Raw genomic sequence first — 115343 nt, forward strand, 5'->3', positions numbered from 1 at the left:
TATTGCAATATTTTTCAGTTTCAGGGAGGAGTGACGTGAATTAACAGATAAATCAACCTGCAGGCTAATTAATTCCAACAGCTGGCTTATTTATTCGTCCTAAACTTGAATTGAAATAATTCATGGGAGCAAGATACGAATATGTATCATGGAGCAGAGAGAATTTCATGAATCAAGCGATTGTAATTCAGGGGGGGAGAAGGGCAGGATATTGAAGGAGATGTACAGTATATGAGTGTTGATGTTTTTACGGAAGACAGGGGCATCATATTCTGAGGTATTATGGAATTACCATTATAAAGTAATCGATTTTATTTACATGCATTCTTGTTTTTACTTATTCTTTTCATTATACTAGGAAGAATTTAATTGATAATATGCAAGTTGGATGGGCAAGGAAGAAGGCAGACAAATATAGAACCATGAAGGGATCGGTATTGTGAGTAAAAAGAGTAAGGAAAAGTTTGAAGTTATCGAGGGCGAGACGATCGATGCATGTTTAGATCGAATTAAAGCGGCAGGTTACTTTCCCGTAAGGCGAACGGAAGAGCCTATCTTTGCCGAGAGAATTGAGAATGGCAAAGTCCATTATGTGCCAGTTAATCGAAAAATTGTATTCGAAGCAAAGCTAATTGAGTAAAACACGAACGATTAATTAATATCATGTAAAAATATTCGATTTTAACTTGACATTAAAATGGCCGGAAGGTAAGATGAAGTTACATTAATACATCTCATATAATCATGGGGATATGGCCCAAAAGTTTCTACCTGATGACCGTAAATCATCGGACTATGAGAAAAGCATCTGACTATTTCGGAAACTAGCCAAGTCTTTTTGTATTTCCAAAAGGGCTTTCTTTTCCGGACAGGTTGCTTTCTCTATGAGGAAGCAACCTGTCCGGTTTTTTAATTTACAATGAATTATAGATAAATGATAAGCGTCTGTCTGCATACTCGGGACGCCATAATATGAGTGTTGGAGGGAAAGATGATATGAAACCGCAAGTTGGGGTTATTATGGGTAGTGTCTCGGATTGGGAAACGATGAAGTACGCTTGTGAATCATTGGAACAGCTTGAGATCCCCTATGAAAAAAGAGTCGTTTCCGCCCACCGGACGCCGGATTTATTATTTGAATATGCAGAGAGTGCAAAAGATAGAGATATTAAAGTGATTATTGCCGGAGCAGGCGGGGCTGCACATCTACCAGGTATGACCGCCGCTAAAACGATTGTCCCTGTGATTGGCGTGCCAATACAGTCGAAGGCATTAAATGGGATGGATTCGTTATTATCGATTGTTCAAATGCCTGGTGGCGTACCGGTTGCAACGGTTGCGATCGGAAAAGCCGGCGCAGTCAATGCCGGTTTGTTAGCGGCTCAAATGTTAGCGGCTTTTGATTCTGACATTGCTGATAGGCTAGAGGCTTTACGAGACGAAACCAGAGAAAAGGTGTTACAGAGCAGTGAACAACTTAAATAATACAATCATATTACCGGGACAGACCATTGGAATTATCGGCGGTGGGCAATTGGGCAGGATGATGGCCTTGTCAGCTAAGGCATCGGGCTTTAAGATAGCGGTCCTTGAGCCGACTGCAGAAGGCCCATGTGCTCAAGTGGCGGATATTGAAATCATTGGTGCTTATGATGATATCGAAGCATTGAAAAGGTTAGCTGACGTCAGTGATGTCATAACATACGAGTTTGAAAATATTAGTTCGGAAGCCTTGGATTGGTTAAAGCAACATGCATTTCTTCCACAGGGCTCAGAATTATTAAAGTTGACACAGGATAGATTGACAGAAAAAAAAGCCATATCCGATGCAGGAGCTTCCGTTGCTCCATATCACGAAATACAGGATATTTCAGAAATTTACCTTCATATAGAGAAATTAGGGTACCCTAGTGTGTTAAAAACGACGCGGGGCGGTTATGATGGAAAAGGGCAGTTGGTCATTAAGGAAGAAGCCGATATCAAAAAGGCTGAATCCCTGCTCAAAACAGGTATATGTGTGCTGGAAGCCTGGATTCCTTTCGTGAAAGAAATATCCATCATCGTGACGCGTAAGGCTGATGGCGAGACAAGTCATTTTCCGATTGCGGAAAACATTCATATTGAAAACATTCTTCATAAAAGCATTGTTCCGGCCCGTATCAGTATCCAAGCTGAACGGAAAGCTATTGATGAAGCTTTGCAGCTTGCAGAGAAACTTGATTTGGTGGGGACATTGGCAGTCGAGATGTTTTTAACCGCTCAGGATGATATCATCATTAATGAATTAGCGCCAAGACCACATAACTCAGGCCATTATACAATGGAGGCATGTGAGACTTCACAGTTTGAACAGCATATAAGGGCTGTCTGCAATTGGCCTCTCGGAAATACGGCGTTATTGAAGCCCGTGGTAATGATAAACATCCTTGGTGAGCATATCGAACCCTTGTTGGATGAAATTCCGACGCTTTCAGATTGGAAGGTTCACCTTTACGGTAAGAAAGAAGCCAAGCTTAAGCGGAAAATGGGTCATGTGAATATTTTACGTCCAACGATTGAGGAAGCTCTTTTGGAAAGTGATCGAAGCAAAATATGGAATCAACAGGTTGAAACGGAGGAAGTAAAATGATTGAACGTTATACCCGCCCAGAGATGGGAAACATTTGGACAGAAAAGAACCGCTTTAATGCGTGGTTGGAAGTTGAAATCTTAGCTTGTGAAGCATGGTCGGAGCTAGGTGTCATTCCAAAAGAAGATGTGAAGCTTCTTCGCGAAAATGCTACATTCGATGTCGACCGTATCAATGAAATCGAAAAAGATACACGCCATGATGTTGTTGCTTTTACACGTGCGGTTTCCGAAACGTTGGGTGAAGAACGGAAATGGGTCCATTACGGACTGACTTCCACTGATGTGGTGGATACAGCTCTTTCATATGTGATAAAGCAGGCGAATGAGATCCTTGCCAAGGATTTAAATAACTTCGTGGAGATCCTGAAAAACAAAGCGAAAGAACATAAATACACGGTTCAAATGGGACGTACACATGGAGTTCATGCGGAACCGACCACATTTGGGTTGAAACTGGCACTTTGGTATCAAGAAATGAAACGCAATGTCGAACGTTTTGAAGAAGCAAGAAAGAACATAGAGGTTGGGAAAATCTCTGGGGCTGTCGGAACTTACGCAAACATCGACCCGTTCGTTGAAAAATTCGTTTGTGAAAAGCTTGGCCTTGAAGCAGCGCCAATCTCAACACAAACATTGCAACGCGATCGCCATGCACATTATATGAGTACATTGGCTTTAATTGCGACATCTATTGAAAAGTTTGCAGTGGAAATTCGCGGCTTGCAAAAAAGTGAAACACGCGAAGTGGAAGAATTCTTTGCAAAAGGACAAAAAGGATCTTCTGCAATGCCTCATAAACGGAATCCAATCGGTTCTGAAAATATGACGGGTATGGCTCGTGTAATCCGCGGTTACATGATGACAGCATATGAGAATGTGCCATTATGGCATGAGCGTGACATTTCGCATTCTTCCGCTGAGCGCATCATCTTGCCGGATGCAACGATCGCATTAAACTATATGCTGAACCGTTTCAGCAACATAGTGAAGAACTTGACCGTTTATCCAGAAAATATGAAACGCAATATGGACCGTACGCTGGGATTGATTTTCTCACAACGTGTGCTGCTATCCCTTATCGATAAAGGACTTGTCCGTGAAGAAGCTTATGATACGGTTCAGCCGAAAGCGATGGAAGCATGGGAGCTTCAGGTTCCATTCAGAAGCCTGATCGAAAAGGATGATAAAATCACAAGCTTGCTTACGAAAGAAGAACTTGATGATTGTTTCGATCCTACACATCACCTGAAAAATGTTGATGTAATCTTTGATCGTTTAGGTTTATAAAAGTGAAGGCGGCAAACATGGCACCTTTAATGGTGATATGTTTGCCAAGCCTGATCAATGGCAGGAAGATTCATAATATTCACAATGTGGGGGTCTGGACAGATGGAAAAACGAGAATTGTTGTATGAAGGAAAAGCGAAACAGATTTTTGCAACGGACAACAGTGAAATAGTATGGGTGGAATACAAGGATTCGGCAACGGCATTCAATGGTGAGAAGAAGTCAGAGATTGCCGGAAAAGGCAAGTTGAATAATCAAATTACTAGCTTACTATTTTCGAAGCTTGCCCAAGAGAATATCCCGTCCCATTTTATTGAAATGCTTTCCGAACGGGAGCAGCTAGTCAAAAGGGTATCCATCATTCCGCTAGAAGTCGTTGTCAGAAATACGGCTGCCGGCAGTTTTTCTAAAAGGACTGGCATTGAAGAAGGCCAGCCGCTCAAGAAAACGCTGATTGAGTTTTACTATAAAGACGACGAGCTCGGCGATCCTCTGTTAACGGAAGACCATATTGAAGAATTGGAACTTGCAAGCAAGGAAGATGTAGCGATTTTAAAAGAAAAGGCACAAGAAATCAGTATCGTCTTAACGTCTTTCTTTAAAGAGTTGGACATTAAATTGATTGATTTTAAATTAGAGTTCGGCAAAACCCCGAATGGAGACATTCTGCTGGCAGATGAAATTTCACCTGATACCTGCCGATTATGGGATATTAACACGAACGAAAAATTAGACAAAGATGTATTCCGCCGTGATTTAGGAAGTTTAACAGATGCTTACGAAAAAATACTAGCAAAGTTGGAGGGCACTCAACATGTATAAGGTTAAGGTATATATCACACTACGCGAAAGTGTATTAGATCCACAGGGAGCAGCAGTGCAACAATCACTTCATAGCTTGACATATAACGAAGTTAGTGATGTTCGAGTGGGGAAATACATTGAACTTACAATTAAGGATACGGATCGTGATTTAGATCAACTTGTGAAGGAAATGTGTGAAAAACTATTGGCCAATACGGTAATTGAAGCTTACCGTTATGATGTTGAGGAGGTTATCACCCAATGAAATTTGCTGTCATAGTTTTCCCTGGCTCCAATTGTGATGTCGATATGTACCATGCGATAAAGGATGCACTGGGGGAAGAAGTGGAGTATGTTTGGCACTCTACAGACAATCTAGATCAGTATGATGGGATTCTCCTTCCTGGAGGTTTCTCTTATGGAGACTATTTACGCTCTGGAGCAATTGCACGCTTTTCGAATGTAATGGCTGAAGTCGTAAAAGCGGCACAAGCAGGAAAGCCTGTCTTGGGTGTCTGCAATGGTTTTCAGATTTTACTTGAAGCAGGACTTTTACCTGGAGCGATGCGCCGTAATGAAGGCTTGAAATTCATTTGCCGCAATGTAGGACTGAAGGTTGAAAATAACCAATCGATGTTCACGACAGGATATGAATTAAATGAAACGATTACGATCCCTGTGGCACATGGTGAAGGGAATTACTACTGCGATGATGAAACATTGGCTGAATTAAAACAAAATAACCGCATCTTGTTCACGTATGATGGTGAAAATCCAAACGGAAGCTTGGAGCAAATAGCGGGAATTACAAATGAACAAGGAAATGTCCTCGGAATGATGCCTCATCCCGAACGTGCTGTTGATTCGCTGCTTGGCAGTAAAGACGGCTTAAAGATTTTTCAATCCATCGTAAAAAACTGGAGGGAATCACATGTTATTACAGCTTGAACCAAGTCCGGAAAAAATTAAATCGGATCGATTGTACGCAACAATGGGACTATCCGATGATGAATTTGCAATGGTGGAGAAAATCTTAGGCAGACTGCCGAATTATACGGAAACTGGTTTGTTTTCGGTTATGTGGTCAGAGCATTGTTCCTACAAAAATTCAAAACCCATCTTAAGGAAATTCCCGATTACAGGGGAGAAAGTGCTGCAAGGTCCTGGTGAAGGAGCAGGTATCGTTGATATCGGTGACGATCAGGCTGTCGTTTTTAAAATTGAAAGTCATAACCACCCTTCGGCAATAGAGCCTTATCAAGGTGCTGCTACCGGTGTCGGCGGAATTATCCGTGATGTTTTCTCCATGGGAGCCCGTCCGATCGCGATGTTGAACTCACTTCGCTTCGGTGAGCTAGACAATGATCGCGTGAAATATTTATTTAAAGAAGTGGTTGCAGGGATTGCAGGATACGGGAATTGTATCGGAATTCCAACTGTCGGCGGAGAAATTCAATTTGATCCATCGTATGAAGGAAATCCTCTTGTCAATGCAATGTGTGTCGGTTTGATCGATCATAAGGACATTAAAAAAGGCCAAGCGCATGGAGTGGGCAACACAGTGATGTATGTGGGTGCCAAAACTGGACGTGATGGCATTCATGGAGCAACATTTGCATCTGAAGAGCTATCAGAGTCTTCGGAAGAGAAACGGCCTGCCGTACAAGTAGGCGATCCATTCATGGAGAAACTGCTTTTGGAAGCATGCCTTGAATTGATTCAAAATGATGCCCTTGTTGGCATTCAGGATATGGGAGCAGCAGGTCTTACAAGCTCATCTGCCGAGATGGCGAGTAAAGCTGGCTCAGGAATAAAAATGAACCTGGATTTGGTACCGCAGCGTGAAACGGGAATGACAGCATATGAAATGATGCTTTCTGAATCACAAGAGCGGATGCTGATCGTTGTCACTAAAGGACGCGAACAGGAAATCGTCGACTTGTTTACGAAATATGACCTAGAAGCGGTTGCTGTTGGTGAAGTAACGGATGATAAAAATCTAACACTTTCCCATCAAGGTGAAATCGTTGCAGAGGTTCCGGTTGATGCATTGGCTGAAGAAGCTCCTATTTATCACAAGCCATCTGCAGAGCCGCAATATTTCCGTGACTTCCAAAGCATGACGGCAGAAGTGCCAGTCATTGAAGATTATAAAGAAACATTGGTATCCCTATTGAAGCAACCGACAATTTCGAGTAAGGAATGGGTCTACGACCAGTATGATTACATGGTCCGCACGAATACAGTCGTCTCACCTGGATCGGATGCAGCGGTAGTGCGTGTACGTGGTACGAATAAAGCCCTTGCCATGACGACGGATTGTAACTCCCGCTTTATTTATTTAGATCCTGAAACAGGCGGCAAAATCGCTGTGGCTGAAGCAGCCCGTAACATCATTTGCTCGGGTGCGGAACCTTTAGCGATTACGGATTGCTTGAATTTTGGGAATCCAGAAAAACCAGAAATATTCTGGCAACTGGAAAAAGCGGCAGACGGTATGAGTGAAGCTTGCAGAAGCTTAAGTACTCCTGTAATCGGCGGAAATGTTTCCCTTTATAATGAAACGAATGGTGAAGCGATTTATCCGACGCCTGTAGTTGGAATGGTTGGTCTAGTCAATGACCTTAAGCACATAACAACACAAACATTTAAAAATGAATCCGATTTGATTTACGTGGTTGGCGAAGCGAAAGTGGAATTCGGAGGCAGTGAATTACAGAAAATGCTCGAGGGTAAAATCTTTGGACGCGCTCCAGAACTTGATTTGGACCTTGAACAAAAACGTCAGCAGCAAATTCTGACAGCAATCCAAAAAGGACTTGTTGCATCAGCCCATGACCTTTCGGAAGGCGGTTTGGCAGTGGCTTTAGCTGAATCTTTATTCGGGGCAAGCAAACTAGGGGCAAAAGTGAATATATCCGGGGAACCTGTATCTGAATTATTCAGTGAAACGCAATCACGATTCTTACTGTCCATCAATCCTGAAAATCAAGCGTCATTTGAAGCTCTTGTTGAAGATGCGATTTGCATAGGCTCAGTAACGGCTGATAATAAATTAGTCGTGGCAACAAGTGATAGCAAAGTATTGGAAGCGGACGTTGAAGATTTACAAACAGCTTGGAAGGGAGCCATACCATGCTTGCTGAAATAAGAAGCCTAAACGAAGAGTGTGGTGTTGTTGGAGTCTGGGGACATCCCGATGCAGCGCAGCTTGCTTACTACGGTTTGCATAGCTTGCAACATCGTGGTCAAGAGGGAGCGGGCATCGTCGTGACGGATGGTGAGCAGATGTCCATCTCTAAGGGCGAAGGACTTGTCACAGAGATATTCACTGCGGAAAAAATGCAGGCACTTTCCGGTAGCGGTAAAGCGGCAATAGGCCATGTCCGTTATACAACGGCAGGCGGCGGAGGGTATCAAAATGTTCAGCCTTTCCTGTTCAATTCTCATACAGGAGGGCTGGCCCTTGCTCATAATGGGAATATCGTCAATGCCCATCAATTAAAAGCACAGCTTGAAGGACAAGGAAGCATTTTTCAAACGACCTCTGATACGGAAGTTCTGGCCCATCTGATTAAACGCTCCGGCTACTCGGATGTAAGAGATTCTGTGAAGAACAGTTTAAGTATGCTGAAGGGAGCCTATGCCTTTGTCATCATGACCGAAACCCAAATGATCATGGCAAGAGATCCGCATGGCTTCCGTCCACTTTCCTTGGGGAAAATAGGCGATGCATATTTCGCTGCATCTGAAACATGTGCACTTGATATTGTAGGTGCAGAATTCATCCGGGATATTGAGCCGGGTGAACTCGTTGTCATAAATGATGAGGGAATCACATCCGAATACTTTTCGCTTTCCAGCCAACAGGCAATGTGCACGATGGAGTACGTGTATTTTTCCCGTCCGGATAGCAACATTGATGGTATCAATGTTCATACGGCACGGAAAAACCTTGGTAAGCAAATGGCACTCGAAACCAAAATTGAAGCAGACGTAGTTACAGGTGTACCTGATTCCAGCATCTCGGCAGCGATTGGCTATGCTGAAGCTGCGGGCATTCCTTATGAAATGGGCTTAATAAAGAATCGTTATGTTGGACGGACTTTCATTCAGCCATCACAAAGTCTGCGTGAACAAGGCGTAAAGATGAAACTATCACCTGTAAGAGGGGTAGTGGAAGGCAAGCGGGTCATAATGGTTGATGATTCAATCGTCCGCGGGACAACGAGCAGAAGGATTGTCCGCATGTTAAAAGATGCCGGAGCGAAAGAAGTGCATGTAGTAATCAGCTCACCACCGATCAAGAATCCATGTTTTTATGGCATAGACACGTCTAAAAAGGAAGAACTGATTGCAAGCTCAAAATCTGTGGAGGAAATAAGGGAAATCATTGAAGCTGATTCCTTAACTTTTCTAAGTGTCGAAGGTATGGTCGAAGCAATTGGACGACCGTTTCCTGGAGAAACGCGCGGTTCATGCCTAGCTTGTTTCACCGGAAATTATCCGACTGAAATTTTTGAATACGAACGAGAAAAAACAAAATGTTAATCAAGTCGGCAATGATGATTGATTTTCGGAGGAGGATTTCAAATGGCTAATGCATATAAACAGGCTGGTGTGGATATTGAGGCTGGTTATGAAGCGGTAAATCGAATGAAAAAACATGTAAAGCGCACATTTCGTCCAGAAGTAATGAATGGTCTGGGCGGTTTCGGCGGCATGTTTGATTTATCTTCCTTGAACCTTAAAGAACCTGTGCTCATTTCTGGTACGGATGGAGTGGGAACAAAACTTTTGTTAGCGTTCATGATGGATAAACACGATACAATTGGAGTGGATTGTGTAGCTATGTGCGTCAATGATGTTGTCGTTCAAGGTGCTGCACCTTTATACTTTTTAGATTATATTGCCTGCGGTAAAGCAGATCCTGAACGAATTGAAATGATCGTCAAAGGGATTGCAGATGGCTGTGAGCAGGCGGGCTGTGCTTTAATCGGCGGAGAAACGGCTGAAATGCCGGGCATGTATGAGACGGAAGAATACGATGTGGCAGGTTTTACTGTAGGTGCCGTTGAAAAATCACGTCTTATTACTGGTGAAGCGATTTCGGCTGGTGATGTCGTTATTGGACTCGCTTCAAGCGGCATCCACAGTAATGGGTATTCACTTGTTCGTAAAATCCTTCTTGAAGACTCAGGCATGGGGCTTCATGACTTCGTACCGGAACTGGATTGCAAGTTGGGTGAGGAATTATTAAAACCGACGAAAATCTATGTGAAGTCCGTTTTATCGACGTTGGAAAAATTTGAGGTTAATGGTCTTGCCCATATCACCGGTGGAGGATTCATCGAGAATATTCCGCGTATCCTTCCTGAAGGATGCGGTGTTGAAATCGAGCTTGGAAGCTGGGAAATTCCAACTATATTTTCATTCCTTGAAGAAAAAGGGAACCTTGTAAAAGAGGAAATGTTCAATATCTTCAATATGGGTATTGGGATGACGGCTGTCGTCAAAAAAGAAGTGGCATTGGATGTGCTAGCCCACCTAAAGTCTTGCGGTGAAGAAGCCTCAATTATTGGAACGATCGTGGATGGAAATGGAGTGTCGTTCAAATAATGAGACGCCTTGCTGTCTTTGCATCAGGTAACGGTAGTAATTTTCAATCAATTGCTGAAGCAATAAAAAGTGGAAAGTTGGAGGCGGAAATCTGTCTTGTCGTATGCGATCGTGAAGACGCATATGTGCTTGAGAGAGCAAAGCTTGAGAATATTGACTCTTTCTCCTTTTCAGCAAAGAATTACTCCAACAAGACTGAATATGAATCGGAAATCCTGGAAAAACTTCGCCAGTATGAGATAGAGTTCATCATTCTTGCTGGTTATATGCGTTTGATCGGTCCGACATTATTACAAAAGTATTCACAGAGGATTGTGAACATCCACCCTTCACTTCTGCCAAGTTTTCCAGGCAAGGATGCAATTGGCCAGGCTTTTGATGCCGGAGTGAAGGAAACGGGGGTAACCGTTCATTATGTTGATGATGGAATGGACACAGGACCGGTCATTGCCCAAAAAACAGTGCCGATTCTTGAAGGGGATACGAGAGACATCCTTCAAAAAAGGATACAGGAAATGGAGCATGACCTGTACCCATCAGTTTTGCAGGAGCTATGCCACAAGAAACTTACTTAATGGAGGGACCAACATAACATGAAGAAACGCGCATTAATTAGTGTATCGGATAAAACAGGTATCGTAGAATTTGCTCAAGGTTTAATTGAAGCAGGTTTTGAAATCATTTCTACAGGCGGTACCAAAAAAACGCTTCAGGAAAATGGTATTGAGGTAATTGGAATCAGTGACGTCACCGGTTTCCCGGAAATTTTGGATGGACGTGTTAAAACGCTTCACCCGAATGTCCATGGAGCAGTGTTGGCAAAACATGATGACAAAGGTCACGCAGCACAGCTTGCTGAGCATAACATTGAACCCATTCAACTTGTCTGTGTAAACCTATATCCATTCCAAGCGACTATTTCCAAACCAGAAGTCACTGTGGAAGATGCTATTGAAAACATCGATATCGGTGGACCGACAATGCTTCGTTCTTCTGCTAAAAACCACGAATATGTGACTGTTATCGTTGATTCCAATGATTATCCTACCGTGTTGGCTGAGCTGAAACAAAACGGCGGGGTAACAAAAACCACGAATCGCCGCCTGGCTGCAAAAGTTTTCCGTCATACAGCAGCATATGATGCAGTTATTTCAGAGTATATGACAGAGCTTGCCGATGAAGAAAATCCTGAATCATTGACTGTTACCTATGAATTGAAACAGTCGCTTCGTTATGGGGAAAATCCACATCAAAAAGCCGCATTCTATAAAAAACCGCTTGGTTCCGTTTTCTCGATTGCAGAAGCGAAGCAATTACATGGAAAAGAACTATCATACAACAACATCAATGATGCTGATGCAGCACTTCAAATCGTAAAAGAATTCAATGAGCCTGCTGCAGTTGCAGTCAAACATATGAATCCTTGCGGCGTCGGCGTCGGTGCGACTATTTTGGAAGCATATGAAAAAGCTTATGAGGCAGATGCCACCTCCATTTTCGGTGGGATCATCGCTTTGAACCGTGAAGTCGATAAAGCGACTGCGGAAAGGCTTCATGAAATTTTCCTTGAAATCATCATTGCCCCTGGGTTTACACAAGAGGCAGTGGAAGTATTGACAAGCAAGAAAAACCTACGTTTATTAACGATCGATTTTGACGCGGTTAAAAAGCCTGAACGTAAATTGACATCCATTGAAGGCGGATTGCTTATTCAAGATCGGGACGCACATAGCTTAAAGGATGCAGAGGTAAAAGTGGCAACGAAACGTGAGCCTACACCTGAAGAGTGGAAAGCCATGGAACTTGGCTGGAAAATCGTGAAACATGTCAAGTCGAATGCAATAGTGGTTTGTAACGATCAAATGACATTAGGTGTTGGCGCAGGTCAAATGAACCGTGTGGGAGCTGCAAAAATTGCTCTGGAACAAGCTGGGGAAAGAGCGACAGGAAGTGCATTGGCATCAGATGCATTCTTCCCAATGGATGATACTGTAGAAGCGGCAGCAAAAGCGGGCGTCACGGCAATCATTCAGCCTGGTGGATCTGTTAAAGATGAGGATTCAATCAAGAAAGCTGATGAATATGGGATTACAATGGTGTTTACAGGAATTCGTCACTTTAAACATTAATCAAAAACGAGGTGCGATAATGAATGTACTAGTAATTGGCCGGGGCGGCAGGGAGCATGCCATAGCCCGCAAACTATTTGAAAGTAAACGGGTTGGGACCGTTTTTGCAGCACCGGGAAATCCAGGGATGACAGATGTAGCGACTCTTGTTCCAATTGATGAAAACAATCACAGGGAATTGGTTGCCTTTGCCAAGAATAATGCAGTTGCATTAACGGTGATCGGGCCCGAAACACCATTGTTGAATGGACTTGCAGATGATTTTGCGGAGGCAGGATTACAGGTATTTGGCCCTAATGGCCGTGCTGCTGTCATCGAGGGAAGTAAATCCTTTGCTAAAGATTTAATGAAGAACTATAGCATTCCGACAGCGGAATATGAAACATTTTCTGATTATGATGCAGCAAAAGCATATATCGAAAAAATGGGTGCCCCCATTGTCATAAAAGCGGATGGTTTGGCAGCAGGAAAAGGTGTCGTAGTTGCTATGACGATGGAAGAGGCGTTAGACGCCATCCATGATATGCTAGTCGGAGCAAAGTTCGGGGAAGCATCTGCCAAAGTCGTTATTGAGGAATTCCTTGATGGCGAGGAATTTTCATTGATGGCATTCGTTAATGGGGAAAAAGTGTATCCGATGGTCATTGCTCAAGATCATAAGCGGGTTTTTGATGGAGATCAGGGTCCGAACACAGGTGGAATGGGTGCATATTCACCGGTACCGCAAATATCCGATGAAATGATCCAGACTGCAGTCGAAACGATTCTTAAACCCACGGTAAATGCGATGATTTCTGAGAATCGGAGTTTTACAGGAATATTATATGCCGGGTTGATCGCCACTGAAAAGGGCACAAAAGTCATTGAGTTCAATGCCCGTTTTGGCGATCCGGAAACGCAAGTCGTTTTACCTCGTCTAAAGACAGACTTCGTAGATACGCTTGAAGCGGTTCTTTCTGGAGAGGATTTACAACTTGAATGGCATGAAGAGGCCGTGCTCGGAGTGGTCGTCGCAGCTGATGGATATCCTGGGGAATATAAAAAGGGATCTATCATTAAAGGCTTGGAAAAGATTGATCCGAAAGCCCATGTTTATCATGCTGGAACGGCTCTCAATAATGAAGGGAACTTCATCTCGAATGGCGGACGTGTACTTCTGGTTGCTGCAAAAGGGAAAGATTTGGCCTCTGCGCAAGCTGAAGTATATAAAGAGTTAGGGCATATTGAGAAAGACGGTTTATTTTGGCGAACGGATATTGGCTACCGAGCAATAAAATACAATTTTTCATCATAATATAAAGAAGCTGACTCTAAGCGGAGTCAGCTTCTTCTATAAGACTTAATATGAATCAGATTGATTCGATTCATTTTCCTGTTTTGGTTCTTTTGTCATCAAGTTTTGTCCGTTTTCCATCGCATCGACGACAGGACAATAACGGAGGATCCCTTCACCTATTTTCATGGCGGAAAGCATGGCCACGATTATATAAGATTGGTTCTTCCATGGTTTTTTCACCATTTTAGCCGTAGCCCATGTTAGAAATGTAAAACCACAAGTAATTCGCATTAAAGCATTTATTATACTGATATTTTGTTTAAACTTCATATAAAATCCATCCCTTCACAAAAATTTAACAATAATCTGGATAACATTACTGTTCTAATGAGGCAAGTATGTTACTATGAAATAAAATTGGATTGAAAATGGTTTTTTTCATACACTGTTTCTAATAACTTATGGGGGAATGTTTATGCTTGAACAGCGCTATAGATGGAAAAATAAACATCTAAGAGAACATATAGATGTGCTGGATGGCAATAGGGCACCACACATTCTGCTAAAAAATACGACTTATTTAAATCAGGCTTTACGAAAATGGGTAAAAGCGAATATATGGATATATGAAGATCGCATCATATATGTTGGTGATAAGCTTCCTGATAATATAGACCGCTGTGAAATGGTCGACTGTACAAACCAGTACTTGGTTCCGGGTTATATTGAGCCGCATTCACACCCTTCTCAATTATATAATCCCCTTTCTTTTTCACGTTATGCATCTCATTTTGGCACAACGACATTGATCAATGATAACTTGCCGTTTCTATTGCAGTTAGATAAAAAGAAAGCGTTTTCTCTTTTGAAAGAATTACGTAACATTCCTGTAACAATGTATTGGTGGAGCCGTTTTGACGGACAAACGGAATTGATCGATGAAGATATGGTCTTTTCCCATGGAGCCGTCAAATCATGGATGGAGCATGACGCCGTATTACAGGGAGGGGAACTAACTGGATGGCCGAAGCTTCTCGATGGGGATGACATGATGTTGCACTGGATTCAGGAAGCCAAGCGAATGAGGAAGAAAATAGAAGGACACTTTCCAGGTGCTTCAGAGAAGACTTTAGCAAAAATGACCTTGTTCGGCGCCGATTGTGATCATGAGGCAATGACAGGTGATGAAGTCATGTCACGCTTGCTGCAGGGCTATTATGTATCGTTAAGACATTCTTCGATCCGTCCGGATTTACCAAAGCTGATACAGGAAATCCATGAACTGGGCATTGATCATTATGACAAATTCTTTTATACGACAGATGGATCACCGCCGTCCTTTTATGAAGGTGGTTTCATAGACTGCTTGATCAAAATAGCGATAGAGCATGGCGTTCCGGTCATCGATGCCTACAATATGGCGACCATCAACATCGCACGATATTATAACATTGAATACCTTCATGGCAATATTGCGACAGGGAGGGTGGCGAACATCAACTTCCTGACCGATGTAAAGGAACCCGCACCGGTTTCGGTAATGGCGAAAGGGAAATGGGTGAAAAGGGGTGGTGAGATCATTCCGGATAAACAGGAAATCGAATGGAGTGATTTCGATTTTAAACCGCTCGATCTTGATTGGGATCTCAGTTTAAAGGAGGATTTTGAATTTTCCATGCCGTTCGGGATAGAACTGGTTAATAATGTAATTACGAAACCATACTCCCTTGCCAATGATGTTGGGCATGAAGAACTGAACTTTGAGGATGATGAATGCTTTTTCATGCTAATCGACCGGGAAGGGAAATGGCGCATCAATACGATATTAAAAGGGTTTGCGGACAAATTGTGTGGCTTTGCTGGCTCTTATACAAATACAGGTGATATCATACTGATCGGTAAAAGGAAAAAGGATATGCATTTGGCATTTAACCGGCTGAAGGAAATTGGCGGTGGAATCATTTTGACGGAACAAGGCAAGGTGATTCATGAACTTCCTCTGAAATTAAAGGGAGTCATGTCGACCAAGGAGGTTCCTGAATTGATAAAAGAAGAAAATGAATTGAAACATTTGCTGCGGGAAAGAGGTTATCGCTTCGCCGATCCTGTGTATACCCTTTCATTCTTTTCGACAACCCATCTGCCATATATAAGGCTGACCCAGCGAGGAGTATATGATGTAATGAATAAAACTATACTCTTTCCCACTATAATGCGTTAAAATATAAGAGAAGAAATGGCTAATAAATCAGAGGAGTGGAAAGATGAAATTTAAGAGAGTTCTTTTCATCGTTATTGCTATTTTGCTGCTGGCAGGCTGTTCGACGAAAGAGGACCCTGCATCGGATGACAGTAAGCCGAAAGACCAAGCTGTCATCAAAAATACAGATGTGAAAAATGAACCTTCCAATGAGTTTCCACTTACAGGTATGGCCACCGAAGCAGGCAGTGAGCGAAGGGCTGCAGCAGTGATGATTAATAATCATCCGGAAGCACGCCCGCAATCGGGCCTCTCAGAAGCCGATATGGTTTACGAAATGCTCGCAGAAGGTGACATAACCAGATTTTTAGCTATCTTCCAAAGTGAAATGCCTAGTCAAATCGGTCCGATTCGGAGTGCAAGGGACTATTATATCGAATTGGCTAAAGGCCTTGATTGCATCTATGTCTGTCATGGGTATAGCCCCGAGGCAAAGACCATGCTGGACAGAGGGTATATTGATAACTTGAACGGATTATATTATGATGGTACTTTGTTTCAACGTTCGGCAGATCGAAAAGCACCGCATAATTCCTACACCTCCTTTGAGGATATCGAAAAAGGTGCAAAGGAAAAGGGTTATGAGTTAAATGGTGCACCGAAGCCTTATGCTTTCCTTACAAAAGAAGAGGCAGCTGGACTTCAAGGGGAACCGGCATTGAAAACCGAGGTTTCCTACGGATCAGACGAGTATGATGTACAGTATGAATACGAAGCCACGGAAGAGAAATATAAACGTTATTCGAATGGAGAGCAAACAGTCGAGCATAAATCGAATAAACCTATTTTACTGGATAATATATTGATCATTGAGGCTGCTCATCAAGTGATCGACGACAAAGGGCGTCGAAAAATCGACTTGAAAAGTGGCGGAAATGGTTATTTACTTCAAAAAGGAAAAGCGAATGAAGTAGAATGGGTGAATAAGGATGGTCGTATTACACCAGTGAAAAACGATAAAGAGGTAGGGTTGGTTCCAGGGAAAACTTGGATCAATATTATTCCGGATGAACCTGGTTTAGTAGGAGACGTCTCATTTTGATACCCATGAAATTGAGGGGGAGTAACATGCAAATTGATAAGTTAAGAGGAAAAGAAACGGATCAGCTGTTCAAGTCGATCCTTTCCTTGCGTGATTTGGACGAATGCTATCGATTTTTTGATGATCTATGCACAGTTAATGAAATTTCATCATTGGCACAGCGTCTTGAAGTAGCCCGCATGCTTGAAGAAGGAAAAACCTATCATAAAATCGAAACGGAAACAGGTGCAAGCACGGCTACGATTTCCAGGGTCAAACGCTGCTTGAACTACGGAAATGATGCTTATTCCATGGCTCTGAACCGTATTAAGGATAACGTAGAGGAAACAACTGAATCATAATTCTTTCGATTATAATAAAAAGCTGGGGAATTCATTTCCCGGCTTTTTATTTTGTGTCCAGCACGCTCATTGCCGGCTGTCTTTCAGCCGTATCCATGTTATATTGGATTTTAGATTAAAAGGTTCCATTTGGTAATAACATTTTATCGATACTTCTCTTTTTTAATGAAAAATCTTAATGCTATAATGGTGTAATGGGAAGTGTGAATGGAGGATTATAATGTACGATTTTCGCGAGTGGAAACATGTTTTCAAACTCGATCCAAATAAAGAAATAAGTGATGAGGCCCTTGAGAAAGTCTGTGAATCCGGTACTGATGCAATCATGGTCGGGGGAACGGATGGTATCACGCTTGAGAATGTGCTTCATTTAATGGCACGTGTCAGGCGATATACGGTCCCATGTGTGATGGAAATTTCTTCAGTTGAAACGGTGACCCCGGGGTTTGATTTATATTTCATTCCGAGTGTCCTGAATAGCACCAACCCGGATTGGATGATGAAATTGCATCAGCAAGCAGTCAAGGAATACGGATACCTTTTGAATTGGGATGAAATTTTCGTTGAAGGGTACTGTATCCTGAACCCTGGGTGCAAGGCGGCCCAATTGACGAAAGCCAATACTGATTTGGATATGGATGATGTGGGTGCATACGCGATGATGGCGGAAAAGATGTTCAACCTGCCGATCTTTTATTTGGAATACAGCGGTGATTATGGCGATGTCCAGATGGTGGAAGCGGCCAAAGAGAGTTTGGAAGATACCATACTATTCTATGGCGGTGGGATAAAATCGGTTGAACAGGCCAAAGAGATGTCCAAGATTGCGGATGTCATCGTTGTCGGCAATGTGATTTATGAAGACTTGAAAGTGGCCCTTGCAACAGTTACGGCAGTTAAATGAAAACATGTAAGAAATATAGTATACTAAAACAGAAACGAATGTTCGTATAGGTGGTGTGATAATGCAATATTTAGCGGAAAAATTATTAATTGGTTTGAATGAACAGCAACAAAAAGCAGTGAAAGCAACAGATGGTCCACTTTTAATCATGGCTGGGGCAGGAAGTGGAAAGACGCGTGTGCTGACTCACCGAATAGCATACTTGATGGTCGAGAAGGAAATAGCGCCTTGGAACATCCTTGCAATCACGTTCACCAACAAAGCGGCACGTGAGATGAAGGAGAGGATCCGTGCCATACTTGGCGGTGCATCCGAAGATATCTGGATTTCGACTTTCCACTCGATGTGTGTCCGTATTCTACGAAGAGATATCGACCGTATCGGATTTAATAGGAACTTCTCGATATTGGATACGACGGATCAGCAATCGGTCATAAAACAAATCATGAAAGACCGTAATATGGATACAAAGAAATATGATTATCGTGCCATTTTGGGCAGCATCAGTTCAGCGAAAAATGAATTGGTCGGGCCGGAAGAGTACCTGAAGACGGCGTCTGATTACTTCACTAAAGTAACGGCCGATGTTTATACGGAATATCAAAAACGGCTGCGCAAAAATTCAGCGCTCGATTTCGATGATTTGATCATGATGACGATTCAATTGTTCCAGCTCGTACCTGAGGTGCTTGAATATTATCAGCGTAAATTTCAATACATTCATGTTGATGAGTACCAAGATACGAACAGGGCTCAATACATGCTTGTTAAATTATTGGCTTCACGCTTCCGTAATCTCTGTGTTGTCGGGGATTCCGATCAATCGATCTATCGTTGGCGCGGTGCGGATATTGCGAATATCCTTTCATTTGAAAAAGATTATCCGAATGCCAACATGATTTTCCTTGAACAGAATTACCGCTCGACGAAAAAGATCCTTGCAGCTGCGAATAAGGTCATCGATAACAATCAAAACCGTAAGCCGAAAAATCTTTGGACCGAGAATGCAGATGGCAATAAGATATTCTATTACCGTGCGGACAATGAACAAGGGGAAGCGCAATTCGTAGCCGGAAAGATAAATGAGATAGTTCAGGACGGCAGCAGGAAGTATTCAGATATAGCAATACTTTACAGAACGAATGCACAATCACGTGTCATGGAGGAAGTTCTGCTTAAATCCAATATTAATTATGCAATAGTCGGGGGCACTAAGTTCTATGACCGTAAAGAGATTAAGGATTTACTTGCCTATCTTCGACTTATTGCGAACCCTGATGATGACATCAGCCTTCGCCGTGTAATCAATGTGCCGAAACGCGGAATTGGTGCAACTTCGATGGACAAAGTGGCAGATTATGCAGATCAATATGATGTTTCCATATATAAAGCACTGGAGTCTGTGGAAATGGCAGGGATAAGCGGGAAGGCCACCAAAGCGGCAAGGGAATTCCATACGCTGATCACTAATTATACAAATCAGCAGGAGTACTTATCCGTGACGGAACTTGTGGAGGAAGTCATCGAGAAAACCGGTTACCGTGAGATGCTGCAGGCAGAAAAAACGATTGAATCACAAAGCCGGCTTGAAAATATAGATGAGTTTTTATCTGTTACGAAAGCGTTCGAAGATAACAGCGAGGACAAATCATTGGTGGGCTTTTTGACTGACTTGGCGTTGGTTGCCGATATAGACCAACTTGACGAGAATACCGAAGAAGCTACAAATACGGTAACGTTGATGACATTGCATTCAGCGAAGGGACTTGAATATCCGGTAGTCTTTCTATTGGGCCTTGAAGAGGGGGTTTTCCCTCACAGCCGCTCGCTTATGGATGAAGAGGAGATGGAAGAAGAACGCCGCCTGGCTTATGTGGGAATTACAAGGGCCGAAAATGAACTATTCATAAGCAATGCCCAAATGCGGACATTGTATGGACGGACGAGCATGAATCCTGTTTCACGTTTCATCAGTGAAATACCAGAGGAACTTCTAGAAGACCTAAAACCGAAACCTGCTCCTAGGGCTAGGCAAACGCCTTTCAGCTCTTCGAGGACCGGGTCTCCTTCAACGGCTTCAACAAGAAAAGTGCCTGCCTTTGGAAAAGCTGTTTCTGCACCATCCGCAACGGGCGGTGAAGAAATTGGCTGGGCTGTCGGTGATCGTGCCTCCCATAAAAAATGGGGTATAGGAACCGTGGTGAGCGTAAAAGGGGAAGGCGAAGGAAAGGAATTGGATATTGCCTTTCCAAGTCCAATCGGCATCAAACGCCTATTGGCGAAATTTGCACCAGTTGAAAAAGCATAAGCTATTAATATGCTCCTGCTGGTAAAGAATAGGGATATCTGACTTTAGACACCGCTCTTCTATCAGAAGTGCGGTGGAGTCTTCTTTAGAAAGGATTGAACGTATGGACATACAAGCTGCAGAGAAGAAAGTTCTGGAACTGCAAACGTTATTGAACCAATACAGCTATGAATATTATGTGATGGACCAGCCATCAGTACCTGATGCTGAATATGATCGGCTGCTACGTGAACTTATTGGGTATGAGGAGAAATTTCCGGAACTGCAAACGGCGGACTCGCCGACACAACGGGTCGGTGGCGCCATTTTGGATATGTTTGAAAAGGTGGAGCATACCACACCGATGCTTAGTTTAGGCAATGCCTTCAACGAAAGTGACTTGCGGGATTTCGACAGAAAGGTCAGGCAATCTGTAGGTGACGATTTTTCCTATGTATGTGAATTGAAAATTGACGGACTTGCCGTCACACTTCAATATGAGAATGGATATTTCGTAAGAGGGGCAACCCGTGGAGACGGAACGATCGGTGAAGATATTACCGCCAATTTGAAAACGATCAAGTCGATCCCATTGAAGCTGCGGGAGCCAGTTGCCATAGAAGTGCGCGGTGAGGCATTCATGCCAAAAAAATCATTCGAATCATTAAACAAGGCTAAGGAAGAACGCGGTGAGGAACCATTTGCCAACCCGCGAAATGCCGCTGCCGGCTCGTTAAGGCAGCTTGATCCGAAACTTGCTGCGAAACGGAACTTGGATATTTTCCTTTATGCGATTGCCGATTTGGGGGAAACGGGGGTCCGTTCCCATAGCGAGGGTCTGGATTTATTGGATAGACTCGGGTTTAAGACGAACCGGGAAAGAAAAACATGCTCGAATATAGAGGAAGTACTGGCCTATATAGTAGAATGGACGGAACAACGTCCAAACTTAGCCTATGATATTGATGGAATTGTCGTAAAGGTGGATTCCCTTGAACAGCAGGATGAATTAGGTTTTACTGCAAAAAGTCCGCGATGGGCCATTGCTTATAAATTCCCAGCTGAAGAAGTCATTACAACCCTAAGGGATATCGAGCTGAATGTGGGCCGTACGGGTGTATTGACCCCGACTGCCGTTTTGGATCCCGTCCGGGTAGCAGGTACGACTGTGCAGCGAGCTTCACTTCACAATGAAGACTTAATCCGTGAAAAGGACATCAGAATCGGAGATCAAGTGGTTGTGAAAAAAGCGGGTGATATCATTCCAGAGGTAGTCAATGTACTGGCAGAGCGCCGTACAGGGGAAGAAGTCGAGTTTCAGATGCCGACTGAGTGCCCTGAGTGCAGCAGTGAACTTGTCCGGCTGGACGGGGAGGTTGCTTTACGCTGCATCAACCCGAAGTGTCCTGCACAAATACGGGAAGGTTTGATTCACTTTGTTTCCCGTACAGCTATGAATATAGACAGTCTTGGTGAAAAAGTGATTAGCTTGTTATTTAAAGAAGAACTCATACAAGATGTGGCTGATATTTATAAGCTTACATACGATCAACTGATTGCTTTGGAAAGGATGGGGGATAAATCCGTCACTAAACTTCTTCAAGCAATCGAAGCTTCGAAGACCAACTCGTTGGAAAAATTACTATTCGGGCTGGGCATTCGCCATGTTGGTTCCAAAGCTGCCAAGACGCTTGCGAGGGAATTCGGGACGATGGAAGCCTTAAGCAAGGCGAGCCGTGAAGAACTAACGGCCATTAATGAAATAGGCGATAAGATGGCTGATTCCATCGTAGCTTATTTTGAATTGGAAGAAGTCCATGCATTATTGAATGAGCTGGATGCAGCCGGTGTGAATCTTACTTTCAAAGGGCAAAGAGCTGTTGCTTTAGAAGATATCGACTCTTTTTTTTCCGGTAAAACAGTCGTTTTAACGGGAAAACTGCATCAGTTAACACGTAACGAAGCTAAAGAGAAATTAGAGGCGCTAGGAGCTAACGTTGCTGGAAGTGTCAGCAAGAAAACCGATTTGGTCGTAGCTGGTGAAGATGCCGGTTCCAAACTGGAAAAAGCTGAAAGCCTAGGCGTCATGGTATGGGATGAAGAGAGACTGATTGAGGAACTAAATAAATAAGAGGTGTAGCTATGAGGAAACACTCCATTTTGGGGATGATTCTTATACTGCTTCTTGCTGGATGTGCGCCTAGTTTCGAGGATAAGCAAGAGGTAGTTCAAGACTCCAAAGACAAAAAAGAAACGGCAATTATTCCGAAGTATAAAATTTCGGAAGAATATTATCAAACAATCCTACCGTTTGAACCATCAAAAGCACGCGGTTTGGTCGTATCCAATCTAAATACCAGATACGACATTGAAGAATTCGAAAATGGATTGATGCGGTTGGCCCAAACCCAATTCGACCCGGAAGATTACCTGTTTCAAGAGGGGCAAATGCTAGATAGTTCCAAGATATCTTCCTGGCTGAACAGAAAATATACCGATAGTCAGTTGAAAGAAAAGAAGATGAAGGCCTCAGAGAACCTTGGCTTGAATCCGGTTGATCCGGGCAAAGGCGACATTGATAAGCGGAATGAAGAAAATCCGATCTATCTTGCCCATATTTTAGAACATAATTACTTGGTCAAAACAAAAGATAATTCAGTAAGCCTTGGCGGAGTTGTAATCGGTCTTGCGTTGAATTCAGTGCATTACTATCAAAAAGAGGCATTCGGTGCCACCTATGAAAATAAAATCGATAGTAAAAAGCTAAAGCAAGAAGGGGAAAAAATTGCTGCAGAAGTTTTAAAAAGGCTGCGTAAAATGGACAAGCTGAAAAATGTTCCGATTACGATTGCCTTATTCGAGCAAAATGAAAAATCTTCAGTAGTCCCTGGGAATTTCATTTCCTATACAAATATCGATAAAAACTCGAACAATATTGGGAAATGGACGAACTTGGACGAAGAGTATTTCCTATTTCCTTCTGCTGCTGCTGAAAAGAAATACCGTGATGACGTCAATACTTTCACGAACTTTAAAGAAGATGTCGAAGAATACTTCCCTAACTTTAACGGAGTCATCGGCAGGGCGTTCTATATGGATGATCAATTGCAAAGCCTGAACATCGATATACCCATTCAATTTTATGGGAACTCGGAAGCAATAGGCTTTACCCAATATGTTGCTGGGCTCATAATGGAACGTTTCCCGAACTATATTGCCGTACAGGTATCCATTACGTCTGTAAATGGACCTGAAGCGCTCATAGTCCGTGAAGCGAATCAGGACGAACCAACCGTTCATATATACGAATGAAAAAAGGATGAAGCTTAGCGGCTTCGTCCTTTTTTTCGATTGGAATCTATTTCTTGTGAATGTCAATATAATCTTTAACAATGAACAAAGATATATAATGGAAAGTAAACCCTTCCATCTTAGGGAACAAGTGCTTTAAAAAGGCAACATTTGTCGAATTTTAATAGTCTTATTGTCATTTCCCCGGAAATTCCGGCAACTTTCCCATATTTCCCGGAAAATATCTCTTTTTCCTTATGAAATAATTGAATTTCGACATTGTATCTCTTGTTGCTTTACTGTGCAATAGTTTGATATGATTTAAACGATGATTATATGGAGAAAAGCGACGAAATTCAGTCGATTTGGATATTTTTTCGGAGGTGAAGAGAATGTCACGTATTACTATGGAACAAGTTAAACACGTTGCCCATTTGGCCCGATTGGCCATTACGGAAGAAGAAGCAAAACAGTTTCAGCATCAGCTTGACCAAATGATTTCATTCGCGGAGCAGTTGAATGAGCTTGATACGGATCAAGTAAACCCGACTTCTCACGTTTTGGATATGAAGAATGTTATGCGCGAAGATGTCGCAAAACCAGGATTGCCAGTGGAAGAAGTAGTTAAAAATGCACCGGATAGCAAAGAAGGATATATCCGTGTACCATCAATAATTGAATAAGGAGGGACAATGATGTCGTTGTTCGAACAAAAGGTTTCTGAGCTTCATGAACGATTACATAAGAAAGAGATAAGTGTCACTGATCTTGTGGACGAATCGTATAAGCGAATCGGACAGGTAGAGGTCAAGGTGAAGGCATTTTTGACACTTGATGAAGAAAACGCCCGCAATCAAGCAAAACGTTTGGATGATCAATTGGTAAAAGGCGAGAACGAAGGCGCTTTATTTGGTATGCCAATCGGAGTGAAGGATAATATTGTCACTAAAAATTTACGTACGACTTGCGCGAGCAAAATTTTGGAGAACTTTGATCCAATCTATGATGCAACCGTTGTTCAAAAGCTACAGAAGGCAGAAACGGTTACGATCGGTAAATTGAATATGGATGAGTTTGCGATGGGTTCTTCCAATGAGAACTCCGCATTTCAAGCAACACGCAACCCTTGGAATACGGAATATGTGCCAGGCGGTTCTTCGGGTGGTTCAGCTGCATCTGTCGCTTCCGGTGAAGTCCTATTCTCTTTAGGTTCCGATACGGGTGGATCGATCCGCCAACCAGCGGCATATTGTGGAGTCGTCGGCTTAAAACCTACATATGGACGGGTTTCCCGATTCGGCCTTGTAGCATTTGCGTCTTCATTGGACCAAATCGGACCTGTTACAAGAACTGTTGAAGATAACGCTTATTTGCTTGAAGCGATCTCAGGAGTAGACCCAATGGATTCGACCTCTGCTAATGTTGACGTGCCGAATTTTGTGAATTCATTAACAGGCGATGTTAGAGGATTGAAAATAGCTGTGCCTAAAGAATACCTTGGTGAAGGCGTTGGTGAAGAAGCGCGTAATTCCGTACTTGAAGCATTAAAAGTATTAGAGGGTCTTGGAGCTCAATGGGAAGAGGTTTCCTTGCCGCATTCCAAATATGCTTTAGCTGCCTATTATTTGCTATCTTCATCGGAAGCTTCGGCTAACCTTTCACGTTTTGACGGTGTACGTTACGGACACCGGACAGATAATGCAGAAACTCTTATAGAAATGTATAAGCAAACCCGTGCAGAAGGATTCGGTGACGAAGTGAAACGCCGTATCATGCTTGGAACGTTCTCCTTAAGTTCCGGTTATTATGATGCTTATTATAAAAAGGCTCAAAAAGTACGTACATTAATCAAAAAAGACTTTGAAGATGTCTTTGAAAAATATGATGTCATCGTTGGGCCGACTACACCTACGCCTGCATTTAAAATTGGTGAAAAAGTCGACGATCCATTAACGATGTATGCGAATGATATCCTGACGATTCCAGTCAATCTTGCTGGCGTACCGGGTATATCCGTGCCATGTGGATTCGCAGCGAATGGTCTTCCGCTTGGACTGCAAATGATTGGGAAGCATTTTGATGAAAGCACGATTTACCGCGCGGCTCACGCATTTGAGCAAGCAACAGATTTTCATAAACAATTTCCTAAGCTGTAAGGGGTGAAAATAATGGACTTTGAAACGGTGATTGGTCTAGAAGTACACGTAGAATTAAAAACGGATTCTAAAATTTTCTCAGCGAGCCCAAATCATTTTGGTGCCGCTCCAAATAGTAACACGACTGTAATTGACCTAGGCTACCCAGGTGTATTGCCTGTCGTCAATAAAAAGGCTGTTGATTTTGCAATGAAGGCTGCAATTGCCCTGAATTGCGAAGTGGCGGAAGTTACGAAATTCGACCGGAAAAACTATTTTTACCCGGACAATCCTAAAGCATACCAAATTTCACAGTTCGATCAACCGATCGGTGAACATGGTTGGATTGAAATCGAAGTGGGCGGCAAGAAAAAGAAAATTGGCATTACCCGCATTCATATGGAAGAGGATGCTGGAAAGCTGACACATAAAGGGAACTATTCGCTTTGCGATTATAACCGCCAAGGTACGCCTCTTGTTGAAATCGTATCCGAACCGGATATCACTTCCCCGGAAGAAGCGTATGCTTATTTGGAAAAGCTGAAATCCATCATTCAATACACGGGCGTTTCCGATTGTAAAATGGAAGAAGGCTCACTCCGTTGTGATGCTAACATTTCCTTGAAACCTGTTGGTCAAAAGGAGTTCGGTACGAAAACCGAATTGAAAAACTTGAATTCATTCAACTTCGTTCGCAAAGGGTTGGAGCATGAAGAAATCCGCCAAGCGGAAATCTTGAATGAAGGCGGCATAATCGAACAGGAAACTCGCCGGTTCGACGAAGCTACAGGCAGAACCGTACTAATGCGAATTAAGGAAGGCTCCGATGATTACCGTTATTTCCCGGAACCGGACTTATTGACGATCCATATTGATGAAGAATGGAAAGCTCGTATCGCTGCCGAAATTCCGGAACTTCCAGATGCCCGGAAAAAACGCTATGTCGAAGAATTTGGCTTACCTGAATATGATGCAGCCGTTTTAACGGTAACGAAAGAAAGTGCGGATTTCTTTGAAGCGACAGTTGCTTCAGGTGCCGATGCAAAACTAGCATCTAACTGGATCATGGGTGAGGTTTCCGCTTTCTTGAATGCAGAAGGCAAAGAGCTGCATGATGTCAAATTGACTGCTGAATCATTGGCTGGAATGATCAAGCTGATTGAAGATGGCACGATTTCGTCTAAAATCGCTAAAAAGGTTTTCAAAGAATTGATTGAAAACGGCGGGGATGCTGAAACGATCGTCAAGGAGAAGGGACTAGTCCAAATTTCCGACGAAGGCGCATTGCGTACAGCCGTTGAAGAAGCATTGAATAATAACCCGCAATCCATTGAAGATTTTAAAGCCGGTAAACAAAAGGCAATCGGCTTCCTTGTCGGGCAGATTATGAAAGCGACAAAAGGACAAGCCAATCCACAACTTGTTAATAAAATTTTGGTGGAAGAAATCAATAAACGTTAATGTTGACCGTATCACTTTTAAAGTGGTACGGTTTTCTCTTGACTAAGGCTGAGAAAAATAATAAGCGGAAAAATAATTTTGAGTTATCTGTAGGGGTAACTCCTTTTTGTGTCGTCTATTACATGAATGTTTATCAGGAAAGGGGGAAGAGAAGTGTCCGATGAGTTAGTTGAGAAGGTAAGGGCTGGGAATGATCATGCATTCCGAATGTTGATTGAAAATTATAAACAGACGATTTATAGAACCGTCTATTCCGTCTTGCGGAATCAAAAGGATGCAGAAGATGTTACCCAGGAAGTCTTTATCAAAATCTACACTTCTCTTCCTCAATATAAGAACCAAGGCTTCAAAACTTGGATTACCCGAATTGCCGTCAATCATGCAATCGATCTAAAGAGAAAGAGGGAACGCCAAAAGGAAGAATTACAGGACGAACATTCATCGGAAGTTAATTTGGGCTTAACGGATGATGTCGAGGCAGTATTTTTTCGGAATGAAAGGCGAAAGCAAGTATTACGGAAGCTGAATGACCTTCCAGAGGGATATCGAGACGTTGTATATGGCTATTACATAAAGGAAAAGACATTCAAGCAAATTGCAGAGGAACATCAGATTCAAGTGAAATCTGTGGAAGTAAAGCTATACCGGGCAAGAAATTGGATGAGAAAACATTGGAAAGAGGAGGATTTTTCATGAATCATGTTTCAGAGGCACAATGGGTTGCATATTTGGCAGATGAAATACCAGAGGCTTTAAAAATTGAATATGAAAATCATCTATACTCCTGTGACAAGTGTTTGTCCGTCTATATGGAAGCGATGGAAAAAGAAGAAACAAGTCTTGACCTTGAAGGATTTGATATTGCAGGTCCAGTCATGGACTCTATTAGCCGATTGAAAGGCGGCTCTGTTGAAGAGTCTTGGCCACATCGAAAAGAGAAGTCACTTCGGACAATCACAAGACATTACCTGATTGCGGCCGGATTTACGATTTTATTAATGGCAGGCGGGGTATTTCAATCATTGACAGAATACGTGGATTCTGTGGAATCAAGCAGTGATAAGAAAACGCAGTCCTTGACCGAGGACCTTATTGATAAAACATTTACTTGGATGGATACAATCGAAAAGAAAAATAAGGAGGGGTTTAGAAATGAATAAAAGTCCGGTATTAGCTTTTTTATTATCCTTTCTGCCAGGTTTCGGACATTTTTACCTAGGAAGGCAATATAAAGGGCTATTTTATTTTCTTGCCACAGCTGGATTGGGGCTTGGAGGTCTTTTTCTTTCGTTAATCAGTCAATCGGATGCGTTTCTGGCATTTTCCGTTATTGGAATGGTGTTTTATTTCATCAGTATATTTGATTTGGTGGTCACCTCACTGAGGAATCCTAAAAGTGAAGAGAATGAAGAGGGAATGGCAAATCCGCCGGAAGCGGAAAGGTTTTATGTAATCATCCTTTCATTCGTTCCTGGGTTAGGGCATTTTCAGCTTGGCCTCATGAACCGTGGGCTCATTTTTCTCATCAGCTTTTTAGGCTTTGGCATCATGGTGATATTCATCAGTGTGATGACACAAATGGAAGGCCTGTTAATATTCATGGCACTATTGCCTGTTATCTGGATTTACAGCTTTTTTGATTCTGTTCAACAGCTGAATAAAAAGCAAAGAGGTGAGGAGCTTATCGATCGGACCGTTTTGGAAGATTTCGAGGAGAGACGGGAATCCGGGAAGAAGAGTAAAGCGGTCGCGACTTTATTCGCTATTTTCCCTGGTGCAGGTCACTTATATTTGGGGCTGCAAAAACGCGGGATACAATTGATGGCCGGCTTTTTATTCGCCATTTACATACTGGATTTACTCCGGTTGGGTTTCTTCTTCTTCCTTATTCCGATTATCTGGTTTTATAGTTTTTTTGATGGATTGCAAAAAGCATCAAAAATGGAGGAGGGGCCAGTAGAAGATACGCCCATCATTTCGGGAATGGTCAATCATCAAAAATGGTTAGGATTGGGTCTGGTGGGAATTGGAATCTATTTCTTGGCCAGTAATATGATCGTCCCAGCCATCGCTCCCCATTTAGATGAATGGATTGGAAGCAACTTGGAATATTGGTTTAGGGATTATTTTCAAAAAGGCCTTGTATGCATCCTTCTAATAGGCGGAGGAATCAAATTGCTGTCGGGAAGTAAAAAAGGGAGCGTCAAGGAGGAGACAAAATGAGAACATGGAGAGTCGGAACGATTTCAATGGGGATCTCCCTGGTTGGTTTGGGTTTTGTTTTACTCGTTACCCAAATTTTGGATATGAATTTGACGACGATTCTGCTATCATGGTGGCCGTTGCTGTTCATGATCTTGGGTACAGAGATTCTCTTCTATATTTATTTTTCCAGAAAAGAAAGTTCTTTTGTAAAATATGATATTCTTAGCATTCTTTTCGTTGGATTGCTTGGAACGACGGGAATAGTTTTAATTCTGCTTACATCCAGCGGATTGTTGGATCAAGTTAGGGCTGCCGTTAATAGTGAAGAGAAAACGGTCAATTTGCCTGGTTTCAATCAAAAGGCAGGAAAGGGCATACAGAGAGTTGTCCTGGACACTGGTTCATACCCATTGACAATTGAAAGTGGTAAGGACGAAGAAGTTTCCGTTTTTGGAACATATGGTGAGCGGGTAATGGAAGATGATGATTCATTGTTGAACAATGCGGAAGATTATTTACTTGTTGAAAGAAATGGTGATACTCTTTATATTAGCTTCAAGGATTTACCGAGTCAAAATGGACTTTTGGACAGTGGTACAAGGAATCTTAAGGCAACCCTTATAATCCCTGCTGAGTTGGCAGTGGAGATAGACGGTCAAAGTACCGATCTTGTCTTGAAGCCTAGAAAGCTCTTGAATGACTGGAGTGTAAAGGACAGCGGAAATCTAAGTGTAGTCCTTCAGGATAATAGTGATATCAAGATAGATGCTAGAGGGGTAGAGGAACTTGAAGGCCCCGAGAGTGGCTGGAAGATGACTGAAGTGAAAAAAGGAACAAGTGATGAAGGCATTGTAAAAAAGAATGGGATATTCAATAATGGTGATGGGAAACATACTTTAACGGTTACCGATACATTTAACGTGAACGTTCAATATCCATGATTGAAATCATTTACTAGAATAAAATTGTAAAAAGCATTATAATTTTCCCTGATAAGATTTCTAGTAAAATGTAAAAGATATGGACCGAAATACGGTCCTCTTTTTTTCGAATATTGCTTTTCATGTAATGAAGGATTAAGATGTAAATTATGGAATCAATATGTATAAGGATGATGGGAAATGAAAAGAGCAAGGTTGATTTACAACCCGACTTCGGGCCGGGAAGCCATTAAGAAGAGCCTGCCAGGTGTGCTAGCGAAGCTTGAAGAAGCTGGTTATGAAGCTTCTGCACATGCGACGACTGGTGCTGGGGATGCGACGAAAGCGGCAAAGATAGCGATTGAACGCGGCTATGAGGTAGTTATTGCAGCAGGGGGCGACGGTACGATTTATGAGGTTGTTAATGGACTGGCCACTGCAGAGAAACGTCCGAAACTAGGAATCATCCCGACGGGAACGACCAATGATTTCGCCCGGGCGCTGCATTTACCGAAGTCGATCGAAGGGGCAGCCGAAATTATTGCCGGCGGGCATACGATGCCGATCGATATCGGGAAAATGAACGATAAGTATTTTATCAATATTGCTGGCGGGGGCAGATTGACCGAATTGACCTACGACGTGCCGATCAAGCTGAAAACGATGCTCGGTCAGCTAGCGTACTATATTAAAGGAATTGAAATGCTTCCTTCAATTAAGCCGACGGAAGTTTCTATTGAATATGATGGAAAGCTTTTTGAAGGGGAGATCATGCTTTTCTTGGTGGCTAACACGAATTCGGTCGGGGGCTTCGAGAAACTGGCCCCTGACGCCTCTTTGAATGATGGTATGTTCACGTTGCTTATTTTAAAAAAGGCAAACCTGGCTGATATTGTCCGTGTCGCAACATTGGCAATGCGCGGTGAGCATATCCATGATAAAAATGTCATTTATGAAAAAGCCAATCGAATTAAAGTACAGGCCAAAAAGGATATGATGCTTAATTTGGATGGGGAATTTGGCGGGATGGCCCCAGCTGAATTCGTCAATCAGTACCGCCATTTTGATGTATTCATCCCGCAAGGACTACTGCCGGATGATCCGGCAAATAAATAAGGTGAAAAGGCCACTGAATCTGGTGGCCTTTTCAGTTTAATGAAGCAAGGAGAATTGCAACATGTATATCAGGAAAGCGACACCGGAGGATGCGGACAAGGCAGCCATATTGACCCGGTTAGCGATTAAGGAAATTGCAGAGGTTTTGACAGGTGAAACGGAAGAAGAAAGAATACTTTCCGTTCTTGCCGACTTGTTCAGGAAAAGTGGGAATCGGGTCAGCTATGAAAATACGCTTGTCAGTGAACATGATGGACAAGTATCTGGATTGATCATTGCTTACCATGGCAAGGATGCCGAAAGCTTGGATGAACCGATAGTGAAACAATTAAGGATGAAAATGAAAGACCCAAGCGTTACGCTCGATAAGGAAGCGGAAATGAGAGACTTTTATTTGGATACCGTGTCCGTCGACCCGAATTTTCAAGGAAGAGGAATTGGCAGTGCACTGATTCAATATGTGGAGGAATACGCTAAAAATAAGGGGTATCCAAGAATTTCTTTAGTCGTTGAAAATGAAAATGTAGCAGCGAATCGTCTCTATGGCAGATTAGGATATATAGAAATGAAAACCATTTCGATTAGCGGCCATGAATTTCGCTATATGGTAAAGGAAATAGAAGAACCTCCTGTTTAACAGGGGGTCCTTTTTAGTTCTTTGAAGTTTGGCATTGTATGCGATTACATTTGCTGCCCATTCATGGCTGCCCAATCAGCGTAAGCTCCGGTGCCATTACAGCCGGGACAGTCGTGTATATCGGAAAAATGATATTCCGTAGGTACGAAGGAGCTGTATCCACGTCCGTAACAATCCGGACAGAGGCCTTTTTCCTCCATACTCGCTCGATGTTTTTCTATCCTTGTAGCATTCCAGGCCGATATAGAGTTAAATAAACCCATTTCCTCACCTCTTTTGTTTTTCCTTATTTTTCTTTTTTTATTGAACTTTTATTCATGGAACTATGAAAAATCCGTAATTCCTTCCACTATATTTTTATGAAAACCAGGGTAAATTGGTGAGTGGTTTTGTGGCAAGGCCTCTATTGTGGTAAAATACAGGCTAGCATAAAAAAGAAAAGAGAAGATGATATGAAAAAAACAGCACCAGTTGCTAAAAATGATATAGTAGAGGTTTTATTTGAAGATTTAACACATGAAGGAGCTGGCGTCGCTAAAGTCGATGGCTACCCGATCTTTGTTCAGGGCGCCCTTCCAGGTGAAAAAGCAAAAATCAAAGTAATGAAGGCTAATAAGGGTTATGGCTTCGGACGCTTGATGGAGATTATCGAAAACAGTCCATACCGGGTTGAGGTCACGACTGAAGACTACCATAAGTACGGTGGTTGTCAGCTGCAGCATATGAGCTATGAAGGACAGTTGGAATTCAAGGAAAAGCAAGTACGTGAAGTGATGACACGCATTGGGAAACTTGAGGATGTGAAGGTTCACCCGATCATCGGGATGGAGAATCCAACCCATTATCGCAATAAAGCGCAAGTGCCTGTTGGTGAAAAGGATGGCAAGCTAATAGCAGGGTTCTTCAAACCGCGGACACATGAAATCGTTGAAACGAAAGAAAGCATTATCCAAAATGAATTGATTAATGAAGCCGTTCAAGTCGTTAAAGAGATTTTCAGTAAACTTGGTATCCCCGCTTACAATGAAGAGGCACATAAAGGTGTATTGCGGCACATCATGGCCCGTTATGGCAAACAAACAGGGGAATTAATGATTGTTCTTGTTACTAGAACGAAAAGTATCCCTTTCATCGAAACCATCGTGAAGGAAATCGTTGAACGTCTTCCACAAGTTAAATCCATCGTTCAAAACGTGAATTCCAAGAAAACGAATGTTATCTTAGGCGATAAAATGACTGTGCTATGGGGCGACGAAGTGATCCATGATATGATCGGTGATGTGAAATTTGCGATATCAGCAAAATCTTTCTACCAAATCAATCCGGATCAAACGAAAGTCCTTTATGATAAAGCTCTTGACTATGCAGGGCTGACTGGCGAAGAAACGGTGATAGATGCCTATTGCGGCATTGGGACCATCTCATTATTTTTAGCTAAAAAAGCGAAAAAAGTAATCGGTGTCGAAGTGGTCGAAGAAGCGATCGAAGACGCACGGCGCAACGCTGAATTGAATGAAATCTCAAATGCAGAATTCATGGTCGGCGATGCAGGTAACGTTATTGCTGAATGGTATCAAAAGGGCAACACTGCTGATGTCATCGTGGTGGATCCGCCACGCAAAGGTTGTGAAGAATCCCTTCTGAATACGATCATCGAGATGAAGCCTAATAAAGTCGTATACGTATCATGCAACCCAGGAACTCTAGCGCGTGATCTTCATATCTTGGAAGAAGGCGGATATAAAGCAGTTGATATCCAGCCTGTCGATATGTTCCCAATGACGACACATGTTGAAAATGTAGTGTTATTAGAGTTGAAATGATTGAATGTGGGCCCGGTCTAATTGACTGGGCCCGCATTTTTTATGTTTGTACAATATGGATTGACTTCCGATCCACACACTTGCTCTCTGCGGGCGGTCGTCCCTCGGCATGCGCCTGAGGGGTTTCACTAGTCGCGCTTTTCCCGCAGGAGTCTCTCCAAAACAACTTAGTTACAACAGTTAGAAAGGAGCCATGCCTAAAGGAGTTGCAGGGCTGCTTTGGGTCAGGTTGTTTCGGGAGAATATTTGAAGAAAGATAGGTTCCCGAACCCCTTTGTCAACGAACTGTTGGTCCCGGTCTAAATGACCGGGACCTTTTTCACGTAGTTAAATTGAAGAAAAGGGAGGGGATTTTTTTTTTGCATGATTATTCTTGACGCTCTGACTTGGACATATATTAAGAAATATATGGATTGGGAGGCAAGGTGATTTTATTAATTTTCAAAAAGCGGTGGCTGTCATTGTTGGTAGCATTTTGGTGGGCATTGGAATAAATGGATTTTTGGTTCCTCATCATTTAATAGATGGGGGCGTAATTGGGATTGCACTCATCCTTCATTATTTCTTTAGTTTTCAAACGGGACTATCCATGTTGGTCCTTAGCATTCCTATATTCTTATATGCCTGGTATTATGAACGCCCTTTTTTCTATAGCAGCGTTCACGGATTGCTTTTGACATCCCTTTTTATGGATTGGCTTAATCCATTGAAAAAGGTTTTTTCCATTTCAATACTGGCAAGCTCCTTGATTGGCGGTGTCATCATAGGGATGGGCATAGGACTCATGCTTCGATATGAGACAAGCAGCGGGGGGACGGATATGCTAGCCAAAATCATCTCAAAATCCACCTCCATGGATATTGCTTTGGCGATTATCGTCATAGATACATTAATCATTTCAGCTGCAGCATTCACCTTAGGTATCGAAATTTTTCTTTTTTCATGTGTGACGATCGTGATCATTGGACTGGTCACATCGCTTATGAAAGTGAGGGAATGAATATATAATCAGTTCCTTAAGATATGGATTACGTTATCTATTGCCTTTTGAAGCTTCTCGCTATTTTTGCCAAACATCTCTTTAGCTTCTTTTGATTCAGTTCCAAGTGCAAATAACTCCAAGTCCGCTTGGCATTTCTTCAAGGTCGCGAGCAAAAGAGGTTTTTCTTGAGGAGAAGGAACTTTAAGTTTATCATCAAAAAGGTCCACAGTTAATTCTCCATTAGAATTGGCCTGACCAAGAAAAACATTATCGAGGATTACCCCCAACTTATCCAGTTCAGTAAGAAGCCAATTTCGGTTCAGACCAATCGTGGAAAGTGGTTCATCAAGTATACTGCCATCCATGATTATGGTTTGTGGCTCCTTTACTGCAGCCACTGGCATGTTAAGGTCCTTAGGTGTTACAGGTTGATTTTGCTTCTTTAACATTACGGAAAAATCCCCGTCGGCTTCCAATAAGGCAAACTCAACTTCAGAAATATCAAAGACATCCTTTTTTCGGAGCAATCCCAGCAATTCATCGATGGTATATTTCTCTTTTTTTAAATTATCTTCCATGACTTTCCCATCTTTGATGAAAACCGATGCTTTTCCTTCCACAAGATCACGGAATGTTTTACTTTTTAAGGATATTAATCCTGCAATGAAAGGTGCTATGGCAAAAACAAGAATGGACAGGACGCCATGTATAATATTGCCCTCCACTTTTGTAGCTAATTCTGCCCCAACATTACCGATGGTTATGCCCGTTACATATTCAAAAAAGGAGAGCTGGGACAATTGTTTTTTTCCTAACACTTTAGTGATTAAAAAAAGAACAATTAAAAAGAAAAATGAACGCAAAACAATTTCTAACCAACCCGGCATTACCAATCACCTCCTGCTTGATCATTAAAAACCTTTATATTGTGGTTCCTCCCGTTCTAACTCGCCCACGCGCTTCTGTACGTCCTTCCTAACTTCATTAACCACCAGCATCGTTTCGTGCAAAATCCGTTTAGATTCATCATCTTGAGTCCTGAGTGCTAAGCTGGATAAGCCTGCTTCAATTCCTTTTAGGCTGGAGACACATTGTTTGACATTGGAAGCTATCGTCATGCAGCAACCTCCTTATCTTTTTAGGTCTATAATAATGACTCGGAACCATGAGTAGCTGTTATCCAGGCACTGGTTGCTTCCAGCATGCCAGCGGCAACAACCGATCAATCGATTCTTTTCCACATCCGCTAACGCTACAGAAACAATCTCCGCAGCCAAGAATATCCATCCAATATGAGCAGGTGTATGTTCAAACATCAACCCTTAGTTTTGTGCTTCTCCGTCATATTCAATCGATACGGCATGGGCGATGCATGGAATCGTCTCACTTTGTTGAAAGGATAGGGGAGATAGCAAGGCACCGGTAGCCACGACGAGCAATCGTTTAATTTCTCCTTTTTTCATGCGATTTAATAAATGACCATAAACGACGGTTGCGGAGCATCCAGGGCCACTTGCCCCGGCCAGGACCGGTTGACCATCCCTGTATATCATTAAACCGCAATCTTTATATTGCTCTTCTTTAATCGGCGTGCCATGTTTTTTAAATATTGCCAAAGAAACTTCATGTCCAATCTTTCCTAAATCCCCAGTCACTATCAAATCATAATAGGATGGGTCGAGGTTTCTTTCTCTGAGATGTGCTTCAATCGTATCTACAGCGGCCGGAGCCATGGCACCTCCCATATTGAAAGGATCGGTCAATCCCATGTCGATGACACGGCCTATCGTAGCTGAAGTGACCCTTGGGCCTTCCCCGGCATTGCTTAATAAAGCCACTCCTGCCCCCGTAACGGTCCATTGGGCTGTCGGAGGTTTTTGCCCTCCGTATTCAGTTGGATAGCGAAATTGCTTTTCCACTGCAGCGTTATGGCTTGATGCTCCTGTCAATAAGTACTCTGCCCCTTTTGTGTTGACAAGGTATGCACCAAGAGCCAGTCCCTCCATGGAGGTGGAGCAGGCGCCAAATAAGCCGAGATAAGGTGTTCCTAGTGTTCGACAGGCAAAACTGGTAGGGGTTATTTGATTGATTAGGTCGCCTCCTAGGAAAAATTGTATCTGTTCCTTTTGAAGACCCGCCTTCTCGATTGCTTTTGTACTCGCTTCCTCCAATAAGACTTTATGTGCTTTTTCATAGGTATCTTGATTGATCCATAAATCGGAATGGAGAAGATCGAAATCATCCGCAAGCAAACCGTCTGCTTCAAATGGACCGCCAACGGTTCCAGTGGAGACGATGACAGGCTTTTGATCAAACACCCATGTGCGATGCCCCGTAAGCATTATTAAACCACCCCATTGTATGAGTATTGTCAGTAAGATTAAACAAAGGAATAACATAAAAATCCTTCAGCCAATTTGAATATAGTACAGCCACGAAACCTTTGGCCCGGAGTTCAATGGCTGCAGTATCACCGCAACCTGAAAGGAACAAAGCGGCCAATTCGGTCAAACAAAATCCGGAGATAAAGCAGTCAGCTTTTACTTTTTATCATTTAACATCCTTGTATCACATCATTCGGCGTTAAAAGTCTTTCTGAAGTCCAGGACAATCGTAATTCTCAAAACGATCTTCTACGATGATTCTGAAGTTGTAGTCGATCATAATTTAAGAATTACAGCTCTTTCATCCGCAGTTCAAGTCAGGTATGTAACCCTTTGGTAGTTTGTGATTGGCTTAAAGATTTTGTTCTTGGTTATGGAAAGATATAAAAAAGGCTGGTTGCTTTAACCAACCTTTTTTATATGGATGATCATTGTTTATATTGAGGTTCCTCGTTTTGAATCTCTTCTATGCGAGGAGTGATGCTGTCGACAATCGTTTGTGTTTGTTGGGCAGCTTGTTGGTACAATTGTTTGGCTTGCTCATTATCTGTTGAAAGGGCGAAAGTTTCAAAGCTCGCTTGAGCGCTTTTTAACCCTGCTATAGTTGTTTTGACATCGTTTATAACTGTCATATATGAACCCCCTAGTTTTTAACTGCCTTATTAGAGTGAGGAAAAATTGAATATCCATACCTTCTAAATATATCCATGATTGAAATCGCTTAGCTTCTTCCATTAATCAAACGTTTGATTAATGGAATGGAAACAAGCAGAATTCATTGTTTTAATCCTCCTTTTTCGTTGTGCGACTCGTTTTTATTGTTTAATCATTGACCGAATTCAGAATTTTAAATATAATTGTAGAAAACATAACGTTGTTACGTGAGGTGATATGACATTTATATTATGGACGATTTATATAGTAGGGTTATTATTGAAATTTCATCTGAAGAAGTGATGAAAGGACTGCTATTCCACAAAAGCAAACAGGAGTCGGAAATTGAATCGATCAAAGGTAAAATTCATAAATATGAGCAAAAACGACGAGCTGAGGAAGCTTGGTATCAATCACTGTCACCATTTAAACGTTTTTTTACAGGGCGTGCCCCAAGTCATCACCAGGCGGTTGAACATTTGGTGAATGTGAAAGATAGATATAAACAAATCGAGAGAATAAAACAGCGGGTCGCTTTTTTAGATGAGGTGATCGGTTTACTTGAGGCTGAACCAGAAAAAAGGGAAATGAATTTACCATCAGACATCATTAAAGAAATAATGGCCTGGCAGAAAGCGGAGGGAACGCCGAGATGACTCTAGAAACGTTAAATGCTGGCTTGGATACGATTTGGGTGGTTCTTACAGCAGCCATGATACTATTGATGGAGGGCGGGTTTGCCTTATTGGAGGCAGGGTTCGTCCGTACGAAAAATAATGTGAACATCATCATGAAGGTTTTTGCCGATATTACGATCGGAACGCTTTGCTATTTCGTCGTTGGTTTTGGCTTAATGTATGGAAAGGATGTATTTGGAATCATCGGGGCAAGTGGCTTTCTGCTGAAAGGTGATTTGTCGCACATCGACCTTACGATTTCCATGGATGCATATTGGTTATTTCAAGGGGCATTCGTCATCGCCGTCATTTCCATCGTTTCGGGAGCAGTTGCGGAAAGGATCAATTTTCGGGCGTATCTTATTTTTGTCGTAATGATGACAGCATTCATCTATCCGATTGCCGGTCACTGGGTATGGGGTGGCGGATGGTTAAGTAGGATGGGCATGCAGGACTTCGCAGGGTCTGCTGTCATTCATGCACTAGGCGGTTTTTCAGCACTTGCGGCTGCCATTGTTATCGGGCCGAGAGCAGGTAAATTCACTTCAAGGGGGACCAGCTCCATTTCGCTGCCGAGTAATCTCCCCTTGGCATCTGTCGGGGCATTCCTTTTATGGTTTGGCTGGTTTGGATTTAATGCAGGAAGCACCTTGCAAGCTACAGATGTCCGAATTGGACATATTGCCATTGTCACGATGCTCTCAGCGGCATCAGGGGGAGCGGTTACCCTGCTTTATACACTGTTTAGATATGGACGCTCGGATGCACCTTCCGTCATCAATGGCTCACTTGCTGGTCTTGTCGGGATTACAGCTGGATGTGCATTCGTTAGTGATCTGGCGGCGTTGCTGATTGGAGCAGTTTCTGGAATGTTGATGTTAGCTGCGACAAATTGGTTGGAAGCCCGGAAAATCGATGATCCGGTCGGTGCCTTTCCTGTTCATGCGGCATCAGGAATGTGGGGGACGCTAGCGGTAGGGCTTTTCTCCACTGAAAACGGATTGTTTGCCGGCGGAGGATGGCATTTGCTCGGAGTTCAAATATTAGGATTAGTGGTGTTATGCATCTGGGGCTTTTCAGTGACTTGGCTTGTTTTTAAAGTTATAAATGTTTGGCTGCCGATAAGATCGACTGAAGAAGAAGAAGAACTTGGGTTGGATATCAGTTATCATGGCATCATGGCCACACATACCTCGCCGGAATTCATCAAGGTAGAGGAATACTATAAGCAGGATGAAGAATTGACAAGATAATGTCTATAATACAATGGTAAAATCAAGTAAGAGGTGAATTTTTAAATGGGTGTATGCAATCTTAATCATTCGCAGCAAGATGTCAGGCTGAAATTTGAGAGCCAAAAGGCATTTTTACCAACACAATTGAGTCAAACATTAGATCGATATCTTGAAAAAGGGAATTCGCAGGAAACATTGAATGAACTTTTTCATCTATTGAAGAAGTATGACTTGTCTACCCAGGAGGAACAGGAATCTAGAAACGAAAAGTTGAAACGAATCATGTTGTAAATTAGAATGAGCAGGAGTGTAAATATGACTCCTGCTCTTTTATTTTCTTGGCTCTTTTCGTAAAGGTTGTTGTTTTTAAAACGAAACTATCTAAGGTTGATTGGAGCGAGCATCTTGGAGGGGAAATCAACCACACCTCCCTACTTGGTAAATAGTAACAAAGTATGTGAAAACAGCCATTTTCTTATAAATAACTTGATGAATTCTGCGGGAATATGGCAGATTCCTATTTTTTATTCTGCAGATCAGTATTGTGTAACTACTTTTTTAAAGCAAGTAGCAGGATTCATATTTAAGGCGGCGAAAACAATTGTGTATATGACAAATAGTGAAAATCGTAAAGCTTTGTAACCCTGGACAAGGGGTTTGGTGAACCTTTAAAGATTAATCAATCGTTTGATTAAATCTCAAAGCAAAAAGCGGGAGCTCACAATGAGCTCCTGCTATTTCCTTCATTAAAAACCATCATCTGTTGCGGTGAAGGGGATGTTAAGGTTTCTTTCCACGGCCCGAAGTCTTTGATTCAGTCTGTTTAACCTATTCGTATGTCGCTGGTCCGCTTGACTTAGCCTGGTGATTTCCTGGTTAATGCGGTTCACTTCACGATTTATCCGCGTGATTTCTTGATTCTGCCGAGTGAGTTCCCTCGTTTGACGCTCGTTTTGACGCTCAAGTTCCCGGATTCTTCTTTCAAGTTGTTGAGGCTGCCTTTCAATATCGAATTGGTCTGGCACCTGGCTATATGGATTTTCTTGTACCTGCTGAAAGTTCCAATCTTGCTGTGGCATATAATCAAATCGTTCAGGCTGTTGGAAGTATGGGTTAAAATTTGGTTCAAAGTACTGATGATTTCCGTTTTGTTGTGGATAAGGATAAAATCCGTATGAATTCATGGTCAACTCTCCTTTTTAAAATCAGGATGGATACCCTATAACTTATGTCAGTTCCGGTGAAGTGACTAGGCGTTAGCCCATATGAATGGGAAGAAGAGGGAATTCACAGAAAAAATTTCAATAAATTTGCAGAAACGATCCGGTTCCTATATCGTTTAGGGTAGGAGAAATTCTTTTTTTCATCTTGAAACCAATTCCAAGGATAATCCGTATATAAAGAAAAGAGTGTAAGTCAGGAGTGTAATGATAATGAATCGATTTGTTGCTGATTTTGTTCCAATATTGATTGCATTTCCAATGGTTTTGCCGGTTTGGATGATTAGCTATTTCGTATTGAATCAACCGTTTGCCCTGTCCGTTGTCATATCTTTAGCAGGAGGGGTACTTGCATACTGGCTGAGTTCCGTATATTTTTCATCAAGATACCTCAAAAAACATGAATTGACGAGAAAAGAATATCAATATATAAAGAAAAATTTAATCGAAGCAAAACCGAAGATATGGAGGGTGCAAAAAGCACTAATCTCGGTCAGGCATATCTCTTCTTTTAAACAGAGGAAAGAGATGATTAAAATGATCAGGAAAATATACAGTCTGACAAAAAAAGAACCGAAGCGGTTTTATCAAGCGGAACAGTTTTATTACTCGCATCTGGATTCTGCCATGGAGCTTGCGGAGAAATATGTTTTTCTAGCACAGCAGCCAAAAAAGAATAGGGAACTTGAACTTTCCTTAACGGAGACTCGTAAAACTTTAAAGGAACTTACTAATACGATAGAAAAGGATTTATATAAAGTGATTGCCGATGATATCGATGACCTTAACTTCGAATTGGATGTTGCTAAGCAATCCATTAAAACTAGAAAAGAGTCACAAGTAATTGATGAAAGCAGGAGGTTAAAATGAATAACAATGATCCAAACCTGTTGAATAAAACGAATAACGCCAGTTTGATCGATGACCTTTTAGCCAATCCATTTGATGGGGTGCAGGAGCTTGAGAAAGTATCTTCCCAGGAAGCGAAACCGGTTAAACTGATTGATGTCATTCCTGAAGAGAACAGGGCAAAAGCTTATCAGCTTGCCGAACAAATCGACCCAACGAATCATCAGGCAATGATATCCTATGGTACACCCGCCCAATCAAAGCTCCTGACCTTTTCTAATTCCATGCTTGAGCATGTCCAGAAAAAAGATGTGGGTGAAGTGGGCAGCATTATCAATGATTTAATGAAAAAGTTAAACGAACTCAGCCCGGATGAGTTAAAACCGGATAAGCCCTCATTTTTTGCGCGTATGTTCGGGAAGCTCTCGGGATCTGTACAGGAGGTGCTATCCAAGTATCAAAAAACCGGTGCCCAAATTGACCGAATCAGCGTAAAACTCGATCGGAGCAAGAATATCCTGTTATCGGATATCGTAATTCTCGAAAAGCTATATGAAACGAATAAGGAATATTTCCAGGCATTGAATGTCTATATTGCAGCTGGGGAAATCAAGCTCGAAGAAATCCATGAGAAAACGATTCCGGAGCTAAGGAAGTCCGCTGAATCAAGTAATGATCAAATGAAGTTTCAAGAAGTAAATGATATGCTGCAATTTGCTGAACGGTTGGATAAAAGGCTTCATGATTTGAAGTTGAGCCGTGAAATCACGATTCAAAGCGCACCGCAGATCAGGCTGATCCAAAACACGAATCAGGCACTAGTCGAAAAAATCCAATCTTCGATCATGACAGCCATCCCACTTTGGAAAAACCAGGTTGCGATTGCACTGACCCTAATCAGGCAAAGGCATGCTGTAGAAGCCCAAAAACAGGTTTCCAAGACTACAAATGACTTATTATTGAAGAACTCCGAGATGCTGAAAACGAATACCATTGAAACCGCAAAAGAAAATGAGCGCGGACTTGTCGATATCGAAACATTAAAGAAAACTCAAGCTAACTTGATATCCACGCTTGAGGAGACCATGCGGATCCAAGAAGAAGGCAGGCATAAACGCCGTCAAGCTGAACAGGAATTGGCGTCAATGGAAAATGAACTGAAACAGAAACTATTAGAGATAAAGGGATAAGGGGAGATAACATGGAGACTATCGAGGCTATAAAAACGAGAAGAAGCATCGGAATCGTTAAGCAAGATCCGGTTCCTAAAGAAATGATCGAGCAAATCATTGAAGCCGGAACATATGCACCTAATCATCATCGGACGGAGCCTTGGCGTTTTTTTGTTTTGACAGGGGAAGGAAGAAATAAACTTGGGCAGGTATTCGAAGAAATAACAAGAATCGAAAATGCTGATGATACCCCTGAAAGTTTAATCAGCAAGCTCGAAAGGCAAAAAAAGAATCCATTAAGGGCTCCAGTCATCATCGCGGTGGGCATAGAGCCTAGTGATAAGAATAATGTCCTCGTCGCAGAAGAATATGCGGCTGTGAACAGTGCCATCCAAAATATGCTACTTGCAGCACATTCTCTAGGTTTGGGAGCAATATGGAGAACGGGGAAAATAACTTATCATGACAAAGTCCGTGAATTTTTCAATTTATCCTCTAAGGGAGAGGTATTGGCTTTCATATACTTGGGTTATCCTGACATGGAGCCGAAACCTGCTAAGAAAACACCGATTGAGGAATTGACCACATGGATCGGATGAGGATTAGGATTAGGGGCTGCATCAGTTTATAGACACTGATGCAGCTTTTTTTATTGCCTTCAATAAGGCTTCTTTAATTATGCTTTTACTGAAAGGGATTTGACATTGTCAGGCTTCGTTTCAAGTGACGATTGGTGAATTAGGTTGTACAATACAAAGGAAGAATAAATTTTGATGAATTAGGATGTGTCTATAGATGAGAACGATTGATCCATTTGAGATACTCGATGGAAAAGCGATAAAATATTTGGATGTATTTGGCGTTGAGGATGGCATTGCTTTAAAAAGTAAATACGAAGATAAATCGTATTGGATATATGATTATTATTGCATGCATCAGACTTGTGATTGCCAGGAAGTATACCTTGAATTCGTTGAGGAGCTTAAAGGCAATAAACAGGCGGGACAGCATTTTGGAGTGAGGGTTTCTTTCGGGGATAATCAATTCGTCCTGGAGGATTATAATATTTCGAAGCAAAAGGCGATGGATATCGCGGAAGATACGCTGAAGTACAGTAAAGATGTAATGGAGTTATTTAAACAGCGGTATCAGCAAATGAAGGAAAAAGGCACGCAAATTATCACGGAAAGTGCAAAGGCAGCTAAAATGCCGCATGTTCATGCAGAACCGGTCATTGGCAGAAATGAGCCTTGTCCTTGCGGAAGCGGGAAAAAATACAAAAAATGCTGCGGTGCAGCTTAACATCTTGGAAGCTGACTCGATTCGGAGTCGCTTCTTTTTTATTGGAAAAGTCGTGCTTGGGAAAAAAATGAGAAAAAAATGTAGCATAAAACGAACATTTGTTCTATAATATGAGTACCAGATAATAACACAAAAAGAAATAAAAACTAGTTATTTAGACGGAATTTTCCGAAAACTTCTTTTTTATTTTCATAAATCTGGTATATATAAGAGAGAAGAGTTTTTTGATCTCATCTCTTTCAACGGTAGACGGCAACCAGACGGGATGAAAATCCCTACACTGATGGCAGTTTAACTTATTGAACGAAGGAAGGGGTAATCAAATGACAAGAGAAAAAAGATTAATACCTTACAAAGTTCTTGAAGTGATGGAAACGGTGAAAGAGAAGATTCCTGAGGGTGTCGAGCTTGTGAAAGCACCGGCAATTTGGGAAAAAAGCAGTTATGGTGAGGGCGTGGTAGTTGCCGTCATCGATACAGGCATAGACAAGGGACATCCAGACCTCAAGGAAAGAATCATTGGCGGGAAGGATTTTACCAATACCGGGGATTATCAAGATGATAACGGACATGGGACACATGTTAGCGGTACGGTTGTTGCTGCCATTAATAATGCTGGTGTAGTGGGAGTGGCTCCGAAGGCAAGCATATTAGCGTTAAAGGCCCTGAATGGTCAAGGACAAGGCGACATTGATTGGATTAATGGTGCTCTAGAGTATGCCATCAATTGGCGGGGGCCAAATGAAGAAAAGGTTTCGGTTATTTCACTTTCGCTTGGCGGACCTCCCGATGAGACTGAACACAAACTCATTCAAAAGGCCCTTCAGAACGATATCCTTGTTGTTTGTGCAGCTGGAAATAGCGGTGATGGGCGTCATGAAACGGATGAATTGGATTATCCAGGAGCATATCCCGAGGTAGTGGAAGTGGGGGCTGTGGATTTAAGCAGAAATTTAGCGGATTTTTCAAATACAAATGATGAAATTGACTTGGTGGCGCCAGGGGTTGATATTCTCTCTACGTATCCAGGAAATAAATATGCCAGGTTGAGCGGAACTTCAATGGCTACGCCTCATGTAAGCGGTGCGGCAGCTCTCTTGAAAGTGATTGCTGAAAAAGAATTTGAGCGCAATTTAACTGAAGCGGAATTATATGCACAGCTGGTGAAAAGTACGGAAGATCTGGGAATAAGCAAAAAAGCGCAGGGAAATGGACTGCTTAACTTAACGATTACGGAACAAAGAGCTGAAAAATCGATTAAGATTACGATAGAATCAGAAAATCTAAAGTTACCGAGTAAATCGGTGGTCATGGAATAGTAGAGAAAAAAGGTGCCCCAGGAAATTTTTGGGGCACCTTCCATAATGATTATTTTTTATTTTTCCTTAGAGCTGCAAAAAGGGCGACAATGGAAAGAATTAATGATATGACAGCCAGGGTAATGATCAGCGTTTGGTTGCCATCACCTTCTGTTGTTGCTGCATCCTTTGAATTGTCAGGTGTCGTGGAATCATTAGTGTCAGCTTCATCTTCGTGACCATGGTCCGCAGGTTCAGCATCAGCCTTGGGTGCAACCGTGATTTCCGTTACAGAATGCGGTAGGTCTGAGCCTTCTTCACCGCTCCATTCAACGATTTCACCATCTTCGTAATATTGAAATGCATCCCAGGCAACTTTCGTTTCTTCTTTAGGATTTTGTGCTACGAAAGAGAATTGCTGGAATTGTCCAGCAGCTATTCCTTTGTCAGTTGCTGCCCAAGTTACCGTTTTTACATGCCCATCTTTGTCACCTTCTGTCGTTACTTTCCATCCCGGTACAGGCTGATAGCTTTCAAAAGTAACCCCTTCAGGTACTTTTAAAGTCACCTTTGTAGTGGCAGTTTCTTTTTCAACGGGTACTTTAATTGTATAAGTTTCCCACGCCTCAGGTGCAGATGAACTTGGCTTGACCGAAACGTGAGCATATGCTGAACCGGAAAAAATGAATAATGCAGCAAATGTAAAAATAAGTAGCTTTGAAATGTTTTTCATTTTATAAATCCCTCCTATTATGAATTCCCTATGAAAATTATAAAATCAGCATTGATTGAATCCAGGCTTTCAGTCAATCCATGAACATGGATATTCCACTTTCCTGGCATGGTTAATATAGACTTTGATGTAAATGTCCCTGTGTTTTTCTCCTTCATTTGCAGCTTTATTTCACCGCGTGGCGTATCCAATGGCTGCATCGTGATCGTAAGCTGCTCTATTTCAGCAATTGGCTTGCCTTCATTGGATAGATTTACTTGAATCATGTTATCCCCGACTTCATTGGGCGTCACCATTAATGTAACCTCGTTATTTTCATCAGTCCGTAACGTTTTTTCAATGGGGCCCGGAGAAGACATGGCAGTTTGGACATTTGTTAATAAAGCTGCAACGAGAAGGATGACGATTCCTAAACCAAACTCCATTCCCACACTATAACCAAGTTTTTTCGTTTGCTTTTTCCCTCTGAGAAAATGAAAGCCGCCTAAAACGATCATGATTAACATGAGACCGATTTTCGCTAGTAACAATTGGCCATATGTTGTGTTAAACATTGAATGGATAGTTGGCACATGCTGTAAACTGCTATATATTCCGCTAATAATCAGGATGATTACAAACAGAAATGCCCATTTGGAAAACCTTTGAATGATCGACCAGTAAAAGGTTTTCTTATCTTGTTGGACTGCCTGCCGATCTGCAAGCCCAGGCAAAATCACCAATATGGCCATAAGGCCGCCGAGCCATAAAGCCATGGAAAATAAATGAAGGAAATCCATCAAAACGGCCAGAGCCTGATTAGGAACGGCTGCTGTATGTCCGGTGAATGCCTTACAAATCATCAAGCTGGCAATTATGATGAATGAAATGAAAGGTAGTGATTTATTCATTGAGTTCTCGAGCATGAAATAAATTACTAAAAATAGAAGGAGCAATATTAGAATTTCCAAGATCCAGATCGTCCCAAAGTTTGTAGCATTCAATACTTCCTTTATATAACTAACATTAAATGCATCGGTCCAACCTACGCCAGCATCGATCGTAACTCTTAAAGGCAGGCTGCAGAAGATGGAAAATGCTAAACCAGCATATGAAAGCCAAAGGTATAGACGGGTTCTTCTGCTGGCTTCAAAAAGTCGGGAATCCTTCATTAGCGATAATCTGAAAAAAAGGATTCCGGTAAGGGCAGCGAAGCATATGTATTGTAGACTTTGCAGAATAACGTTGATGGAATTCGGAAAACTTTCATTCACTTCGGATTTATTTTGATCTGATAGGCCTGCCGAATCTCCGAATTGAAAGGGGATAGTTCCTTCAATAGGATGGCCATCACTCGAAACCACTCTCCATTTAATATAGTAAATCCCTTCATCGATCGTGCCCTTCCACTTAGCTTCCAGTATTTTTTCACTCTGTTCAGAGATTGTACTGTCTTGAGTTTGAATTTTGTCTCCATCTTGGCTGAATACCTCAAGCGAATGAAAAGCTGGTTGTATATTCTCGCTGAATTGAATGGTGATCTTTTCAGGAAGAGTATCCATCGCTTCATTCGGGCTAGGATTAGAGCTGATTACTGTAGCATGCCCAGAAGCCATTGCCGGGTATAAAAGCAAACTGAATAGGCTGACTATCAGCCATAAATATTTTTTCATCTTGGTGTGCCATCATCCTTTCATCCGATTATGTAAGCCCATTATAAAAGGAAAATGTGAAAAAACAGTGAAAATAATTTAGTTATCTAAAGGCAGTTTAAGAGGTTCGCTAGAAAATGAGAACAATAAGTTTTAGTTTTGCCTTCCATTCCAGTATAGCCATAAATAAGTGGTGGGAATTCCACTTTGCATAAAGTTTATACCAAATAGGCATCCTCCTTTTGATATAAACTCCATTAAGAAATAATTAAGGTTCCTTTAGTAATCTGAGCCTATCATGTTTAAGGAATTTGGAGGGATAGGTTTTGATGAAGAAGGGATTAAAAGAAACAAGTGTGAAGGTAATCTTGGTTGGTTCCCTTGTAGGGATGGGAACATCCACTTATATGCCAGCGACAGAAGCTGCGGAAGGCACTTCTGTCATTTTGGAAGAGGCACAAACGGTAAATAGTCTTTTAAAGCTAGAGATAGAGGGTATAGAACTGGATCAAAAGTTTACAGAAGACGTACACGACTATAGTTCAACAGTGGGGAATGATGTGGAAAAGATCACCTTGCTTGCAGCAAGCCCTAACGAGAATGCAGCCATATATGTGAATGGTGTCAAAATGACGGATGGTAAATTGAAGGATTTAACTCTTCAAACTGGCATGAATACGTTTGTAATCACCGTCAGCGATGGGGAAAATGAAACCGTTACCTATACTCTCAAGGTCGAAAAACATGAAAGTGATGATAACCTTTTAACATCGATTGGATTATCAAAAGGCTCATTAACATTCGATTCTAAGGTGACAGCTTATCATGCTTCAGTTGAAAATGAAGTCCAGTCGGTTACGGTAACTCCGACATTGAGTGACAGTAAGGCAATTGTAAAGGTAAATGGAAAGGATGCAACCAGTGCAGGTGTAAAGGTTACCCTTCCAGTCGGTAAGACAACGGTGAAGATAACCGTTACAGCGGAAAATGGTGATGAAAAAACATATACACTCACGATTACACGGGCTGCAGCCGCAGCAAAGGAAACGGAATCGAAAGCTGCTCCAAAAGAGGATGAAGTTCAAAAGGCCCCCTCAACAGGAACGAGTAAAGCCCAACCTTCCACGGGTAAGGGGAATAAATCTTCTTTATCATCAGCAGAATCCTCGGATAAGGGGAGTAAAACATCTTTAACATCAGCGGAATCCTCCAATAATCAAAAGCCAAGCAGTGGTGTCAGTGAAGTAACGAATGCACAGCAAATTGAAAGTATTTCAGCACAAAAAGTGAAAATGGATTCTATTGAGAAAGTAACGTCCGCAGATTCTTTAGGCGAGGAAGGCAATAATGGACCAGTGTTGAACAGCCTGACGGTATCATCCGGCGTATGGAACAAATCTTTTGAATCTAATGAGCATACCTATCATATAGAGGTGGATAATGATATTTCTTCAGTCGAATTGAATGCAACGACAAATGCCAGCGGAGCAACGATTGAATATGACGGTGCGAGCAGTGCAAAAGTGAAGATCAAGGATAAAGCAAAAACGGCCATTTCCGTTACCGTTTCAAAGGATGGGGAGCGTCGTACTTACGTCCTTGTTTTCGAAAAGGACATGGATGTTGAAATGGATGAGGAAGAAACCGTGGATGATGTCAAAACAAAAGAGGTGGAAGTTGAGGCAGCGCAAACGAGTACAGCTGGTACGACGGAGAGCGAAACATCCAATGATCCAGGAGGCCAGACTAATGGGAAACAACCTGTTGAGACAGTTTCATTCTTTGGGAATATAAAGGAATTCTTCACTCTCTGGTAAAATAGGATGGTTTTGAATCCTGCAAAAAAAGGACAAGGTTCAGGCTTGTCCTCGAAGTTCATATTTATATGGGCAAAATGATTTGGACCTCGGTTCCTTGGTTCAGTTCACTGTTAAACCGGACCTTTCCCCGATGCGCCTCAATGATTCGGCAACTGACTGTCAGTCCTAATCCGGTTCCTTTTTCTTTTGAAGAATAGAAAGGCTCTCCAAGATGTTTTATGCGGTTTTTTTCTATTCCGCTACCGTTATCTTTGATGGTGATAGAAAGGTTATTGTTCATTCGTTCAAAATCAATCCAAATGTGGTCGGCGGATGCCTCCATGGAATTCTTGAGCATGTTTATGAAAACTTGTTTTAATTGATTTCCCTCACATAATAGAAGCGGTATTTCATTTTTGACAGATATTGATATTTTGGTGGGGTACGAGTCCGCCTCTGGTTTCAACAAGGTTTTGACATCATTCATCAGGTCGATGATTTGATGTTTGCTGAATGGAAGTTCCTGTGGTTTTGCCAGAACGAGTAACTCGCTTACAATAAGATTGATCCGGTCCAATTCACTTAACATGATCGTGTAGTATTGTTCAAAGGGATGGTCGCTCTTTTTAAGCAGTTGGACGAAACCTTTTAAAGAAGTCAGCGGATTTCGTACCTCGTGGGCTACACTTGCGGCAAGTTCGCCGACTATCGATAATTTTTCGGTTCTTCTTAAGCGTGCTTCGGTTTCTCGAATTTGAGTGACTTCTTTAGCATAAGTAATGATTCCGACTAAATCCTCGCCAACCATCATCGGGACAAACGTACAAGAAAGTAAGATGGACTTCCCGTACTTCGTCAGGAATTCTATATCTTTCCCTTTTTTGATCCCCTTTTGGTTTTCCATGACATATTGGCATGAGGTACGTATCAATTCCGCGTCTTCTGCTGAAAAATTCAAATTAATGAATGAAGCGCCATGTATTTCTTCCTGTTGAAAGCCTGTTACCGTTTCAAACCTTGGATTCACGGTCGTGATCATTCCATTTAAATCAAGCATCAGCATCGGATAAGGGTTGTGCTCAAACAATGATTTATAGCGTTGTTCGCTATCAAATAATTGATTCTCCGCGACAACTCTTTCAGATATATCCCTGCCAATGACGACTAAGCCTTTACGTGAACCATCTTCATTGAACAGGGGAACTTTAATCGTATCAAAGGTCTTGTGATTGCCATCGGGAAGAGGGATGATTTCCTCGCACCTAGTAATTTCCCCCTTTACCCACGTTTCTTCATCGGAAATTTCACAGTAGATCAACGATTCTTTATAAAATTCGGTGTATTCTGCGAGCTCACTGTCTCTTTTTCCCTTATAATCTACATGCTCCAATTGAAATAATTGCAGCCCGAAGGTATTGGATTCAAGCCATCGGCCATCCCCATCCTTGAAATTAACGAAATCCACCATTGAATTGATGAGTGTACGCCGACGTTGTTCCGCCTCTTTTAATCGTTTGAATTCTTCCTTTTTAGCTAAATAAAGATATAGAATTAAGCCTATTGATAAAAGGAAAACAATGCCTTCCGCCCTTTGGAGTTGAATGAAGACCTCTTTATTATGGATATTTGTAGTTAAAAAATAGTCGAATACGACTAATGTAAGAATCCCGGATAGGATATATATTGCTAAGATGGAGCGTTTGGACATGGAGATTCTCCCTGTTTTTAAGACATTTCAAAGGTAAAAATACATACACATTTTAACAAACTATCGGAAAAAAATATATGCAGAATCTCTAAATAAAAAAACAGGGGCCAATGTGGTCACCTGTTTTTTCTGAAGAGGGTTAGTTTCTTCTTCTTTTTTGCACGCTTATAGATCATGAAGAATAGTAAGAAGAGGAGTGCAAGAGCAGCTAGCGTATATTGGTTCATTTCAACAGATAGCAGTCCATAGGGAATCAGTGATAGGAAGAAAAAGTATATAAGGTTGCCAAGTGCCGTCGCCAATAAAAAGTCTTTGAAAGTGACGGTGCTGACTCCGGCTGCCAAGTTAATTAAGCTTGTGGGGATAAGCGGGAAAATCCTGCCTGTAAACACGTACATGAAGCCATGCTCCACTACAGATTCTTGCCACTTTTCACCAATCTTCTTTAAAAGAAGCTCCTGAAACCAGTTTCTTGCTGCATAAAAAATGAATCCTGAGGCAACAACACTTGTAAACCAACTCCATAGATAGCCATATATGAATCCGAATATCGTGACGTTGATGGTTAGGAGCAAAATTAAGGGGATGATTGTAAAAGAATTTTGTACAAACATCAATACGAATGTCACAATAAATGTAAGCAAAAGATTTTCCTTCAATATGCCAATAACAGAATCCAAATCACTTTTCCAAACCAAAGTGAACAGTTCTGCATTAGAGTATATAAAAATTGCGATTACAAGTAGACCGATTATGGTCAGGACTTTTTTCAAAGGGCCACCACCATTCTTACTAATAGTTTATCATTTTCGAGTTCAATGGTGAAAAAAAAGAGCTGCCGCATCATGCAGACAGCTCTTTTCCATTATAGTGGCTTAACGGCCCGGAGATTCCTTTTAAAGCCACTTTTCAAACTGAATTCTTTTGTTCATTCCATAAATGATTGGCGCTCCAATCAAAAGGACAACGAACTCACCGACAGCTGTAGTCATCCAGCTTAGCCAGAATGGCAAGCCAAAGGCAAGGTTCAGTTCAATTGCAATTAAAAACATTGTGAACGTGAAAAAGATAATCGTAGCGACCATACGTCCTTTAATGCCTTTTATGAAACGAGACACATAAATGACAAGCAATAAGGCGAGCAGGGATTGGCCCACCCCAAAAATCAAATCATATGGCACCATCGGCGAAAAGAGCAGATTCGATATGAAGACTCCTCCAACGATACCGTAGATATACTTTTTATTGAATACAATCAGATGATTCAACATTTCCGGTACACGGAATTGGAACATCTCAAAAGCTATTGGTTTAAACACCAATGAGACCGCCACATACAAGGCAGCCAATAACCCGTTTATCACGAGTGTACGAACATTCATTTTACTCTCTCCCTAGTTTTTTATCGTGGGATGGTTACGAACCACGTGCAGGCGTTTACCCGATGTTTAATAGTAGCCCATGTAAGCTTGTTTCGTCAATTTGTAAAGAATGGTTTTAATTTATAGGTTTCCAATCAGATGAAGCAGCACAATTGGATTTTGAATTATTGCAATGAAGGATGATATTATTTCAATATGTACATAAAAAGGAGTGAATATTAATATGTCGATCGAAAGTGTCAAAAGCCATTTTAAACAATGGAATCGGGAAGGCGACGTAAAGGAGTTCGAAACATCTAGTGCCACGGTGATTGAGGCAGCGGAAACCATCGGTGTTATCCCAGCGCGGATTGCCAAGACCCTTTCCTTTAAAGGGGAAGGTGAACACGCGATTTTGGTCGTTGCCGCAGGGGACGCGAAAGTGGATAATAAGAAATTTCGTCAGACGTTCGGTTTCAAGGCACGAATGCTTTCACCTGATGAAGTGCTTGCACAGACCGGCCATGCAATCGGAGGCGTTTGCCCGTTTGGCCTGGCAAACGATTTAGCTGTTTTTCTTGATGTATCGATGAAGCGCTTCGAGTCATTGTTTCCGGCTTGCGGCAGTTCCAACTCTGCAATAGAACTTACACTCGCTGAATTATTTGAATATTCAGGTGCCAAGGATTGGGTGGATGTTTGTAAGGGGTGGGAAGAAAAGGGGAATGTGGAAACGGCAGCAGGAAATGCAGTTGATGGCATTTGATGAATGGGATGGAGTCCACTAAAGTGAACTTTATTTGGGGCCGCATTCATTTCTATTATTAAAGCGGAAAACGGGCAGAAAGTGTTCCTGATCGGAGGTTGAAAGATGTTAAATGGAAGCGAAAGAAAAAGCAATAGCAGCTATCTGAGTCTTAAAACTCTTTATGAAGAAAATATAACGGTTAAGAGCATTGCCCAGGAACTTGAGTTTTGCCATAAAAACGATCTGGCGCTGGATATCCAGAAAGCAATGAAAAAAAAGAATTTTGATATATTGGCAGTCCAAGATCAAGGGGAAATCATCGGATATATAGAAAGGCAAGAACTAGGTGAGGGAAGTATTTCTGAATATATGAGAAACTTCTCACCAAGGGAAATGGTTTCGAATTCAACCCCTTTGATCCAGCTTCTCCATATTTTTAAGAATAAGACAAGGGTGTTCGTATTAGAGAATAATTCAATTAAAATGTTGATTACCCATGCCGACCTCCAAAAGCCTCCGATCAGGATGCTGATATTTGGATATATTACCTTATTGGAAATGAGGATGAGCGATATCATCCTTGATAGATTCGGCGATGGCAGCTGGTATCCAATGATCAGCGAAGACCGTTTAGAAAAGGCAACCGAATTATATAAAAGGAGAATCGATAAAAATGAGGATATCAATATAATAGAGTGCCTGCAAATCAGTGATAAATTCGATATTATACATAAAGATAAAGAATTGAGGCACTTCTTCCAAATCCCTTCGAAAAGTAAAGGGAAGAAGGATGCGAATGCCATCCGAAAATTACGGGATAAGATTTCCCATGCTAATGAACTGGGTCTGGACATGTCATGGATGGAAATCATCGAGGTTGTCGAGTCCTGCGGCCGACTGCTCGAAATCTCTGAATCCTATCCTTATGAAAAATAAGATCCGGCAAATCATGCTGGTTCTTTTTTTTTTGCGCATCCAGATAGAAAAAAACTGCCCGTATCAGGCAGTCTCCCCGAAAAATTCAAAACTCCGGCAGTTGATCCAGGTTATTTTCTTTTATCCCATCGGGCTCACTCCGTAATATGTCACGTCCATATTTATGAAAGACGTCAACGTTGGCCAGGTTGCCAGCTTTGGCTTCCGCAAGGGCTGAGGGGTAGTCGAGTTCGCGGCCGGAGTTCGTTTTGATGGCGATAATATTGTCCTCTTCATTTTTCCTTACGGCGATGATTTCTTCTTTTCCTGCTGCTGAATCACTTTGGTTTGCTTGCGGTGTTCCCTGCTGTTTATATGACTCATAGGCTTCTTCAAATTTGTCCATGTTTTAGGCACCTCCTAATTATAGGGTGAACCATTTTTCCTGCAATATACAAACCGGATTTCGTCCAACTTGAGCCGTTAATTCGTCCAAATGGGCCGATCTTTCGGCACTTTTTTTTGTGAATGCTGTCGTCTTGGCCTTTTTGCAGTGGCATGGCACTTGCATCTTGTATAAGTAGTAGCAAGAAATAATATTCACTAGATTAAGGGAGGAATAGTAATCATGAATGTAAAACAAGGGGCAAGCACTGTAAATGCAAAACAACAGGTCAAGACAATGAAAGCGGCGGTCGTCAATGAATTTAACCAAAAACTTGAGATTAAGGAAGTACCGATTCCGGAATTGGAATATGGTGAGATATTAGTGAAAATTAAAGCCTGTGGCGTGTGTCATACCGATTTACATGCTGCACATGGTGATTGGCCGGTAAAACCCAAGCTTCCGCTTATCCCGGGACATGAGGGTGTGGGCATTATAGAAAAGGTGGCGGAAGGCGTAACTTCCTTGAAAGTGGGTGACCGTGTTGGGATCCCTTGGCTTTATTCGGCCTGCGGCGATTGTGAATATTGTCTGACCGGCAGGGAAACGCTTTGCCTGGATCAATTGAATGCAGGCTATTCCGTGGACGGCGGGTATGCGGAGTATTGTAAAGCACCAGCCAAGTATGTGGTGAAGGTTCCTGAAGGGCTTGACTTTGCGGAGGTATCACCGATTTTCTGTGCAGGTGTAACGACTTATAAGGCGCTTAAGGTATCAGAAGCAAAACCTGGCGATTGGGTAGCGATTTATGGAATTGGCGGATTGGGACATGTTGCCCTGCAATACGCAAAAGCGATGGGCTTTAATGTCATTGCTGTCGATATTCAAGATGATAAGCTTGATCTGGCAACGGAACTTGGGGCGGATTACACGGTTAATGGGCTTAAGACCGATCCTGTACAGGCCATTAAGGATAAGGTTGGCGGCGTGCAGGCATCCATTTCTGTGGCGGTTACGAAAAAAGCATTCGAACAGGCTTACAGTTCAGTCAAGAGAGGCGGCACACTTGTCGTAGTCGGATTGCCGAATGATGAACTTCCAATCCCGATTTTTGATACAGTGTTAAATGGGGTGACTGTAAAAGGGTCCATCGTCGGGACGAGAAAAGATTTACAGGAAGCTGTTCAATTTGCGGCTGAGGGTAAAGTCAGAACGAATATTGAAACAAGAAAGCTTGATGAAATCAATGACGTGTTTTCAATGATGGAAAACGGAGAAATCAACGGCCGCATCGTTTTGACGCTAGAATAGGAACAGAGGAGGAAGCCCTGGAACGGGGCATCCTCCTTTTTATTATGTCTGGCTCTTCTCATTTAATATATAGCTCAATTTCCTTATGGATATTTGCAAGCGTTTGGCAGCTTCATTCCGGTTGCCGTAGGTTTTTTGCAGTGCCTGCATGGCGAGCTCCTTTCCAATTGTTGATTGAAGCTGTTTGATTTCCGTAAGGATTTCTTCAAGCATCAGTTCATCCTTCTCATTAAAATCAGCCACCAGCCTTTTTCGCCACTCTTCAAGAAGGTTTTCTGTTGACTGTATCTCAGGTGACACATTTTTGTCAGGTGTGATCTGGCTGTTGGATAGTGAGATATCATTGGCGGTTATTACTGACTTATTGTCTGCAAGAGTTAGCGTGCGCAAGACCACATTAGATAGTTCGCGTATGTTGCCTGGCCAGTTGTATTGCTGTAATTTTTCAATGGCTTCATTGGAAAATGAGATATCTCCATGACCATTTCTCTCAACCAAGTGTCGGACAAGCAACGGAATATCCTCTTTTCGGCTCCTTAATGGCGGGATATCCAGAGTCACGACGTTCAGTCGGTAAAATAGGTCTTCCCGAAATTTATTCTTGTCCACTGCCTTTTGCAGGTTTTCATTGGAGGCCGCCACTAACCGGGCGTTCGTCCGTAATGTCACGCTGCTGCCAACCCGCATGAATTCCCGCGTTTCCAAAACCCGAAGCAATTTGACTTGAATGGCCGGACTTGCATCCGCAACTTCATCAAGGAAAAGCGTCCCGTTCCCAGCAATTTCGAAAAAACCCTTTCGCAGCTGGGTCGCTCCGGTGAAAGCGCCCTTTTCATGACCGAATAATTCGCTTTCAAGCAGGGATTCAGAGATCGCTCCGCAATTGATGCCGATAAAAGGTTCATGGTTTCGGGGGCTGGCTATGTGGATGAAGCGTGAAAGCACTTCTTTCCCGCTTCCGGTTTCTCCTTCGATTAATACATTGACGGATTTTTGGGCAACCTTGAAGGCCGTTTCAATCAAATTCTTCATTAAAGGACTTTCACCGACAATGAGTCCTGAATCCTCGGCAAGCTTATGGATGAAATGCTGGTTCAAAGCTTCATTTTCATTCAATAGGTTGTCAATCTGCCTTTCCAGTACTTCAATATCCACGAAGGGTTTTTCCATGTAATCACTCGCGCCGAGTTTCATGGCATCAACAGCGGTCTTGACGGTGCTGTATCCGGTCATGATCAGTACCTTGCAACGCGGCTGAAGTCGTTTTAGATGCTGCAGGAGGGAAAGTCCATCGCAATCCGGAAGCTTCAAATCTATCATTGCGACATCAAAACGCTGCTGATTCCAGTCGATTTCATGAAACTCCTTCCCGCTATTCACAACTTGTACGAGGTAACCTTTCATCGTAAAAAGGCGGGATAGAAAAGTCCCAACCTCTTTCTCATCGTCTACCACAAGTAAATGAATCACCTTATCATCCCCTTTCCTCTCCTTGTATAGGAAGCCTCAGAAAAAAAGTGCTTCCATGTCCTGGTGTGCTCAAAACGTCGATCTTTCCGCCATGGTCCTTGGCGATGCCAAGGCTTACAGACAGCCCCAAACCTGTTCCCTTTTCACGGTCTTTAGTCGTATGAAAGGGATGGAATATGAAGGGAAGGCGTTCTTGTTCAATCCCCGTTCCGTTATCAGTCACCTGAACCACCATGAACTGGTTTTCTGAATAGGTAGCGATCGAAATCGATTTTTCCGTTTGCGCAGACTCATCCAATGAGTCCTTGGCATTCAATAGCAAGTTGATGATGATCTGTTCGATCTGCGGCTGGCTGCCCTTTATGAAAGGAAGGTCTTCCTGAAGGCTAAGATGGAGGGAGATTTGCTTCTTCCCAAGTTGGAACTTCAATAGGTTCAGAACCTGGTGAATGGCTTCGTTAATAGAGTAATAGTGGAACCTATACTCATCCTGCCTAGAAAAGGTAAGCAGGCTTTTCACGATTTGCCTGCATCGGTCCCCGCAAATCTTAATGTCGTCCAATAGCATATAATCCGGATTGTCCTGTGGGGTTTTCCGTAATAAAATTTGCGAGTTACCAAGAATGGCCGTTAATGGGCTGTTCAACTCATGGGCAATCCCAGCTGCCATTTCACCAATCGCCCCAAGTTTACCAGCATGTAATAGCTGGACTTCCATCTGTCTTCTTTCGGTGACATTTTTATAATAAGCAATGACCCCATATACTTGATGCTCCTTATTCTGAATCGGGTAAGCATGCATTTCCAAGATGGTATCATGCTGAAGGAGTATTTCCTGAAACCCTGGCTTATTAAATGAAAAGGTATCTTGAATCAGATTTTGTGATTTTTCAATTAAAGGAACCAAGTTGGAAAAGCCCCTGGCTGAATCATTGGATTGATAGACCGTTCCTTTGTGATCGAAGACGATGATCATATCTTCAACTGCCTTGAATGTATCCTCCCACTCCTGTTTGGAATGAAGAACTTCCTTATAAAGCTGGGCATTCTCCAAAGTTAACGCAAGCTGATTGGATAGTTGCTCAAGAAATTCGAGTTCATCTTCCTGCCATGTTTTCTTTTTCTTCCTGCCGAAAGTCCAAATTCCGATTTTTTTACTTTTTCCGTATAAAGGGACTAATAGAAGTGATTCGATCTCAAGGGATAATAGACGATCCTTTTCTGGGAAGTCCGGTAACTGGTTAACTTCCACCTGAATCGGCTGCTTTTCTTTCAAGGCCGATGAGAATTCCTGAAAAGGGTGTAACAGGTTTTTGGGATCCATTTCAAGATCGCAGTGACCATTAGGGCAGATGTGAAGCAGGGCAGGTTCTTCCTCATACAATATGACAAAATGACTGTCATCGAAGGTAATGAGCTGCTTAAGTTTTTCAATAACATTTCGGAGAATCTCTTGGATGTCGATTTCCATATTCATATTTTTTGTGATGTCATTCATGATTTCAAGCTGCATATTCTTCTTCTTCAGCTGATCCACGGTTTTCTTAAGTTCCGTGTAATACGTTTTTTTTGAAGATTTAATGCCTGTCATTAAATCTATCAATTCATGTTTGTTCATGCTTTTCACCTCTTATAGGGCTGTAAGAAGCAGCTGATTAATCTGTTCTAATGACATATCACGGGGGTTTGTGATCATGCAGGCATCCTCAAGAGCGGTCATCCCTATGGGATCTATCATTTCTTTCGTAATGCCGACATCACTTAAACTCTTGGGAGCCCCTATATCCCGGGATAATTCCCTTACGAAGTGAATGGCAGCCATTCCTGCTTGCTGCTCCGTCAATGCCCGTGTATCGATGCCCATGATGTTTGCAATCTCGCTGAATCGCCTTGGTGAGGCAATTCGATTGAAATCCATGACATGGGGAAGGAGTATCGCATTGATTTCACCATGCGGAAGGAGGTACTTGCCGCCTATGGCATGTGAAATGGCATGAGCAGCTCCCAAAATGGCATTCGAAAAAGCCAGTCCAGCCTGCAGGCTCGCCATCGCCATCGCTTTTTTTGCTTCCTCATTATGCCTGGATGCAACAGAGGGGCGTAAGTGGCGGGAAACGATCGAAAGTGCGTTTTTAGCTTGTACATCGGTCAAAGGTGTCGCAGCGATTGAAACATAGGCTTCAATGGCGTGGGTTAACACATCCATTCCGGTAGCTGCGGTCAAATCCGGTCCCAAGGTGGTTAAGGTAGCAGGATCGACTATTGCAATATCGGGGACGAGTGATTTTGAAATGATCGTCATTTTTTTCTCGCGGAATGAATCGACGATCACCGAAAACTGGGATACTTCCGAACCCGATCCTGCAGTGGTCATGATCATCACCATGGGAGGGAGGGGAGAGTGGACTTTATCAACACCTTCATAATCACTGATGATGCCGCCATTCGTTACTAAAAGGGCTACCCCTTTGGCAACATCCAAAGCACTGCCTCCGCCCAAACCGATGATGGCATCACATTCTTGTTCTTTAAATGTCAAACAGCCGGCTTCGATCTCCCTGTCCTTCGGATTGGTTGTCATTTCAATGAAGGTAGCAAAAGCAAGGCCTGCATCTTGGCAGGATTCAATGACTTTATCCAACCAGCCAGCATTGGCCACCCCGGAGTCGCTTACGATCAGCGCCTTTTTGGCACCTAGCCGCAAGCAGGCCTCGCCAGCTTGTTCAATCGAGCCTTTACCGAAAATCACTTCCGGCATCACGAATTTAGTTATCGACATCTTTGCGCCTTCTCCCTGTAAAAATTCAATATCTTCTGTATTATTTTCCCGAAAAAGTGCGAAAATCCTGTTTGGATTACAGGTATTTTTATATAATATGACAAAATATCGAATGGATAAGGTCTTTTGATGCAGGTCAAATAGCTTGGTAATTTCTTGTATTTGTAATTTCGGTACTTTAGACATGCATGAATAGGGATAAACCTACCTAGTTAGTAATTTCTATATATTGTAAAATCGTGGTAGAAACTATTAAACTGGGAGGCATTCCATGAAAAAACAATTTCTGTCGTTAACATTAATCACAGTATTGACACTCGGGACAGCCGGGACAACCACCGCATTATCAGCGCCACATTCATCGCCGGTGCTATCAGCGCCATCCACGGACAAGCATGTCATTAAAAGAATCGATGCCGATAAAATCTACAAGAATATTGAATACCTCTCACAAACACCTCGGGTGGCCGGTACGGATTCTGAGTATAAAGCCGTCCAATTCATCAAAAAGCAATTCCAATCTTATGGCTATAAAGCCGATATTGAAGAGTTCAATTTTTTATCTTATACAGACCCAAATTTGGTCGAGCTGTCCGTTGCCGGATTCGATGGGGAAATACAAGCAAACCATTTAACCTATTCAGTTAATGGGGACCTATCCGGTGAAGTGGTATATGCCGGTTTAGGAACAAAAGAAGAGCTTGAGGAAACCGATGTTGCAGGGAAGATTGCCCTTATACAAAGAGGGAACCTCACTTTTGCAGAGAAAGTATTGAATGCAGCGGAAAAAGGGGCAACGGGAGTCATCCTATTCAATAATGCAGATGGGGAATTAAACGGGACACTCGGAGAGGATAATGACAAGTATATTCCATCCGTCACGATCACCAAAAAGGATGGAGAAGCCCTTTTGGAAAAATTTAATGATGAAGTCAAATTGACAGCATCATTAAAAATTGAAGGAGCCCATTCAGAAGAAAAAACCTCTTATAATGTAGTGGCAACGAAAAAAGCAACAAAGAACAATAAAGCAAAAAAGAGCGATATCATTTATATTACCGGACATCATGATTCCGTCGCGGGGGCACCCGGAGCGAATGATGATGCATCTGGAACATCCGTCACCCTTGAACTTGCTCGTGTTCTGAAGAATCTTCCTACAGATACGGAAATTCGCTTCGTCACCTTTGGGGCAGAGGAAAATGGATTGTTGGGTTCGCAGCATTATGTGAGCAATCTCCCTGATGATGAAATCAAGCGGACCATTGCCAATTTCAATCTGGATATGGTGGGAAGCAGGGATGCCGGAGATTTGGTCATTTTGACTAATGATGGAGAAATGAACCTTGTAACCGAGCTGGCCCAGGCATCAAGTACAAGACTGAATGGTGAGCCGACTCCATATGGACAAGGCGGGAGAAGTGACCATGTGTCATTTGCTGAGGCTGGAATACCCGCTGCTTTATTCATCCACAGTCCATCAGAACCTTGGTATCATACTCCTGATGATACCATTGATAAAATCTCAAAAGAAAAGCTTCAAGATGTTGCTGAAATTGTCGGCACAGCTGTCTATGACCAAGCAAAAATCGAGGCTAAAAAACCTGATTTCAATCATAAAAAAGGGAAAAAAGTGAAAGTTCCGCATTTATTTGGCGAAAAGGAATTCAAATAATGCAGTAAATATTCAGAGGGTGCAGCCTGCACCCTTTCTTTATGTTTAAAAATGGAAATGAGAGGGTAAAAAGTCTAATTTGGAATTGGAGCGTGCGGGCTGAATCTCCTAATTCCGTAGCATAAATAGCTTATTTATCCCTATTTAACTCTAAGACTATAATCCTTATAATAAAAATTATGAAAAATATGACAGTCTACATAATGAGAATAGTATGTTTGAGGTGATTTTTTAGGTGTATGCAAATTCATTGAGTGAAATTCACTCTGCCCTCTCCAGTAAAACTTCCGATGTGAATGAAAAAATCAATCGTTTGGAGCAGGCAAAAAGACAAATCAAAGAAGAACAGAATGCTTGTCTTGGGGAAATAGCTAAAATTAAAAACCCGGACTTGGCAAAAAGCTGGACGGGAAACCGGGCAGAAGACTTTCAAGATGCCCGCAGTGATGCATACAAGGCAATGTCAACGATCATTCATGATGATTATGATGACTATCAAGAGAAAATCGACGGTAAAATCATGATGCTTAATATAGAGAAAAAGGCTCTGAGTGCAGCCGGTACGATAGCACATGAAGCGGATGTTCTTTTAGGCAAAGGAGAAGCCGTCATAGATCAATTGGAAAGTAAAATATCATATTTAAAAGGGTGGTTGTTTTAATGACGACAATCAAACTGAATCATCCTGCCGTAACGAAGCAAGTCGATCAAGTGAAGACGGCACTTGGTACAGTCACGCTTGGAAATTTACCGGCAGGCGAGCTTGGCAACAATAAATTGGAATTCACCTCGAAATGGATCGATCGCGAAACGAACCTGGAGAAGGTCTTTGAGCAATATATCAAAATCGTCCAGAAAAATGTGGAAGATACCCGTGCTAACATTGACTTATTAAAAGAACAGGATGAAGCCATCGCCCATACGTCTTCACATGGGTATCAGCGATGAAGATATTTGAAGCCGAGACATTGACGGCCGCAACCAAGTCGCGCGCCAAGCAATATGAAGAACTAAAGAAGGAAGTCACAGCCCTGAAAAAGGAATTTCAGGGCATTGTCGGCCTGGATGACGAGTTCCAGGGAGCCGGTGCTACCGCCATCAAAAGCTTCTATGAAGCACAAATCGAGGTGGCGGACGCCTGGATGGAATTATTCACAACCCAGATCAGTTTTTTGGAAGGCATACCGGCCAATCTGGAAGAAGCGGACCTCTCCGGAAATACGGTAGTCGAGGTCCCCTTTTTAGATGGCGAAGTCTCAAACGGCATCAACCAAGCGAAGTCGCTTGTTGATCAACAAGCGAACGACCTTCAAAGGATCCTGAATAGCATTGACGATATCCTGCCTCTTGATATGTTCAACCAAAAGGACTTTAATGAAAAAATCACGCTGGCCGGACACAGGCTGGATGACACCGTGACAAAGGTCGAGAATGTCGACCGGCAATTGGTCGAGGAATATGATGTGTCCATCGGGCAGGAAAACGTGGCCGTTGGCCTCTTCCGTGCCTTGCTTGATGCCACCAAACAGGACGGCCACGTTTCGCCGATGACATTCAACCAATCGGCATTCAAGAGCAGTGACGTCTATCAAGTGAAGGATGAAGTCGCCGGTCAGATGAAAGACTATCAAACCTTCAAAAAGGAACAAGCAGAAGCCCGGAAAATCGAACAGGAAATGGAAGAACTCGAAAATCGTCCATGGTACGAAAAGGCATGGGATACGACAAAAACCTTTACAGGGGAATTCACGGGATATTATGATTCAATCAGGGCCTCGACCGGAGTCGATCCAGTAACGGGCCGCAAGCTGTCCGATGCCGAACGAATCGCCGCCGGCGCCATGGCAGCCGCTGGATTCATCCCCGTCGTCGGCTGGGCCGGACGGGCCATCAAAGGCGGTAGCGCCATCTACAAAACGGCGAAAGGGCTCAACGCAGCGGACCATGCGCTCGATGCCTATAAAACGACAAAAGGCTTTAGCCTCCTCCAGAAAACCGAATACGGGATATACGGGCTCCTCGCCGCCAACGGCCTCGGCGAAGCGGCCACAGGCAAAGACATGTTCGGCAACCAACTGACCGAGGAACAGCGCCAGAACGGGCTGTTAATGGCACTTGGAATCGGCGGTGTGGCAGGTGCGGCTAAAGTCGCCGATAAAGTAGCAAGTGGTACAAAGTTCGTCCCTTACAGCAAAGAATTTGCGCAAAAGCAGGTTCAGTACGCAAAAGCCTTCGGAAGGGAAATTGGCAAAGTGAAAGTGCCACTCCGTATTAGGGTCGATGAATTAGCTACAGCGTATGGAAACAGTTACAAGCATGTCACTTTCAATAATACGACGATTAAGGATATCGTCCAGAAGTTCGCGGTGAAGAGTAATGGTGGTAAGGGAACTGGGGGTATTGAAAGACTGCAAAGAGGAAAATATGCAGATAGATTAGAATACTTACACAATAAATTTGGGAAGCTGACAACAGCAGAATTACATAAAGAAATTAACACTCCAAAATTAAGGAGAATGGTAAAAGATTATAGTCCCTCAAAAGTTGCTCAAAATTGGCAGGGCTCATATCCCTATGTTGGTGTTGATGATTATGTAGATAAACTGTATAAAAAAGGGGATATTTTTTATGCTGGAGAGCCCTACCCAACAGGATATTTTACTACAAAAGAAGCTATCTTAAACGCTGATAAAAATTCAAAAACCATATTTGAAGGACTACAGGTTAAACCATATTGGGAAAAGGGAATGCAAACGGCGATTTATAGAAACAAAATGGGAGCTTATGTACTAAATGTTGATATTATAGGGGGAAATGGTATAGCTAAAAATAATCCTCAATTTGGAAAAGGTGGTATGGAGCAAATTTTCATGGCGGACTTCAATGAATTATTGCACAATAACTATATTAGGAGATTAAAAAATGAAGAAATTATTTTAAATAATTCTGAAATCTCCTTTGAAGAATATAGTAAAATAATGAATTCTATTAAATGAAAATGAGGTTTTTAATTTGAATGGATTAACAGGTGATATTTTAGTGAAAGGAAACATACTTAATGGCAATACAAATAAACAGGATTTTTGTATAAAATTTCAAAATGAATTACTATCAAGCGATATATCGAATAATATGTTTGTTTTTAAGGACGCAATTATGTTAGATGGAATTTATTTTTGGATTGTAGTTAACTTTCAGAATGGTAAAGTTTCTCGTATTGAACTCGACAATGCTGATGAAAATTTGAAAAATAATTACAATAATTGGTCTAATTATAAAGCTAAAAAAAAGAAAGAGATACATGATAAATGGGTAGAAGAGATATTAGGAAAACCAGATATTAAAAAAGGAGACTCATTAATTTATAATAGAACTTGGGGAGAAGTCACTTCATTTGAAGATAAGAAAAGTGGACAAGTAGAGATCTGGATCAGTTATAAAAAATGACACAGAAAACCAAATCTAGCTAAAATAAAATGAAACCTTGAGTGGCTAAAGCCATTCGAGGTTTTTTTATAAAAAAACTTAAAGTAATTTTGTAGTATAGGTGTTAGTTTTAATAAAAACAAAAGTGATACTTTAATCAATGAGCAAGGAGTACTGAAGGTGACAAAATAGTACTTTTAAAAAAAGTAGGTGTAATGAATGGCAGGCAGAAGAATGGTAGACAGATGGGAAGACGATAACAAGATTTTTATGAGTTTAGCTATTAAGCAAAGATTATTACCGAGTATGTATGGCGGTATTATCGGAGACATGCTGGGTGTTCCTGTTGAATATAAAAAAAGAGGGACTTTCACTATTAATGATATATCGGGATATGGAACCTATAATCAGCCGCCAGGCACCTGGTCGGATGATACTTCGTTAACTTTATGTTTAATTGAAAACTTAATTGAAAAAAGCGATTCAGCGGAGCTAATGCAAAAATTCGTTCAGTATATGGAATCTGGTTATTGGACCCCGCATCATGAAATGTTCGATATTGGCAGAACAACTAGTGAAGCCGTAATCAAGTTTAAAAATGGAACGCCAGCGCCAGAGTGTGGCGGAAATGCCATGTTTGATAATGGGAATGGGGCGTTGATGAGGATCGCTCCAGTAGCATTTATCCTCTTTAATAACTTTAATTTCATTGAAAAAATCCAAACCATAAAAAAGTATACGGAAGTTACCCATGCTCATCCGCGTTCTGTGGTAGGTTCCATTATTTATGTCGAGTTTTTACTTAGACTTTATTATAATAATTCTCCTGAAGATGCAATAAAACAAACAAAAAAACTATTTGATGAGAATTTTGATAAAGATCATATATACCAAAAAGAGCTGCAATCCTATTCAAGGATTTTTGAGGAAGATTTCTTTTCATTACCACATGAAGAAATTCAGTCAGATGGTTATGTCGTTCATACGTTAGAGGCAGCCATTTGGTGCTTAGGAAATTCAAATTCGTTTAGCGATGCCGTTTTAAAAGCAGTGAATCTAGGGGATGATACGGATACAGTAGGTGCCATTACCGGGACAATGGCAGGTATGTACTATAAAATGGACGACATCCCAAAAGAATGGCTTGAGAAAATCACAAGAAAAGAAGATATGGATGAATTAATCGAGAAATTCCTTAGTTTTTGTACAGATAAAGCAATTAAAGAAGAGTATGGAGATTGATGTAAATCATCCATATTAACTATAAAAAAACCCCTGTAAAAGACTTTTATAGGGGTTTTTTATGTCCAGTATCCAGTATATGCTATGTTAAACGGGAAGCGAAGTAGTTTGAATTTGGGTGATAGAAAAATTAAATAATGGAGTGGAGAAATGATAAGAAAAGGTGAGTATACGATCTATAACGGGAAAGAGTATAGATTCATAGAATCTAAAAGCAAAGGATTTATAGAACTAATAAGCAATAACAAGGAAGACATGAACTATGGATTTATCCATTATAAAGATAATATTTATACAAAAGTTATTTCCTTAAATGAAGTAGAAAAGCTATTTTTAATTCATTCTTTTGCAAAATATAAAGGAGAGTTGTTTGGAGCTTCTAATGGCAAGATTCTTCTATCAACTCCTCATTTAAAACTCGCCGAAAAGTATGGCTTTTATCGTACAGATAAATATCTTTATTCTAAAAATGTTAATTTAGATGATGTTGAAATAATAGAAGAACGAAAACTGTTTTCGTTAGATTAAATATATATCGTAACAATCAGTAGGACTTTCGTAGAGATACAGGAGATAAGTTTATCAAAATGAAAGATTTAAATTAACCTAAGAAAATGATTATAGAACAAAAAATTTTGAATTTTTTGAAAGGATACGGAAGGGGATTAAGGGATGAGTAATCTGAAAAAGGGAGAGTTAGAAATAGAAGGTGTTTTTATTTTTCCTAACTGTAAATTGGATGATATAAAAACAAAAGAATCTTCAAGTATGTTTAAATCTATAACCCTTGATAGTCATAATGAATCTTTAAGGTTTTTAAAAGCACCTAAATTAGGTAGTAAATATTTTAATGTCCGATTATCATTTAAAAATAATTTAATATGGGGGATTGATCTGAAAGTAAATGATCCATCCATTAACCAATGGGACTATGAAGAAAAACTATCTCAGCATGGAGAATGGCTTACAGAGCAAATTGGGTATCCTGAGGGAATATTGTCTGAAAATGTATTTGAATGGGGTAAGATTACTCAATGGTATGATCCAAGGTCATGTGATGCAGGAATCAGCATACTATATTTTAAAAGATAAAAAGAAAAAGGTGTATATCTGAATCGTGTAAGAAGATAACTCGGATTATATATTTCTTGAGGTTAAGTATATAAAAGAAAATGTACATAATTAGAGGGGAAGGGAATTAATTTGAAAAAGTTGGAATTGGAGAAATTATTAATTAAAGATAATGTTCCAAAAAATCTATATAGCCTTAATGGTGGACTACATAATGAGGTACTTTGCTTAAATAAAAGAGATAATATTTTGGAAGTCTATTATAGTGAACGTGGGTTGAAATCAAATTTAAAGAAATTTGATACAGAAGATGATGCATGTGAATATTTTTATAAAACAGTTTTGGAACTTCTGAATTAATATTCATTCTTCAATACAAGTGACATTATAAAATATTAAATAAGATCAAGTTAGACGAGGTGAAGCTAAAGGTGAAATATGCCATATATAATCATAAGGATTACCTCTTAAATATCCGTAACGACAGGTTAAGACTAAGAACCCATGAACCTGAACAAGGATTTCGTGAAGTTTTTGATCAAACAGGGAATAAGACAAATCTATTTATCAAGGATGTGACTAAAGAAGAAGTTGATTTAGTTTATGAACTAAAGTTTTTGGTAGCTTACAAAGGTAAAGAGTTTGAGCCATATTCATTAGGCAGGCATATCTTGGATGAAAATGAGATTTCGTTATTTAGTATGGATAGTTATGATGCAGCCTGCTATGAATTCGAAAAGCAAGAGCAATTTGTTTTTAAAAAGGACGTGCCTCTTAACGACATAGAATCGATTATTGAGGTGAAAAAACCACTATTAATATTTGAAGATTTACCTGAAAGCAGGAAGGTTATACCTAGGGGAGAAGTTAGAGACTATATAATAAAGTTGAATAGTATATGAAATGCAATTTAATTTTGATGATAAATACTTATCTGGAGGAACCTATGATAAGAAAAGGAAGGTATGCAATACATATTGGCAGCGAGTATAGTTTTAGTCTACTGGAAGATAAGTCGATAAGGTTAATAAGTAATAAACATGCTGATCTATCTCAAGGTTTCAAACATTTAGATGAAAATATTTATATAGAAAAGTGTTTCTGTAGAAGAGGTAGAAAATTTATTTAAGATAAATTCGAAGGCAATATATAAGGGAGAACTGTTTCCGGCATCAGAAGAAAGCAAAACCGGAAAAGTATTGTTGGATATAACAAACACTGAACTTGCTAAAAGGATGGGGTTTGAACGGACAGATAAATATATGTACTCCAAATCTGTGGAATGGGATGAAATGAAAATAATCGAGAGAGGAAACCCTATACATTAGATTAATTTCCTGATTTAAAGTGCCTACATAAAGTAAAAGCGATTATTTCTTCAAAAGGTGGGTATTAAGAATTAAGCGGTCTTTCATTTAATATCTAGCACTAAGTTTTCTTTATGTTGAATAAGGAGAATTTGGTGGGAGGTGATTAAATGAGGAAAGCCTATGGTATAAAAAGTTTGATGATTTACCTTGAGTCGGTAAATTATCCAATTACCGAAGAGGAAATCAATGATCTAATTTTGAATAAAAAGATCCCCCATCTCAGACCCATCGATAATTTGCTGATTTTTAATTTGGATCATATTGATGGCTGGCTTAGTGATCAGCAATTCAACCCTTAGTTAATTGAAGCCCTGCTTTAAGTGGAACTTTGATTTATATGTGTACCTGTAATCTAAGTTTATTGATAAAAAGGAAAAGCTAGCCGAGGTGTTTCATGAAAACCTTGGCTGGCTTTTTGTTTATCTCTTCATTTTCAGAAAAACGAATCAGTCCCAGTTGATTTGGTAGCGACAGTATTCTGCCGTTATGCCTGGATCATAATAGTTTAAGCAAAGCCTGTGCACCTGTTAGGATAAGCCCTATGATAAAACCACAGACCGCTCCATTCACGCGAATCCATTGCAAGTCTTTTCCTACACCATTTTCCATCATATCAATCAGCGTTTCGTTGTCTAGCTTATCTAAATTTTCTTGTACAAGATTGCCGATTTGCGTATGATTATTTTCAATGAGAACAGTAATTTGTTTCTGTATCCATTGATCGATGCGGGTGCTATTTTCCTTAATATTGTCCAGTATATGATGAATCATTGGAGTCAGGTAAGTATCCATGAAAAGTTCATCTTCTACGAAATCCAATGCTTCTTGTTGAATTTGTTTTAGGCTTCCCTCTATTGTCGCCTCAGGCTCCCATTTTGTCAGAAGTTGTTTTTTCCATTTTTCAACTCCTTCTAACAGTTCCCGGTTATGGTTAATGCCTTGTATCTCTTTCCTGATATATAAGATTAAAGCCTCTCTATTTGGTTCTTTCTCGTTTTGTAAATTATTTACGACACTTAATAGCAGGTTTTGGATGATATTCCCAAGTTTCTCTTCGTTAAGTAGACTTTGAATGGACTTAACGGCGAACTGAAGCATACCTTCCAGTTCAATCTTGCTGAGTACATCCATGGAAACAGTGCCAAGTCGGTGACTGGTTTCCTTTTTTCCTAACCAATCTTCAGCTTTTTTCAAAACATGATCCAAGGCCTTCTTATCAAACTCTTCGTTAAGTAACTCTGAACTTACTAAATGTAGAATCTTGCTCATGTCTATGCCAGAAAGTGATGCTTTAATTTTTTTTGCAACGAAAGGCGTAATCTTTTCTATATCTATATAACCAATCATTTGCTTGATCAGTTTAATCAGGACTTTTCTAAAAGTATCACTTTGAATCTCTTTTCCTAAAATAGGGATCAATTTTTCAGTAAAAGGAATATGTTTTACTTTGTCCTGAATGCTTTCCTTAGAAAGCCAGTCGTTTTTTAACATCGAAACAAGTGCATTTGTCATTCTTTTACGATTGTTGGGCAAAAGGGCTGTATGGGGGATTGGTAATCCAAGCGGATGGCGGAATAATGCAGTGACTGCAAACCAATCTGCCAATCCGCCGACTAAACCAGCCTCAAACCCTCCATGTAATAAATCTAGCGGCAATGAACCTTGAAATGGAGTGGTTACAATATAACCCGCCCCCATGATAATTAGTGAATATCTAGCTATTTTTCTTGAAGATTTTATTTTTGGTGACATTATATTCCCTCATCCTTAAAATGATAGTCAATTACTATAACCCGAATCATTAGCAAATTTTATAACTTACTTTCATCTAGTAGTATAGCAGGTAGTACAAAAAAATAACCACAACAAGGCAGTAAGTTCATTATTTTTGGGCATTGAATATTGTCATTTCCCCTTGAATGTTCAATATTCTGATGATAAATGCAAAAAAAAAAGCCGATTCACTCAATCGGCTTTTTTTTTCATTTACTGAAAAGCATTTTTTTGTTCATCTCCAACATATTATGATGCGTCTGTTTTTGTCGAATTATTTTTATCGGTGCCTACATTTTTTTTATCTTTCATGAGACTGAAGATATAGGCCAGAACGGAACCTGATATGTTATGCCAAACACTGAAAATGGCACTTGGAACAGCGGCCAAAGGCGAGAAGTGGGCTGTTGCTATGGCTACACCTAAACCAGAGTTCTGCATACCGACCTCCATTGCAACAGCTTTCTGTTTAGCTAAATCCATCCCGCATAAACGAGCAAAGAAGAAGCCGAGTAAAAAACCAAGAACATTATGAAGAACGACTACTGCAAAAATCAGCAAACCTGTTTTAGCCAGCTGATCTTGGCTGCCAGCTACTACGGCAGATACGATCAGAACGATGGAAATGACAGATACTAGAGGTAAAGCCTTTGCACCGGCCTCTGCCTGTTTGCCGAAAAACTTCTTAACAAGAAATCCCAGTATTAGTGGGATAATCACCACTTGAATGATCGAAATGAATAATGACCCAATACTGATGTTGACCCATTTACTTGCCAAGAGCAGAATAAGCAGGGGCGTTACGATAGGCGCTAGAATAGTGGAAACAGAAGCAATGGCAACTGCAAGCGCAACATTTCCTCTCGCAAGAAACACCATGACATTCGAAGCCGTTCCACTAGGGCAACATCCTACCAAAATAACACCAACAGCGACTTCTTTGGGCAAATCGAACCCTATTGCTAATCCGAATGCCAATAAGGGCATAATGATAAAATGACCTGCTACCCCTAGTGCGACCTCTTTCGGCCGTCGGAATACTTCTTTAAAATCCGCTGCTGATAATGTAAGTCCCATGCCAAACATGACAATTCCTAGTAATGGAACAATATAGTCTCCAATCCATATAAACTGATTAGGTAAGATATACGCAATAACTGCAAATAAAATGACCCATAAGGTAAACGTTTTACCAGCAAATCCGCTGATTTTCTCTACTACTCCCATAGTGACCTCCTAGATGTTTTAAAATAAAACAATTATAATTTATATTCAGAATATTTAAAACCCTTTTGGGCAATAAAAATATCAATAGGGCTGAACTTGTGTGAATATGACGGTTTACTATAGGAAAAAAGCGGACAGGGTTTTTAGAATCTGTTCGCTTTTGACTTTATTTTTTTTAAAAAATAAGAAGGTGCTGTATATTAGCGGCAAACTAGTTTATAAGGAACCGGAAATTGAATTAGTATTTGTTGTTTTACAGGTTTAATTATTGCTATTGTATGTTTAGCCAGGGCTATAAAAGAAGTGGAGATGTGGTTTCTTTGATACATATATTAATTGCGGATGATGATCGGCATATTCGGGAGTTGCTTAAATTTCACTTGGAAAAGGAAGGGTACATGGTATCGGAAGCGAAGGACGGTAATGAAGCTTCCTTGTTACTGGAGAAGGAACGGATCCATCTGGCTGTTGTCGATATAATGATGCCGTATAAAAACGGACTGGATCTTTGTAAGGAAATCCGGGATCAATATGATCTGCCCGTCATTTTATTGACAGCTAAAGATCAACTTATCGATAAGGAAAAGGGGTACTTTGCGGGTACGGATGATTACCTCGTGAAGCCATTTGAGCCAAGGGAACTTCTATTTCGGATAAAAGCGCTATTGCGAAGATACCGTATGGTGAATTCTGAATCCATCTCATTGAATCAAACGGTGATTGACCGTAAAAGTTACGAAGTGCGAATAAAGGGGAATACGCTGCTCCTGCCGCTTAAGGAATTTGAGCTGCTGGCTCAGCTGGGAAGTTTTCCTGATCAGGTCTTTACGCGTGAGCAGCTTATTGAACTGGTTTGGGGTGCTGATTTTGCAGGGGATGATCGAACGGTTGATGTCCATATTAAACGGTTGAGGGAACGTTTTGCCGGCCGGACCGATGACTTTGTCATAACGACTGTCCGTGGCTTAGGTTATAAACTGGAGGTCAATAAGAAGTGAAAACACTTTATTTCAGGATAGTTATTCAAACCATTTTGATCATGGTGCTTGCCAGTGTCATCGCTTTTTTAATTTCCAATGTCTATTATCATCAGGTTCAAAAACCCAACAATGGTGAGAAGATAAGCAAAGTCGCAAGTGAGATCGTCTCCTTATATGAGGAGAATCCTGATCAGGATATTGATGCGTATTTAACCCATATTGCAGGATTGCACTATCAAATGTATCTATTTAATGAGCAGGGTGAAGGAACTTTATATGGTGAGCCGTTTCGGGAAACGAATTTGGACCGCGACACGATTTCCGGAGTTTTGAATGGGAATACCTATCAAGGGATCGCCAATTATAATAATGGGTTATTTATTACGGGTTTTTTTGAAGATGTATTAATTAATAGCATTGGGGTCCCGATGAACGTGAATGGTGAAAAGCATGCATTGTTTGTAAGGCCCAATATAGAGCTGCAGTTTGGCGAATTTCGCTTTTTCCTTGCAGTTTTACTCGTTCTGACGCTACTTCTTAGTTTTTTATTTGTGATCATTAATACACGTTTCATCGTTAAGCCGATTACGAAATTAACGGAGGCTACAAAAAGAATCGCCGATGGGGATTATAGTAGTAAATTGAATGTCTCCCGAAGCGATGAAATAGGGGACTTGGCACAGCACTTCTCGAAAATGACTCAAAGCATACAGCGGTTGGATGATATGAGGCAGGAGTTCGTATCGAATGTATCTCATGAAATTCAATCTCCGCTTGCATCCATCCAAGGTTTTTCCCAAACCCTTCAATCGGAGGAATTAACAAAGGAACAAAGAAATCAGTACTTATCCATCATTGAAAAAGAAAGCAGGCGCATGTCGTCGTTAAGCAAACAGCTGCTCATGCTTGCTTCGTTGGATAAAGTAGATGATCCGCTGCAGCGGTCAAAGTTCGATTTAGCGCAGCAAATCCGGCAGGTGTTGTTCATGCTGGAATGGAATTGGCGGGAAAAGGATATGGTGATCGAAATGGATTTGCCGTCCACCGCCATTTCTGCAGATGAGAAACTTTTAAATCAAGTTTGGACGAATTTGATAACCAATAGCATTAAATACTCGGAAAGCGGCAGTTCAATCCATATTCGGATTAAAAGTATAGGCAGTACTGTTGAAGTGATGATCGTGGATACGGGCATTGGAATTCCAGAAGAAGACCTCCCTTATATCCTTGATCGCTTTTATAAAGTCGACAAAGTGAGGAACAGAAGTGAAACAGGCAGCGGATTAGGACTTTCGATCACGAAGAAGACGGTTGAACTTCATGGAGGAACGATTGAAGTCCAAAGTGAACTTGGTAAAGGGACCACTTTTTATATACGGCTGCCCTTTATGTAATCAGTTGTTCATCTTCCATTCATATTGAGTGTTTACAATCGAGTCATACCGATTGAAGCAGGACTTGATTGGTAAACAAAAGAAAGGGAGATGAAATGATGTTTTTGGCAATGCGTGAACTAAAGCATTCAAAGTTACGTTATCTGCTGATTGGACTGATCATGGTATTGGTCGCTTTGCTTGTTTTTATCATTTCAGGATTAGCTAATGGACTTTCATCAGATAATGCTTCATCCATACAAAACATGAAAGCCGACTATTTCGTCATGGAGCATGACTCTAAAAATAAATTGAATCGATCGATCATATCGATGGAAAAGCTTGATGAAATCCGGGCTATATCGGATGTTAAAGCAGCCGAAGGGCTGGGGCAAATGATGATCACATTGAATAAAATCGGATCATCGGAGAAAACGGATGCCACTATTTTTGCGACCGATGCCAGTGGGATTTTAGCACCAAAGGTCATAGAAGGAACGAGCTATGACAATAAGAAACAAGGTGAAGTCGTTGCAGATCGTTCTTTAAAAGAAGTCGGTTATAAATTGGGTGATTCACTTAAAGATGACCTATCAGGTAATGTTTTCACCATTGTTGGTTTTACTGAAAAGCAATCTTACAGCCATACACCGGCAGTTTACATGAATGTTAAGGGGTGGCAGGAGATTAATCCTGGATTGAAAAATCAAGGTAAAGACTCAATCAGCGCAATAGCCGTGCAAATGGATTCGAAGTCAGAAGAGAATGTACGTGAATCATTGCCTGAAGGTGTAACGCTCATTTCGAAAGAAGAATCACTTCAGAGTATACCAGGGTTCAAAGAGGAACAGGGGACATTGACGATGATGATTGCCTTTTTGTTTGTCATTGCAGCTTTCGTTTTGGCCGTATTCTTTTATGTGATTACTTTGCAGAAGACGAATCAATTTGGAGTCCTTAAAGCACTGGGGGCCAATACGGGCTACCTGTCAAAAAGCATCGTTGGTCAAGTAATGCTGCTTGCCGTGACATGCATAGCCATCAGTGTTGCCCTGACATTCGGCGTCACTTTAATCATGCCAGAAGGAATGCCATTTGAATTGAGTGCCGATTTGGTCATTAAATATTCCGTATTACTTTTGGCTGTATCCGTATTGGGTTCGCTGCTATCCCTATACCGAGTAGCGAAGATAGACGCGATTGAAGCAATAGGGAGGGTATCATGATGGGGGATAAACTATTATTTGAAAACGTCAGTAAGGTTTATGGGGAAGGCGATAATAAGGTGAAAGCCCTTGATGATATTTCCCTGAATGTGAGAGCGGGGGAATTCGTCGCCATCGTCGGTCCTTCAGGTTCAGGAAAAAGTACTTTTCTTTCGATAGCAGGTGCGTTACTATCCCCGAGCAAAGGCCGCTTACTGCTGAATGGTGAGGATATTACAACACTATCCCCAAAAGAATTGACTCGGGTGCGCCTTGAAAAGATCGGGTTTGTATTCCAATCGTCGAATCTTGTGCCATATCTCTCCGTACGAGATCAGCTTCTGCTGCTTTCCGAATTGATCGGCAAGCGAGATAAAACAACTGTGAAAAAAGCGGACGAATTGCTTAGCCACCTTGGACTTGGACATCGGACAGATCACCTGCCGGAAGCACTGTCGGGCGGTGAGCGGCAGCGTGTAGCAATCGCCCGTTCGCTGATGAATGATCCAGAAATCATTTTAGCGGATGAACCAACCGCAAGTCTTGATTCCAAAAGAGGCAGGGATGTTGTTGAAATGCTTGCACATGAGGTGAAATCAAGAAATAAAGCGGCCATCATGGTAACGCATGATGAAAGAATGTTGGATTTATGTGATCGAGTGGTCAATATTACGGATGGCAAGGTATTTGGATGAAGTTATACGTAAAAAATCCGCCGCCTCTCCAAAGGAATTAGGAGTGGCGGCGGACTGAATTGCTTGAAGGGGATGGTTAACCGACAGTAAGTGGATGGAATACTAATCGTTACTTTATATAAACGATTTGCGATTATGTATAATATTTTGCTTGTATCCCAGCTGGTTATCTTCGGATCATTCATGTTTTTTTAGTTTAAAGAACAAGCAGTGATAGGTTGCTTTCACACCTGAATCATTTCGGTATTCTGTGTCGTATATGTTGATTAACTCGCGAAAAAAGGAAGGGCGCTGGCAGTAGTTTTCTTTATTGCTGTTAGCAGCGCCAATCTTTTTGATTGAAGTGAAAAATTCACGAACTGTCTGAAAGTACTCCAGTTCAAGCTTTTCTATTTTTGTAATCTCGATTGGAGCTGCTGCTGTATAGGGGATTGCTGCTTCGCAAACTTGTGATAATTCTTCCAGAGTGTAAAACGTTTGACCTGGTGAACTATCCATGGAAAGTTGAAGCTTTTCTTTCGCTTGTTCATATGACCTATGAAGCTCTTGAAAGGTATCTATTCCGAACGTTGAAAATATCAGGCTTCCTTCCGCCGTTAAACGTGTAAAAAGTTTTTCAAGGGTTGCAGGAATATCATTTAGCCATTGAAACGTTGCATTGGAAATAATCAAGTCGTAATTTTCATTTAGCGCCATTTCTTCGATGTCCGTACATAAAAATGTAACACGGTCTTCCTTTGTTAATCCTTTTGCCACTTCAACCATACCGGGTGCCAAATCAACAGCCGTAATGGCGGCATTAGGGAATGTTTTGACGAGTAACCTGGTTAAGTAACCGGTGCCGCAGCCGATTTCAAGAATATTGATTTTATGATTGGTGTTTTTTTGAGGAAGCAAATCCACTAATTGCTTTGCCATGTTTTTTTGAACATTGGCATACGCATCATATGTTTGCGCGTGTTCACTGAATCGCTTGCTTAACAATCGTTTATCTATCATGAACATACTCCTTTTGAATAAATGTTTTTATATGATCCATACATTCCTCTGGTTTTGTGAAAAATGGAATATGACCAGTACCTTCGATAATACGAACCTCGGCTTTCCCACCCAGATTCTCTTTAATGAAAGATGAAGCTTCAAGTGGACAAATTTTGTCTTCCCTCCCATGAAGCATTAAAAAGGGGGCTTCAATCCGGTCGAGTCTTGCTCGAGCATCTTTCTGAAGTAAATAATCCAATCCAATCAGAAGCGAAAACACATCATCTCCATGAAACTCGCTTTGACTGATCTTGGTGAATTGATGATAAAAACCTGCTTCTTTTTCAGCATCGGAAAACATCGCTTCATAGAAGGAAGTCAAAGTCTTCTCTTTATTGCGCGGCAGTTGTTTCTTCATGCGCTCGACCATTCGCGGATCCCAGCCAACTGAATAATTTTCCCCTGTAGTGAACCGACTTGTTGCGCCAAAAAGGATAAAACCTTTTATTCTTTCTCGAAAAGAACTTGAAAGTTCAAGTGATACTAGTGATCCTAATGACCAGCCCAATAAATAAACAGGACCATCGATGGAAGCGATTGTGTTTATGACCCGTTCTTCAAAGTCATTTAGTGCCTTCATATCTCTCCAATCTATAAATGAAAGGTGAAATAGTTCTGACAGCGGTTTGATTAACGGTTGAAACGCCTCTTTTTCCATTCCCCAGCCAGGAAGCACGACTAAATTCGGCTGCTTCATTCAACAACACCCATTTCTTTTCCAATGATCGAAACTTTTTGAACTGCCCAATCAAGATCTTTTTTATCGTGGAGAGCCGTTACGGTAAACCGGATTCTCGCTTCATTTTCAGGAACGGTCGGCGGCCTGACAGCAATAGCGGCAATTCCTTCTTTTTGCAAACGTGCAGCAAATTCCATCGCTTTTTCGTTTTCCCCGATGACGATAGGAACAATTTGTGATCGGCTTCCGCAAATGTTAAACCCGTAATTTGTGAGTTCTTTTCTAAAGTATTCTGAATGTGTTTGGAGCAGTGAGCGGCGTTCTGGTTCTTGCTGTACGAGTTCAATCGCTGTTTTTATAGCACCGAGTATGGCAGGGGGAAGTGCAGTTGAATAGATGAATCCGCGCATGCGATTTTTTAAATAGTCGATGAGCCATTCTTTCCCGACAACATAGGCCCCGAATGAACCAAGCGCTTTACTGAATGTTCCCATTTGGATATCTATTTTATTTTGAAGATGGAGATGACCTGCATAGCCTTCACCGTTTTTACCGTAAATGCCGCTTCCATGTGCTTCATCTGTCATTAACATTGCGTTATAACGTTCCTTTAACCGAACTAGGTCTTCAAGATAAGCGAAGTCACCATCCATGCTGAAGACCGTATCCGTCACGATTAATTTACGTGCTTCAATCGGTGATTTTTTCAAAAATGCTTCTAAATGATCTAAATCATTATGACGATAGCGTACATGCTTTGCTCTGCTTAAAAGAGCTCCATCGACAATGCTTGCATGATTCAATTTATCGCTATAAATAATATCGTTACGGGACAGCAGGGTGGAGATTATTCCAAGGTTCGCGTTATAACCACTGTTGATGATGAGTCCTGCTTCGGCCTTCTTCCAATTGACAAGAGCTTGTTCCGCCTGCTCGTAAAGAGGATGATTGCCAACAATTAAACGTGAAGCCGTTGCTCCTGCACCATATGTATGTACGGCATCAACCATAGCCCTTTTCAGCCGCTCATCTCCTGCATATCCTAAATAGTTATTAGAAGCTAGATTAAGCATCCTGCACCCGTTGATCGTAAGCCAAGGCTGCTCGGCACATTCGGTTGATACGAGTTCACGCTTTTGCGAAATCTCTTCTAAATGAGCCAGTTCTTTTTTTATTTTTTCTTCCCAACAAGGTAAACGTTTTTCACTGTGCATGGCCATTCTCCTTTTTATATGTCAACTAAAAAAAATATAGGTTAACACATAAAACATTCTAATCATGACTCAATGAAACTGTCAAGCTTTGAAAAGGAGCATGAGAATAAAGTAATGATCCATTAATCTGGGAGAATTCAAGGGTCGGAAAAAGCTGGTAGATTATTTAGATCCCAGCCAGGAACAAGAATCTAACCAGAAAAATAAGTTTAAGGAGAATCGGGCAGCGGTGGTTTTGTTAAGCTAATGTATAAAAATATGTATTAAGCTCATTCATTGAAGATAATCTAACTTCCAAGGTAGTCTTTTTGTTAAACCTTCAAATCTTTGAAGGATTAAATGGGATTCCATGTTACTATAGAGCAGTGAAATTTAACAGAATTCACATTAACCATTACATAAAGGAAGGGTATAAATATGAAAAAGATTTCTTTAGATGTTTTCTTTATATTAATAGGAGCTTTTATTTTCGCTTTGGCAATAAATCTTTTCGTCATTCCCAATGAGCTTGGTGAGGGAGGAGTCACAGGGATAACCATCATACTGTTTTATCTTTTTGAATGGTCACCAGGGCTGTTAAGTTTGATCATTAACGCTGTCCTGCTCATTGTCGGTTATAAATTTTTGTCGAAAATGACAACGGTATATACAATCGTAGCCGTTGCCTTTAATTCACTTTTCCTTCATTTAACCGAAAGTTGGTCGATATCTTCAGATGAATTGGTCATCAATGCGATATTTGGCGGGGTTTTTGCCGGTGCAGGTATTGGCATGATCATTCGTGTTGGAGGAACTACTGCCGGTACGACGATCCTTGCCCGAATTACGAATAAGTATTTGGGATGGAGTTTAAGCTACGGACTTCTGTTTTTCGATTTAATCGTTGCGTTCTCATCTTATTTCATAATTGGCGCTGAAGGTCTGATGCTCACTATACTAATGCTTTATATTGGAACAAAAACGATGGAATTCATCATTGAGGGATTGAATCCGAAAAAAGCGATCACCATCATTTCAAAAGAAGCAGACCAGATTGCAAAACAAGTAACCGAATTGATGGACCGGGGGGTCACTGTTTTTAGTGGTCATGGATACTATACAAAAGAATCCAAGGATATTTTATATATCGTTATAAGTAAGCAAGAGGTACTGAAGTTAAAGAGAATAGTGCAGTCAACGGATAGCAATGCTTTTATAGCCATACATGATGTTCGGGACGTATTCGGTGAAGGTTTCCTGGATATCTCGAAGTCCTGATGGTAATAATGTATAAGCGAAATGAAAAGGCCTAATTAGGCTTTTTTATTTTGCATGGCGAAAAATCTATAAATTCTGAATAATTTGTTATATTATGTAAGTAAGAAACCACACACCCTGAGGAGTGCAGCCATTAAATGTGGAGGTGTCCAAGATGATCCTTTTAAAAGTGGATGACAGAAAGTTTGGGAAAAGCAATATCAAGTACAGTGTCGTTGATAAGGAAACGAATGAATTGATCATTAGCGGTGTGTTTAAGGAATTTGGACAAGCAAGCGATAAATATTATGAATTGAAGGATGAATACGGTCCTTCCAATGTGAAGATGATATTGAAGTGAAAAGAGGGGAACCGACGGGTTTCCTTTTTTTTGTATAATGCCGGGAATGAAAATGCCCGTACAATTAATAATCGGATAAAGGAATAATCAAAGGTTTCTGAATCATATAATTAGATTAAGAGAGATCTTAACATCCTTTTTTTACAATATACTACAATTTTATTGTAAAGTATGGAATTTGGTGGTAATATAAAGCGCATAAATGTAAACGTTTGCAATGTTTTTGTGAGGGGGTGATGTAAAAGAAGTACGATAGACTATGAATTTTATAGAATGAATGGCTTTTATTTTACTAATTTTATGCAAACGTTTTCTTAAAATTGCATGAATATTATGAGAAAAAGGGAGAGTGGGTAGGCATGAAGCGTAAAAAATGGTACGGGGGAATTCTTACTGTTTTATTGATTTTTAGTGTGATTTTGGCTGGATGCTCTTCTTCAACTGGCGGAAACAGCGACTCAAAGGATGTCGTGACGCTGGATATATTTCAATTCAAGGTAGAATTCAAGTCGCAATTCGAGACATTGGCAAAACAATATGAAAAAGAAAATCCAAATGTGAAGATCAAGGTATCGACAGTCGGCGGCGGAAATGATTATAAATCAGCCATTACGGCAAAGTTCGCTTCAGGTGAGGAGCCAGCGGTGTTTAACATTGGCGGGCCGGTAGATGTCGCACAATATAAAGATAGATTAACAGATTTAAAGGACACGAAGGCTGCTGCTGCAGCGCTTGACGGTACTTTGGATGGCGTGGAAGAGGACGGGCAAGTCCTTGGACTTCCATTTAACCAGGAAGGATACGGATTGATTTATAACAAACGGATATTTAAAGAAGCCGGAATTAATCCTGATGACATTACAAGTTATGAAACATTAGAGGCGGCAGTTAAGAAAATCGATTCACAAAAAGACAAATTGAAAATCGATGCAGTTTTCGCCTATCCGGTCAAAGAGAAGTGGGTGACAGGAAACCATTTATCCAATGTATTCTTATCACCGGAGTTTGATGGGAATGTGTTAGAAGCAAGTAAAGCACCAACGGTTAAATTCACGGATGGTGACAAGTTTAAACAATTGGTCGATATCCAAAATGAGTATTCCGTCCAGCCGACAGCAAGTCTTGATTACTCCCAACAAGTGGAGGAGCTGTTCTCGCTTGAAAAGGTTGCGATCATTCAGCAAGGTAACTGGGTGTATAACACAGTCTATGATATGGATCCTGAGTTAGCTGAAAAGGGAATTGGCATCATCCCGATTCCAAATGGAGACAATGCAGGCATGCCGGTCGGTGTACCGAACTATTGGGCAGTGAACAAGAAATCGGATGAAAAGGTACAGGAAGCAGCCAAGAAGTTCCTCGACTGGATGTATACATCCGAAGCAGGGAAAAAAGCCGTTTTGGAAGATTTTAAATTCATTCCTGCTTATGAAGGATATGATGTAGAAAAAATTGCCGATCCAATTTCAAAAGAAATTTATAAATACTCTCAAGAAGGAAATACGATTGGATGGGTGTTTAATGGATATCCGGTCGGCTGGAATGATGATCTTGGTGCAAGTGTCCAAAAATACGTAACTGGTAAATTGACTTGGGAGGAACTTGTCCAACAGAACATTGAAAATTGGGAGAAGATTCATAGCAAATAAGAGTTGGGAAATGCAAGTGACCAATCGGCAAGAAAAACGTGTCGATTGGTTGTTCCTTCTATAGAAAAGCCGCTAAGGGATTTATCAAATAACCCAGTCATGATCTAACCCATTAACTATTAATTCATTTCAAGGAGGTCGGTTTCGTTGAGAAATCGGGATGCCGCATATTGGCTGTTTTTAACACCTGTTCTTGCTGCACTCATTTTGGTTGTGATCGTGCCACTCATCTACGGATTTTATTATTCCTTTACGAATTGGAACGGTTTAGGGACACCGGATTTCATCGGTTTTAAGAATTATATAGACTTGTTTACGGATAAAGGGTTCCTTGATACATTTTGGTTCACGATTAAATTTTCCGTAGCGGCAATTGTGGTAATCAATATCATCGGATTAAGTTTGGCTCTCATCGTGACTTCGAAAATTAAATCAAGCAACATATTGCGGACAGTTTTTTTTATGCCCAATTTAATTGGCGGCTTGATACTCGGCTTTATTTGGCAGTTCATTTTTATTAAGGTCTTCGGTGCGATTGGTGATTTGACGGGGATCGAAGCATTTAATGGTTGGTTATCGACGACTGATACAGGTTTTTGGGGATTGATCATTTTAACGTCCTGGCAAATGGCCGGATATATCATGATCATTTATATCGCCTATCTGCAGGCAGTTCCTGAAGACTTGATCGAAGCGGCAAAAATTGACGGAGCGAACAGCTTCCAGCGTTTTCGCCATATAACTTTTCCGCTAGTGGCACCTGCTTTTACCGTCAGTTTGTTTTTGACGCTTTCCCACTCGTTCAAGATCTATGATCAAAACCTTTCCTTGACGAATGGAGCTCCCTATAATTCAACTGAAATGGTTGCGATGAACATTGTAAAATCCGCCTTCACCGAAAACGATATGGCATATGCACAGGCAAAAGCCGTTATCTTTTTCATAATCGTGGCGGTCGTTTCGCTGACACAAGTCTATTTCAATAAAAAACGGGAGGTTGAGCTGTAATGAAGGGAAAATGGAAATTGTGGCTGATTGGATTCATTGGATTCATTTTGGCCATATTATGGCTCACTCCGTTTTATTTAATGCTTGTCAATGCTTTTAAAATGAAACGGGATATATTTGCCGATACATTGGGACTGCCTGAAACCTGGACATTGGAAAACTTCACTCAAGCTTTCGAGCAATTGGATTTCCTCCGGACTTTATTCAATTCTTTATTGATATCGGGCGTCAGCGTAGTCATCATCATCATCTTTTCTGCGATGGCAGCATACGCTCTTTCCCGAAATAAAAGTAAAATAAGTTCCCTGCTTTTCTTTGTGTTTGTAGCAGCCATGCTGATCCCGTTTCAGTCTGTGATGATACCGCTCGTTGCCCAATTCGGACAGCTTGGGATGCTGAACAAGGCTGGACTGATTTTCATGTATTTAGGTTTTGGCTGCAGTCTATCCATCTTTCTATATCATGGTACCTTAAAAGGGATTCCCCTCTCACTTGATGAGGCAGCAAAGATTGATGGTGCAAACCGATTTCAAGTATTTTGGTATATCATATTTCCATTATTAAAGCCGATGTCCATTACAGTTGGGATCTTGAATGTCATTTGGATATGGAACGACTATTTGCTGCCATCCCTTGTTATTGGCGGCGCGGGATCGGAGACCATTCCACTTAAATTATTCTTCTTCTTCGGACAATATACGAAGCAATGGCATCTCGCCTTGGCTGGACTTACTTTATCCATCATTCCAGTCATCATTGCGTACTTTTTTGCTCAGAGGCAAATTATTAAAGGAATTGCAGATGGAGCCGTTAAATAACTATTTAAATATAGGGAATATTAAACCATGTGCGGTGAACGGGGAGTGTTGATGAATTTGTCTGTTACTATAAAAGACGTTGCCAAAAAAGCAAATGTCGCTCCATCAACGGTATCGCGTGTAATCCATAACAGCCCGACAATCAGTGAAAAGACCAAGCGCAAGGTACGCAAGGTATTAAAGGAAATGGGCTATCATATGAATGAAAATGCCCGGAACTTAGTCACGAAGTCAACTAAGGCCATTGGGATCGTCATGAAAAGTTCGGCAAGGGAATCACTTTATAATCCCTTTTTTCCCGAAGTGATCCGGGGCATCGGAGATTTCTGTAATAAAGAAGGGTACAGTCTTTCTCTGACTACCGGCGAGACGGAGGATTCCATCTTTGAGGATGTCGTGAAAATGGTCCAGGGCAGAAGAGTGGATGGCATGATTGTTTTGTACTCTAAAAAGGACGATCAAGTGGTGCCGTATTTATTGAAGCAGGGCTTCCCGTTCGTTTTGATCGGGAAGCCAAGTACGAACATGAGCGGTATCACATTCATTGATAACGATAATGTTCAAGCGGCCAGGGAAGTATCGGAGTTTGTAATCAATCTTGGACATGAGCGAATCGCCTTTTTAGGAGGCAGCCCCGAGTTTGAAGTGATCCAGGACCGCTTGACAGGCTTTCAACAAGCGATGGAACAGGCCGGGGTGGATGTGCGACAGGAATATATCAAATTGATTCCTTTAAATCGAACGGATGGAATAAAGGCGATTGACGAATTGCTGGAATTGAAGGAGGCACCAACCGCTTTTTTGGTTATGGATCTTTTATTGGGTGTGCTCTTACTTGGAGTGTTAGCCGAAAAGAACTTGAAAGTGCCGCAGCAAATAAGCGTCGTCTGTTTTAACCACTCAGAATTCATAGAATTTTTAAGTACCCCGCTGACAACGGTTGATATCCATACGTATCAGTTAGGGTATGAAGCCGCAAAATGCGTGTTCGATCTTATTGCGAATCCGGAAATGATGGAAAAGAGCATCAGCATTCCTACCAAAATCATAAAGCGAGAGTCGCATTTTGTTGCTAAAAAGGAAATTAAATGAAAATTGTAGAAAAGTTTTACCAATTAAAGCTTGATTTTTGCTAACATAAATTTACAATATAGATTATCACTATTATTTTTGAAAATTCATACTTTCTAAGGTCGATAAGTATGTTCTTATATTTTGATCATCCCTAACGCAAACGTTTGCGTTTTGAATAAAGAGGTAATAGTTAAACATCAAAACAAGTTGCCGTGAAATGATTCTTGAATGGAGGAGGTTGTTCATGAGAGTCCTTGTATGGAATGAGTTTCGCCACGAGAAAACAAAGCCTGAAGTAGCAAAAGTATATCCGGATGGCATCCATGGTGCAATTGCCGGCTTTTTACAAAGTGAACAGGTCGAAGTGAGGACCGCTACTCTCGATGAAGAAGAGCACGGATTAACCGAGGAAGTACTGGAACGAACCGATGTACTGCTTTGGTGGGGTCATGTTGCACATGATGAAGTTCAGGATGAAATCATTGCAAGGGTTCACAAGCGAGTACTTGAGGGAATGGGTCTCATCGTCCTCCATTCTGGTCATTTTTCAAAGATCTTCAAACGATTGATGGGAACGACTTGTGATTTGAAATGGCGGGTGGCGGATGAAAGGGAACGGCTTTGGGTAGTCGATCCGAGTCACCCTATCGTTGATGGAATCGGAGAATATATCGAGCTTGAAAAGGAAGAGATGTACGGGGAACATTTTGATATTCCTGCACCAGATCAATTAATATTCGTCAGTTGGTTTGAAGGCGGGGAGATATTCAGAAGCGGTTGCACGTATCAGCGGGGTAAAGGGAGGATTTTCTATTTCCGTCCAGGACATGAAACATATCCTACCTACCATAATCCGGAGATTCAACGTGTGATTAAAAATGCCGTTGATTGGGTCAAGCCGGAATTCGGAATCGCAACGAACTATGGTAAAGCCGAACCGTTGGAATCCATCTCATCCAAAGAGATGAAGTGAAGGAGAGAACAAAATGGGCATAGTGAAGGTAGGAGTCATTGGATGCGGGAGTATCGCAAAAAACAGGCATTTTCCGGAGTATGAATCACATCAGGAAACGGAGATCATTGCCGTTTGTGATATTGTGCCGGACCGGGCGAATGCAGCAGCACAAAGGTATGGAGCGCAAGCATATACTGATTATATAGAACTTTTGAAGAATGAGGAGATTGAAGCGATCAGTGTATGTACACCGAATTACCTGCATGCACGCATCACGGTTGCGGCCTTGGAAGCGGGTAAGCATGTCCTATGTGAGAAACCAATGGCTACTTCTTTAGCAGACGCTGAAAAAATGAATGAAGCAGCAGCGAAAAGCGGCAAAATACTAATGATTGGCCATAATCAGCGATTTGTTCCCTCTCATCAAAAAGCGAAACAGCTTATTGAGAGCGGGGAGCTAGGGAAGATCTATAGCTTCCGGACGGCTTTTGGACATTCCGGGCCGGAAACCTGGAGCGTGGACGGACTGGAAAGCTGGTTTTTTAAAAAGGATCAGGCGGTCATTGGTGCAATGGGCGATTTAGGCGTTCATAAAGCTGATTTATTACGGTATATCCTTGGAGAAGAATTTGTTGAAGTGGGAGCCTTTGTGGAAACGACTGCCAAGAAAAACACGGACGTTGATGACAGTGCGGCCTGTATCCTCCGGACGGAGAACGGTATTATCGGAACTCTTACCGCCAGCTGGTCTTATGCAAAAGAAGACAATGCTACGGTCATTTATGCGGAAAAAGCGGTATTGCGCCTTGAAGACGATCCGAAATACTCACTGATCATCCATCATGATAATGGAAAGACAGAAACCACCCAATTAGGAAGCATCCAGACTAATGACTCAGAAGGACAGCATGATTCCGAAGTGATCAGCCACTTTGTAAAATGTGTGGTGGACAATGAGGAGCCTCTTGTCTCAGGAGTTGAAGGATTAAAGTCATTAAAAGTCATTCTTGGCGCGATGGAATCAAATGCATCCCGAAAAATCATCCGCTTATAAAGGGGTTAAAAGTCATCATGTACAAATTAAAAATGGGTATTATCGGTGCTGGCGGAATTGCCCAAAAAAGGCATATCCCAGCTTTTCAAAAATTTCAAGATAAAGTGGTTTTATACGCCATTCAGGATATAGATGAAATGAAGGCGCGGGAAGTGGCGCGGGAATTTCATATCGAAAAGGTTTTCACGAATTATGAAGAAATGTTTGCTGAAGTGGATGCTGTTACAATCGCAACGCCAAACAAGTTTCACGCTGAGATTTCCATTGCTGCCCTGCAAGCGGGTGTACATGTGTTATGCGAAAAGCCGATGGCCATTACAACCGAGGAATGTTTAGCGATAACCGAGGCTGCAAACATATCCGGTAAAGTGTTATCGACTGCCTATCATTACCGCTTCATGAAGGAAGCCCAGGCTGCAAAGAAAATGATTCAGGCCGGTGAAATCGGTGAACCATATGTAGCGCGTGTACAGGCAATCAGGCGGCGCAAAGTCCCTGGCTGGGGAGTTTTTACAAGCAAGGAATTGCAAGGCGGGGGAAGCGTGATCGATTACGGCTGCCATTTGCTCGATTTGGCATTATGGCTGATGGATGACCCAGAACCGATTGAAATCGTAGGTTCGACATATAATTATGTCAGTAAGGGTGTCGATCAGGTCAATTTATGGGGCAATTTCGATGCCTCGGTATTTGAAGTGGATGACCATGCCACGGCATATATCAAATTTGCCAACGGAGCATCTCTATTATTCGAAACATCTTGGGCCGCGAATATCCGTGAAGAAGCAACTGTTTTGAGTTTATCCGGAACGCAGGGCGGACTTGATGTATTTCCGCTGGTCTTGAATCAGGCTAAGCACGGCATGCTTTTAAACAGTGAGGCTGTATGGATGCCAGGAGAGGATACACCAGACCTGCAACAGGCAGAGAACTTTATCAACAGCTGCCTGGGGTTAGCGGAACCATTGGTAAAACCATCGGAAGCCATGAAAGTTTCGAAAATAATCGAAGCGATTTATCAAAGCTCGGCAAGTGGGAAGGTCATGAGCATAAATTAATAAAAAGGTGAGGTGGGGCATGTGAAATTAGGGATCTTTACAGTGCTATTTGCTCAAAAATCATTCGAGGATATGCTTGATTATGTCGCGGATTCCGGATTAAAAACAGTTGAAATCGGTACAGGCGGGTATCCAGGGAATATCCATTGTCCACTCGATGAACTGCTCGAAAGTGAAGAAAAGCGCCAAGAATACCTCGAAGCCGTTCAAACAAGAGGGTTAACGATCAGTGCATTCAGCTGCCATGGCAATCCAATCTCTCCTGATGAAACCTTCGCTAAAGAAAGTGATGAAACACTGATCAAAACAATCAAACTTGCATCCTTACTGAACGTCCCGGTGGTCAATACCTTTTCTGGTACAGCGGGTGATCACGAAGGAGCTAAATATCCAAACTGGCCCGTAGCCCCATGGCCGAATGAGTATACAGATGTGCTGAAATGGCAATGGGAAGAAAAATTGATCCCCTATTGGACGAAGGTGGCTGCCATTGCCGATGAACACAATATAAAAATCGGCCTTGAACTGCATGGGGGCTTTCTCGTCCACACACCCTACACCTTGTTAAAACTGCGGGAAGCTACATCTGATGCAATAGGCGCCAACCTTGATCCAAGCCATCTTTGGTGGCAGGGCATCGAACCAGTCGGAGCCATCAAAATCCTAGGGAAAGCGGGAGCAATCTACCACTTCCACGCAAAAGACACATACCTGGATCAGGATAACATCGATATGTATGGATTGACCGACATGCAGCCTTATGGCAATATCCAGAGCCGTGCCTGGAACTTCCGCTCTGTAGGATGCGGCCACAGCCTGCAAGAGTGGTCCGACATCATGAGCGCCCTTCGCACATACGGTTACGATTACGTCGTCAGCATCGAACACGAAGATCCGCTGATGTCAGTTGAAGAAGGATTCCAACGGGCCGTAACCAATCTGAAAACTGTACTCATCAACGAAAGTCCAACTGATTTATGGTGGGTATAATTTAGAGCCGAAAAGAGCAGCCTGATGCAGGTTGCTTTTTATTTTCGCCCTTACTCGTGCAACAGTGGAATTCATGAGTAAAACAGCATAATTCACGAGTAAAAGTGCGAAACTCACGAGTAAAACAGCATAATTCACGAGTAAAAGTGCGAAACTCACGAGTAAAACAGCATAATTCACGAGTAAAAGTGCGAAACTCACGAGTAAAAGTGAAATTCACGAGTAAAACAGTATTATTCACGAGTAAAACAGCATAATTTACGTCTGCTGTATCGAGAGAGCTAGTTTTTAAAAAAAATCAATTTGACAGTCACCCTACTGCGTGTTACAGCATACCTTGTAGTAAGTAACACAAGATACCAATATCACCGAGTAGTGAAGTTGCAGAAATATTTTTAAGAAAGAAAGTTGACACTTCTGCTACTCGGTGTTACAGTTTAGTTGTAATAAGTAATACTAAATAGCGTGATTTCCCAAAAGCTATTCAGTATAAAAATTCCCCTCGGAACTACGTTATAATATAAGTCACAAAATAGAGGAGGCTGAACATGGAAAATTTAACTGAAATGCTGAAGGGTTCGCTGGAAGGCTGCGTGCTGGAAATCATCAGCCGCCATGAAACCTATGGCTACGAGATTACCCGCCGCCTGAACGAGCTTGGGTTTACTGAAGTCGTGGAAGGGACGGTCTACACCATCCTCGTGCGATTAGAAAAGAAAAAACTGGTGAACATAGAGAAGAAACCGTCAGATATGGGGCCGCCCCGCAAGTTTTACTCACTTAATGAGGCTGGACGCCAGGAACTTGAATTGTTTTGGGAAAAATGGGATTTTGTATCATCAAAAATCAATGTCTTAAAGTCAATCTAGCTTCATAAGATATTCCGTACGCTATTTTTGGAGTGTCTTGTTTATAAAAAAGGAGGAAAAATAACATGATGGAATTGTTCAAAAAAATGATTGGTGATAAAAAAGAGTATAAAATGATGATGGCACGGGTTGAAGCTCTGCCAGAGGACTACCAATTTGTATTTAAGAAAATTCAAAACTATATGTGGAATTTCTCAGCGGGCAACGGGATGGATATGCTGCACATGCAGTATGAATTAATCGAGTTGTTCGAAGCCGGTGCTGCGGAAGGCAGGCAAGTGCTGGAAATCACCGGGGACGACGTGGCGTCCTTTGCCGACGAACTAGTGGCAAATGCCAGAACCTATTTCGCCAAATATCGTGAGGATTTGAATGACAGTATCATGAAGCGATTGGGAAAAAATAAATTCAATAAATAATTCCGACTGAATAGCTGGTTACAAATGTGAAATGCCACCTTCGCTATTCAGTTATATTTTTAACCCAGTAGTAAGTTATACAGATTATCAGTCAGACTAAATAGAGGTAATTTAATTCCGCTAGGCGCTCGGAAGGATAAATACGAATCTTACAAGCGGCATTACTGCGCTATTAAAAGGAGGAAAAAAGTATGAGCCATGCAGTGATTACTGTAAAAGGGTTAAAAAAATCCTTTAAAGACAATGAAGTTTTAAAGGGGGTGGATTTTGAGGTGAGGCGTGGCGAAATCTTTGCCCTGCTGGGCTCAAATGGAGCGGGCAAGACGACGACGGTCAACATCCTCTCGACGCTGATGAAGTCCGATGGCGGCGAAGTAGGTATTTGCGGCTTTGACGTTCAGCGTGAACCGGATCAGGTTCGCCAGAGCATCAGCCTGACAGGGCAGTTTGCAGCTATAGACGGCATGCTTACCGGGCGGGAAAACCTGCTGATGATCGCCAAGTTGCGGGGAGTTTCCAATCCCGCTCAAGTCGCCGACAATCTGCTTGCAAGATTCAGCCTGACCGATGCGGCCAACCGCCGGGCGGATAAATATTCCGGCGGGATGAAGCGCCGGCTTGACATCGCCATGAGCCTGATCGGGACGCCAGCAGTCATTTTTCTCGACGAACCGACGACAGGGCTTGACCCCGAAGCCCGGATTGAAGTCTGGGATACGGTCAAGGAGCTAGCTGGCAGCGGCACGACAATTCTGCTGACAACCCAGTACCTGGAGGAAGCCGAACAACTGGCGGACCGTATCGCCATCCTGCATGGCGGAAAAATCATCTCGACCGGGACCCTTACCGAACTCAAGGAGATGTTCCCGCCAGCGAAAGTAGAGTACATCGAGAAGCAGCCGACATTGGAGGAAATTTTCCTCGCAATCATCGGCAAAAAGGAGGAGATGTAAATGAATAGCAAAACAGGGGTATTACTAGGGCGTTTAATGCGCAACATCATGCGCAGCCCGGATACGATTATCACGGTGGCGATCACGCCAATTATGATGATGTTGCTGTTTGTCTACGTATTTGGCGGCGCCATAGAGGCAGGCACGGACAACTACGTCAATTATTTATTGCCGGGAATCTTGCTGATGGCTATCGCATCCGGCGTCGCTTACACTTCAGTAAGGCTGTTTTCGGATGTAAAGAGCGGGTTGATGGCGCGTTTCATTACCATGCCCATCAAGCGCTCGTCGGTATTGTGGGCTCACGTGTTGACCTCGCTAATATCCAATTTGCTTACTGTCGTCGTGGTTATCCTCGTCTCACTCTTGATGGGCTTCCGTTCCAGCGCTGATATCCTGGCTTGGCTAGCGGTAGCTGGGATAATCGTGCTGTTTACGCTGGCGCTGACATGGCTGGCGGTCATTCCTGGATTGACAGCGGGGTCTTTGGAAGGGGCGACAGCCTACTCGTACCCGCTGATTTTCCTGCCGTTTATCAGTTCGGCCTTTGTCCCCACCGAAACCATGCCTAAAATTGTCCGTGCGTTCGCCGAGAACCAGCCAGTGACTTCAATCGTGAATGCGATTCGTGCCCTTTTGTATGAAGGGTCTGTTGGGAACGATATTTGGATTGCGCTTGCCTGGTGTGTCGGCATCATGGTCATCGCTTACTTCTTCGCCAGTAAAGTATTTAAACGCCAGTTCGGGTAAGTACACCATTATCGGATTGGTCATTTCATAGTCAGCCGATGCGATGAATGCATCACTTGGAAGTCTGCTTAAATGCCTGGGCAACCATCGATGAATTCATGGAAACCTTCAAAATTGGGGTGATTGGTGGCGGCCACTTATCCCATCATGGGATTTGCCATACTTGCTTTAGAAGAATTACAGCAAAAGGGTAGCGGTCGCTCGCAGAGGAAAAATGAAAAGAATAAAGCACATAGATGTAATTGACGGGAAAAGAGTAGATTCAGAAACAAAACCGCTTTGGGAATCAATGTCTTTAAAAATAGATTCCTTTCATTATCATAAAATGCGTGGAGCTCCCCGCGGAATTCACGAGTAAAAGTGCAAAACTCACGAGTAAAAGTGCAAAACTCACGAGTAAAAGTGCAAAACTCACGAGTAAAAGTACAAAACTCACGAGTAAAACCGCAAAGCTCACGAGTAAATCAGCAAAACTACGAATAAAAGCAAAATGATTACAGGAAATCCTTCTGAAATTAAAAAAGCGATGCCCCCGGAATTCTGGGGGCATCTTCATTATCATCTTTTCCTAGGGGAATAATCCAATTCCTTAAATAGTTCCGTCAATTCATCCTCGGTCAGGTCGCGCCATTGTCCGATCGCCAGTCCGTCCAGATGGATGTTCATGATCCGGATTCGATGTAAATCACGGACTTCATAACCTAGTGCGGAGCACATACGGCGGATTTGCCTGTTCAGTCCTTGCATTAAAGTGATGTTAAATGTGTATTTGGTCAACTGCTCAACTTTACAAGGAAGTGTTTTCGTATCCAAAATCTCCACTCCGGATGACATATCTTTGATGAAGGAAGCGGTAAGTGGCTTATCCACGGTTACGATGTATTCTTTTTCATGCTTGTTTTCTGCACGAAGGATTTCATTAACGATATCTCCGTCATTTGTAAGAAGGATCAGACCGCTTGAGTCTTTGTCCAGCCGCCCGATATGAAAAATGCGAAGCGGATGATTTACAAAATCAACGATGTTCCCTTTTATGTGTTTTTCGGTCGTACTTGTAATCCCTATCGGTTTATTCAGTGCAATATAGACATTTTGCTGTTCGACTTTTATCGGCTTGCCGTCCACCCGGACATCATCGGCGGATTCAGCTTGACTGCCGAGCTCAGCTACAGTGCCATTAATCGTCACACGGCCCTCGGCTATCCATTTGTCTGCGCCTCGTCGCGAGGTAATTCCGGATTCACTGATAAATTTATTAATCCTCAACTAAAGCACACCTTTACATTCAGATTTTCTTCTTTAAAGGATAACGTAAATCATGGTGCATAGACAAGGGGAAAAGAGAAGAAAGCGTTCGTTGATGTGTATCACTGGATGCCCTTTACATGTTCTTCGTGACAGCTGACGGATCTGCTTTTTTCTTTTTGCTTGTCAGGTAGACGCCGAGGAAAACAAGGAGGCCACCGAGGGTTTGGATGGTCGTAATCGCATGACCCAAAATAAGGCTAAGAATGGCGGTAAATACAGCAATCAGATTTAGATAAATCCCAGCCTGACCGGCATTGATATGGCGAAGGGAAATATTCCAGAAAATAAATGAGCCGACAGAAGGGAAAATCCCGATATATAAAAGACCGGTGATGGCTTTACTGCTTAAATCAAGGTTCATTCCCGAGCCAATGGCAAATGGAGCAATGAGAAACAAACCGAGAAATACGGAAACGGCAGTAGCTGAGATGATCGGAATGTTTTTCAGTTTTTTACCGATTATAGAATAGAAGGTCCAAACGAGAATCGCCAGGATCATCAATAGGTCGCCTTTATTATAATTGAGCTGGAATATATCCAGAAGGTGTCCTTTTGTCAAGACCAATAAAACGCCGAATAAAGATAGGATAAGTCCAAGTGCATGTAGGGATGAAATTTTCTCCTTTAACAGCAAAGCGGAAAAAAGAACAATTAATGCAGGGTTCATGGAATTGACAAGAGCTGCATTCATGGAAGTTGTATAGGTCAGAGCCCAATAAAGGAAAAAATTATAACTGATGATTCCGAGTACACCCATGACTAATAGTAATTTCCAGGCTTTCCATACACTCTTCCAGTCTGGTTTTTCAATCCATTGCGCTAAAGGAAACAATAAGAAAACGGCGATTAGCCATCGCGCAAAGGTTAGTTGGATCGGGGAAAGTTCGGTCACAACGTACTTTCCGAATATATAATTACCGGCCCAGAACAAATTTGCCAAGATAAGAAATAAAATAACAATAGATTTTTTCATCAGACTGCCTCTCCCTGAATTTATGGAATATTCACTAAATATAGCAAAATAGGGGTACCTAAGCAATATAGGGGGCCTTATCAGTCAATTTTGGACAGGATAAAAAGGCCGTTCAACTTTAGCTGAACAGCCTTTTCACACATCTATATTAAGCGAAAATGGCACTGATTTCGGCGATTTCATCCATGGTTAGATCGACGTCCAATGCTTGTAGGTTGCGTGTGACCTGTTCTGGTTTTTTCGCTCCGGGAATCAGTACATCTATCGAGTGCCTGGTTAAATACCAAGCTAGTACGACATCGGCGACATCGGTATGCTTCCTGTTGGCGATCGCCCGTACTTCTTCCACTTTTTGCAGGTTGCTTACAAAGGCTTGTCCTTGGAAAAGCGGACTTTTTGCCCGGCCGTCATCGAATGTTGAATCCTGATTATATTTGCCGCCGAGCAAACCGGAAGCAAGGGGGAAATAAGGAATGAAGGAAATATCATTTTCGGCTGTATATGGAAGCAGGTCTTGTTCTGCCTCCCGTTTGAATAGATTGTACTCGGATTGCAGGACATCGACATAGCCGTCTTTATTCGCTTCCTTCAATTGTTCAAACGAAAAGTTAGAGACGCCGATTGACTTTATCTTGCCTGCATCCTTCAATTCCTTTAAGGCACCTACTGCTTCATCTTTAGGGGTATCACCATCAGGGAAATGGATATAGAATAAGTCGATGTAGTCTGTTTGGAGCCTTTTTAGACTCGAGTCCACGGCATTTTTCAGAAAAGCGGGAGAGTTATCAAAAACGATGCTGCCATCGACAAATTTGTGTGCCCCTTTAGTGGCAAGGACTATGTCTTCGCGTTTGCGGCTCTCTTTAAGGATTTCACCGATAAGTTCTTCTGAACGTTCAGGACCGTAAATGTAAGCTGTATCCCAAAAGTTGATTCCTTCTTCCAATGCCGTTCTCAAAACATCCCTTCCTGTATCCTCACTTAGATTAGGGAAAAGGTTATGTCCGCCAATTGCATTCGTGCCAAGGCCAATCGGGTTTACATACAGATCTGTTTTACCAATACGGGTTTGCTTAGACATATTACTTATCATCTCCTTTGACACCATCATAACAAAAAGCCGTTGCCGATTTCCAAAATAAAGCAATGAAGGTGTGTACAAAATAAGCAGATGACCGGAAAGATCACCTGCTTACTTCATTATTATAGTGTTTCGACTTCCAACTCCTCAGCGGAAGCTGTTTGTCCGATTTGACTGAGCAGAATGCCAAGGGCTGTACCGACGAGAGCAGGGATGACCCATTCCATGCCGTAAGCGGAAAGGGGAAGGACATCAGTCAAGGTTTGTACGGGTCCTAATTGTAAGCCGAAAGCATTCAGCCCATCCATCAAGGCGAAGACTCCTGTGAAAGTCATTGCACTGCGATAAACCTTCTTCGGATTTTTGAAATGACGGCTGAAGAATGTCAGAACAATCAGGACGATCGTTAGCGGATAAGCCATCACAAGGAATGGTACCGATACTTTCAGAATTTGATTCAGACCCATATTTGAAAGGATGAAACCGACGATTGTTACAATCAGAATGACGGTTTTATAGTTCAGCTTGGGGAAAAGGTTCGAGAAATACTGTCCGCAAGCAGTCGTCAACCCGACAACGGTGGTGAAGCATGCCAAAGTGAAAATGATGCCAAGAAGGGCCTTCCCGCCGGTTCCTAGTAAAAGGGTGGAAGCGACAGTGAGGATATCCGTTCCGTTTTCGAATGACCCACCGGCCGCCATGCGTGCTCCCATTACACCTAAGGAGATATAAACTAAAGAAAGCAAAACGCCAGCGATGAGACCCGCTTTTACTGTATATCTCGTCAATTGTTTTCGTTCGGAAATCCCCCTTTGCTGGATTGAAGTAAGGATGACGATCCCAAAGGCCAAGGCAGCTAAAGCATCCATCGTGTTGTAGCCTTCGATGAACCCTTTCGAAAAGGCTCCTGCAGCATATGCTTCGGTTGGAGCTTGGAAAGGAGCATCAAGCTTTACGAACCCAACGACACAGAGAATGACCATGGACAAAAGTAGAACGGGCGTGATCCAGCGTCCCATGAAGGTTTCCATTTTTTCCGGATTCAATGAAATGGCATAAACGATGATGAAAAATATGATTGTGAACATGAATAGAAATAGTGGTTGATCCACAGAGTCGCCAAGATACGGCTTGAAGCCCATTTCATAGGCAACATTCGCATTCCGCGGAATGGCCAGAAACGGCCCGATGCTTAAATAGATTACGACCATGAACAACGTGCTGAATAGGGGATGTACTCGGGCACCGATGGTTTGTGCGCCGCCTTTAACAAGTGAGACTGCAAGAAGCACCAAAATTGGCAGGCCGACTCCGGTGGTGACAAAACCGGCGATGGCTGGCCAGAAAGAAGTTCCAGAAGATGCTCCTAAAAATGGAGGGAATATGAGATTCCCGGCTCCGAAAAACATTGAGAAAAGCATAAGGCCGATAAATAATGTGTCTGTTTTTTTCATGGTGATTTCTCCTTTTTTTAAAATGATAACTCCCGCCGACTGGCCTGAAAAAGGCTAATTAAAGTGTTTTGTGCAAATAAAAAACTCGCCCCTGAAAAATCAGGGACGAGTTTGTGCTCGCGTTACCACCCATATTCCGCACTTCAAAGAAGCTGCGGCACTCAGTCAACGTACGAATTCATACGTGATCCATTGTAACGGCGGAAACCCGTCAAAGCCTACTGCATTTTCAGCTTTGCATCTCAGAGATGATTTTCGGATAGGCCTTGGACATCGACTTCCACCACATGTCGACTCTCTGTGGAACAGGGTTCTCATCTTACTCTTTCTCTTCATAGATTTTATAATATAAAGATAATTTAGCAAATTCTGATTATGAAGTCAACATAATTTATCATAAAATCCTTTCAAAGGAGCAGGAAATTAGTCCCCATTTGGCGAAACCAACTTTATCAAGAGTGTTTTTTGAAGAAGAATAGGATATTACTCCCTATTATCTTTCTAATCGCAACTATATTATAATAGAGGCAGAACACTAAAGGAGACAACAACATGTCTGAAAATAAAAAATTAAGCCTGGCGGATGCAGTCAAACAAAAACTGGCTCAAAAGCAAGCAGGATCAAGTAAAGATAAACTGGAAACAGGCGTTGTGAAGAAAACGAAACAGCTTAAAAGCCAGTTGACCAAAAAGCCGAATAACCAACGTAAGCGTACAGGGGTATAATCCTAATTCGTCAAAGGACAAGTACTGTTCGGAGCTTATCAGTGAGCAGTTACCTTTTATGAATGAGGGTACTGCTTTTTTATATGAATGCAAAAATGGGGATCAAGTAATGGACGAGCCAGAGTGATTTTGTTTTTTACCGTTTATAGGTAAGTTGAAGGGCTGGGCTTCTGGTCATTTAGAGGGATGGAGAATGGTTCGCTCACTTCTAGCTGATATGTAGAAAAACATATTTTCTCGAAAATGGAAATGACATCTCTGTATCGGTTTATTAAAAACATTACAGTTCTAGTTGGTTCTGTTTTAAAGTTTTGTTAAAATAACATTTTAAGGTTTTGTAAATGATTTTTTAACTAAAGGAACCTATAAATTGAATATTAGGTCTGCTATGAGTCTTATAGAATCAGTGATTATCCTTTAATTGAAAATATGAAATATATCGGGGGAATAAAGATGGACGAACGTCTGATCGGAAAAAAATATTATGAAACGATGCTTGAGGATACAAGGAAGCATCCCATTCAAGCTTTGGGTGAAATGTTCCTCGTGGAACAAAAAAAGGAAAGATCCGATTTAACCGCAATTAGATTTGCTCAAGGAGAGGTATATTTTCAGCACCATGACTATGAAGCAGCCATTTTTAAATGGGAAAACATAGAAGGGGAACTTGGTTCATGGGCGAAGAAAAACATCGCTGATGCGTATTTTGAATTGGAAATGTATTCAACCGCAGAGGATATCTATAAATCCGTCGATACGGATGAAGCTGTCTTGAAAACAGAAGTTCTTTTGCAGCTGTTTTCCCTGTACATAGTGGAATCGAGAAATGATTTGGCTTCCAAAGTCGTGAAAGAAGCAGTCGAGTTTCAACCAGACTACCCGAATGTCACTGAAATTGCACGCGCCTTTTTTGAAGAACAAAAGGATTGGAACAGTGCGGTGGTATTAGCGGCGAATGAAAGTATCCGTACAGAGTCAATGGGCTGGTTCGATGTGCTGAAAACGTATATCCAGCAGGGTGTTGCCCAATCGATGGAGCCGGATTATTTCTCAACTGTCCTTGGTTCGCTATACACACTCGACCAGGAACGTTTCGAGAAAATGACGGTTGCCCTTTGGAAAAATTATAAATATACGGATGCTTATTTCGAATGGTTAAGAGTGATTAATAATTTGATAGATACCATCGAATTGAACCATGCGGATGTATGGGATGAGCTTTCCGTCTATTACAGGGATGCATATGCAGGTTTGTTAGAAGGAACGCATCTAATCAAAGAATTAAGTCCTGTCGTGCCAAGGTTGCTGGAAAACTGGCTCAAAATCGCAGACGGGGAGCTTTCGCTGTTTGCGGCGGCATCCACGTTGTCCTGGAATGAAATCTTTCCGGATACGATTAATGCGCTGGTCATTCAGGATGCGGAGAGCCTGCTTTCGAAATCGCCTAAATTGGGAGGCGGACTGGAAGCGGGAGAGAAACTGTTCAATTCCATTATCCAGTGGGCTGAAGATAATGATTTAAGGGTTGGAAATAAGCTTAAATGGATGGTGGAGGGGCTTAAAGATACCAGCAATTTCAATCTCCTTCTTGCAGGAAGTACAGGAAATGGCAAGACATCCTTTATTCAGTCAATCGTTGGAGAGAGCATTGCTGCTGAGGACCATTCTTCCCTAGTCAGTGTCAAAGACGGGGATGATTTGGAAATCCTTGAAATTACCGATACAGATAGCAAAGTTGTCGAGGAGCTAACTGATTTGGATGAAACACGCCGTCAGCGCGGGACTATAGTCGATGTGACAATCATCAGTGACTACCTAAGAAATAATCATTTGCGATTATTGGATACACCGGGGTTCAATGGGGAACAAAGCGTGGAATCCGATTTCCAAGGCTATTTACATGGCAGTGATGGCCTGATGTTCGTTCTTGACGCCCGGGCTCCTTTCACCGGCAGCGAAAGGGATCTGTTATTGGAAATTCAAATGATGGCACCTAAACTGCCGATCCATTTCCTATTAAATAAAATGGATACGATATACAGTGATCAGGTCGCAGTCCGGATGGAGGACGAAACATGGGATAAAGTGAATGCATATTTCCCGAATGCGAAGGTGTTCGCTTTCTCCAAACATTATGACAGCAGGCAGCAATTGAAGGATCTTTCAGCCTTCCTTCAATCGAATTATCAAGATGATAATTGGAAGGAAAGAAGATCTGAAAAAATCCTGGCATTCATTCGTAAAACTTTATCTTATCTATTAGAAAAACGGACAGCCAATGAGCGGAAATGCGAGCATTCCATCTCTTGGAATGAGCAGATGGAAGTCAAACTGAATGGAGCGGTCAATCAACTGGCTGATCTGGAAAAAGAAAAAAGTGAAAATATCATAAGGTCGTATCGTTCGCTTAAGGACGAAGTGAAAAGTCAGCTTTATTCAAAAATTCCTGAATTACTGAGGGATTGCTCTAAATCGTTAACGGAAAGCAGTGATTTCAGTCAGGTCCATGTACAGTTAAACCAGGAAATGAATGAGCGGATTCAAAACTTCATTTCTGACAAGATCATGCCTCAATATTACCGTTCTCTTCAAGACTGGATTGCCAGTTCCCAAATGGAGTTCTCACAAAGCCAGCAGTTCATGGATGAGATGAGTGCCGGATTCAATGAATTATACAAAGAAGAACGGATTACACTGGCAGGTGACTTCAGGGTATTGGATGACTGGCGCCGTGATGCCGACCGGATGACAAGCAGTATCCGCATCGAAAACGTCAATATCCTTTTGCGCAGGACTCCATCACAATTACTGCTTAAAGGAGCAGGTAAGCTATTTGGGGCGATACCGCAAAATAAGGCCAATATGTACAATCGTTACAAGAAATACCTGGAAAGTGAAGATTACCTGGATGTTGCTGAAATGATCACGGAACGTTTCCTAACCCAATTTGGATTGTTTGAAAAATCATTGGATCGGGACATCTCACTTTTCTATCGCAGTTCATTTGCCTTACTTCAAAAAACGATAGAGCAGACGCAGACTGAAATAAAAGACTACCAGGCTGCATTGGAGCATATGAAAGAAAATCCTGAGGTTTACCGTGATCCGATCACGTTGTTCGAAGTGAAATTAAGGCAGTTGGAGAGGCTTGAAAAAATCGAGAAAAAGCGTCTAGCCCAGCTCCAAAGAAAATAAAAATAACAGGAAAAATTTCAAATATTCAAAAATCTATTGACTTTACGACTATATCCCTATAAAGTGATAATTACGAAAACGTAACACAATATATCTCTTATCAAGAGTGGCGGAGGGACTGGCCCTAAGATGCCCAGCAACCGTTCCATTAGGAATTGGTGCTAAATCCTGCAAAACAGAAATGTTTTGACAGATAAGAGAGGGACAAGTCTGCAAAACAGCCGATTAAACCTCTCTATATTAGAGAGGTTTTTATTTTGGGATTTACACCGACTTAACTGATAAGACTAATTAGAAAACATGGAGGGGAACAAGATGAGAAGGTCTATTAAAGGGATATTCATTTCTGCCATCGCTTCGGCTTTGCTTTTAACGGGTTGCTCTGCAGGGCAGAGTTCCACAGAATCGAAGAAAGAAGAAAAAGTATCATTTGAAAATGTCCCGGAGAGATTTGCTGATGGCGATGGAGCCAAAATCAAAGTGATCCGTAAAATTGGCGGTGATGATCATACTGCCCAATACCTGGCGGGGGCGAAAGAAGAAGGAGAAGCACTGGGGTTTCAGGTCGATACGTACACAGCCAATGGTGATACGGCTAAATTCCATGATGCGATAGCACAGGCTTTGGAGGAAGATTACGACGGCTATATCATTTCACATGGTGATGATGCCGCAACTGTAAATGACGTTCAGAAGTTGGTTGATGCAGGTAAAAGCGTTGTCACATTCGATTCAATAAGCGATCTATCTAAAATAGAGGGCGTGACATTAACTTCACAAGATGATGAAGCGCTGGCAACATTGGCTTTCGATAAACTGATAAAAGAACAGAAAGGTGAAGCGGCAATTGCATATCTTTGGGTGGATGGTTTTCCTCCAATGGTAAGAAGAAATGCAGTCTATCAGGAAAAACTAAAAGAAAATCCAGGGATTAAAGAAGTCGAAAGATTCGGAGTGGCATCCGCTGATACTTCGGTTCAGACACAAAATGCTGTAGCCGCAATGCTGAATAAATACCCTAAAGGCAAATTGGATGCCATTTTCGCAACATGGGATGCCTTTGCCATCGGTGCAGCCCGGGCGATTAAAGAAGCGGGCCGCGATGAAGTGAAGATATATGGAATTGATGTTTCGAATGCAGATCTCCAGGAAATCCAATCGGCTGATAGCTCTTGGTCCTACACGGCAGCAGTCGATCCCAAGTTGATCGGTGCAGTGAATATGAGGATATTGGCTAAAAAATTAGCGGGTGAAGAAACACCGCAAACATATGATTTGGAGGCATCACTCATTTCGCAAAAGCAAATCCAAGCTTCAAAAGAAGCGGTAAACATGGCAAACCTGTCTGATATTGTCGATGGCTGGGGTGTATCGACGGAATTTGAAGAAGATTGGATGAAGGTTTTGAAAGATCATTATAAAAAATAAAAAGAGACACTCTCTTTCCAGCGAAGGGAGTGTCTGTTCTATAAGGGGGAATGGACATGGGCAAGCAACTAGAAATGAAGATGATTTCGATTGAATTTCCGGGGGTGAAGGCGCTAAGTGATGTTGATTTTTCCGTACAATCAGGAACAGCCCACGCATTGGTCGGTGCAAACGGAGCAGGGAAATCGACGTTAATGAAAGTTTTATCGGGAGCCCATGTTCATTATTCAGGTGACATTTTTATTGATGGGATGAAGCGGGATATCCGCTCGCCAAAAGCTGCTCAGGAACAGGGCATTCAAATAGTTCATCAGGAAGTGGATACCGCCCTCATCCCTTATTTAACAGTTGGGGAAAATGTAATGTTGAATGATATGGTCCAAAACATGGGAAAAAAACAAAGGGTACATTGGAAAGAACTGCACAACAAAGCCACTTCTATTCTTGAAGATATGAAAATTCATGTCCCTTCGAAAAAGTTGGTTAGAGACCTGACCTTGGCTGAAAAACAGATGGTCCTGATAGCAAGAGCCGTTTCGACAGAATGCAAATTCCTGATTCTCGACGAGCCAACTGCTCCGTTAAGTCATACGGAGACGACAGAACTTTTTCGAATTGTAAATGAGTTAAAGCAAAAAGGCGTGGCAATCATTTTCATTTCACATCGTCTGCCTGAGATTTTTGAAATCTGTGAGGAAATTACGATCATGAGGAATGGGGAGCGTGTCACTTGTCGAAAAATCGAGGACATAACCCGTACCGAAGTGGTAGAGAACATGCTCGGGAAAACCATGGATGAACAGTTTCCTGAAGTGAATGCTTCGATTGGAGACGTAATTCTGGAAGTGAACGGATTGTCAGATGCCGAGAAAGTTAAGAATGTCAGTCTGAATATTAAAGCAGGAGAGATAATCGGTTTGGCTGGGCTGGTCGGGGCTGGGAAAACGGAGCTGTGTAAAACCCTTTTCGGTCATACGTCCATCACAGCGGGTGAAGTCATACTGAATGGTCGAAAGCTTTCTCTGAAATCACCGCATGAAGCAGTAAAAAGCGGGCTGGCACTTGTACCTGAGGAACGCAGGAAAGAAGGGGTCCTTGTACAGGAATCAGTCTCGGCAAACTTGACTGCAGCCAGTCTCGGCAAATTCTGCAAAACATTCAGTGTCGTCGATCGTAAGGCGGAAAAGGAAAAGGCGAAGGAAATGATCGCAAGTCTCGGCATTAAAACACCTTCAGGGGAAGTGAAGGTCGAAAACCTATCCGGTGGTAACCAGCAAAAAGTTGCGATTGGAAAATGGCTTATGGCAGATGCGGATGTATACATATTCGATGAACCAACGAAAGGGGTCGATGTCGGAGCCAAGAAGGATATATTCGAATTGATTGCAAAGCTTGCAAGGAATGGAAAAGCGATCATTTATGCATCCTCCGAGCTTACCGAAATCATTGGCATTACCAACCGGACCTATGTGTTATATGACGGGAGCACTGTCATCGAATTAGAAACAAGCAAAACGAATGAAGAAGAACTACTATTCTATTCAACAGGAGGTAAATAGGATGAGCATACCCATTCCTGTTACACAGACAGCGAAAGCGAAGAAAAAGGTGGAACTATTCGACTTTTTCTATAAATACGGCACAATATTGACGATTATCATTCTGATTGGAATTTTCGCCGTATCCAATCCATCTTTCATCCAAACGTCTAACCTGATAAACATCCTGCGTTCCATTTCAATCGTGACCATCATTGCGATCGGCATTACAATATCACTGACCGTGGATGGCTTCGACCTTTCCGTCGGCTCCGTCGCATCATTGGCCAATGCCATCGTCATCTCGATGTTTGTCTGGTTTTCACAGGATACATTCATCGCCATATTAGCTGCGGTCGGTGCCTCGCTTTTCGTAGGGGCTTTGAATTCATTCATGATTGTTAAATTGAGAATTCCCGACATGCTGATGACATTGGCTACCATGTTCATTATTCAGGGAATTGCCCTTACCTATACAAAAGGGGCCACGGTTTCGCAAAATATGGTCATGCCCGACGGGACATTCGCAACAGGACTGATCAGCCCGTTTTTCGCCAAAATTGGCCAGGTACCGTGGATAATCCTGATCATGGCCGTCATTGTGATAGCGACCCATATCTTTTTGACTTATACGAAGCACGGTCGTTATATGTACATTATTGGGGGAAATAAGGAAGCGGCGAGACTTTCCGGGATATCGGTTAATAAATACAAAATCCTTGCCTATCTGCTTTCGGCTCTATTTGCTGCAATCGGGGGGATTGTCCTTGCATCAAGGGTCATGACATCGGAAATCAATTCAGGGTCACCCTATTTAATGGATGCCGTCGCGGCAGCCTTCATTGGTTCCTCCGTTTTGGGAGCGGGAAAACCTAATGCCTTTGGAACCTTCATCGGTGCAGTCCTGATCGGAATCCTTCAAAATGGACTCATCATGATGTCCGTTCCGTATTATGCGATGGATATCGTCAAAGGAACTGTGCTGGCCCTTGCGCTCGCGGTAACCTATTATAAGCAAAAACATTAAAAAGAATTCGTTACGTTACTCTACAGAAATCCAAAAATATGAAAAAATCCTGTTGTAATGCAACAGGATTTTTCCTTTTTAAAAAGGGATGGGTTAAGGAGATCATCATCATTTTACTTACGCTAAAATGGTGGCAGGAGCACTTTTTGAACCCTCATTGTCGGAGTATAAAGATTGACCGCAATTGTAATTTTTATAGGAACCTTATTTACCTTTTAATAAGATTGATAATGATCTATTGTAAAGTATGAACATTCATATCATATACTTATCTAAAGGAGAGTGTAAATTTATGCGCGAAACCTGTGTTCCGGCAGGTGTGAAACCGAATGAAACTGGCTTTGGATATACGCTGTCCTTGATAGGCGGCAAATATAAAATGATCATAATGTATTGGCTGTCTGAAAATAAGGTCATGCGCCATAATCAACTGAAGCGAAGTATCGGTACCATTTCCTTTAAAACGCTAAGCATCATGTTAAAAGAGTTGGAGGCAGACGGCCTTATCATACGCAAGGAATTTCCCCAAATACCTCCAAAAGTAGAATATTCATTATCTGATCGTGGTCTATCTCTCATCCCATTGTTAAATATGATGTGCGAGTGGGGAGAGAAAAACAGTTTGCCAGCTCAGGATACTAAACAGCCGGAGGTGTAGCTATTTTGATAAATCAAAAGAAGTATTTCCCTGACAAGGAAATACTTTTTTAATGAACTGCCTATTATAGGTTATCGACAAAATTCAAATAATCTTGTGCGCTTTTTTCCAATTCGCTCACGGCTGGCTCATTTTCAGCACCATAAAACGCAAAGAATGAACGATAATCTGCATTGCAGTATAGGAAGGTAGTTTCAAAGGGAGATAATAAATGTTCAAGTGTATAGCGATATCTTCCTTCTTCACTATAATCCTCTTCGTTAATTCCGGCAGATACAGCTAAAGCCGCTTTGCGATTCTTTAATTTATCGCCTCCATTTGAACCATAAGCCCAACCATAAGTAAAAACATCGTCAAGCCATCTTTTTAGGAGAGGCGGACAATTAAACCAATAAAAAGGGAACTGTAAAACAAGATTACTATGCGATTCGATTAATTGCTGTTCTTTTTCCGCATTCATGTTTCCGTCAGGGTAAACCTTATACAATTCGTGTACTGTATACTTCTCCGGATATTTCCTTAGCGAATCTACCCATCGCTTATTTATGACGGATGTTTCCAGACTGGGGTGTGCTACGATAACAAGAGTTTTCAAAGATTTCTCCTCCTTAACTATTATTTATTTTAAGTATAAAGTGCACTCTGCAAGTGCGTAAGTATGCACTTTTAGTATAGGTACTTACCTAAAGGAGAGTGTTAAATCAGGTTTAACTAAAAAAACGATCTGTAAATTCCAATATGAAGAAGATGTTAATAAGGGAATCTTAAAAGGTCAGATAGTCACTTTTATATAGGAGGGATATGTACGGCTTTGAATTAGCCAAAATTGACTTACATCAGTGGGGGAAGAAGGCTTTAAACAAAAGCGCCTGGAATGGGAATCTGTAAGAGATGTGATTGATTCCTTTTGATTGGGGGAAATAAGGAAGCGGCTAGACTTTCCGGGATATCAGTTAATACCCATCTGATTCCAGCTCTATTTGCTGCAATCGGGGGAATTGTCCTTGCATTAAGGGGCATGAAATCGGAAATCAATTCAGGATCCCGCTATTGATGCCGTCGCAGCAGCCTTCATTGGTTCCTCCGTTTTAGGAGCGGGAAAACCGAATGCCTTTGGAGGCTTCAGCGGTGCAGTCCTGAGCGGATTCCTTATCATGGATGCGATTGATATCATCAAAGGAACAGTTCTTGCCCTAGCGCTCGCGGTAACCTATTACAAGCTAAAACACTAAAGTTTTACGAAAAATTAAGAAGAAAGAGGAAGAGGGTTCTTTTTAACCCTCTTTCCAATACACTCACTATATTTTGTTTTTATAAATGACTTTGCTAACATCGTGTCTTACTGTTTTGTGACCTTCTTTCATTCCTTTCCCCATGGCAATAAGCATAACATCTAAATACCTATCGGAAATGTTTAAGGCTGACTTTAATTGTTCGGAATCATACCCGGACATTGTAATGGTTTCTATACCTGCCTCGTTCGCCAATAAAACTAACGACATTGACGCCAGGCTTGCGTCTCTTATTAATTCAACCTTTAAATCTTCTTTTGATTTATTTAGATAATAATTGATTGCCGCGTTTGTTAGATAATCTCTTACAGATGCGTCAAAATAACCTTTTTGAAATTCATCCTCATGTATCATTATGATATTTTCTTTTTCAAATGCTTGATAATCACCTAGTATAACAATCAGTACTGAGGCTTCAATTACCTGTTGTTGATTAAAAGCGATGGGCAGTAACAAATTCTTTAAATATGGTTCATCTATAACCAGGTATCGGGTTGCTTGAATATTGTTTCCGTTAGGAGATTTACTTGCTCCTTCAATAAGTGTCGCCAATGTTTCTGGACTAATTTTATAATGGGGATCATACTGCCTTACGGAACGTCTTTTTTCTATAGTCTCTCTTACACTCATCGTGTTCACTCCCAATGTTATATTTGCTTTATAATCAGAGTATAATGGACCCATGATGTAGAAGAAAATAACGCACAATAAAGTGGCATAGCCACCTTTATGTGCCTATTCAGGAGGAATGAGGAATGAAGAGTCTAAATACGGGAATAAATATTTTCATGAATACTGTAGGAGGAAAGTGGAAATGCTTAATCCTCTTTTTTCTGAGTCAAAAACCAATGAGGACAAAAGAATTTTATATTCTAATACCGACCATAACCCAGAAAGTCTTAACCGACCAATTAAAGCAGCTGGAAAGAGATGGGCTTGTCCGAAGAGAAGTATATAAAGTAGTACCACCAAAAGTAGAATATAGTTTAACTGAGTTAGGTCAATCATTTGTACCTGTATTAAATACAATGTGTGAATGGGGCACTACATATGCAGTCGAACAAAACCTCGAAAGGCAAGATCAAATCTGTCGTCATCATAAATAAGATCTGCATCAACTAGTAGTATGGATTTTTTTGATAAGTTCAGTAAGGCAAGCAGAATTTAATATTATTAGAGGAAATGTCTTGAAGATGACTTTTGGCATTCTCTCTAAAGATTGTATTGAACTAACAGGTGCTTTCCTTTAAAGTTGCTTTGCCCCGCCCGCTCTTTTTTAAATGTAACGGTTAGTTGCATAAGATTTTTTTTGCTTTATAATTAGTACCAGGTGTTAATATCAAGTTATAAAATGATGCAATTCATACACACGAGGTGGCTATTCTATGTTCAAATCCAAAGCACGTATTACTGCGATAGGTTCGTATGTTCCTGAAAAAAGGTTAACAAATAAAGACTTAGAAAAAATGGTTGAAACCAATGATGAATGGATTGTTAAACGTACCGGTATTAAAGAACGAAGAATTGCACATGAAGAGGAGTTTACTAGTGATATAGGTTATAAAGCTGTAAAGGATTTAATGGAACGGTATGATAAATCTGTCGAAGATGTTGATATGATCATTGTCTGTACCTTTACTCCTGATTTCAACACTCCAAGTGTAGCATCTTTAGTCCAAGCAAAGCTAGGCATTAAGAATACTGGAGCTATTGATTTAAACGCTGCCTGTGCAGGATTTACTTATGGGCTCCATGTAGCTAACGGATTAGTAACATCGGGATTAAATAAGAAAATCCTAGTTATTGGAGCGGATACTTTATCAAAACTTATGGACTATGAAGATCGAGCCACTTGTATTTTATTTGGAGATGGCGGAGGAGCAGTTCTTGTAGAATATGATGAAAAACAGCCAAGTTTTCTTTCTTCACATTTATATTCGGAGGGTGAAGGCGGAAAACATTTATATAGTACAAACCTGTCGACACGCATAAATGGTGAAGACTTAAATGATAGCGGCAACCTTGTACAAAACGGACGTGAGGTTTATAAATGGGCTGTCACGACCGTTCCAAAAGGAATGCAAACTGTGATGAAAAATGCAGAATATCAATTGAATGATGTTGATTGGTTCGTACCGCATAGTGCAAATTTAAGAATGATCGAGTCAATATGTGAAAGAAGCGGCTTTCCAATCGAACGAACTTTATATAGCTTAGTGGGGTATGGAAATACTTCTTCAGCAACAATTCCCTTATCGTTGGAAATAGGGATAAAAGAAGGGAAGCTCCGTGGTGGTGAGAAGGTTTTATTATATGGTTTCGGCGGTGGATTAGCTCAAGCTGGATTGCTTATCGATTGGACCCTATAAAGCTATTTTCTACAACTAATAACAGAGTTTGTTCCAGAAGAAGGCCTCTCATCGGGGGCCTTCTTAAAGTATGATTCTTTGCAGAATTATATATTCAAGGTAAGGTAAAAACTATCTTTAAAACGATGCAGGAACATTACCTTCATTTGAACTGCAAATAATGAGGAAAAGAAATCTATAAAGAACAGTTTCCGTTATGTTTTTTACTCACGGAATTATCCTGAAGAATTGGGAATTGCAAAAGCCACAAAAAATGATTCGTGAAATTAGAAAGCGATCTTACAAGGCTTTTCCCTGCCACTTTCGTGTTAACTGGCTGCTATTTTTTAAAATTTTTTCTTTCTGCAGCAGTTCCATAAAGTTAAACGGATACCCTTGATATATCAAGGTTTTCCTCGGTGTCACTCATAGGTTGCATAGTATTGCGCTTATTACTATCTTTACTTTGCACGATTCATCTCACAATACTAGGAGTAGGAAAGGCGATGAACTCATTATGATTTTTAGCGAACGTTTAAAAAAAGAACGGGAAAAAAGAAATTGGTCACAAAATGATCTTGCAGAGAAGATTCATGTGAGTCGCCAATCTGTGTCCAAATGGGAAACGGGAAAAAATTATCCAAGTATTGAAGTACTCATTAATCTAAGTGATTTATTTCAGATTACGGTAGATGAATTATTAAGGAGTGACGAGGAATTGAAAGAAAAAATAATACGGGAAAGTAAGCAGTTAGCATTTCCAAATTGGAAAATGTTTTTTGATATCTTGTTACTAATAGGAGCATTTTTGTTAGTGTCTAAATTAATTATTTTTGGTCTTAACAAATTTGCCGGCACGGATATTACCATTTTAAAGAGCATGCCAGTTTTAGCGAGTTTTTTACCATTTGCTTTGATGGTTATTGGCGGTATCGGTTCGGATTATTTGAAGGATAAATATGTAGATTAAAAATACTTTCTTCTAAAAATGCATAGTGATTCACAAGGGAATGAAAACCTTTTGGAAAACTGATCATAAAAGAACAGAACCTTTGAATTTCAGGTTCTGTTCTATTTTTTATTTGAACTTTTGCACTTCTTCATTTCCCTCGAATTTGTTATCTTTCAATATGCCAATTTCTTCAATATGATTTCGTGCCGTTTCATCCCCTAATTTATAAATGAGGGCATAAAGCCTTTTCATGGCTGCATCGTATTTATCATTTGCCCGGTCATGATGATAGAGAAGGTAGGGCACATGTGATCGGGCATATGCCTCCAGGTCATCTTTTCGGTGTTCCTCCAAGCATTGTTTCAATTCTGCAAGTTCCTCATCAGTTGCGTGCACCGTGAAACTCGGATTCTCTTCAAGTTTTTGTCCGAGTACGTCACCGCTGACCAAATCGACATGGTAGGTATGTTTTTCCTGTATCATTCTGCACATCACCCTTTCCGGCATTTATCTATTCTGTACCACTATTTGTAAAAAGTTAATCATGAAAGTAAACATTTCCTTAATGAAAAAGATAGGAAATAAAGGTATCGGACTCCTTATCAAATGGTTTAAGATGGATTTACAGAATAATATGGTAAATGGAGTGGTGATATAGTGAAGAGGTCAATCATGGTTGTTTTTTTTGTGTTGATTGCTTCCGGCTGCGTAACAAGGAATTATGATTCCAATATGGATTTAGGGAAAAGTCAGTTGAATGAGGAAAATTATTTAGAAGCCCACGAGGCATTTGAATTAGCTTATAAAGAAGCAAAAACACCTAAATCAAGGGAGTTAATGGATCTTTCAGGTTTACTGGCGAGTGGAATGAAGAAATACGACGAACAGAATTTTGAATCGGCCAAAAAAGATTTTGAAGAAGCAACCGCATATAAAGCAAAATACCGGGAAGGTAAACAAATGGTTTCAAAGGCGGCGGAAATGCACCCGGTATCAGACTCCGCCACGATAGAAGCAGTAGTGGGAAATGATGAAGTGAAATCCACGGAGGAAACAACCGAGGAAGAATCCAAAGCAGAAGATGAGGCGGCAACGGATACAAAAGGCAAAGAAGGAAGCAAGGATTCGGATCGTTCATTAAGTAAATCTCAGGCAGAGAAGCTTGTGAGGGATTACGTGGATATGGAAAACTTTTCGCAATTGCAAATCGAATATGATCATGATGCCGAAAAGGGAGATTATATTTTTCATGTTTTCGAGGTAGATGAACCTAGTCAGAAAAGCGGACACAAAACCACTTGGGGCTGGTATGGTGTGAATAAGGAGACCAAAGAAGTTTATGAAGTCATGTAAGGATAAATGAATGGTCGAATGGGGGGCCCCTGTTGTGGCCTTTTTATTTTGTTGTACGGCAACATACAGGATTCGATAAAATTTTATGATTTTTGTTAAAGGATAGCCGAATTCTTTATTTTCTTAAGGATTTTTTAATAATTCCTGTTTATGATTGAGGCAAGTAAAGGACAATCATAGGAGGGATAAAGATGGAGAATTATAATGGTGAGGAGCAAGTCAGAATCAAGGCAGAACGGAAAAAGGGTAAGTCTCTCTGGATAACTAGCCTTGTTTCCGGAACGGTTGCTTCTATGGTTACATCATCTGTATTTCTATTTGGCGGAGACTTTATAGATCAAGGGAAAAGTTCAGTGAATGAGTCAACCGAAACGGCAGGTGTACAGCAAACGGACAGTGTTGAAAAGGATAAAAATGTCACGGCGGAAAAGTTATCGACAAGTACGGATTCAAATGATAGGGCAGAGATGGTCGAATCAGCATCCAAATCGATTGTAGGGGTCGTGAATTTACAGGAGATGCAAAGCCAGAACCCGTACCAGCGGCAAAGCACGGAGAGCGAAACGGTTGAGAGCGGAACTGGCTCAGGGGTCATTTATAAAAAAGCTGATGGGAAGGCCTATATCATCACGAACAATCATGTTATTGAAGGAGCTAAGGAAGTCGAAATTTCATTGTATGACGGACAAAAGGCAACGGCAACTGTTGTCGGGGCCGATGCTTTGACGGATTTAGCCGTTTTGACAATTGATGCCTCGAAAGCACCAGAGGGAATTAAATTCGGGAATTCTGATAGCATGCGTCCAGGTGAAGAGGTATTGGCAATTGGCAACCCACTTGGACTTGATTTTTCAAGATCGGTTACACAAGGAATCGTCAGTGCCAACGGACGCACCATTTCAGTCGATACCGCGGACGGGGAGTGGGCACTTGATGTCCTTCAAACCGATGCAGCAATCAACCCTGGCAATAGCGGCGGTGCATTGATCAACACCGCTGGGGAAGTGATCGGCATAAACAGTCTGAAGATTTCTGAAAACGGTGTGGAAGGCTTAGGGTTTGCCATACCAAGTAATGATGTGATTCCGATTGTTACGGAACTGATTGAAAATGGAAAAATCACACGTCCATATTTAGGAGTCAGCTTGGCCAGTATGGAAGAACTGCCGCAATATTACATTCAAAATGTTCCTGAAGCCGTAAAGTCCGGTGTAATGGTGACGAGTATAGAAGCGGGATCGGCTGCGGCGAATGGAGGGCTAAAGCAACAGGATATCATTGTTGAGATTGATGGAACGAAGATAAATACTTCCGCAGCATTAAGGAAATACTTATATACAAATAAGAAAATCGGCGATAAAGTAAAAATTAAAGTATACCGAGGTACTGAAGAGAAAACGGTAACGATAACCTTGCAAAAACCATAGAAAGAGGTAAGGCCCCTGATCATTCATCAGGGGCCTTTTATTTAGAAGTTTTTAATAGTAAACACAAGGTTAATATCGGAAAAATAGATAGTGTATTTGCACTGTTTTTTAGATTCTTCATATAGTCTTTAATACCTAAAAGCTAATAGTAGCGTGTTCTACTTGTCAAGGTTTCCATTGTGAATATGTTAAAATATAGAAAAGATTTGACAAATTTGTGAAATGTCATAAAATAGAAAGAAAGGGGATGAAATTATGGAAGCTAATCAGAAGATTTTAGATGCAGTGAAATGGGTATCGGGCACAGGTTGTGTAATCGGAATTATTATTTTTGCTTTAAGTTTCATTGTAAGCGATTACAATAAAGATTATATATTTACCTCCGTTGGAATCGCCATCACACTAAGCGCAGCTGCAATTTTTCTAGTTGGTATATTTTTTGTCCTGACAGAAGAAATGGTAATGAAAACACATAAAGGTGAAAGAATTGTACCGGAAACGACTAAAATCATAAAAATGAAGTCAAAGGCTAACACTCAAACAAAAAGAAGTACAGAATTCAGTAACTAAAACGAGGAATATAGCATAATGAGCATTCTATCATCAGATTTACTAACATGGATGAACGCCTGTCTAAAGAATTTGAGTCAAAGTGATCCGAATGATTGAATGCGCTTTCATTATGTGGAGGACTTGGATTAATTATCAGTTGGCTACTTTTTAATTCAATACAATATACTGCGCTCGTTATGTATCAAAAATATGACCAACCCTTTCATTTAATGGAATACACACGATGTGCTCGGATATCCAAACCGAACTGCCCGAACGCAGGAAGTTCTAACTTTAAACTATATCCACGAGAAAAGGACATTTTTTAAAAGTCCTTTTTTTGTGGTTTTTTTTGCACTTTTACTTGAAGTTTCATTCAATGAGGTGGGTTACAAAGGCGGAGTTTATTGAACAACCAAATGTCCTTTTCTGTAATTCAGACCTGTCCTGCTTACCGATAAACATCACTAGTTGCAACAAGTTTGGCCGACCCCTGAATTATTTCACTTATGACTACTGGTAAACGGCTAGTTAGGAATACTGAAAGGGCAATAAGTATTGCAAGGAGAAAGAGCCCAATTTACCCACTCGTTGTTTCCTTATATACATATAATATTGACCAGTGTTGGATCAATAGAGTTTGGAAGCATGGATTCAACATCATATCCAATGCGGCTACCATTTACCAACTTCCCTGTCCGAGTGTGAAAAATCCGTTTTAAATCATGTTTTCCAACGATAAATACCTACTTGACAGGATAGGTAATATCATTCATATTCTTGAGGGAGGTTGAGGCAATAAACACGGAGAATATAATGTGAAATTTTCATTTCATTATATTAGAGTAATAATAAATGGATAGTGGACCGGTAATATATGCAATCCTGTAATGATAAGTGAATTCCATAGGTATGTTATTAAACAATTATTATATTTCATTTGCTGAAGATTTTCGAACATTTCCGTTCATTTACCATCTTCTTACTGCTCTTTATTGAACTTTATGTGACAGATGTCACTTTGTATTGTCTTTTTTTAGACTTGGGATTAATATTGGTATGTCGGGGTTTGTGAACATGGTAAC

Annotated in this window: 113 protein-coding genes, 3 pseudogenes, 3 riboswitches and 1 other annotated feature; of the genes and pseudogenes, 88 read left to right on the forward strand and 28 right to left on the reverse strand. The window is 41.4% G+C overall.

Annotation, left to right across the window (positions count from 1 at the left end; genetic code table 11):
- Positions 1–439 precede the first annotated feature (439 nt).
- The 13 genes from AC2YHV_RS04260 (at position 440) to purD (ending at position 13764) form a co-directional block, all read left to right on the forward strand.
- Positions 440–640 carry an NETI motif-containing protein gene (locus tag AC2YHV_RS04260; protein WP_034306130.1) on the forward strand — a complete coding sequence of 67 codons (201 nt, stop codon included), beginning with the start codon at positions 440–442 and terminating at the stop codon, positions 638–640.
- 74 nt (positions 641–714) lie between these two features.
- A riboswitch (purine riboswitch) is annotated at positions 715–816 on the forward strand.
- Between the two features lie 180 nt (positions 817–996).
- Positions 997–1485 carry a 5-(carboxyamino)imidazole ribonucleotide mutase gene (purE, locus tag AC2YHV_RS04265; protein ID WP_034306127.1) on the forward strand — a complete coding sequence of 163 codons (489 nt, stop codon included), beginning with the start codon at positions 997–999 and terminating at the stop codon, positions 1483–1485.
- Positions 1469–2629 carry a 5-(carboxyamino)imidazole ribonucleotide synthase gene (purK, locus tag AC2YHV_RS04270; protein ID WP_278088496.1) on the forward strand — a complete coding sequence of 387 codons (1161 nt, stop codon included), beginning with the start codon at positions 1469–1471 and terminating at the stop codon, positions 2627–2629. Before purE ends, purK begins: the two co-directional genes overlap by 17 nt.
- A complete protein-coding gene (gene purB / locus AC2YHV_RS04275; RefSeq protein ID WP_034306123.1) occupies positions 2626–3918 on the forward strand; it encodes an adenylosuccinate lyase in 1293 nt (430 codons plus the stop codon). Before purK ends, purB begins: the two co-directional genes overlap by 4 nt.
- Before the next feature lie 102 nt (positions 3919–4020).
- Positions 4021–4740, forward strand: a complete 720-nt coding sequence (gene purC, locus AC2YHV_RS04280) for a phosphoribosylaminoimidazolesuccinocarboxamide synthase (protein ID WP_048680630.1) — start codon at positions 4021–4023, stop codon at positions 4738–4740.
- Complete coding sequence (gene purS, locus AC2YHV_RS04285; RefSeq protein ID WP_034306118.1) at positions 4733–4987, forward strand: phosphoribosylformylglycinamidine synthase subunit PurS; 255 nt, start codon at positions 4733–4735, stop codon at positions 4985–4987. Before purC ends, purS begins: the two co-directional genes overlap by 8 nt.
- Positions 4984–5670: a phosphoribosylformylglycinamidine synthase subunit PurQ gene (gene purQ / locus AC2YHV_RS04290; RefSeq protein WP_048680628.1), complete on the forward strand. Its 687-nt coding sequence runs from the start codon at positions 4984–4986 to the stop codon at positions 5668–5670. Before purS ends, purQ begins: the two co-directional genes overlap by 4 nt.
- A complete protein-coding gene (gene purL, locus AC2YHV_RS04295) occupies positions 5654–7873 on the forward strand; it encodes a phosphoribosylformylglycinamidine synthase subunit PurL (RefSeq protein ID WP_063577529.1) in 2220 nt (739 codons plus the stop codon). The genes purQ and purL overlap by 17 nt, the downstream gene beginning before the upstream one ends.
- A complete protein-coding gene (gene purF, locus AC2YHV_RS04300) occupies positions 7858–9273 on the forward strand; it encodes an amidophosphoribosyltransferase (RefSeq protein WP_048680621.1) in 1416 nt (471 codons plus the stop codon). The genes purL and purF overlap by 16 nt, the downstream gene beginning before the upstream one ends.
- A gap of 42 nt (positions 9274–9315) precedes the next feature.
- A complete protein-coding gene (gene purM, locus AC2YHV_RS04305) occupies positions 9316–10341 on the forward strand; it encodes a phosphoribosylformylglycinamidine cyclo-ligase (protein ID WP_063577528.1) in 1026 nt (341 codons plus the stop codon).
- Positions 10341–10916: a phosphoribosylglycinamide formyltransferase gene (gene purN / locus AC2YHV_RS04310; protein WP_034306109.1), complete on the forward strand. Its 576-nt coding sequence runs from the start codon at positions 10341–10343 to the stop codon at positions 10914–10916. The genes purM and purN overlap by 1 nt, the downstream gene beginning before the upstream one ends.
- 18 nt (positions 10917–10934) lie before the next feature.
- Positions 10935–12470: a bifunctional phosphoribosylaminoimidazolecarboxamide formyltransferase/IMP cyclohydrolase gene (purH, locus tag AC2YHV_RS04315; protein ID WP_034306107.1), complete on the forward strand. Its 1536-nt coding sequence runs from the start codon at positions 10935–10937 to the stop codon at positions 12468–12470.
- Positions 12471–12489: 19 nt separating this feature from the next.
- Positions 12490–13764, forward strand: a complete 1275-nt coding sequence (gene purD, locus AC2YHV_RS04320) for a phosphoribosylamine--glycine ligase (RefSeq protein WP_487372679.1) — start codon at positions 12490–12492, stop codon at positions 13762–13764.
- Positions 13765–13809: 45 nt separating this feature from the next.
- Here purD and AC2YHV_RS04325 read toward each other — a convergent pair whose 3' ends face one another.
- A complete protein-coding gene (locus tag AC2YHV_RS04325) occupies positions 13810–14076 on the reverse strand; it encodes a YgaP-like transmembrane domain (protein ID WP_034306101.1) in 267 nt (88 codons plus the stop codon).
- 145 nt (positions 14077–14221) lie between these two features.
- Here AC2YHV_RS04325 and AC2YHV_RS04330 point away from each other — a divergent pair, with 145 nt between their 5' ends.
- The 16 genes from AC2YHV_RS04330 to AC2YHV_RS04405 all read left to right on the forward strand — a co-directional run bounded on the left by AC2YHV_RS04330 (position 14222) and on the right by AC2YHV_RS04405 (position 32345).
- Positions 14222–15967 carry an adenine deaminase C-terminal domain-containing protein gene (locus AC2YHV_RS04330; protein ID WP_487372680.1) on the forward strand — a complete coding sequence of 582 codons (1746 nt, stop codon included), beginning with the start codon at positions 14222–14224 and terminating at the stop codon, positions 15965–15967.
- Positions 15968–16010: 43 nt separating this feature from the next.
- Positions 16011–17048 carry a DUF3048 domain-containing protein gene (locus AC2YHV_RS04335; protein WP_487372681.1) on the forward strand — a complete coding sequence of 346 codons (1038 nt, stop codon included), beginning with the start codon at positions 16011–16013 and terminating at the stop codon, positions 17046–17048.
- A 26-nt stretch (positions 17049–17074) separates the two neighbouring features.
- Positions 17075–17389 (forward strand): YerC/YecD family TrpR-related protein, encoded by a 315-nt coding sequence (locus tag AC2YHV_RS04340; RefSeq protein WP_034306094.1) that lies wholly within the window; start codon positions 17075–17077, stop codon positions 17387–17389.
- Positions 17390–17609: 220 nt separating this feature from the next.
- Complete coding sequence (gene pcrB, locus AC2YHV_RS04345; protein ID WP_057278492.1) at positions 17610–18293, forward strand: heptaprenylglyceryl phosphate synthase; 684 nt, start codon at positions 17610–17612, stop codon at positions 18291–18293.
- Between the two features lie 61 nt (positions 18294–18354).
- Positions 18355–20601 carry a DNA helicase PcrA gene (gene pcrA, locus AC2YHV_RS04350; RefSeq protein ID WP_487372682.1) on the forward strand — a complete coding sequence of 749 codons (2247 nt, stop codon included), beginning with the start codon at positions 18355–18357 and terminating at the stop codon, positions 20599–20601.
- Positions 20602–20704: 103 nt separating this feature from the next.
- Positions 20705–22711, forward strand: coding sequence for an NAD-dependent DNA ligase LigA (gene ligA, locus AC2YHV_RS04355; RefSeq protein ID WP_487372683.1), 2007 nt, complete (start codon positions 20705–20707; stop codon positions 22709–22711).
- A gap of 11 nt (positions 22712–22722) precedes the next feature.
- Positions 22723–23892, forward strand: coding sequence for a CamS family sex pheromone protein (locus tag AC2YHV_RS04360; protein WP_057278495.1), 1170 nt, complete (start codon positions 22723–22725; stop codon positions 23890–23892).
- A gap of 371 nt (positions 23893–24263) precedes the next feature.
- A complete protein-coding gene (gene gatC, locus AC2YHV_RS04365) occupies positions 24264–24554 on the forward strand; it encodes an Asp-tRNA(Asn)/Glu-tRNA(Gln) amidotransferase subunit GatC (RefSeq protein ID WP_063577522.1) in 291 nt (96 codons plus the stop codon).
- Between the two features lie 12 nt (positions 24555–24566).
- Positions 24567–26027 carry an Asp-tRNA(Asn)/Glu-tRNA(Gln) amidotransferase subunit GatA gene (gene gatA, locus AC2YHV_RS04370; protein WP_487372684.1) on the forward strand — a complete coding sequence of 487 codons (1461 nt, stop codon included), beginning with the start codon at positions 24567–24569 and terminating at the stop codon, positions 26025–26027.
- Positions 26028–26039: 12 nt separating this feature from the next.
- On the forward strand, positions 26040–27467 hold the full coding sequence (gene gatB / locus AC2YHV_RS04375) for an Asp-tRNA(Asn)/Glu-tRNA(Gln) amidotransferase subunit GatB (RefSeq protein WP_034306078.1): 1428 nt from the start codon (positions 26040–26042) through the stop codon (positions 27465–27467).
- A gap of 153 nt (positions 27468–27620) precedes the next feature.
- On the forward strand, positions 27621–28163 hold the full coding sequence (locus AC2YHV_RS04380; protein ID WP_487372685.1) for an RNA polymerase sigma factor: 543 nt from the start codon (positions 27621–27623) through the stop codon (positions 28161–28163).
- Positions 28160–28627: a hypothetical protein gene (locus tag AC2YHV_RS04385; protein ID WP_187050405.1), complete on the forward strand. Its 468-nt coding sequence runs from the start codon at positions 28160–28162 to the stop codon at positions 28625–28627. The genes AC2YHV_RS04380 and AC2YHV_RS04385 overlap by 4 nt, the downstream gene beginning before the upstream one ends.
- Entirely contained in the window at positions 28620–29690 is a 1071-nt protein-coding gene (locus AC2YHV_RS04390; protein ID WP_487372686.1) for a hypothetical protein, read from the forward strand. The genes AC2YHV_RS04385 and AC2YHV_RS04390 overlap by 8 nt, the downstream gene beginning before the upstream one ends.
- Positions 29687–30613 (forward strand): hypothetical protein, encoded by a 927-nt coding sequence (locus AC2YHV_RS04395; protein ID WP_487372687.1) that lies wholly within the window; start codon positions 29687–29689, stop codon positions 30611–30613. The genes AC2YHV_RS04390 and AC2YHV_RS04395 overlap by 4 nt, the downstream gene beginning before the upstream one ends.
- Positions 30614–30793: 180 nt before the next feature.
- Positions 30794–31708 carry a diacylglycerol kinase gene (locus AC2YHV_RS04400; RefSeq protein WP_034306067.1) on the forward strand — a complete coding sequence of 305 codons (915 nt, stop codon included), beginning with the start codon at positions 30794–30796 and terminating at the stop codon, positions 31706–31708.
- A 61-nt stretch (positions 31709–31769) separates the two neighbouring features.
- Positions 31770–32345: a GNAT family N-acetyltransferase gene (locus tag AC2YHV_RS04405; protein ID WP_063577517.1), complete on the forward strand. Its 576-nt coding sequence runs from the start codon at positions 31770–31772 to the stop codon at positions 32343–32345.
- Positions 32346–32389: 44 nt separating this feature from the next.
- Here AC2YHV_RS04405 and AC2YHV_RS04410 read toward each other — a convergent pair whose 3' ends face one another.
- Positions 32390–32608: a hypothetical protein gene (locus AC2YHV_RS04410; protein WP_034306063.1), complete on the reverse strand. Its 219-nt coding sequence runs from the start codon at positions 32606–32608 to the stop codon at positions 32390–32392.
- A gap of 189 nt (positions 32609–32797) precedes the next feature.
- Between AC2YHV_RS04410 and rlmD the strand changes: the two genes are divergently transcribed.
- Positions 32798–34168, forward strand: a complete 1371-nt coding sequence (gene rlmD, locus AC2YHV_RS04415) for a 23S rRNA (uracil(1939)-C(5))-methyltransferase RlmD (protein ID WP_487372688.1) — start codon at positions 32798–32800, stop codon at positions 34166–34168.
- Between the two features lie 451 nt (positions 34169–34619).
- Positions 34620–35168: a YitT family protein gene (locus AC2YHV_RS04420; protein WP_487372689.1), complete on the forward strand. Its 549-nt coding sequence runs from the start codon at positions 34620–34622 to the stop codon at positions 35166–35168.
- An 8-nt stretch (positions 35169–35176) separates the two neighbouring features.
- Here the strand turns inward: AC2YHV_RS04420 and AC2YHV_RS04425 are convergent, their stop codons facing one another.
- The 4 genes from AC2YHV_RS04425 to AC2YHV_RS04440 form a co-directional block, all read right to left on the reverse strand.
- Positions 35177–36037, reverse strand: a complete 861-nt coding sequence (locus AC2YHV_RS04425) for a DUF421 domain-containing protein (RefSeq protein ID WP_487372690.1) — start codon at positions 36035–36037, stop codon at positions 35177–35179.
- Between the two features lie 24 nt (positions 36038–36061).
- Positions 36062–36268, reverse strand: coding sequence for a DUF1657 domain-containing protein (locus tag AC2YHV_RS04430; protein WP_057278504.1), 207 nt, complete (start codon positions 36266–36268; stop codon positions 36062–36064).
- 204 nt (positions 36269–36472) lie between these two features.
- Complete coding sequence (gene spoVAD, locus AC2YHV_RS04435; RefSeq protein ID WP_487372691.1) at positions 36473–37492, reverse strand: stage V sporulation protein AD; 1020 nt, start codon at positions 37490–37492, stop codon at positions 36473–36475.
- Positions 37493–37962: 470 nt separating this feature from the next.
- Positions 37963–38166 carry a DUF1657 domain-containing protein gene (locus tag AC2YHV_RS04440; RefSeq protein WP_057278507.1) on the reverse strand — a complete coding sequence of 68 codons (204 nt, stop codon included), beginning with the start codon at positions 38164–38166 and terminating at the stop codon, positions 37963–37965.
- 273 nt (positions 38167–38439) lie between these two features.
- Between AC2YHV_RS04440 and AC2YHV_RS04445 the strand changes: the two genes are divergently transcribed.
- The 4 genes from AC2YHV_RS04445 (at position 38440) to AC2YHV_RS04460 (ending at position 40742) form a co-directional block, all read left to right on the forward strand.
- Positions 38440–38844, forward strand: a complete 405-nt coding sequence (locus AC2YHV_RS04445; RefSeq protein ID WP_487372692.1) for a hypothetical protein — start codon at positions 38440–38442, stop codon at positions 38842–38844.
- Positions 38841–40118: an ammonium transporter gene (locus tag AC2YHV_RS04450; protein ID WP_230134467.1), complete on the forward strand. Its 1278-nt coding sequence runs from the start codon at positions 38841–38843 to the stop codon at positions 40116–40118. Before AC2YHV_RS04445 ends, AC2YHV_RS04450 begins: the two co-directional genes overlap by 4 nt.
- 45 nt (positions 40119–40163) lie before the next feature.
- Positions 40164–40391 carry a hypothetical protein gene (locus AC2YHV_RS04455; RefSeq protein WP_048680546.1) on the forward strand — a complete coding sequence of 76 codons (228 nt, stop codon included), beginning with the start codon at positions 40164–40166 and terminating at the stop codon, positions 40389–40391.
- A 114-nt stretch (positions 40392–40505) separates the two neighbouring features.
- Positions 40506–40742 (forward strand): hypothetical protein, encoded by a 237-nt coding sequence (locus tag AC2YHV_RS04460; RefSeq protein ID WP_487372693.1) that lies wholly within the window; start codon positions 40506–40508, stop codon positions 40740–40742.
- 104 nt (positions 40743–40846) lie between these two features.
- On the opposite strand, the gene AC2YHV_RS04465 is transcribed toward AC2YHV_RS04460, so the two are convergent.
- Positions 40847–41179 carry a coiled-coil domain-containing protein gene (locus AC2YHV_RS04465; protein WP_106027559.1) on the reverse strand — a complete coding sequence of 111 codons (333 nt, stop codon included), beginning with the start codon at positions 41177–41179 and terminating at the stop codon, positions 40847–40849.
- A 354-nt stretch (positions 41180–41533) separates the two neighbouring features.
- On the opposite strand from AC2YHV_RS04465, the gene AC2YHV_RS04470 reads away from it, so the two are divergent.
- The 5 genes and pseudogenes from AC2YHV_RS04470 to AC2YHV_RS04490 all read left to right on the forward strand — a co-directional run bounded on the left by AC2YHV_RS04470 (position 41534) and on the right by AC2YHV_RS04490 (position 45962).
- Complete coding sequence (locus tag AC2YHV_RS04470) at positions 41534–42190, forward strand: 5-bromo-4-chloroindolyl phosphate hydrolysis family protein (protein ID WP_034306048.1); 657 nt, start codon at positions 41534–41536, stop codon at positions 42188–42190.
- Entirely contained in the window at positions 42187–43359 is a 1173-nt protein-coding gene (locus tag AC2YHV_RS04475) for a toxic anion resistance protein (RefSeq protein ID WP_048686182.1), read from the forward strand. The genes AC2YHV_RS04470 and AC2YHV_RS04475 overlap by 4 nt, the downstream gene beginning before the upstream one ends.
- Before the next feature lie 11 nt (positions 43360–43370).
- Complete coding sequence (locus tag AC2YHV_RS04480) at positions 43371–43940, forward strand: nitroreductase family protein (RefSeq protein WP_487372694.1); 570 nt, start codon at positions 43371–43373, stop codon at positions 43938–43940.
- A gap of 625 nt (positions 43941–44565) precedes the next feature.
- Positions 44566–44643 (forward strand): annotated as a pseudogene (locus AC2YHV_RS04485) (SEC-C metal-binding domain-containing protein); the annotation flags it as partial.
- 323 nt (positions 44644–44966) lie between these two features.
- Positions 44967–45962, forward strand: a complete 996-nt coding sequence (locus AC2YHV_RS04490; protein WP_057278511.1) for a S8 family peptidase — start codon at positions 44967–44969, stop codon at positions 45960–45962.
- A 49-nt stretch (positions 45963–46011) separates the two neighbouring features.
- Here AC2YHV_RS04490 and AC2YHV_RS04495 read toward each other — a convergent pair whose 3' ends face one another.
- Together AC2YHV_RS04495 and AC2YHV_RS04500 are read right to left on the reverse strand one after the other, a co-directional pair.
- The gene (locus tag AC2YHV_RS04495; protein WP_057278512.1) at positions 46012–46674 is read right to left on the reverse strand and encodes a YcnI family copper-binding membrane protein; all 663 of its coding nucleotides are present in this window, start codon (positions 46672–46674) and stop codon (positions 46012–46014) included.
- 17 nt (positions 46675–46691) lie between these two features.
- Complete coding sequence (locus AC2YHV_RS04500) at positions 46692–48326, reverse strand: copper resistance CopC/CopD family protein (RefSeq protein ID WP_411739427.1); 1635 nt, start codon at positions 48324–48326, stop codon at positions 46692–46694.
- A 308-nt stretch (positions 48327–48634) separates the two neighbouring features.
- Here AC2YHV_RS04500 and AC2YHV_RS04505 point away from each other — a divergent pair, with 308 nt between their 5' ends.
- Entirely contained in the window at positions 48635–50122 is a 1488-nt protein-coding gene (locus AC2YHV_RS04505; protein ID WP_487372695.1) for a cadherin-like beta sandwich domain-containing protein, read from the forward strand.
- Positions 50123–50186: 64 nt separating this feature from the next.
- On the opposite strand, the gene AC2YHV_RS04510 is transcribed toward AC2YHV_RS04505, so the two are convergent.
- The 3 genes from AC2YHV_RS04510 to AC2YHV_RS04520 form a co-directional block, all read right to left on the reverse strand.
- Positions 50187–51812: a PAS domain-containing sensor histidine kinase gene (locus tag AC2YHV_RS04510; RefSeq protein ID WP_057278515.1), complete on the reverse strand. Its 1626-nt coding sequence runs from the start codon at positions 51810–51812 to the stop codon at positions 50187–50189.
- Between the two features lie 116 nt (positions 51813–51928).
- Positions 51929–52585: a TVP38/TMEM64 family protein gene (locus tag AC2YHV_RS04515; protein ID WP_145506867.1), complete on the reverse strand. Its 657-nt coding sequence runs from the start codon at positions 52583–52585 to the stop codon at positions 51929–51931.
- Between the two features lie 123 nt (positions 52586–52708).
- Positions 52709–53194 (reverse strand): QueT transporter family protein, encoded by a 486-nt coding sequence (locus AC2YHV_RS04520; RefSeq protein ID WP_034306030.1) that lies wholly within the window; start codon positions 53192–53194, stop codon positions 52709–52711.
- Positions 53195–53200: 6 nt separating this feature from the next.
- Positions 53201–53245, reverse strand: a riboswitch (PreQ1 riboswitch).
- Between the two features lie 172 nt (positions 53246–53417).
- On the opposite strand from AC2YHV_RS04520, the gene AC2YHV_RS04525 reads away from it, so the two are divergent.
- Complete coding sequence (locus AC2YHV_RS04525) at positions 53418–53939, forward strand: YbaK/EbsC family protein (RefSeq protein ID WP_063595345.1); 522 nt, start codon at positions 53418–53420, stop codon at positions 53937–53939.
- A 105-nt stretch (positions 53940–54044) separates the two neighbouring features.
- Entirely contained in the window at positions 54045–54857 is an 813-nt protein-coding gene (locus AC2YHV_RS04530) for a CBS domain-containing protein (protein WP_057278518.1), read from the forward strand.
- Between the two features lie 85 nt (positions 54858–54942).
- Here the strand turns inward: AC2YHV_RS04530 and AC2YHV_RS04535 are convergent, their stop codons facing one another.
- Entirely contained in the window at positions 54943–55242 is a 300-nt protein-coding gene (locus tag AC2YHV_RS04535) for a DUF3892 domain-containing protein (RefSeq protein WP_063577502.1), read from the reverse strand.
- Positions 55243–55518: 276 nt separating this feature from the next.
- On the opposite strand from AC2YHV_RS04535, the gene adhP reads away from it, so the two are divergent.
- Positions 55519–56532, forward strand: coding sequence for an alcohol dehydrogenase AdhP (gene adhP / locus AC2YHV_RS04540; protein WP_034306567.1), 1014 nt, complete (start codon positions 55519–55521; stop codon positions 56530–56532).
- Positions 56533–56574: 42 nt separating this feature from the next.
- Here adhP and AC2YHV_RS04545 read toward each other — a convergent pair whose 3' ends face one another.
- The 3 genes from AC2YHV_RS04545 to AC2YHV_RS04555 are packed head-to-tail and all read right to left on the reverse strand — an operon-like array spanning position 56575 to position 60781.
- Complete coding sequence (locus AC2YHV_RS04545; protein WP_487372696.1) at positions 56575–58002, reverse strand: sigma-54-dependent transcriptional regulator; 1428 nt, start codon at positions 58000–58002, stop codon at positions 56575–56577.
- Positions 58003–58006: 4 nt separating this feature from the next.
- Positions 58007–59620, reverse strand: coding sequence for a sensor histidine kinase (locus AC2YHV_RS04550; protein WP_487372697.1), 1614 nt, complete (start codon positions 59618–59620; stop codon positions 58007–58009).
- 12 nt (positions 59621–59632) lie between these two features.
- A complete protein-coding gene (locus AC2YHV_RS04555) occupies positions 59633–60781 on the reverse strand; it encodes an iron-containing alcohol dehydrogenase (RefSeq protein WP_098865703.1) in 1149 nt (382 codons plus the stop codon).
- 271 nt (positions 60782–61052) lie between these two features.
- Between AC2YHV_RS04555 and AC2YHV_RS04560 the strand changes: the two genes are divergently transcribed.
- The 13 genes and pseudogenes from AC2YHV_RS04560 to AC2YHV_RS04620 all read left to right on the forward strand — a co-directional run bounded on the left by AC2YHV_RS04560 (position 61053) and on the right by AC2YHV_RS04620 (position 69864).
- Entirely contained in the window at positions 61053–62456 is a 1404-nt protein-coding gene (locus AC2YHV_RS04560; protein WP_487372698.1) for a M28 family peptidase, read from the forward strand.
- Positions 62457–62691: 235 nt separating this feature from the next.
- Positions 62692–63117 (forward strand): YwqH-like family protein, encoded by a 426-nt coding sequence (locus AC2YHV_RS04565; protein WP_063577498.1) that lies wholly within the window; start codon positions 62692–62694, stop codon positions 63115–63117.
- On the forward strand, positions 63117–63404 hold the full coding sequence (locus tag AC2YHV_RS04570) for a YwqI/YxiC family protein (protein WP_034306007.1): 288 nt from the start codon (positions 63117–63119) through the stop codon (positions 63402–63404). The genes AC2YHV_RS04565 and AC2YHV_RS04570 overlap by 1 nt, the downstream gene beginning before the upstream one ends.
- A complete protein-coding gene (locus AC2YHV_RS04575) occupies positions 63401–65452 on the forward strand; it encodes a ribonuclease YeeF family protein (protein ID WP_487372699.1) in 2052 nt (683 codons plus the stop codon). Before AC2YHV_RS04570 ends, AC2YHV_RS04575 begins: the two co-directional genes overlap by 4 nt.
- Before the next feature lie 16 nt (positions 65453–65468).
- On the forward strand, positions 65469–65903 hold the full coding sequence (locus tag AC2YHV_RS04580; RefSeq protein WP_283929870.1) for a hypothetical protein: 435 nt from the start codon (positions 65469–65471) through the stop codon (positions 65901–65903).
- 198 nt (positions 65904–66101) lie between these two features.
- On the forward strand, positions 66102–67124 hold the full coding sequence (locus AC2YHV_RS04585) for an ADP-ribosylglycohydrolase family protein (protein WP_487372700.1): 1023 nt from the start codon (positions 66102–66104) through the stop codon (positions 67122–67124).
- A gap of 150 nt (positions 67125–67274) precedes the next feature.
- Positions 67275–67652: a hypothetical protein gene (locus AC2YHV_RS04590; RefSeq protein ID WP_106027498.1), complete on the forward strand. Its 378-nt coding sequence runs from the start codon at positions 67275–67277 to the stop codon at positions 67650–67652.
- A 144-nt stretch (positions 67653–67796) separates the two neighbouring features.
- On the forward strand, positions 67797–68216 hold the full coding sequence (locus AC2YHV_RS04595) for a hypothetical protein (RefSeq protein ID WP_106027499.1): 420 nt from the start codon (positions 67797–67799) through the stop codon (positions 68214–68216).
- A 111-nt stretch (positions 68217–68327) separates the two neighbouring features.
- Entirely contained in the window at positions 68328–68555 is a 228-nt protein-coding gene (locus AC2YHV_RS04600; protein WP_106027500.1) for a hypothetical protein, read from the forward strand.
- Between the two features lie 71 nt (positions 68556–68626).
- The gene (locus tag AC2YHV_RS04605) at positions 68627–69097 is read left to right on the forward strand and encodes a hypothetical protein (protein WP_487372703.1); all 471 of its coding nucleotides are present in this window, start codon (positions 68627–68629) and stop codon (positions 69095–69097) included.
- Between the two features lie 44 nt (positions 69098–69141).
- A complete protein-coding gene (locus AC2YHV_RS04610; protein ID WP_487372705.1) occupies positions 69142–69324 on the forward strand; it encodes a hypothetical protein in 183 nt (60 codons plus the stop codon).
- A pseudogene (locus AC2YHV_RS04615) lies at positions 69299–69523 on the forward strand (hypothetical protein); the annotation flags it as partial. The gene AC2YHV_RS04610 and the pseudogene AC2YHV_RS04615, both read left to right, overlap by 26 nt.
- A 149-nt stretch (positions 69524–69672) precedes the next feature.
- Entirely contained in the window at positions 69673–69864 is a 192-nt protein-coding gene (locus tag AC2YHV_RS04620) for a hypothetical protein (protein WP_487372706.1), read from the forward strand.
- A 196-nt stretch (positions 69865–70060) separates the two neighbouring features.
- Here AC2YHV_RS04620 and AC2YHV_RS04625 read toward each other — a convergent pair whose 3' ends face one another.
- Both AC2YHV_RS04625 and AC2YHV_RS04630 read right to left on the reverse strand, forming a co-directional pair.
- Positions 70061–71317, reverse strand: coding sequence for a DUF445 domain-containing protein (locus AC2YHV_RS04625; protein ID WP_487372708.1), 1257 nt, complete (start codon positions 71315–71317; stop codon positions 70061–70063).
- A 270-nt stretch (positions 71318–71587) separates the two neighbouring features.
- Positions 71588–72565 (reverse strand): bile acid:sodium symporter family protein, encoded by a 978-nt coding sequence (locus tag AC2YHV_RS04630; RefSeq protein WP_278088482.1) that lies wholly within the window; start codon positions 72563–72565, stop codon positions 71588–71590.
- A gap of 320 nt (positions 72566–72885) precedes the next feature.
- Between AC2YHV_RS04630 and AC2YHV_RS04635 the strand changes: the two genes are divergently transcribed.
- From AC2YHV_RS04635 to AC2YHV_RS04650, 4 genes are all read left to right on the forward strand, one after another.
- Positions 72886–73563, forward strand: coding sequence for a response regulator transcription factor (locus tag AC2YHV_RS04635; protein WP_053533625.1), 678 nt, complete (start codon positions 72886–72888; stop codon positions 73561–73563).
- On the forward strand, positions 73560–74939 hold the full coding sequence (locus AC2YHV_RS04640; RefSeq protein WP_487372709.1) for a sensor histidine kinase: 1380 nt from the start codon (positions 73560–73562) through the stop codon (positions 74937–74939). The genes AC2YHV_RS04635 and AC2YHV_RS04640 overlap by 4 nt, the downstream gene beginning before the upstream one ends.
- Before the next feature lie 98 nt (positions 74940–75037).
- Complete coding sequence (locus tag AC2YHV_RS04645; RefSeq protein WP_487372802.1) at positions 75038–76144, forward strand: ABC transporter permease; 1107 nt, start codon at positions 75038–75040, stop codon at positions 76142–76144.
- Positions 76141–76818 carry an ABC transporter ATP-binding protein gene (locus AC2YHV_RS04650; RefSeq protein WP_057278537.1) on the forward strand — a complete coding sequence of 226 codons (678 nt, stop codon included), beginning with the start codon at positions 76141–76143 and terminating at the stop codon, positions 76816–76818. Before AC2YHV_RS04645 ends, AC2YHV_RS04650 begins: the two co-directional genes overlap by 4 nt.
- Positions 76819–76995: 177 nt before the next feature.
- Here the strand turns inward: AC2YHV_RS04650 and bioC are convergent, their stop codons facing one another.
- The 3 genes from bioC to bioF are packed head-to-tail and all read right to left on the reverse strand — an operon-like array spanning position 76996 to position 79752.
- Positions 76996–77817 carry a malonyl-ACP O-methyltransferase BioC gene (gene bioC, locus AC2YHV_RS04655; protein WP_487372710.1) on the reverse strand — a complete coding sequence of 274 codons (822 nt, stop codon included), beginning with the start codon at positions 77815–77817 and terminating at the stop codon, positions 76996–76998.
- A complete protein-coding gene (locus AC2YHV_RS04660) occupies positions 77807–78556 on the reverse strand; it encodes an alpha/beta fold hydrolase (protein WP_057278539.1) in 750 nt (249 codons plus the stop codon). The genes bioC and AC2YHV_RS04660 overlap by 11 nt, the downstream gene beginning before the upstream one ends.
- Positions 78553–79752, reverse strand: a complete 1200-nt coding sequence (gene bioF, locus AC2YHV_RS04665) for an 8-amino-7-oxononanoate synthase (protein WP_487372711.1) — start codon at positions 79750–79752, stop codon at positions 78553–78555. The genes AC2YHV_RS04660 and bioF overlap by 4 nt, the downstream gene beginning before the upstream one ends.
- Before the next feature lie 417 nt (positions 79753–80169).
- Here bioF and AC2YHV_RS04670 point away from each other — a divergent pair, with 417 nt between their 5' ends.
- The 14 genes from AC2YHV_RS04670 (at position 80170) to AC2YHV_RS04735 (ending at position 92946) form a co-directional block, all read left to right on the forward strand.
- Complete coding sequence (locus AC2YHV_RS04670; RefSeq protein WP_057278541.1) at positions 80170–81009, forward strand: YitT family protein; 840 nt, start codon at positions 80170–80172, stop codon at positions 81007–81009.
- A gap of 154 nt (positions 81010–81163) precedes the next feature.
- Positions 81164–81349: a hypothetical protein gene (locus tag AC2YHV_RS04675; RefSeq protein ID WP_034305959.1), complete on the forward strand. Its 186-nt coding sequence runs from the start codon at positions 81164–81166 to the stop codon at positions 81347–81349.
- Between the two features lie 359 nt (positions 81350–81708).
- Entirely contained in the window at positions 81709–82998 is a 1290-nt protein-coding gene (locus tag AC2YHV_RS04680; protein WP_098184943.1) for an ABC transporter substrate-binding protein, read from the forward strand.
- A gap of 147 nt (positions 82999–83145) precedes the next feature.
- Entirely contained in the window at positions 83146–84006 is an 861-nt protein-coding gene (locus AC2YHV_RS04685; protein ID WP_098865664.1) for a carbohydrate ABC transporter permease, read from the forward strand.
- Complete coding sequence (locus AC2YHV_RS04690; RefSeq protein ID WP_034305951.1) at positions 84006–84824, forward strand: carbohydrate ABC transporter permease; 819 nt, start codon at positions 84006–84008, stop codon at positions 84822–84824. The genes AC2YHV_RS04685 and AC2YHV_RS04690 overlap by 1 nt, the downstream gene beginning before the upstream one ends.
- Before the next feature lie 57 nt (positions 84825–84881).
- Positions 84882–85916 carry a LacI family DNA-binding transcriptional regulator gene (locus AC2YHV_RS04695; RefSeq protein ID WP_487372803.1) on the forward strand — a complete coding sequence of 345 codons (1035 nt, stop codon included), beginning with the start codon at positions 84882–84884 and terminating at the stop codon, positions 85914–85916.
- Between the two features lie 226 nt (positions 85917–86142).
- Positions 86143–86871, forward strand: a complete 729-nt coding sequence (locus tag AC2YHV_RS04700) for a ThuA domain-containing protein (protein ID WP_098184942.1) — start codon at positions 86143–86145, stop codon at positions 86869–86871.
- A 13-nt stretch (positions 86872–86884) separates the two neighbouring features.
- A complete protein-coding gene (locus AC2YHV_RS04705; RefSeq protein ID WP_057278545.1) occupies positions 86885–87907 on the forward strand; it encodes a Gfo/Idh/MocA family protein in 1023 nt (340 codons plus the stop codon).
- 17 nt (positions 87908–87924) lie between these two features.
- Entirely contained in the window at positions 87925–88965 is a 1041-nt protein-coding gene (locus AC2YHV_RS04710; RefSeq protein WP_034305944.1) for a Gfo/Idh/MocA family protein, read from the forward strand.
- A gap of 21 nt (positions 88966–88986) precedes the next feature.
- On the forward strand, positions 88987–89955 hold the full coding sequence (locus tag AC2YHV_RS04715; protein ID WP_487372715.1) for a sugar phosphate isomerase/epimerase family protein: 969 nt from the start codon (positions 88987–88989) through the stop codon (positions 89953–89955).
- 548 nt (positions 89956–90503) lie between these two features.
- Positions 90504–90824, forward strand: a complete 321-nt coding sequence (locus AC2YHV_RS04720; protein WP_033796096.1) for a PadR family transcriptional regulator — start codon at positions 90504–90506, stop codon at positions 90822–90824.
- A gap of 65 nt (positions 90825–90889) precedes the next feature.
- A complete protein-coding gene (locus tag AC2YHV_RS04725) occupies positions 90890–91243 on the forward strand; it encodes a DUF1048 domain-containing protein (protein WP_034305937.1) in 354 nt (117 codons plus the stop codon).
- A 191-nt stretch (positions 91244–91434) separates the two neighbouring features.
- Complete coding sequence (locus tag AC2YHV_RS04730; protein WP_487372717.1) at positions 91435–92196, forward strand: ABC transporter ATP-binding protein; 762 nt, start codon at positions 91435–91437, stop codon at positions 92194–92196.
- The gene (locus AC2YHV_RS04735) at positions 92197–92946 is read left to right on the forward strand and encodes an ABC transporter permease (protein WP_487372718.1); all 750 of its coding nucleotides are present in this window, start codon (positions 92197–92199) and stop codon (positions 92944–92946) included.
- Between the two features lie 558 nt (positions 92947–93504).
- On the opposite strand, the gene rluF is transcribed toward AC2YHV_RS04735, so the two are convergent.
- The 4 genes from rluF to brnQ all read right to left on the reverse strand — a co-directional run bounded on the left by rluF (position 93505) and on the right by brnQ (position 97762).
- A complete protein-coding gene (rluF, locus tag AC2YHV_RS04740) occupies positions 93505–94212 on the reverse strand; it encodes a 23S rRNA pseudouridine(2604) synthase RluF (protein ID WP_487372719.1) in 708 nt (235 codons plus the stop codon).
- 115 nt (positions 94213–94327) lie between these two features.
- Positions 94328–95227, reverse strand: a complete 900-nt coding sequence (locus AC2YHV_RS04745; RefSeq protein ID WP_098865667.1) for a DMT family transporter — start codon at positions 95225–95227, stop codon at positions 94328–94330.
- A 148-nt stretch (positions 95228–95375) separates the two neighbouring features.
- A complete protein-coding gene (locus AC2YHV_RS04750) occupies positions 95376–96308 on the reverse strand; it encodes an aldo/keto reductase (protein ID WP_098184936.1) in 933 nt (310 codons plus the stop codon).
- A gap of 122 nt (positions 96309–96430) precedes the next feature.
- A complete protein-coding gene (gene brnQ / locus AC2YHV_RS04755; RefSeq protein ID WP_487372720.1) occupies positions 96431–97762 on the reverse strand; it encodes a branched-chain amino acid transport system II carrier protein in 1332 nt (443 codons plus the stop codon).
- Positions 97763–97860: 98 nt separating this feature from the next.
- Positions 97861–98107: a binding site (T-box leader), on the reverse strand.
- A gap of 207 nt (positions 98108–98314) precedes the next feature.
- On the opposite strand from brnQ, the gene AC2YHV_RS04760 reads away from it, so the two are divergent.
- From AC2YHV_RS04760 to AC2YHV_RS04785, 6 genes are all read left to right on the forward strand, one after another.
- The gene (locus AC2YHV_RS04760; protein WP_164468807.1) at positions 98315–98488 is read left to right on the forward strand and encodes a hypothetical protein; all 174 of its coding nucleotides are present in this window, start codon (positions 98315–98317) and stop codon (positions 98486–98488) included.
- A 453-nt stretch (positions 98489–98941) separates the two neighbouring features.
- Positions 98942–101683 carry a GTPase domain-containing protein gene (locus tag AC2YHV_RS04765; RefSeq protein WP_222620070.1) on the forward strand — a complete coding sequence of 914 codons (2742 nt, stop codon included), beginning with the start codon at positions 98942–98944 and terminating at the stop codon, positions 101681–101683.
- A 94-nt stretch (positions 101684–101777) separates the two neighbouring features.
- A riboswitch (SAM riboswitch) is annotated at positions 101778–101883 on the forward strand.
- 115 nt (positions 101884–101998) lie between these two features.
- Positions 101999–103111 carry a sugar ABC transporter substrate-binding protein gene (locus AC2YHV_RS04770; RefSeq protein WP_048685529.1) on the forward strand — a complete coding sequence of 371 codons (1113 nt, stop codon included), beginning with the start codon at positions 101999–102001 and terminating at the stop codon, positions 103109–103111.
- A 56-nt stretch (positions 103112–103167) separates the two neighbouring features.
- On the forward strand, positions 103168–104670 hold the full coding sequence (locus tag AC2YHV_RS04775; RefSeq protein ID WP_095678682.1) for a sugar ABC transporter ATP-binding protein: 1503 nt from the start codon (positions 103168–103170) through the stop codon (positions 104668–104670).
- A gap of 1 nt (position 104671) precedes the next feature.
- Positions 104672–105676 carry an ABC transporter permease gene (locus AC2YHV_RS04780; RefSeq protein WP_034305912.1) on the forward strand — a complete coding sequence of 335 codons (1005 nt, stop codon included), beginning with the start codon at positions 104672–104674 and terminating at the stop codon, positions 105674–105676.
- Positions 105677–105968: 292 nt separating this feature from the next.
- Positions 105969–106334, forward strand: a complete 366-nt coding sequence (locus AC2YHV_RS04785) for a winged helix-turn-helix transcriptional regulator (protein WP_063577474.1) — start codon at positions 105969–105971, stop codon at positions 106332–106334.
- A 64-nt stretch (positions 106335–106398) separates the two neighbouring features.
- Here the strand turns inward: AC2YHV_RS04785 and AC2YHV_RS04790 are convergent, their stop codons facing one another.
- Positions 106399–106929 (reverse strand): NAD(P)H-dependent oxidoreductase, encoded by a 531-nt coding sequence (locus AC2YHV_RS04790; protein WP_369315961.1) that lies wholly within the window; start codon positions 106927–106929, stop codon positions 106399–106401.
- A gap of 312 nt (positions 106930–107241) precedes the next feature.
- Here AC2YHV_RS04790 and AC2YHV_RS04795 point away from each other — a divergent pair.
- A pseudogene (locus AC2YHV_RS04795) lies at positions 107242–107566 on the forward strand (ABC transporter permease); the annotation flags it as partial.
- 66 nt (positions 107567–107632) lie between these two features.
- Here the strand turns inward: AC2YHV_RS04795 and AC2YHV_RS04800 are convergent.
- Positions 107633–108256, reverse strand: coding sequence for a nitroreductase family protein (locus tag AC2YHV_RS04800; protein ID WP_057278558.1), 624 nt, complete (start codon positions 108254–108256; stop codon positions 107633–107635).
- Positions 108257–108381: 125 nt separating this feature from the next.
- Between AC2YHV_RS04800 and AC2YHV_RS04805 the strand changes: the two genes are divergently transcribed.
- The 3 genes from AC2YHV_RS04805 (at position 108382) to AC2YHV_RS04815 (ending at position 110944) form a co-directional block, all read left to right on the forward strand.
- Positions 108382–108732, forward strand: coding sequence for a winged helix-turn-helix transcriptional regulator (locus tag AC2YHV_RS04805; RefSeq protein WP_057278559.1), 351 nt, complete (start codon positions 108382–108384; stop codon positions 108730–108732).
- Between the two features lie 279 nt (positions 108733–109011).
- Positions 109012–109995 (forward strand): ketoacyl-ACP synthase III, encoded by a 984-nt coding sequence (locus tag AC2YHV_RS04810; RefSeq protein WP_034305901.1) that lies wholly within the window; start codon positions 109012–109014, stop codon positions 109993–109995.
- A gap of 496 nt (positions 109996–110491) precedes the next feature.
- On the forward strand, positions 110492–110944 hold the full coding sequence (locus tag AC2YHV_RS04815; protein WP_095678679.1) for a helix-turn-helix domain-containing protein: 453 nt from the start codon (positions 110492–110494) through the stop codon (positions 110942–110944).
- 108 nt (positions 110945–111052) lie between these two features.
- Here the strand turns inward: AC2YHV_RS04815 and AC2YHV_RS04820 are convergent, their stop codons facing one another.
- Entirely contained in the window at positions 111053–111409 is a 357-nt protein-coding gene (locus AC2YHV_RS04820) for a hypothetical protein (protein WP_057278572.1), read from the reverse strand.
- Between the two features lie 189 nt (positions 111410–111598).
- Between AC2YHV_RS04820 and AC2YHV_RS04825 the strand changes: the two genes are divergently transcribed.
- The 3 genes from AC2YHV_RS04825 to AC2YHV_RS04835 all read left to right on the forward strand — a co-directional run bounded on the left by AC2YHV_RS04825 (position 111599) and on the right by AC2YHV_RS04835 (position 114276).
- On the forward strand, positions 111599–112279 hold the full coding sequence (locus tag AC2YHV_RS04825) for a hypothetical protein (RefSeq protein ID WP_487372721.1): 681 nt from the start codon (positions 111599–111601) through the stop codon (positions 112277–112279).
- Between the two features lie 191 nt (positions 112280–112470).
- Positions 112471–113706 carry a S1C family serine protease gene (locus tag AC2YHV_RS04830; RefSeq protein WP_487372722.1) on the forward strand — a complete coding sequence of 412 codons (1236 nt, stop codon included), beginning with the start codon at positions 112471–112473 and terminating at the stop codon, positions 113704–113706.
- Between the two features lie 255 nt (positions 113707–113961).
- On the forward strand, positions 113962–114276 hold the full coding sequence (locus AC2YHV_RS04835) for a hypothetical protein (RefSeq protein WP_487372723.1): 315 nt from the start codon (positions 113962–113964) through the stop codon (positions 114274–114276).
- The last annotated feature ends 1067 nt before the right edge of the window (positions 114277–115343 follow it).

Source organism: Peribacillus sp. SRI_006 (assembly GCF_057586375.1).

Coding starts and splice junctions, on each gene's coding strand:
- purM (WP_063577528.1), top strand. CDS start 9,316: ATGGCTAATGCATATAAACAGGCTGGTGTGGATATTGAGGCTGGTTAT.
- gatC (WP_063577522.1), top strand. CDS start 24,264: ATGTCACGTATTACTATGGAACAAGTTAAACACGTTGCCCATTTGGCC.
- AC2YHV_RS04625 (WP_487372708.1), bottom strand. CDS start 71,317: ATGTCACCAAAAATAAAATCTTCAAGAAAAATAGCTAGATATTCACTA.
- AC2YHV_RS04335 (WP_487372681.1), top strand. CDS start 16,011: ATGAAATTTAAGAGAGTTCTTTTCATCGTTATTGCTATTTTGCTGCTG.
- AC2YHV_RS04480 (WP_487372694.1), top strand. CDS start 43,371: ATGGAGACTATCGAGGCTATAAAAACGAGAAGAAGCATCGGAATCGTT.
- AC2YHV_RS04620 (WP_487372706.1), top strand. CDS start 69,673: ATGAGGAAAGCCTATGGTATAAAAAGTTTGATGATTTACCTTGAGTCG.
- AC2YHV_RS04525 (WP_063595345.1), top strand. CDS start 53,418: ATGTCGATCGAAAGTGTCAAAAGCCATTTTAAACAATGGAATCGGGAA.
- AC2YHV_RS04750 (WP_098184936.1), bottom strand. CDS start 96,308: ATGTCTAAGCAAACCCGTATTGGTAAAACAGATCTGTATGTAAACCCG.
- AC2YHV_RS04425 (WP_487372690.1), bottom strand. CDS start 36,037: ATGCCGGGTTGGTTAGAAATTGTTTTGCGTTCATTTTTCTTTTTAATT.
- AC2YHV_RS04340 (WP_034306094.1), top strand. CDS start 17,075: ATGCAAATTGATAAGTTAAGAGGAAAAGAAACGGATCAGCTGTTCAAG.
- AC2YHV_RS04555 (WP_098865703.1), bottom strand. CDS start 60,781: ATGTCGATAACTAAATTCGTGATGCCGGAAGTGATTTTCGGTAAAGGC.
- AC2YHV_RS04720 (WP_033796096.1), top strand. CDS start 90,504: ATGGAAAATTTAACTGAAATGCTGAAGGGTTCGCTGGAAGGCTGCGTG.
- AC2YHV_RS04325 (WP_034306101.1), bottom strand. CDS start 14,076: ATGAAGTTTAAACAAAATATCAGTATAATAAATGCTTTAATGCGAATT.
- AC2YHV_RS04475 (WP_048686182.1), top strand. CDS start 42,187: ATGAATAACAATGATCCAAACCTGTTGAATAAAACGAATAACGCCAGT.
- AC2YHV_RS04490 (WP_057278511.1), top strand. CDS start 44,967: ATGACAAGAGAAAAAAGATTAATACCTTACAAAGTTCTTGAAGTGATG.
- AC2YHV_RS04575 (WP_487372699.1), top strand. CDS start 63,401: ATGAAGATATTTGAAGCCGAGACATTGACGGCCGCAACCAAGTCGCGC.
- purH (WP_034306107.1), top strand. CDS start 10,935: ATGAAGAAACGCGCATTAATTAGTGTATCGGATAAAACAGGTATCGTA.
- pcrB (WP_057278492.1), top strand. CDS start 17,610: ATGTACGATTTTCGCGAGTGGAAACATGTTTTCAAACTCGATCCAAAT.
- AC2YHV_RS04510 (WP_057278515.1), bottom strand. CDS start 51,812: ATGTCCAAACGCTCCATCTTAGCAATATATATCCTATCCGGGATTCTT.
- AC2YHV_RS04585 (WP_487372700.1), top strand. CDS start 66,102: ATGGCAGGCAGAAGAATGGTAGACAGATGGGAAGACGATAACAAGATT.
- AC2YHV_RS04505 (WP_487372695.1), top strand. CDS start 48,635: ATGAAGAAGGGATTAAAAGAAACAAGTGTGAAGGTAATCTTGGTTGGT.
- purN (WP_034306109.1), top strand. CDS start 10,341: ATGAGACGCCTTGCTGTCTTTGCATCAGGTAACGGTAGTAATTTTCAA.
- AC2YHV_RS04645 (WP_487372802.1), top strand. CDS start 75,038: ATGTTTTTGGCAATGCGTGAACTAAAGCATTCAAAGTTACGTTATCTG.
- AC2YHV_RS04725 (WP_034305937.1), top strand. CDS start 90,890: ATGATGGAATTGTTCAAAAAAATGATTGGTGATAAAAAAGAGTATAAA.
- gatA (WP_487372684.1), top strand. CDS start 24,567: ATGTCGTTGTTCGAACAAAAGGTTTCTGAGCTTCATGAACGATTACAT.
- AC2YHV_RS04550 (WP_487372697.1), bottom strand. CDS start 59,620: ATGAACAAACATGAATTGATAGATTTAATGACAGGCATTAAATCTTCA.
- AC2YHV_RS04560 (WP_487372698.1), top strand. CDS start 61,053: ATGAAAAAACAATTTCTGTCGTTAACATTAATCACAGTATTGACACTC.
- purE (WP_034306127.1), top strand. CDS start 997: ATGAAACCGCAAGTTGGGGTTATTATGGGTAGTGTCTCGGATTGGGAA.
- AC2YHV_RS04835 (WP_487372723.1), top strand. CDS start 113,962: ATGGAAGCTAATCAGAAGATTTTAGATGCAGTGAAATGGGTATCGGGC.
- rlmD (WP_487372688.1), top strand. CDS start 32,798: ATGAAAAAAACAGCACCAGTTGCTAAAAATGATATAGTAGAGGTTTTA.
- bioF (WP_487372711.1), bottom strand. CDS start 79,752: ATGCACAGTGAAAAACGTTTACCTTGTTGGGAAGAAAAAATAAAAAAA.
- AC2YHV_RS04805 (WP_057278559.1), top strand. CDS start 108,382: ATGAAGAGTCTAAATACGGGAATAAATATTTTCATGAATACTGTAGGA.
- pcrA (WP_487372682.1), top strand. CDS start 18,355: ATGCAATATTTAGCGGAAAAATTATTAATTGGTTTGAATGAACAGCAA.
- AC2YHV_RS04820 (WP_057278572.1), bottom strand. CDS start 111,409: ATGATACAGGAAAAACATACCTACCATGTCGATTTGGTCAGCGGTGAC.
- AC2YHV_RS04680 (WP_098184943.1), top strand. CDS start 81,709: ATGAAGCGTAAAAAATGGTACGGGGGAATTCTTACTGTTTTATTGATT.
- AC2YHV_RS04675 (WP_034305959.1), top strand. CDS start 81,164: ATGATCCTTTTAAAAGTGGATGACAGAAAGTTTGGGAAAAGCAATATC.
- AC2YHV_RS04735 (WP_487372718.1), top strand. CDS start 92,197: ATGAATAGCAAAACAGGGGTATTACTAGGGCGTTTAATGCGCAACATC.
- AC2YHV_RS04705 (WP_057278545.1), top strand. CDS start 86,885: ATGGGCATAGTGAAGGTAGGAGTCATTGGATGCGGGAGTATCGCAAAA.
- AC2YHV_RS04765 (WP_222620070.1), top strand. CDS start 98,942: ATGGACGAACGTCTGATCGGAAAAAAATATTATGAAACGATGCTTGAG.
- AC2YHV_RS04530 (WP_057278518.1), top strand. CDS start 54,045: ATGTTAAATGGAAGCGAAAGAAAAAGCAATAGCAGCTATCTGAGTCTT.
- AC2YHV_RS04465 (WP_106027559.1), bottom strand. CDS start 41,179: ATGCCACAGCAAGATTGGAACTTTCAGCAGGTACAAGAAAATCCATAT.
- AC2YHV_RS04590 (WP_106027498.1), top strand. CDS start 67,275: ATGATAAGAAAAGGTGAGTATACGATCTATAACGGGAAAGAGTATAGA.
- AC2YHV_RS04405 (WP_063577517.1), top strand. CDS start 31,770: ATGTATATCAGGAAAGCGACACCGGAGGATGCGGACAAGGCAGCCATA.
- AC2YHV_RS04395 (WP_487372687.1), top strand. CDS start 29,687: ATGAGAACATGGAGAGTCGGAACGATTTCAATGGGGATCTCCCTGGTT.
- ligA (WP_487372683.1), top strand. CDS start 20,705: ATGGACATACAAGCTGCAGAGAAGAAAGTTCTGGAACTGCAAACGTTA.
- purS (WP_034306118.1), top strand. CDS start 4,733: ATGTATAAGGTTAAGGTATATATCACACTACGCGAAAGTGTATTAGAT.
- AC2YHV_RS04745 (WP_098865667.1), bottom strand. CDS start 95,227: ATGAAAAAATCTATTGTTATTTTATTTCTTATCTTGGCAAATTTGTTC.
- AC2YHV_RS04520 (WP_034306030.1), bottom strand. CDS start 53,194: ATGAATGTTCGTACACTCGTGATAAACGGGTTATTGGCTGCCTTGTAT.
- AC2YHV_RS04810 (WP_034305901.1), top strand. CDS start 109,012: ATGTTCAAATCCAAAGCACGTATTACTGCGATAGGTTCGTATGTTCCT.
- AC2YHV_RS04500 (WP_411739427.1), bottom strand. CDS start 48,326: ATGAAAAAATATTTATGGCTGATAGTCAGCCTATTCAGTTTGCTTTTA.
- purB (WP_034306123.1), top strand. CDS start 2,626: ATGATTGAACGTTATACCCGCCCAGAGATGGGAAACATTTGGACAGAA.
- AC2YHV_RS04825 (WP_487372721.1), top strand. CDS start 111,599: ATGGTTGTTTTTTTTGTGTTGATTGCTTCCGGCTGCGTAACAAGGAAT.
- AC2YHV_RS04710 (WP_034305944.1), top strand. CDS start 87,925: ATGTACAAATTAAAAATGGGTATTATCGGTGCTGGCGGAATTGCCCAA.
- AC2YHV_RS04535 (WP_063577502.1), bottom strand. CDS start 55,242: ATGGACAAATTTGAAGAAGCCTATGAGTCATATAAACAGCAGGGAACA.
- AC2YHV_RS04700 (WP_098184942.1), top strand. CDS start 86,143: ATGAGAGTCCTTGTATGGAATGAGTTTCGCCACGAGAAAACAAAGCCT.
- AC2YHV_RS04610 (WP_487372705.1), top strand. CDS start 69,142: ATGATAAGAAAAGGAAGGTATGCAATACATATTGGCAGCGAGTATAGT.
- AC2YHV_RS04445 (WP_487372692.1), top strand. CDS start 38,440: ATGGACGATTTATATAGTAGGGTTATTATTGAAATTTCATCTGAAGAA.
- gatB (WP_034306078.1), top strand. CDS start 26,040: ATGGACTTTGAAACGGTGATTGGTCTAGAAGTACACGTAGAATTAAAA.
- AC2YHV_RS04330 (WP_487372680.1), top strand. CDS start 14,222: ATGCTTGAACAGCGCTATAGATGGAAAAATAAACATCTAAGAGAACAT.
- AC2YHV_RS04830 (WP_487372722.1), top strand. CDS start 112,471: ATGGAGAATTATAATGGTGAGGAGCAAGTCAGAATCAAGGCAGAACGG.
- AC2YHV_RS04455 (WP_048680546.1), top strand. CDS start 40,164: ATGGGTGTATGCAATCTTAATCATTCGCAGCAAGATGTCAGGCTGAAA.
- AC2YHV_RS04495 (WP_057278512.1), bottom strand. CDS start 46,674: ATGAAAAACATTTCAAAGCTACTTATTTTTACATTTGCTGCATTATTC.
- AC2YHV_RS04730 (WP_487372717.1), top strand. CDS start 91,435: ATGAGCCATGCAGTGATTACTGTAAAAGGGTTAAAAAAATCCTTTAAA.
- AC2YHV_RS04430 (WP_057278504.1), bottom strand. CDS start 36,268: ATGACGATAGCTTCCAATGTCAAACAATGTGTCTCCAGCCTAAAAGGA.
- AC2YHV_RS04470 (WP_034306048.1), top strand. CDS start 41,534: ATGAATCGATTTGTTGCTGATTTTGTTCCAATATTGATTGCATTTCCA.
- AC2YHV_RS04815 (WP_095678679.1), top strand. CDS start 110,492: ATGATTTTTAGCGAACGTTTAAAAAAAGAACGGGAAAAAAGAAATTGG.
- adhP (WP_034306567.1), top strand. CDS start 55,519: ATGAAAGCGGCGGTCGTCAATGAATTTAACCAAAAACTTGAGATTAAG.
- AC2YHV_RS04690 (WP_034305951.1), top strand. CDS start 84,006: ATGAAGGGAAAATGGAAATTGTGGCTGATTGGATTCATTGGATTCATT.
- AC2YHV_RS04780 (WP_034305912.1), top strand. CDS start 104,672: ATGAGCATACCCATTCCTGTTACACAGACAGCGAAAGCGAAGAAAAAG.
- AC2YHV_RS04360 (WP_057278495.1), top strand. CDS start 22,723: ATGAGGAAACACTCCATTTTGGGGATGATTCTTATACTGCTTCTTGCT.
- brnQ (WP_487372720.1), bottom strand. CDS start 97,762: ATGAAAAAAACAGACACATTATTTATCGGCCTTATGCTTTTCTCAATG.
- AC2YHV_RS04570 (WP_034306007.1), top strand. CDS start 63,117: ATGACGACAATCAAACTGAATCATCCTGCCGTAACGAAGCAAGTCGAT.
- AC2YHV_RS04385 (WP_187050405.1), top strand. CDS start 28,160: ATGAATCATGTTTCAGAGGCACAATGGGTTGCATATTTGGCAGATGAA.
- bioC (WP_487372710.1), bottom strand. CDS start 77,817: ATGATAGATAAACGATTGTTAAGCAAGCGATTCAGTGAACACGCGCAA.
- AC2YHV_RS04785 (WP_063577474.1), top strand. CDS start 105,969: ATGCGCGAAACCTGTGTTCCGGCAGGTGTGAAACCGAATGAAACTGGC.
- AC2YHV_RS04775 (WP_095678682.1), top strand. CDS start 103,168: ATGGGCAAGCAACTAGAAATGAAGATGATTTCGATTGAATTTCCGGGG.
- AC2YHV_RS04800 (WP_057278558.1), bottom strand. CDS start 108,256: ATGAGTGTAAGAGAGACTATAGAAAAAAGACGTTCCGTAAGGCAGTAT.
- AC2YHV_RS04410 (WP_034306063.1), bottom strand. CDS start 32,608: ATGGGTTTATTTAACTCTATATCGGCCTGGAATGCTACAAGGATAGAA.
- AC2YHV_RS04400 (WP_034306067.1), top strand. CDS start 30,794: ATGAAAAGAGCAAGGTTGATTTACAACCCGACTTCGGGCCGGGAAGCC.
- AC2YHV_RS04760 (WP_164468807.1), top strand. CDS start 98,315: ATGTCTGAAAATAAAAAATTAAGCCTGGCGGATGCAGTCAAACAAAAA.
- AC2YHV_RS04770 (WP_048685529.1), top strand. CDS start 101,999: ATGAGAAGGTCTATTAAAGGGATATTCATTTCTGCCATCGCTTCGGCT.
- AC2YHV_RS04630 (WP_278088482.1), bottom strand. CDS start 72,565: ATGGGAGTAGTAGAGAAAATCAGCGGATTTGCTGGTAAAACGTTTACC.
- spoVAD (WP_487372691.1), bottom strand. CDS start 37,492: ATGCTTACGGGGCATCGCACATGGGTGTTTGATCAAAAGCCTGTCATC.
- purC (WP_048680630.1), top strand. CDS start 4,021: ATGGAAAAACGAGAATTGTTGTATGAAGGAAAAGCGAAACAGATTTTT.
- AC2YHV_RS04450 (WP_230134467.1), top strand. CDS start 38,841: ATGACTCTAGAAACGTTAAATGCTGGCTTGGATACGATTTGGGTGGTT.
- AC2YHV_RS04440 (WP_057278507.1), bottom strand. CDS start 38,166: ATGACAGTTATAAACGATGTCAAAACAACTATAGCAGGGTTAAAAAGC.
- AC2YHV_RS04390 (WP_487372686.1), top strand. CDS start 28,620: ATGAATAAAAGTCCGGTATTAGCTTTTTTATTATCCTTTCTGCCAGGT.
- AC2YHV_RS04650 (WP_057278537.1), top strand. CDS start 76,141: ATGATGGGGGATAAACTATTATTTGAAAACGTCAGTAAGGTTTATGGG.
- purD (WP_487372679.1), top strand. CDS start 12,490: ATGAATGTACTAGTAATTGGCCGGGGCGGCAGGGAGCATGCCATAGCC.
- AC2YHV_RS04670 (WP_057278541.1), top strand. CDS start 80,170: ATGAAAAAGATTTCTTTAGATGTTTTCTTTATATTAATAGGAGCTTTT.
- purF (WP_048680621.1), top strand. CDS start 7,858: ATGCTTGCTGAAATAAGAAGCCTAAACGAAGAGTGTGGTGTTGTTGGA.
- purQ (WP_048680628.1), top strand. CDS start 4,984: ATGAAATTTGCTGTCATAGTTTTCCCTGGCTCCAATTGTGATGTCGAT.
- AC2YHV_RS04595 (WP_106027499.1), top strand. CDS start 67,797: ATGAGTAATCTGAAAAAGGGAGAGTTAGAAATAGAAGGTGTTTTTATT.
- purL (WP_063577529.1), top strand. CDS start 5,654: ATGTTATTACAGCTTGAACCAAGTCCGGAAAAAATTAAATCGGATCGA.
- AC2YHV_RS04660 (WP_057278539.1), bottom strand. CDS start 78,556: ATGAAGCAGCCGAATTTAGTCGTGCTTCCTGGCTGGGGAATGGAAAAA.